Source organism: Luteimonas sp. MC1825 (genome assembly GCF_014764385.1).
Lineage (GTDB): Bacteria > Pseudomonadota > Gammaproteobacteria > Xanthomonadales > Xanthomonadaceae > Luteimonas.
Genome location: NZ_CP061714.1, coordinates 56,476 through 170,379, shown reverse-complemented (window position 1 = coordinate 170,379; position 113,904 = coordinate 56,476). Strand labels below are relative to the sequence as shown.

General features: G+C 67.2%; 99 protein-coding genes and 2 pseudogenes (2 of these 101 cut by a window edge). 32 read left to right on the top strand and 69 right to left on the bottom strand.

The features are described from left to right. Both IDM46_RS00800 and IDM46_RS00795 read right to left on the bottom strand, forming a co-directional pair. Positions 1-308 carry the beginning of an ATP-binding protein gene (locus IDM46_RS00800; protein WP_185114545.1) on the bottom strand. The gene continues 793 nt to the left of window position 1, outside the view, so only the first 308 of its 1,101 coding nucleotides appear in the window; the start codon lies at positions 306-308; its stop codon lies off the left edge, out of view. A 70-nt stretch (positions 309-378) separates the two neighbouring features. Then, positions 379-969, bottom strand: a complete 591-nt coding sequence (locus IDM46_RS00795) for a YceI family protein (RefSeq protein WP_182823459.1) — start codon at positions 967-969, stop codon at positions 379-381. Between the two features lie 321 nt (positions 970-1,290). Here IDM46_RS00795 and IDM46_RS00790 point away from each other — a divergent pair, with 321 nt between their 5' ends. Both IDM46_RS00790 and IDM46_RS00785 read left to right on the top strand, forming a co-directional pair. Continuing rightward, complete coding sequence (locus tag IDM46_RS00790) at positions 1,291-1,998, top strand: pirin family protein (RefSeq protein ID WP_182823461.1); 708 nt, start codon at positions 1,291-1,293, stop codon at positions 1,996-1,998. A gap of 50 nt (positions 1,999-2,048) precedes the next feature. Further along, the gene (locus IDM46_RS00785) at positions 2,049-2,612 is read left to right on the top strand and encodes a YceI family protein (protein ID WP_185114544.1); all 564 of its coding nucleotides are present in this window, start codon (positions 2,049-2,051) and stop codon (positions 2,610-2,612) included. On the opposite strand, the gene IDM46_RS00780 is transcribed toward IDM46_RS00785, so the two are convergent. Beyond that, positions 2,596-3,357, bottom strand: a complete 762-nt coding sequence (locus IDM46_RS00780) for an N-acetylmuramoyl-L-alanine amidase (protein ID WP_185114543.1) — start codon at positions 3,355-3,357, stop codon at positions 2,596-2,598. The two genes, IDM46_RS00785 and IDM46_RS00780, sit on opposite strands and share 17 nt — an antisense overlap. A gap of 352 nt (positions 3,358-3,709) precedes the next feature. Then, the gene (gene glnA, locus IDM46_RS00775; protein WP_185114542.1) at positions 3,710-5,119 is read right to left on the bottom strand and encodes a type I glutamate--ammonia ligase; all 1,410 of its coding nucleotides are present in this window, start codon (positions 5,117-5,119) and stop codon (positions 3,710-3,712) included. Positions 5,120-5,367: 248 nt separating this feature from the next. On the opposite strand from glnA, the gene IDM46_RS00770 reads away from it, so the two are divergent. Together IDM46_RS00770 and IDM46_RS00765 are read left to right on the top strand one after the other, a co-directional pair. Next, on the top strand, positions 5,368-6,162 hold the full coding sequence (locus IDM46_RS00770; protein ID WP_185114541.1) for an undecaprenyl-diphosphate phosphatase: 795 nt from the start codon (positions 5,368-5,370) through the stop codon (positions 6,160-6,162). A gap of 68 nt (positions 6,163-6,230) precedes the next feature. Then, positions 6,231-7,052, top strand: a complete 822-nt coding sequence (locus tag IDM46_RS00765; protein ID WP_185114540.1) for an META and DUF4377 domain-containing protein — start codon at positions 6,231-6,233, stop codon at positions 7,050-7,052. A gap of 22 nt (positions 7,053-7,074) precedes the next feature. Here IDM46_RS00765 and IDM46_RS00760 read toward each other — a convergent pair whose 3' ends face one another. The 11 genes from IDM46_RS00760 to IDM46_RS00710 form a co-directional block, all read right to left on the bottom strand. Then, a complete protein-coding gene (locus IDM46_RS00760; RefSeq protein ID WP_185114539.1) occupies positions 7,075-7,683 on the bottom strand; it encodes a YbhB/YbcL family Raf kinase inhibitor-like protein in 609 nt (202 codons plus the stop codon). A 20-nt stretch (positions 7,684-7,703) separates the two neighbouring features. Continuing rightward, a complete protein-coding gene (locus IDM46_RS00755) occupies positions 7,704-9,776 on the bottom strand; it encodes a tetratricopeptide repeat protein (RefSeq protein WP_185114538.1) in 2,073 nt (690 codons plus the stop codon). Between the two features lie 56 nt (positions 9,777-9,832). Next, the gene (locus IDM46_RS00750) at positions 9,833-10,825 is read right to left on the bottom strand and encodes an alpha/beta fold hydrolase (RefSeq protein WP_223877987.1); all 993 of its coding nucleotides are present in this window, start codon (positions 10,823-10,825) and stop codon (positions 9,833-9,835) included. Further along, positions 10,822-11,622 carry a lysophospholipid acyltransferase family protein gene (locus IDM46_RS00745; RefSeq protein ID WP_182823477.1) on the bottom strand — a complete coding sequence of 267 codons (801 nt, stop codon included), beginning with the start codon at positions 11,620-11,622 and terminating at the stop codon, positions 10,822-10,824. The genes IDM46_RS00750 and IDM46_RS00745 overlap by 4 nt, the downstream gene beginning before the upstream one ends. 52 nt (positions 11,623-11,674) lie before the next feature. Next, a complete protein-coding gene (locus IDM46_RS00740; RefSeq protein WP_185114537.1) occupies positions 11,675-12,127 on the bottom strand; it encodes a hotdog fold thioesterase in 453 nt (150 codons plus the stop codon). After that, positions 12,124-12,735: a YkvA family protein gene (locus IDM46_RS13545; RefSeq protein ID WP_221441754.1), complete on the bottom strand. Its 612-nt coding sequence runs from the start codon at positions 12,733-12,735 to the stop codon at positions 12,124-12,126. The genes IDM46_RS00740 and IDM46_RS13545 overlap by 4 nt, the downstream gene beginning before the upstream one ends. 68 nt (positions 12,736-12,803) lie before the next feature. Further along, positions 12,804-13,007, bottom strand: coding sequence for a hypothetical protein (locus IDM46_RS00730; protein ID WP_185114536.1), 204 nt, complete (start codon positions 13,005-13,007; stop codon positions 12,804-12,806). A 104-nt stretch (positions 13,008-13,111) separates the two neighbouring features. Then, complete coding sequence (locus tag IDM46_RS00725; protein WP_185114535.1) at positions 13,112-15,043, bottom strand: phospholipase D family protein; 1,932 nt, start codon at positions 15,041-15,043, stop codon at positions 13,112-13,114. Beyond that, a complete protein-coding gene (locus IDM46_RS00720; protein WP_185114534.1) occupies positions 15,040-15,606 on the bottom strand; it encodes a YceI family protein in 567 nt (188 codons plus the stop codon). Before IDM46_RS00720 ends, IDM46_RS00725 begins: the two co-directional genes overlap by 4 nt. After that, positions 15,603-16,079, bottom strand: coding sequence for a histidine phosphatase family protein (locus IDM46_RS00715; RefSeq protein ID WP_185114533.1), 477 nt, complete (start codon positions 16,077-16,079; stop codon positions 15,603-15,605). The genes IDM46_RS00720 and IDM46_RS00715 overlap by 4 nt, the downstream gene beginning before the upstream one ends. 39 nt (positions 16,080-16,118) lie before the next feature. Further along, on the bottom strand, positions 16,119-16,754 hold the full coding sequence (locus IDM46_RS00710; protein ID WP_185114532.1) for a ParA family protein: 636 nt from the start codon (positions 16,752-16,754) through the stop codon (positions 16,119-16,121). 104 nt (positions 16,755-16,858) lie between these two features. On the opposite strand from IDM46_RS00710, the gene IDM46_RS00705 reads away from it, so the two are divergent. The 3 genes from IDM46_RS00705 to IDM46_RS00695 all read left to right on the top strand — a co-directional run bounded on the left by IDM46_RS00705 (position 16,859) and on the right by IDM46_RS00695 (position 20,917). Continuing rightward, positions 16,859-18,346 (top strand): AAA family ATPase, encoded by a 1,488-nt coding sequence (locus IDM46_RS00705; protein ID WP_185114531.1) that lies wholly within the window; start codon positions 16,859-16,861, stop codon positions 18,344-18,346. A gap of 74 nt (positions 18,347-18,420) precedes the next feature. Beyond that, positions 18,421-20,085 carry an Mbeg1-like protein gene (locus IDM46_RS00700; RefSeq protein WP_185114530.1) on the top strand — a complete coding sequence of 555 codons (1,665 nt, stop codon included), beginning with the start codon at positions 18,421-18,423 and terminating at the stop codon, positions 20,083-20,085. A 43-nt stretch (positions 20,086-20,128) separates the two neighbouring features. Then, on the top strand, positions 20,129-20,917 hold the full coding sequence (locus tag IDM46_RS00695) for an ankyrin repeat domain-containing protein (protein ID WP_185114529.1): 789 nt from the start codon (positions 20,129-20,131) through the stop codon (positions 20,915-20,917). Between the two features lie 9 nt (positions 20,918-20,926). Here IDM46_RS00695 and IDM46_RS00690 read toward each other — a convergent pair whose 3' ends face one another. The 4 genes from IDM46_RS00690 to IDM46_RS00675 all read right to left on the bottom strand — a co-directional run bounded on the left by IDM46_RS00690 (position 20,927) and on the right by IDM46_RS00675 (position 26,420). Next, positions 20,927-21,952: a hypothetical protein gene (locus IDM46_RS00690; protein WP_185114528.1), complete on the bottom strand. Its 1,026-nt coding sequence runs from the start codon at positions 21,950-21,952 to the stop codon at positions 20,927-20,929. Positions 21,953-22,043: 91 nt separating this feature from the next. After that, positions 22,044-23,768 carry a gamma-glutamyltransferase gene (ggt, locus tag IDM46_RS00685; protein ID WP_185114527.1) on the bottom strand — a complete coding sequence of 575 codons (1,725 nt, stop codon included), beginning with the start codon at positions 23,766-23,768 and terminating at the stop codon, positions 22,044-22,046. Positions 23,769-23,870: 102 nt separating this feature from the next. Next, a complete protein-coding gene (locus tag IDM46_RS00680) occupies positions 23,871-24,512 on the bottom strand; it encodes a tetratricopeptide repeat protein (protein WP_182823499.1) in 642 nt (213 codons plus the stop codon). Positions 24,513-24,587: 75 nt separating this feature from the next. Beyond that, positions 24,588-26,420 (bottom strand): GGDEF and EAL domain-containing protein, encoded by a 1,833-nt coding sequence (locus tag IDM46_RS00675; RefSeq protein ID WP_182823501.1) that lies wholly within the window; start codon positions 26,418-26,420, stop codon positions 24,588-24,590. 173 nt (positions 26,421-26,593) lie between these two features. On the opposite strand from IDM46_RS00675, the gene IDM46_RS00670 reads away from it, so the two are divergent. Beyond that, the gene (locus IDM46_RS00670) at positions 26,594-30,325 is read left to right on the top strand and encodes an indolepyruvate ferredoxin oxidoreductase family protein (protein ID WP_185114526.1); all 3,732 of its coding nucleotides are present in this window, start codon (positions 26,594-26,596) and stop codon (positions 30,323-30,325) included. Between the two features lie 23 nt (positions 30,326-30,348). Here IDM46_RS00670 and IDM46_RS00665 read toward each other — a convergent pair whose 3' ends face one another. Both IDM46_RS00665 and IDM46_RS00660 read right to left on the bottom strand, forming a co-directional pair. Further along, a complete protein-coding gene (locus IDM46_RS00665; protein WP_185114525.1) occupies positions 30,349-31,104 on the bottom strand; it encodes an SDR family oxidoreductase in 756 nt (251 codons plus the stop codon). Between the two features lie 65 nt (positions 31,105-31,169). Next, positions 31,170-31,814 (bottom strand): DUF938 domain-containing protein, encoded by a 645-nt coding sequence (locus IDM46_RS00660; RefSeq protein WP_223877986.1) that lies wholly within the window; start codon positions 31,812-31,814, stop codon positions 31,170-31,172. Positions 31,815-31,882: 68 nt separating this feature from the next. On the opposite strand from IDM46_RS00660, the gene IDM46_RS00655 reads away from it, so the two are divergent. Beyond that, entirely contained in the window at positions 31,883-33,331 is a 1,449-nt protein-coding gene (locus IDM46_RS00655) for an Hsp70 family protein (protein WP_185114524.1), read from the top strand. 3 nt (positions 33,332-33,334) lie between these two features. Here the strand turns inward: IDM46_RS00655 and IDM46_RS00650 are convergent, their stop codons facing one another. Beyond that, positions 33,335-35,044, bottom strand: a complete 1,710-nt coding sequence (locus IDM46_RS00650) for a M28 family metallopeptidase (RefSeq protein WP_185114523.1) — start codon at positions 35,042-35,044, stop codon at positions 33,335-33,337. Positions 35,045-35,168: 124 nt separating this feature from the next. Here IDM46_RS00650 and IDM46_RS00645 point away from each other — a divergent pair, with 124 nt between their 5' ends. Together IDM46_RS00645 and IDM46_RS00640 are read left to right on the top strand one after the other, a co-directional pair. Beyond that, on the top strand, positions 35,169-35,786 hold the full coding sequence (locus tag IDM46_RS00645) for a hypothetical protein (RefSeq protein WP_185114522.1): 618 nt from the start codon (positions 35,169-35,171) through the stop codon (positions 35,784-35,786). A 32-nt stretch (positions 35,787-35,818) separates the two neighbouring features. Continuing rightward, the gene (locus IDM46_RS00640) at positions 35,819-36,034 is read left to right on the top strand and encodes a helix-turn-helix transcriptional regulator (RefSeq protein ID WP_185114521.1); all 216 of its coding nucleotides are present in this window, start codon (positions 35,819-35,821) and stop codon (positions 36,032-36,034) included. 60 nt (positions 36,035-36,094) lie between these two features. Here the strand turns inward: IDM46_RS00640 and IDM46_RS00635 are convergent, their stop codons facing one another. Beyond that, a complete protein-coding gene (locus tag IDM46_RS00635) occupies positions 36,095-37,363 on the bottom strand; it encodes a lytic murein transglycosylase (RefSeq protein WP_223878089.1) in 1,269 nt (422 codons plus the stop codon). A 300-nt stretch (positions 37,364-37,663) separates the two neighbouring features. Between IDM46_RS00635 and IDM46_RS13655 the strand changes: the two are divergent. The 3 genes and pseudogenes from IDM46_RS13655 to IDM46_RS00620 all read left to right on the top strand — a co-directional run. Further along, positions 37,664-37,942: pseudogene (locus IDM46_RS13655) on the top strand (ribonuclease domain-containing protein); the annotation flags it as partial. Then, positions 37,939-38,364 carry a barstar family protein gene (locus IDM46_RS00625; RefSeq protein WP_182823520.1) on the top strand — a complete coding sequence of 142 codons (426 nt, stop codon included), beginning with the start codon at positions 37,939-37,941 and terminating at the stop codon, positions 38,362-38,364. The pseudogene IDM46_RS13655 and the gene IDM46_RS00625, both read left to right, overlap by 4 nt. Before the next feature lie 68 nt (positions 38,365-38,432). Beyond that, positions 38,433-38,747, top strand: coding sequence for a hypothetical protein (locus IDM46_RS00620; protein WP_185114518.1), 315 nt, complete (start codon positions 38,433-38,435; stop codon positions 38,745-38,747). A 53-nt stretch (positions 38,748-38,800) separates the two neighbouring features. Here IDM46_RS00620 and IDM46_RS00615 read toward each other — a convergent pair whose 3' ends face one another. The 3 genes from IDM46_RS00615 to IDM46_RS00605 form a co-directional block, all read right to left on the bottom strand. Beyond that, positions 38,801-39,889, bottom strand: coding sequence for a DNA topoisomerase IB (locus IDM46_RS00615; RefSeq protein WP_185114517.1), 1,089 nt, complete (start codon positions 39,887-39,889; stop codon positions 38,801-38,803). 76 nt (positions 39,890-39,965) lie between these two features. Next, positions 39,966-40,553, bottom strand: a complete 588-nt coding sequence (gene folE / locus IDM46_RS00610; RefSeq protein ID WP_185114516.1) for a GTP cyclohydrolase I FolE — start codon at positions 40,551-40,553, stop codon at positions 39,966-39,968. Between the two features lie 33 nt (positions 40,554-40,586). Further along, positions 40,587-41,012 carry a hypothetical protein gene (locus IDM46_RS00605; RefSeq protein WP_185114515.1) on the bottom strand — a complete coding sequence of 142 codons (426 nt, stop codon included), beginning with the start codon at positions 41,010-41,012 and terminating at the stop codon, positions 40,587-40,589. Positions 41,013-41,211: 199 nt separating this feature from the next. Between IDM46_RS00605 and IDM46_RS00600 the strand changes: the two genes are divergently transcribed. The 7 genes from IDM46_RS00600 (at position 41,212) to IDM46_RS00570 (ending at position 50,807) form a co-directional block, all read left to right on the top strand. Next, positions 41,212-43,443 (top strand): NADP-dependent isocitrate dehydrogenase, encoded by a 2,232-nt coding sequence (locus IDM46_RS00600; protein ID WP_185114514.1) that lies wholly within the window; start codon positions 41,212-41,214, stop codon positions 43,441-43,443. A gap of 89 nt (positions 43,444-43,532) precedes the next feature. Continuing rightward, entirely contained in the window at positions 43,533-45,398 is a 1,866-nt protein-coding gene (locus tag IDM46_RS00595; protein ID WP_185114513.1) for a DUF885 domain-containing protein, read from the top strand. A gap of 120 nt (positions 45,399-45,518) precedes the next feature. Continuing rightward, positions 45,519-45,956 (top strand): DUF3597 domain-containing protein, encoded by a 438-nt coding sequence (locus tag IDM46_RS00590; RefSeq protein WP_185114512.1) that lies wholly within the window; start codon positions 45,519-45,521, stop codon positions 45,954-45,956. Positions 45,957-46,102: 146 nt separating this feature from the next. Continuing rightward, entirely contained in the window at positions 46,103-46,891 is a 789-nt protein-coding gene (locus IDM46_RS00585; protein WP_185114511.1) for a type II toxin-antitoxin system RelE/ParE family toxin, read from the top strand. Between the two features lie 59 nt (positions 46,892-46,950). Next, positions 46,951-49,104: a peptidyl-dipeptidase Dcp gene (dcp, locus tag IDM46_RS00580; protein ID WP_185114510.1), complete on the top strand. Its 2,154-nt coding sequence runs from the start codon at positions 46,951-46,953 to the stop codon at positions 49,102-49,104. Positions 49,105-49,193: 89 nt separating this feature from the next. Beyond that, positions 49,194-50,396: a glycosyltransferase gene (locus IDM46_RS00575; RefSeq protein WP_185114509.1), complete on the top strand. Its 1,203-nt coding sequence runs from the start codon at positions 49,194-49,196 to the stop codon at positions 50,394-50,396. A 6-nt stretch (positions 50,397-50,402) separates the two neighbouring features. Continuing rightward, on the top strand, positions 50,403-50,807 hold the full coding sequence (locus tag IDM46_RS00570) for a hypothetical protein (RefSeq protein ID WP_185114508.1): 405 nt from the start codon (positions 50,403-50,405) through the stop codon (positions 50,805-50,807). 18 nt (positions 50,808-50,825) lie between these two features. On the opposite strand, the gene IDM46_RS00565 is transcribed toward IDM46_RS00570, so the two are convergent. Then, positions 50,826-51,380: a YdeI/OmpD-associated family protein gene (locus tag IDM46_RS00565; RefSeq protein ID WP_185114507.1), complete on the bottom strand. Its 555-nt coding sequence runs from the start codon at positions 51,378-51,380 to the stop codon at positions 50,826-50,828. Between the two features lie 373 nt (positions 51,381-51,753). Here IDM46_RS00565 and IDM46_RS00560 point away from each other — a divergent pair, with 373 nt between their 5' ends. Further along, positions 51,754-53,190, top strand: a complete 1,437-nt coding sequence (locus IDM46_RS00560) for an NAD(P)/FAD-dependent oxidoreductase (protein ID WP_185114506.1) — start codon at positions 51,754-51,756, stop codon at positions 53,188-53,190. 24 nt (positions 53,191-53,214) lie between these two features. Here the strand turns inward: IDM46_RS00560 and IDM46_RS00555 are convergent, their stop codons facing one another. The 12 genes and pseudogenes from IDM46_RS00555 to recC all read right to left on the bottom strand — a co-directional run bounded on the left by IDM46_RS00555 (position 53,215) and on the right by recC (position 71,996). Further along, positions 53,215-53,433 carry a polyprenyl synthetase gene (locus IDM46_RS00555; RefSeq protein ID WP_185114505.1) on the bottom strand — a complete coding sequence of 73 codons (219 nt, stop codon included), beginning with the start codon at positions 53,431-53,433 and terminating at the stop codon, positions 53,215-53,217. Positions 53,434-53,769: 336 nt separating this feature from the next. Next, positions 53,770-53,945, bottom strand: a pseudogene (locus IDM46_RS00550) (YdeI/OmpD-associated family protein); the annotation flags it as partial. Between the two features lie 48 nt (positions 53,946-53,993). After that, positions 53,994-55,081, bottom strand: a protein-coding gene (locus IDM46_RS00545; RefSeq protein ID WP_223877985.1) for an IS3 family transposase whose coding sequence is annotated in 2 segments (ribosomal slippage) — positions 53,994-54,829 and positions 54,829-55,081 — 1,089 coding nt in all. Because the reading frame shifts where the segments join, the coding sequence is not laid out codon by codon here. Positions 55,082-55,183: 102 nt separating this feature from the next. After that, positions 55,184-55,603, bottom strand: a complete 420-nt coding sequence (locus IDM46_RS00540; RefSeq protein WP_182823545.1) for a hypothetical protein — start codon at positions 55,601-55,603, stop codon at positions 55,184-55,186. A gap of 17 nt (positions 55,604-55,620) precedes the next feature. Further along, positions 55,621-56,274, bottom strand: coding sequence for an SH3 domain-containing protein (locus tag IDM46_RS00535; protein ID WP_182823548.1), 654 nt, complete (start codon positions 56,272-56,274; stop codon positions 55,621-55,623). A gap of 385 nt (positions 56,275-56,659) precedes the next feature. After that, positions 56,660-58,291, bottom strand: a complete 1,632-nt coding sequence (locus IDM46_RS00530) for a hypothetical protein (protein ID WP_182823550.1) — start codon at positions 58,289-58,291, stop codon at positions 56,660-56,662. Continuing rightward, positions 58,288-59,622 (bottom strand): ATP-binding protein, encoded by a 1,335-nt coding sequence (locus IDM46_RS00525; RefSeq protein ID WP_182823551.1) that lies wholly within the window; start codon positions 59,620-59,622, stop codon positions 58,288-58,290. Before IDM46_RS00525 ends, IDM46_RS00530 begins: the two co-directional genes overlap by 4 nt. Before the next feature lie 57 nt (positions 59,623-59,679). After that, positions 59,680-62,163, bottom strand: a complete 2,484-nt coding sequence (locus IDM46_RS00520) for an Hsp70 family protein (RefSeq protein WP_185114504.1) — start codon at positions 62,161-62,163, stop codon at positions 59,680-59,682. Further along, on the bottom strand, positions 62,163-62,531 hold the full coding sequence (locus IDM46_RS00515; protein ID WP_182823555.1) for a hypothetical protein: 369 nt from the start codon (positions 62,529-62,531) through the stop codon (positions 62,163-62,165). Before IDM46_RS00515 ends, IDM46_RS00520 begins: the two co-directional genes overlap by 1 nt. 311 nt (positions 62,532-62,842) lie before the next feature. After that, complete coding sequence (gene recD / locus IDM46_RS00510) at positions 62,843-64,699, bottom strand: exodeoxyribonuclease V subunit alpha (RefSeq protein WP_185115208.1); 1,857 nt, start codon at positions 64,697-64,699, stop codon at positions 62,843-62,845. Between the two features lie 89 nt (positions 64,700-64,788). Further along, positions 64,789-68,481: an exodeoxyribonuclease V subunit beta gene (locus IDM46_RS00505; protein ID WP_185114503.1), complete on the bottom strand. Its 3,693-nt coding sequence runs from the start codon at positions 68,479-68,481 to the stop codon at positions 64,789-64,791. After that, positions 68,478-71,996: an exodeoxyribonuclease V subunit gamma gene (gene recC / locus IDM46_RS00500; protein ID WP_185114502.1), complete on the bottom strand. Its 3,519-nt coding sequence runs from the start codon at positions 71,994-71,996 to the stop codon at positions 68,478-68,480. The genes IDM46_RS00505 and recC overlap by 4 nt, the downstream gene beginning before the upstream one ends. 229 nt (positions 71,997-72,225) lie before the next feature. Between recC and IDM46_RS00495 the strand changes: the two genes are divergently transcribed. The 6 genes from IDM46_RS00495 to IDM46_RS00470 are packed head-to-tail and all read left to right on the top strand — an operon-like array spanning position 72,226 to position 76,395. Continuing rightward, entirely contained in the window at positions 72,226-73,041 is an 816-nt protein-coding gene (locus IDM46_RS00495; protein ID WP_185114501.1) for an ABC transporter ATP-binding protein, read from the top strand. Further along, positions 73,041-73,790, top strand: coding sequence for an MlaE family lipid ABC transporter permease subunit (locus IDM46_RS00490; RefSeq protein ID WP_182823565.1), 750 nt, complete (start codon positions 73,041-73,043; stop codon positions 73,788-73,790). Before IDM46_RS00495 ends, IDM46_RS00490 begins: the two co-directional genes overlap by 1 nt. A gap of 31 nt (positions 73,791-73,821) precedes the next feature. Continuing rightward, entirely contained in the window at positions 73,822-74,349 is a 528-nt protein-coding gene (gene mlaD, locus IDM46_RS00485; protein WP_185114500.1) for an outer membrane lipid asymmetry maintenance protein MlaD, read from the top strand. Then, the gene (locus IDM46_RS00480; RefSeq protein WP_185114499.1) at positions 74,346-75,014 is read left to right on the top strand and encodes an ABC transporter substrate-binding protein; all 669 of its coding nucleotides are present in this window, start codon (positions 74,346-74,348) and stop codon (positions 75,012-75,014) included. The genes mlaD and IDM46_RS00480 overlap by 4 nt, the downstream gene beginning before the upstream one ends. Next, a complete protein-coding gene (locus IDM46_RS00475; RefSeq protein WP_185114498.1) occupies positions 74,998-75,291 on the top strand; it encodes an STAS domain-containing protein in 294 nt (97 codons plus the stop codon). Before IDM46_RS00480 ends, IDM46_RS00475 begins: the two co-directional genes overlap by 17 nt. Before the next feature lie 24 nt (positions 75,292-75,315). Beyond that, entirely contained in the window at positions 75,316-76,395 is a 1,080-nt protein-coding gene (locus IDM46_RS00470; protein WP_185114497.1) for a VacJ family lipoprotein, read from the top strand. 39 nt (positions 76,396-76,434) lie between these two features. Here IDM46_RS00470 and rmuC read toward each other — a convergent pair whose 3' ends face one another. From rmuC to IDM46_RS00455, 3 genes are all read right to left on the bottom strand, one after another. Continuing rightward, on the bottom strand, positions 76,435-77,823 hold the full coding sequence (gene rmuC / locus IDM46_RS00465) for a DNA recombination protein RmuC (RefSeq protein WP_185114496.1): 1,389 nt from the start codon (positions 77,821-77,823) through the stop codon (positions 76,435-76,437). Between the two features lie 120 nt (positions 77,824-77,943). Next, positions 77,944-78,726, bottom strand: coding sequence for a hypothetical protein (locus IDM46_RS00460; protein WP_185114495.1), 783 nt, complete (start codon positions 78,724-78,726; stop codon positions 77,944-77,946). 144 nt (positions 78,727-78,870) lie between these two features. Continuing rightward, positions 78,871-80,040 (bottom strand): class I SAM-dependent rRNA methyltransferase, encoded by a 1,170-nt coding sequence (locus IDM46_RS00455; RefSeq protein WP_185114494.1) that lies wholly within the window; start codon positions 80,038-80,040, stop codon positions 78,871-78,873. Positions 80,041-80,143: 103 nt separating this feature from the next. Between IDM46_RS00455 and IDM46_RS00450 the strand changes: the two genes are divergently transcribed. The 3 genes from IDM46_RS00450 (at position 80,144) to IDM46_RS00440 (ending at position 83,863) form a co-directional block, all read left to right on the top strand. Further along, on the top strand, positions 80,144-80,929 hold the full coding sequence (locus tag IDM46_RS00450; protein ID WP_185114493.1) for a rhomboid family intramembrane serine protease: 786 nt from the start codon (positions 80,144-80,146) through the stop codon (positions 80,927-80,929). A 114-nt stretch (positions 80,930-81,043) separates the two neighbouring features. Continuing rightward, positions 81,044-82,087, top strand: a complete 1,044-nt coding sequence (locus IDM46_RS00445; RefSeq protein WP_223878088.1) for a serine hydrolase domain-containing protein — start codon at positions 81,044-81,046, stop codon at positions 82,085-82,087. A 54-nt stretch (positions 82,088-82,141) separates the two neighbouring features. Beyond that, complete coding sequence (locus IDM46_RS00440; RefSeq protein WP_185114491.1) at positions 82,142-83,863, top strand: M28 family metallopeptidase; 1,722 nt, start codon at positions 82,142-82,144, stop codon at positions 83,861-83,863. A gap of 120 nt (positions 83,864-83,983) precedes the next feature. Here IDM46_RS00440 and IDM46_RS00435 read toward each other — a convergent pair whose 3' ends face one another. From IDM46_RS00435 to IDM46_RS00305, 27 genes are all read right to left on the bottom strand, one after another. Further along, the gene (locus tag IDM46_RS00435) at positions 83,984-84,205 is read right to left on the bottom strand and encodes a hypothetical protein (RefSeq protein WP_182823588.1); all 222 of its coding nucleotides are present in this window, start codon (positions 84,203-84,205) and stop codon (positions 83,984-83,986) included. A gap of 215 nt (positions 84,206-84,420) precedes the next feature. Then, a complete protein-coding gene (locus tag IDM46_RS00430; protein ID WP_185114490.1) occupies positions 84,421-85,110 on the bottom strand; it encodes a VIT family protein in 690 nt (229 codons plus the stop codon). Between the two features lie 95 nt (positions 85,111-85,205). Further along, the gene (locus IDM46_RS00425; RefSeq protein ID WP_185114489.1) at positions 85,206-85,646 is read right to left on the bottom strand and encodes a DUF1810 domain-containing protein; all 441 of its coding nucleotides are present in this window, start codon (positions 85,644-85,646) and stop codon (positions 85,206-85,208) included. Between the two features lie 98 nt (positions 85,647-85,744). Continuing rightward, positions 85,745-86,083 (bottom strand): DUF488 domain-containing protein, encoded by a 339-nt coding sequence (locus IDM46_RS00420; protein ID WP_185115207.1) that lies wholly within the window; start codon positions 86,081-86,083, stop codon positions 85,745-85,747. Positions 86,084-86,764: 681 nt separating this feature from the next. Beyond that, positions 86,765-87,601 (bottom strand): IS3 family transposase, encoded by an 837-nt coding sequence (locus IDM46_RS00415; RefSeq protein WP_223878087.1) that lies wholly within the window; start codon positions 87,599-87,601, stop codon positions 86,765-86,767. Then, the gene (locus IDM46_RS00410) at positions 87,571-87,927 is read right to left on the bottom strand and encodes a transposase (protein WP_182825521.1); all 357 of its coding nucleotides are present in this window, start codon (positions 87,925-87,927) and stop codon (positions 87,571-87,573) included. Before IDM46_RS00410 ends, IDM46_RS00415 begins: the two co-directional genes overlap by 31 nt. A gap of 73 nt (positions 87,928-88,000) precedes the next feature. Beyond that, a complete protein-coding gene (locus tag IDM46_RS00405; protein WP_185114488.1) occupies positions 88,001-88,426 on the bottom strand; it encodes a hypothetical protein in 426 nt (141 codons plus the stop codon). A gap of 68 nt (positions 88,427-88,494) precedes the next feature. Next, entirely contained in the window at positions 88,495-88,938 is a 444-nt protein-coding gene (locus tag IDM46_RS00400; RefSeq protein WP_185114487.1) for a hypothetical protein, read from the bottom strand. 136 nt (positions 88,939-89,074) lie between these two features. Beyond that, the gene (locus IDM46_RS00395; RefSeq protein ID WP_185114486.1) at positions 89,075-89,596 is read right to left on the bottom strand and encodes a hypothetical protein; all 522 of its coding nucleotides are present in this window, start codon (positions 89,594-89,596) and stop codon (positions 89,075-89,077) included. Positions 89,597-89,757: 161 nt separating this feature from the next. Next, positions 89,758-90,078 (bottom strand): hypothetical protein, encoded by a 321-nt coding sequence (locus IDM46_RS00390; protein WP_185114485.1) that lies wholly within the window; start codon positions 90,076-90,078, stop codon positions 89,758-89,760. 123 nt (positions 90,079-90,201) lie between these two features. Then, positions 90,202-90,828, bottom strand: a complete 627-nt coding sequence (locus tag IDM46_RS00385) for a rhomboid family intramembrane serine protease (protein WP_221441753.1) — start codon at positions 90,826-90,828, stop codon at positions 90,202-90,204. A gap of 151 nt (positions 90,829-90,979) precedes the next feature. After that, positions 90,980-91,366, bottom strand: a complete 387-nt coding sequence (locus IDM46_RS00380) for an MAPEG family protein (RefSeq protein WP_185114484.1) — start codon at positions 91,364-91,366, stop codon at positions 90,980-90,982. An 85-nt stretch (positions 91,367-91,451) separates the two neighbouring features. Then, on the bottom strand, positions 91,452-92,222 hold the full coding sequence (locus IDM46_RS00375; protein ID WP_185114483.1) for a hypothetical protein: 771 nt from the start codon (positions 92,220-92,222) through the stop codon (positions 91,452-91,454). 1,722 nt (positions 92,223-93,944) lie between these two features. Next, positions 93,945-94,202: a hypothetical protein gene (locus IDM46_RS00370; protein ID WP_185114482.1), complete on the bottom strand. Its 258-nt coding sequence runs from the start codon at positions 94,200-94,202 to the stop codon at positions 93,945-93,947. 1,442 nt (positions 94,203-95,644) lie between these two features. Continuing rightward, positions 95,645-96,064, bottom strand: a complete 420-nt coding sequence (locus IDM46_RS00365) for a hypothetical protein (RefSeq protein ID WP_185114481.1) — start codon at positions 96,062-96,064, stop codon at positions 95,645-95,647. 5,201 nt (positions 96,065-101,265) lie between these two features. Next, positions 101,266-101,931 carry a DUF998 domain-containing protein gene (locus IDM46_RS00360; protein WP_185114480.1) on the bottom strand — a complete coding sequence of 222 codons (666 nt, stop codon included), beginning with the start codon at positions 101,929-101,931 and terminating at the stop codon, positions 101,266-101,268. 130 nt (positions 101,932-102,061) lie between these two features. Continuing rightward, the gene (locus tag IDM46_RS00355) at positions 102,062-102,367 is read right to left on the bottom strand and encodes a putative quinol monooxygenase (RefSeq protein WP_185114479.1); all 306 of its coding nucleotides are present in this window, start codon (positions 102,365-102,367) and stop codon (positions 102,062-102,064) included. Positions 102,368-102,940: 573 nt separating this feature from the next. Continuing rightward, positions 102,941-103,285 carry a low molecular weight protein tyrosine phosphatase family protein gene (locus tag IDM46_RS13540; protein WP_223877984.1) on the bottom strand — a complete coding sequence of 115 codons (345 nt, stop codon included), beginning with the start codon at positions 103,283-103,285 and terminating at the stop codon, positions 102,941-102,943. Positions 103,286-103,404: 119 nt separating this feature from the next. Beyond that, positions 103,405-103,719 (bottom strand): hypothetical protein, encoded by a 315-nt coding sequence (locus tag IDM46_RS00350; protein ID WP_185114478.1) that lies wholly within the window; start codon positions 103,717-103,719, stop codon positions 103,405-103,407. 1,314 nt (positions 103,720-105,033) lie between these two features. Continuing rightward, complete coding sequence (locus IDM46_RS00340) at positions 105,034-105,330, bottom strand: addiction module antidote protein (protein WP_185114476.1); 297 nt, start codon at positions 105,328-105,330, stop codon at positions 105,034-105,036. 2 nt (positions 105,331-105,332) lie between these two features. After that, positions 105,333-105,629, bottom strand: coding sequence for a type II toxin-antitoxin system RelE/ParE family toxin (locus tag IDM46_RS00335; RefSeq protein ID WP_185114475.1), 297 nt, complete (start codon positions 105,627-105,629; stop codon positions 105,333-105,335). Positions 105,630-105,792: 163 nt separating this feature from the next. Then, positions 105,793-106,032 carry a hypothetical protein gene (locus IDM46_RS00330; RefSeq protein WP_185114474.1) on the bottom strand — a complete coding sequence of 80 codons (240 nt, stop codon included), beginning with the start codon at positions 106,030-106,032 and terminating at the stop codon, positions 105,793-105,795. A 1,213-nt stretch (positions 106,033-107,245) separates the two neighbouring features. Further along, on the bottom strand, positions 107,246-107,560 hold the full coding sequence (locus IDM46_RS00325) for a hypothetical protein (RefSeq protein WP_185114473.1): 315 nt from the start codon (positions 107,558-107,560) through the stop codon (positions 107,246-107,248). 109 nt (positions 107,561-107,669) lie between these two features. Continuing rightward, a complete protein-coding gene (locus IDM46_RS00320; protein WP_185114472.1) occupies positions 107,670-108,077 on the bottom strand; it encodes a hypothetical protein in 408 nt (135 codons plus the stop codon). 579 nt (positions 108,078-108,656) lie between these two features. Next, positions 108,657-108,911: a hypothetical protein gene (locus IDM46_RS00315; protein ID WP_185114471.1), complete on the bottom strand. Its 255-nt coding sequence runs from the start codon at positions 108,909-108,911 to the stop codon at positions 108,657-108,659. A gap of 1,001 nt (positions 108,912-109,912) precedes the next feature. Continuing rightward, positions 109,913-110,359, bottom strand: coding sequence for a hypothetical protein (locus tag IDM46_RS00310; RefSeq protein WP_185114470.1), 447 nt, complete (start codon positions 110,357-110,359; stop codon positions 109,913-109,915). Positions 110,360-110,967: 608 nt separating this feature from the next. Further along, positions 110,968-111,639 (bottom strand): surface-adhesin E family protein, encoded by a 672-nt coding sequence (locus IDM46_RS00305; protein WP_185114469.1) that lies wholly within the window; start codon positions 111,637-111,639, stop codon positions 110,968-110,970. Between the two features lie 1,675 nt (positions 111,640-113,314). Between IDM46_RS00305 and IDM46_RS00300 the strand changes: the two genes are divergently transcribed. After that, positions 113,315-113,904, top strand: partial view of an IS30 family transposase gene (locus IDM46_RS00300; RefSeq protein ID WP_185116154.1) — the 5' portion only. The gene runs 364 nt beyond the window's last position; 590 of the gene's 954 nt are visible here — the first part of the coding sequence; its start codon is at positions 113,315-113,317; its stop codon lies off the right edge, out of view.

Sequence of the window (113,904 nt, the reverse complement as noted above, 5' to 3'; positions counted from 1 at the left end):
GCTTCCAGCAGCCAGCCGCCGTCGTCCCGGGCCGTCAGCCAGGCGTCGGCGAAATGCGCCGCGGCGCCCGGGAACGCCAGGGGCATCCGCGGCAGGCGTACGGTTTCGCCAGGGCCGTGTGCGTGCAGCGCGCGCTGCAGGCGGTCATCGCCGTGCTCCAGCGCGGCCAGCGGCAGGCCGGGCAGGCGCTTGGCACCGACCCCCAGCCATTGCGCGCAGGCGCGATTGCCGGCCAGCACCACGCCCTCGGCGTCCGCAAGCAGCAGCGGCGTGGCGAGGGTGTCGTGGGCGGGGTTGAGGCCGGTCATTGCACCAATCTAGTGCAAACCCGGCCGCCGACGCGAGTGCCGCGCCGGCGGTGGTTCCGTGCGGCGCCGCTTACTTCGCCTTGGGCACCGAGGCTTCGGTGGTGATGCGGATCTGCACTTCGTCGCTCACCGCCGGCGCGTACAGGCCCAGGCCGAAGTCGGAGCGCTTGAAGCTGGCGGTGGCGTCGAAGCCCGCGCTGGGCTGCTTGCTCATCGGGTGGTCGGCCACCTTGTTGATGGTCGCGGCCAGCACGACCGGCCTGGTAACGCCCTTGATGGTCAGGTCACCGGTGATGGTGAGCTTGCCCTCGCCGGCGGACTCCACCTTGCTGCTCTTGAAGGTCGCTTCCGGGAAGTTGGCGACGTCGAACAGCTCGGCGCTGCGCAGGTGCTCGTCGAACTTGGCCACGTGCGAGGACATGCCGCTCATCGGCAGGGTGACCTCGACGCTGGACGCGGCGATGTTGTCGGCGTCATAGACGATGGTGCCGTCGACATTGCCGAAATGGGCGATCGGGTTGGAATAGCCGAAGTGGCTCCACTGCGCGATCACGTCGGTGTGCGCGGGGTCCATCTTGTAGGTGACCGGCGCGGCAAACACGCTGGCGGTGGCGAGCGACAGCGCGCCGGCGAGGAGGATGCGCTTGAAGGTGGTGGTCATGTCTGGGTCTCCGGGAAATCTGGTTGGATGATGATCATCGGTGCCGTTACGGAAATGGGAACGCCATGCGTCCACATCCTTCGGTGCCGGTGAAGTCTATCGTTCTGAACGCTTTCGTCTATCATCAACAAAGACACTAATCATCACATATTTGGAACACTTACTTGAATGCGCCTGGTGGCCCCGCTACGCCTTGACAGCGGAGATCGTTCCAAATTTGTTGACTTATCACCATTTATATTGCCTTTATTCTGATTTTGGAATCAACCAGACTTGCACCCAGCGCGGCGCACCGCCCGACGCCCGACATTGGAGGCACCCATGATCACCCTTCGCCCCGCCAAGGCCCGCGGCCACGCCAACCATGGCTGGCTCGACTCCTGGCACAGCTTCTCGTTTGCCGGCTATTCCGACCCCGCGCACGTCCACTGGGGCCCGCTGCGGGTCATCAACGAGGACCGCATCCAGGCCGGCCAGGGCTTCGGCACCCATTCCCACCAGGACATGGAGATCATCAGCTACGTGCTGGACGGCGCGCTGGCGCACAAGGATTCCATGGGCAACGACGGCACCATCGTCCCCGGCGAGGTGCAGCGCATGAGCGCGGGCACCGGCGTGGCGCACTCCGAGTACAACCACGAACGCGGGCGCAGCACCCACTTCCTGCAGATCTGGATCATCCCGTCGGCGCGCGGCCTCGCGCCGGGCTACGAGCAGAAGGCCTTCCCCGAGGCCGACAAGCGCGGCCGCCTGCGGCTTGTCGCCAGCCCTGACGGGCGCGACGGTTCAGTGACCCTGCATCAGGATGCCACCATGTCCGCAGGCCTGTTCGATGGCGACGAGACGGCGGTCCAGGAGATCGCCGCCGGTCGGCTGGCGTACGTGCATGTCGCGCGCGGCGAGGTGACGGTCAATGGCTACCCGCTGGTCGCCGGCGATGCCCTGCTGTACGCCGACGAGCCGCGGATCGAGATCGCGCATGGCGTGGGCGCCGAGGTCCTCGTGTTCGACCTGCCACGCATCCACTGACATCGCCACGGCGCAACCCGCGCCGCGGCCGCAACCTTCCGGAGATCGCCATGCGTTCCAGCCACATCATCCTGCCGCTCGCGCTTGCCGCGGCCCTCGCCTTCGCCGCACCCGCCGCCGCCGCCGACTACGTCCAGGCCGCGGGCTCCGCGCTGACGTTTGCCAGCGAGTACGACGGCGAAACCTTCAGCGGGCAGTTCCCGCGTTTCACCACCACGCTGAGCTTCGACCCCGCCAGGCCCGCCGCGGCGAAGCTCGACGTGCTGATCCCGCTGGCGGGCACCGTGACCGGCAACGCCGACCGCGACTCCACCCTGGTCAGCAAGGACTTCTTCGACATCGCCAGCTTCGCGCAGGCGCGCTACACCGCGAGCGGCTTCCGCAGCCTCGGCGGCAACCGCTACGCCGCCGACGGAACGCTCAGCCTGCGCGGCGTCAGCAAGCCGGTCACGCTTACCTTCACCTGGACGCCCGGCGCGCAGCCGCTGCTGTCCGGCAACGCGGTGGTCAAGCGCCTGGCGTTCGGCGTGGGCGGTGGCGACTGGGCCGACACCGGCATGATTCCCGACGAGGTCGCGATCTCGACCCGCGTCCGGTTCACTGCAGCGAAGTAGGCTTCAGCAGGCCGGCGCCGTCCGGCCGCGTCAGCGCGTGCAGGATGCGATGGTCCTCGGCATCCAGCACGCTGCCGGCATCGCCGCGGAAGCGCATGCGGAACGCACGGATGGTCGCCTCGGGCTGGTCGAGCGGATAGCCCAGCAGGCGCAGCGCCTGCAGGGGGTCGAAGCCTTCCGGCGCGGCCGGCGCATCGTCTGCCGGCCAGATGCCGAAGCCGGCCTCGGCCAGCCGCCGCCACGGGAACCGCGTGCCGGGATCGATCTTGCGCGAAGGCGCCAGGTCGGAATGGCCGATCACCTGGCTGCGCGGGATGCGCAGCCGCGTGGTGAGGTCGTCGAGCAGGCGCAGCAGTGCATCCACCTGCGCCTCGCTGAAGTCCTCGACGCCGTCGTTGTCGATCTCGATGCCGATCGAGGCCGAGTTGAGGTCGGTGATGGTGCCCCAGCTGCCGCCGCCGGCGTGCCAGGCGCGATGGCCGTCCGCGACCAGCTGGTAGATCCCGCCGTCGTCGCCGACCAGGTAATGCGAACTCACCGGCCCGCCGCTGTTGCGCGTGCGCAGCGTGAGCAGGCTCTGCTCCACCGAGTCCTGCTCGGTGTAGTGCAGCACGATGATCACCGGGCGGCGCTCGTCATGATTCGGCGAAGGCACCCAGGTCGCCAGCGGGTTGCGCGGTGCCTGGTGGGCGCAGCCGGCGAGCAGGGCGAGGCAAAGGACTGCCGCAAGAGGTTTGATGTTCATGAGGCAATCGAACCCGTGATCGCCGCGCAATGCAACCGTGCAGGGCCCTGAGGTGGCCGCGAGGCCTTCGCGGCTCATGTCCCCCGGCATCCGCCTGGCGGCGGATGCCTCCTCCTTGACTTCCCCGCGAAGGCCTCACGGCCACTTCGGGGCTCCGCGCAGCCCGCGGGTAACGAAAAGCACCCGCCAGATCGCAGGCTGTGGCACTTGCTCCTCCCACCACCGCGCGCTGCGACGTACCGGGTGCCAATGCCCTTGAGGGCGAAGTCAAGGAGGAGGCGATGGCCGCCAGGCCATCGCCGGGGGACATGAGTCCTCAAGGGCATTGGCATCCGGCACCCGCGCCGACGAATCAGATCGCGTAATACATCTGGTACTCGAGCGGATGCGTGGCGGCGCGGAACGCGGTGACTTCCTTCATCTTCAGCGCGATGTAGGCGTCGATGAAGTCGTCGCTCATCACCCCACCGGCCTTGAGGAACTCGCGGTCGGCGTCGAGCGCTTCCAGCGCCTGGTCGAGCGAATGGCAGACGGTCGGAATGCCCTTGGCCTCTTCCGGCGGCAGGTCGTAGAGGTCCTTGTCGCTCGGGCCACCCGGGTCGATCTGGTTCTTGATGCCGTCGAGGCCCGCCATCATCAGCGCGGTGAAGATCAGGTAGCCGGAGTTCATCGGATCCGGGAAGCGGAACTCGATGCGGCGCGCCTTCGGGTTGGACACGTACGGGATGCGGCAGCTCGCCGAGCGGTTGGAGGCCGAGTAGGCCAGCATCACCGGCGCCTCGAAGCCCGGCACCAGGCGCTTGTAGCTGTTGGTGCTGGAATTGGCGAACGCGTTGATGGCGCGCGCGTGCTTGAACACGCCGCCGATGTACCACAACGCCATCTGGCTCAGGCCGCCGTAGCCGTCGCCGGAGAACAGGTTCACGCCGCCTTTGGCCAGCGACTGGTGCACGTGCATGCCGCTGCCGTTGTCGCCAACGAGGGGTTTCGGCATGAAGGTCGCGGTCTTGCCGTTGCGGTGCGCCACGTTCTTGACGATGTACTTCATGGTCAGCAGTTCGTCGGCCTTCTGCACCAGCGAGCTGAACTTGGTGCCGATCTCGCACTGGCCGGCGTTGGCGACCTCGTGGTGGTGCACCTCGACCTCGATGCCGACCGCTTCCAGGGTCTTGCACATTTCGGCGCGGATGTCGTGCAGCGAGTCCAGCGGTGCGACCGGAAAGTAGCCGCCCTTCACGCCCGGGCGGTAGCCGGTGTTGCCGCCTTCGTACTCGCGGCCGGAGTTCCACGCGGCTTCCTCGGAATCGACGTGGAAGAAGGTGTGGCCCATGTCGTTGGCGTAGCGCACCGAGTCGAAGATGAAGAACTCGGGCTCGGGGCCGAAGAACGCCTGGTCGGCGATGCCGCTGGACTTCAGGTAGGCCTCGGCGCGGCGCGCGATGCCGCGCGGGTCGCGGTTGTAGGCCTGCATGGTGGTCGGGTCGAGCACGTCGCAGGTGATCACCAGGGTCGGATCGGCGGTGAACGGATCCAGGAACGCGCTGTTGCCGTCGGGCAGCAGCACCATGTCGGACTGGTGGATGCCGCGCCAGCCGCCGATCGAGGAACCGTCGAACATCTTGCCGTCCTCGAACAGCGCCGGCTCGACGATCGAGGTCGGGAAGGTGACATGGTGCTGGACGCCACGCATGTCGGTGAAACGCAGGTCGACGAATTCAACCTTGTGGTCCTTGATCAGCTTTTCGACGTGTTCGAGCGACATGGCGGGCTCCTGGGGTATGGGATGGGTCGTGCGCGACCCTGACCCCTGGACCAACGCAAGCCGCGTGCCAACCTGCAAGCCATTGAATCCTCGAAGATTGGAGGAACAGCTGGCAGCGTATTGCACCACGACAGCGCACTGCCTTCGCCTCAACGCACCATATTGGTGCCCACCGCTTCCGCTATGCTGCCGCCGCGCCACGCGCCCGTCCGCACGCCCTGCCACCCCATTCACGGAACTCCGCGCCGATGACCGACCCGCTGGCCGCCCTGCTGCTGGGCATTCTTGAAGGCCTCACCGAATTCCTGCCGATTTCCAGCACCGGCCACCTGCTGATCGCCCAGTACTGGCTGGGCGCGCGCTCGGACTTCTTCAACATCGTGATCCAGGCCGGCGCGATCCTGGCCATCACCCTGGTGTTCCGCGAGCGCATCTGGGCGCTGGCCACCGGCCTCGGTGATGCCCGCCACCGCGACTACGCGCTGAAGCTCGCCACCGCGTTCCTGGTCACGGCGATCGTCGGGCTGCCTGTGCGCCTGCTGGGGTGGGAACTGCCCGAGACGGTGACCCCGATCGCCTGGGCGCTGGTGATCGGCGGCGTGTGGATGCTGGTCGCGGAGCGGGTGGCCGAACGCCGGCCGGAGAGCATCGACGTGACCTGGACCGTGGCCATCCTGGTCGGCCTGGCGCAGGTCGTGGCGGGTGTGTTCCCGGGCACCTCGCGCTCGGCGGCGGCGATCTTCATCGCCATGCTGTTCGGCCTCAACCGCCGCCCGGCGGCGGCGGAGTTCGTGTTCCTGGTGGGCATCCCGACCATGTTCGCCGCCAGCGCCTACACCTTCCTGGAGCTGGTGCAGGACGGCGCGGTCGGCGGCGAGAACTGGGCCGACGTCGGCATCGCCTTCGCAGCCGCCACGGTGACCGGATTCCTGGTGGTGAAGTGGCTGCTCGGCTACATCGAGCACCACCGCTTCACCGGCTTCGCGGTCTACCGCATCCTGCTCGGCGCCGCGCTGCTGCTGTGGCTGCCGACCGGCGACTGACCGCGCTTGCCGCAACCCCATCGCGGCCACCCGGGCGTTGAACCTGGCCCACGTCCATGGAGCACACCATGAAGCCGCTGCTGATCCTTGTCCTTCCGCTGGCGCTCGCCGCCTGCACCGCCACGCCGCATGACGCGTCGCCGCCCGCGGTCACGCCGACGCCTGTCGGCGGCACCGCGGCCACTCCGGCGCGCGGCTTGGCCGGCACACTCGCGGCCCACCACTGGCACCTCGACGCCGCGACCAGCGCCGACGGCCGCCGCATGGAGCCCCCGTTCGCCAATCCCGACAAGCCGCTGCAGCTCGATTTCGCCGACGGCCGGGTCGCGGTGGGCAACACCTGCAACCGCATGGGCGGCGAAGCGGCGCTCGCCGGCGCCCGCCTGGCGATCGGGCAGCTGATCAGCACGCAGATGGCCTGCGCCGACGCCGCGCTGATGGCGATGGAGCGCGCGGCCGGAACGCGCCTGGCCGGCGACCATGCGGTGACCCTGGTCGCCGGTGACCCGCCGCGCCTGGAACTGGTCAATGCCGCTGGCGACACCCTTGCCTTCATCGGCACAGCCACGGCGCAGACCCGATTCGGCATGGCGCCGGAGCGCGTGTTCCTCGAAGTCGCCGCCGAGCGCGTCGACTGCCATCACCCGGTGATGCCGGACTCCCGCTGCCTGCAGGTCCGCGAGCTCCAGTACGACGCCGCTGGCCTGCGCACGGGCGCCGGCGCGTGGGGGCCGCTGTACCAGGAGATCGAGGGCTACGACCACCGGGCAGGCACCCGCACCGTGGTGCGCCTGGATCGCTATCAGCGCAGGGACGTGCCCGCCGACGCGTCGGCGGTCGCCTATGTGCTCGACATGGTGGTCGAGTCGGAACTGGTGCCGGCCGACTGACGCCGCCGCGCGCGCCGTGGCGTCAGGCCGCGGCGTGCAGGCTGTAACTGCCCCAGGTCGCGGCTTCGGCCAGCACGTGGCCCTGCATGGCGCGCAGCGCATCGCCGCCGGTGAAGCGGTCGCCAACGCCGAGGCTCGCCACGTCGAGCGCGAACACACGGAAGAAATAGCGGTGCTCGCGCAGGTCGTTGGCCGGCGGGTACGGGCCGTCGTAGCCAAACCAGTCACCGGCCATGTCGGCGTTGCCCGCGAACCAGCCGGTGTAGTCGTTGAGCCCCTGGCGCGCGCCCGCCGGACCGGCCGGCGCACGCTTGCCGCGGGCATCCACGCCGTCGCTGCAGCTGCCGGTGGCGATGTCGCCGACATCGGCCGGGATGTCCACCATCACCCAGTGGATGAAGTCACCGCGCGGGTGTTCCACCGGGATCTCCACGCCTGGCGCGCCGACCAGCGCGGCATCGGTGGGCGCGTCGGTGTCGATGCACAGCAGCGCGAAGGACCGCGTGCCCGCTGGCGCGTCACGCCACGACAGCTGCGGATTGCGGTTGCCGCCGAAGCCGTCGGCCGCACCGAGGGCGAAGTCGACGCCGAGCGGCTGGCCGTGCTGGAAGTCGTCGCTGCTGATCTGCATGGGGTTGTCCTCCGCGGGTGTCAGGATTCCGGATAGCCCAGGCGGCGCGCCACCGGCTGGAGGATCGCGAATTCCCCGGCCAGCGGACCGGCGTAGCTGCGCCAGCGACCGGCCGGAAGGCGGTCGGTGCCGAACAGTCCGGGCGGAGGCGTCGGCAGGCTGATGCCCAGCGCATCACCGAGCAGTCCGGCCACGGCCCGCGGCTTGTCGGCGATGTCGTCCATGCGCACCAGCCTGTGCGGCACCAGGTCCTGTTCGTGCAGGTCGGCCACCTGGACAAGCGACGCCGCGAGCCACTCCGCGGCAAGCCGCGGGGACTCGATGCGCATCGGCGTGGCCGCGCCGAATGCGAGCCAGTCGAGCAGCATGTCGCGCGGGTCGCGCAGGGCGACGACCAGCCTGGCCTGCGGCAGCTGGTCACGCAGCAGGGCCACCAGCGCGTTGTCCCACCACAGCAGCCAGTCGACCACGTCGGCCTTGATGCCGCGTGCGGGCAACGCCATCTGCCAGCTCGATGCGACGTTGCCCGGTGACAGCTCCCGCGACGCCAGGCGGAGCGGCGTGCTGTAGTGCTGCAGCGCATCCGGCGGTGCCGAGGGACCAAAACGATCGCCACGGAACGTGGCCAGGCTGCCCGAAAGGATTGCCGCCAGGCGCTCCACGAGCGAACCGGGGGCACCGACGAGGAACGCCACCGGCGCTTCCTTGCCCGTCGGCTGCGCGCGTTCCGGCCAGTCGGTGCGCGGCGCGGTGAGCTCGGGCAGCGGCAGGCGCTCATCCATCACCACGCGATGCTGGGCGGTCCACAGCGCAACCGTCGACTCGGGCTGGTCGAGGGCGTCGAACGCCAGCGCGCGCCATTCGTGGAGCAGCTGTTGGCGCTGCGGCGCAAGCCCGCCCTGGAGGAGCATCTCCTCGATGCGGGCGATGGCGTCTTTCGGCGCGCGTCGCACCTCGCCCAGGAGCAGGCGCAGGCCGGCGTGTTCGTGGCCCGGCGCCAGCTCGGCGATCGCGCGCGCGACGTTCTCCGCCTCGTCGCTGCGGGCGTTGCTCAGGTGCAGGGTCATTTCGGCTTCAAGGGCCGCGAGCGACGCAGGCAGCGTCTCGCGCCAACGTGCGACCAGGGCGTCGCCCTCGTCGAGGTCGCTCATGAACACCATGCGCGCGTGCCACAGCGCATCGATGTCGGGCGACGTGGCCAGTGCCAAGTCGAGCGTGCGGCGCGCATCCTGCGCCAGACCCATCCGGCGCCAGGCCTCGGTCAGTGCGGACACCGTGCGCTGGTCGCCTGGATTGTCCGCAAGCGCACCCTGCAGCAGCGGCAGGGCGCGCTCGTTGCGGCCCGCGGCAAGATTGAGTTCGCCGGCAAACCGACGCAGCGCGGTGGTCGCGGTTGCCGGGTCGGCCAGCAGGGGTGCGAGCTCGTCGGCTGCGGCCGCCGCGTGGCCCTGCCGCCACAGCAGCTCGGCGATCATCGCGCGCAGCATGCCGGCGTCCGGCAGCTTTGCCAGGACGCTGCGGAACGCCTGTTCGGCGAACGCCAGGTGGCCCTTGGCCATGTACGCAAAACCGAGCGCGTAGCGCGGCTGCAAGTCGTCCGGAGCCCGCTCGGCGGCCTGTGACAGGACCGCGACGGCCTTGTCGACCGCGCCGGCGCGCAGCGCGAGCATGCCTTCCACGGTCCGGAGCAACGGATGTTCCTCGTCGATCCGCGCTGCCAGGCGCGCGAGCCGCGCGGCCTCGTCCAGATCGTTGCGGCCGATCGCGAGCTGTGCCTGGAGGATGTAGGCGCGCAGCTGGTTCGGATCGAGCTCGACGGTGGCGCGCAGCGCCTCGTGGGCGACATCCACCTGCCCGGCACCGACCAGCAGCCCGGCGCGCTGGAAATGGAGATCCGCGTCATCGGGTGCCAGCGCGATCGCACGGTCGATGCTGGCCTGCGCCGCGGCGACGTCGCCAGTGGCACCTGCCGCCAGCGCCAGCAGGCGGTGTGCCTGGGGGTCATCCGGATTGGTGGCGACGAAGTCGCGGGCGGTGGCAAGGGCGTCGCTGTTGGCGCCGCGGGTGAGTGCCTCGAGGATCTGTTGCTGCATGGGATATCCGTCTGCTGCAGGCGCAGGCGCCTGAAAGCGGGGATTGTAGCCCGCCGTCAGTCCGGGGCCGCCAGGCGCGCGGCCACCCAGCGCTCGGCGTAGCCGTCCAGCCGCGGGCCTTCCAGGAAGCCGCAGTGCCCGCCCCAGCGCGCGATCTCGAGCCGCGTGGACGGCGCAAGGCGCGCCTGCCTGAAGCCCGACACCGGGATCACCGGATCATCCGCGCTGGTCAGGATCTGCGCCGGCACCTGCAGCGCCGCGAGGCGGTCGCCGGCGATCGAATAGCCGTCGAAGTACGCGTCCAGGCTGCCGAAGTCGGTGTGCCGCAGCACCAGCCATTCGGTGAGCGCGCGCATGCGCAGGCGCAGCGTGTCGCGGTCGAAGCCCACGCGATCCGGGAACAGGTCGCGCTTGCGCGCCAGCGAGCTCCGCCAGCGGTTCTCGAAGTGGCGCATGTACAGCGGGAAGCCGCGCTCCATCGCCAGCATGGTGTCGGCCGGGTCCAGCACCGGGCAAACCGCGGCCACGCCGTCGAGCCTGAGCCCCGCCGCCGGCGCACGCAGCGCCAGGCGCAGCGCGAAGTTGCCGCCAAGCGAGAAGCCTGCCGCCACCATGCGCGGCCGCGGCAGGCGCCGCGCGACGTCGGCGGCGGCGTGCACCACTTCGTCGATGCGCGCGGAATGGAAGATGTCGGGATTGAGGTGGTGGGTACCGCCGTGGTCGCGGAAGTTGAGCCGCAGCACGTCGTAGCCGCGCGCCAGGAAGTGCGCAGCGGTCAGGCAGATGTAGCTCGATTCGGCACTGCCCTCCCAGCCGTGCAGCAGCAGCGCCATGCCGCGCGGCTCGATCCCCGGCATGTGGCTGTGCAGGCCGAGCAGGCGCACGCCGTCGCCGCCGTCGATGATCATGCTGGCGGTGTGGGCGCCGGTCGCGGCCAGCGCCGCCAGGCCGCGGCGGCGACGCATGGGGCTGGATGCCAGCACCGACTGCACGTGCGAATTGCGCAACCAGCGCGGCGGCGCATAGTCGCTGGCGAACGGGTCGCTCACGCCCCGCGCATGGCGGCGTCGATGCGGTCGCGGGCGATGCGCGCGATGCGCGCGCGGCCCTCGGCATCGCCCGGCGCGACCGGTTCCAGGAACACCACGTCGGCCACGCGCGACGGTTCGCCCATCAGGCGCAGCAGGTTCTGCAGCATGTTTTCGCGCGGCCCGAAGGCCACCACATGCTGCGCGCTGCCGCCCTCGCCATAGCGCAGCGCGACCGGCTGCACCGGCACGCCGGCTTCCACCGCCGCCAGGAAGATGCGCGCATGGAACGGGCCGACCTGGTGGCCGTCGCGGGTCCGGCCTTCGGGAAACACGCCGACCGAGTGGCCACCGCGCAGGCGCGCCAGCATCGCGTCGAGCACGCCATCCAGCGACTCCCGGCTGCCACGCTCGTGGAAGAGGGTCTCGCCCTTGCCGGCCAGCCAGCCGATCAGCGGCCAGCCGGCGATCTCGTGCTTGGCGACAAAGCCCATCATCCGCTGGCTGTGCAATGCGCTGATGTCGATCCAGCTGACATGGTTGGCGACGAACATCGTGGCACCCGGCAAGGGCGTGCCGATCCGCCGCAGGCGGAACCCGAATACCCGCATCAGGCCGGCCTGCCAGGCGCGGATCACGCGATGGCCGAGGTCTTCGCCGCCCACATCGATGCGCGCCAGCGGCAGGCACACCACCAGCATGGTCAGCGGCAGGAGGATCAGCAGGTGGCCAAGCAGCAGCGGCGCGCGCACGGCACGGCGACAGCCGCGCAGCAGCCAGCCACCGGCGGGCGCGGTGTCGACGATGGGGGAACGCATGCCCGCAAGATACCGGATGGCCGCAGGCGCGGGTAGCGGCGCCGCGGCAGCCTCAGGCCGCCGCCACCACCGCCAGGGTGAGGCGCGAGACGCAGGCCAGGCGGCCACGCGGATCCTCGATGCGGATCTCCCACACCTGGGTGCTGCGCCCGAGGTGCAGCGGGCGTGCAGTGCCGGTCACCAGCCCCGTGCGCACGCCACGCAGGTGATTGGCGTTGATCTCGATGCCGACACAGACCTCGCCCTCGCCGACGCAGAGATTGCCGGCGCTGCTGCCGAGGGTCTCGGCCAGCAGCACCGACGCGCCGCCGTGCAGCAGGCCGTAGGGTTGCAGCGTGCGCGCATCGACCGGCATCGTTGCCACCAGGTGGTCGCTGCCGATCGCGGTGAAGACGATGCCCAGCGCTTCGATCGCGGTGCCGGGGGACAGTGCATTGAGCGTGGCGAGGTCGGCCGTGCGCCGGAACACCTTGGCCGGTGTGTCGGCCGCCGGCGCCCCGCTCATCGCAGCTTGAACAGGCTGGGACGCCAGGTGCGCACGTAGCTGCTCTGGCTGCGGTAGCCGCTGCTGGCGCCATAGCCGACGCCGAAATCGCGTTCGCGGCGCGCGTGCATGCGCTCCATGAGCTCCTCGCGGCGGCTGTCGAGCCAGTCGGCGCGGCCCACGGCCGCCGGCTCGATGCCGCGCTTGTGCGCCTGGTGCTCGCGGAAGTCGCAGAAATCGTCGTACGCGTCGAGCTCGTGCTGCAGTTCGCGGACGCTGAGCTCGATCATGATCGCGTCGTCGAGGAAGCCCAGCACTTCGATATGGTCGGGGATCACGTCCTTCGGGTCGGCGAAGTACACCAGCACCGACAGCACCCGCTGGCGGTCCTCGTCGCCGAGCGCCCAGCCCTCGTCGCGCACCATGGCGATCATGTCGTCCAGCCGCAACAGGCGCTGGCGGACGAAGTCCGGTATGTGCACCCCCTGGGCCTCGCCAAGCAGCGAGGCGGCGGCCGCCACGACGGCCTCGGGGGCCATGTGCGCGGCGGCGGCGCGGGCGGCATCCATGGCCTTGGTGAAGTGGGCGAGATCGCGGTCGTTGAGCTCGATGGTCAGCGAAATGGACATGGCGGATCCCAGGCGGAGACAGGATGGTTGCAGCCTAGGGCCGCAGCCGCGCCAGCGTCAATCGCCGTTCAGGCACAGCGGAAGCGATGCGTGCCCTGGCTGGCGACATAGCGGCGCGGCGAGGCGTAGCCGCTGCTGTTGCCGTAGCCGACACCGAACTCGCGGGCGCGGTCACGCGTCGGAAGGCGGCCGCCGGCAAGGTGCGGGGCATGCTGGCTGCGGTCGACGTGATGGAACTGGGCCTGGGTCTGGGTCTGGGTCTGGACGTTCATGGTGCGCTCCGGTGTGGTTGTGATTCGGTGTGTTGGTAGACTACTACACCTCACACAGCCGGCAATAGGCCGGAAGTCACGTTCCCGGTGCTGCCGACGAACGGTCAGAGGATGGGGGCGAGCCCCGCGCCGAAGGCGGTGAAGATCCGCGTCATCAGCGTCTTCAGGCCCATCTGCACCCCCGGGAAATCCCCCACCGGGGTGTAGCAGTCACGGAACCGCGGATCGGATGGCGGCAGCGGCTCCGGGCAGGCCGGGCCGGGCTGGAACTCGTAGCTGGTGGCGTAGCGGGTCGGCCACAGGTCGAACACCGGGAGCGCTTCGGACAGCTTGCCCAGCGAATAGTCCAGGCCGGAGAACACCGGCGGCTTGTCGCGCGGCGCGATGGTCCAGGCGTTGGCCGGCAGCATGTCGCGGCGGATGCTGGCCGCCAGCGCGCGCGCGAAGGCCGGATCCTCGATCACCACCGCGCTCTCGGTGTTGTAGGTATCGCCGCGCGGGTCGAAGTTGTGCGTGCCGATCACGCCGATGCGTTCGTCGATCACCAGCGATTTCGCGTGCAGGCCGAAGCGCACGCCGCCGCGCTCCAGCGGCACCGGCTCATGCGCCGAGAAGCCCGACCAGCGCAGCGCCGAGTATTCACGCGCCAGCGGGCGGGTCGCGCGCTCGCGACCGCCGCCCTGGCTGCCGTCGACCCCGGCCGCGCGGCCGCGCTGGCCGCCGATCACCGCGTTGCCGCCCTGGTCCCACGCGATGTCGACCGTGCCGGTGGCCTCGACGTCGATCGGCGCATCCTGCGGGAACGGCTTGTACTCGTGGATCTCGAAACCGAATTCGCGCAGGAAGCGGCGCTTGTACTTGTAGGCGAGCGCGTAGGTGATGAAGGCGTCGGTCGCCGCCAGGCTGTTGGTCGACACCACCACCCGCGGCCGCGGGTCGCGCGCGTACAGCTCGCGGAACTGCGCCTGGGCGGCGGGCGACAGCACCAGGTAGGGCGTCTGCAGCAGCACCTCCGCGGTGGCCCCGTCGATCAGCTCGCGCAGGCCGCGGGTCGAGGGCGCCACGCCTTCGTAGCTGCGCCGGTGCTTCTGCGGCGGGTCGGCGATGAAGCCCACCCCGGCCACCGGCAGCGCATACGCGGCGAGCTCGTCGACCAGCGCCTGGTCATCGGCATCGCGCGAGATGCGCTGCACGCGTTCGGGCAGCTCGAATGGCGCGTGCGGCAGCCCTGGCACGCCGTCGCGCAACAGCGCGCGGCCAACATCGGCGAGCTCCGGCAGTCTGCGCGTGAGCCGCGCCACCCAGTACTGCTCGAAGTTGGCGGCCATGTCGCCAACCACCGGCCCGGCCAGGAACAGGTCGCGGTCGCGGAAGTTGTAGACCGGGTCCCAGTCGTAATAGCTGTCCTGGTAGTTGCGGCCGCCGGTGATGCCGACCACGCCGTCCACCAGCAGCAGCTTGCCGTGCATGCGCTGGTTGAGCCGCCGCCAGCAGCAGGCCGCGGCCAGCACGTATTGCGGATAGCTGATGCGCGCGCGGCCCAGCACCGGGTTGTAGAGGCGCATCTCGAAATTGGCGTGCGCGCCGGCCAGCGCGGCCAGCGTCTCCACGCGGCGCAGCGCCGACAGCTGGTCCACCAGCACCCGCACGCGCACGCCGCGGCGCGCGGCGGCCAGCATCTCGTCGAGGAACAGGTGGCCGGCGTCGTCCTCGTCGAAGATGTAGGTCTGCACGTCCAGGGTGCGCTGCGCCGAGCGGATCAGGCTCAGGCGTGCGAGCAGCGCGTCCTGGCCGTAGTCCAGGATCAGCGCATGGTGGCGCGGCGCATCCGGCGTGCTGGCGGCGACCGCCCGGGTGCCCAGCTCGCGCAGCGCGGACGCGGTGGCGCAGGCGTCGTCGGCCACGCAGTCCACGACCACCGGCTGCGCCTCGTTCGCGATCCGCGTCGCCGCCACGCGCTCGTCCTGCGACAGGGTCGCGCAGCCGCCCGCCATCAGCGCCCCCGCCAGGGCCAGCACGCGCAGCCACCGCTTCACGCGTCGCCACCCCGGATGCGGATGCGCAACTGGAACCGCACTTCCGGCGCGAGCGCGACGTTCCAGCGGTCCATTCCATAGTCGGCACGGTCGATGACCCCGGTGGCGACCACGTCGCAGTCACGCCCGGGCCGCGGGCACTCCGCCGGGAGCACGGTGAACGTTTCACGGCGCTGCACGTCACGGATCACGAGGGTGCCCACCAACGGGCCGCCGTCATGCAGCAGGGCCTCGTCATAGGGTTCGGACACGAAGGTCACGCGCGGATATTGCGCGGCATCGAAGAATCCGCTGCCGCGCGTCAGGCGCGTGTAGCGGGCATTGCCGACGATGCGCACATCGGCCGCCGACAGCCACAGCCGCACCTGGCGACGCCCGTCCGGGAGGTCCCGGAGTTCGCCGCTATATTCGGGGAAACGGCCACGCAGGGTCTGGCCCCAACGCGTGGTCAGGGTGAAGCCGATCTCCGACGCCAACCGGTCGATCCGCCCGGCATGCGAAGGCGCCGCCAGCAGGCATGCGGCGACGGTGGCGATCCAAGCGCGTGCAAGGGCACGCCTCACGGCCACCAGAAGTCGACGAGGCTGGCCACGCCGGGTTCCACCTCGGCGTCGACCGGCAGGCGCAGCACGGCGATCGCACCCGGCGGCATGCCGCGGTATTCGCCGGACTGGCCGCTGTGCAGCAGGGCCGCCAGGCGTTCCAGCCCCGGGTTGTGGCCGACCACCAGCAGGCGGCCGACATCGCGGTGGCGGTCGGCGACCGTCGCCAGGGTGCCCGCGGAGGCGTCGTAGATCGCCGGCTCCAGGCGCTGGTCGACATAGCCGACCACCCCCAGCACCGCTTCCAGCGTCTCGCGCGTACGGCGCGCGGGCGAGCACAGCACGAGGTCCGGCACCAGGCCGTGGTCGCGCAGCCAGCAACCGGCGGCTTCGGCCTCGGCGAGGCCCTCCGCCGACAGCGGACGGTCGACGTCGTTCTGGCCCGGACCCGACTGTTCGGCGTGGGCGTGGCGCAACAGCACGATTTCCCTCACGAGGCACTCCCTTGGTGGTTCACTGGCGCGGTGCCCGGTTCAGGCCTTGCGCACCCATTTCAGCAACGGATCCCAATCCTCCTGGTGGTCACGCACCTGGGCGGAGTGGTAGTCGAACAGGCTCTTGCCCAGGCCGACCAGCATCACGTAGGCCTGGCTGTCGCGCAGGCTGGCGACCACCGGATACGGCCACTGCCCGAGCAGGTCGAGCATGGCCTGCGAGGCGTTGGTCCACGGCTTCAGCTTGTTGGCCACCAGGCCCACGCGCAACTGGCCGCGGCGGATGCGCGGGTGCTGGGCCAGCGAATCCAGGAACGGCACCGTGGCGTCCAGGTCGAGCGCCGAGGGCAGCACCGGCACCACCACCGAGTCGGCGTGCTCGAGCCAGTTCTCGAGGTCGCCGGCCATGGCGCCGGCCGGGGCATCGATCACCACGCGCTGGGTGTCGGCGGGCAGGGAGTTCCAGGCCGCGCGCTGGCGGCTGGCGCCGGCGATCGGCAGCACGGCGCTGTCGAGTCCGACGCGACGCTCCGCCCAGCGCGTCGACGAGCGCTGCGGGTCGGCATCGATGATCACGGTCCGCTGCCCGGACAGGGCCGCGTGCGCGGCGAGATGGGTCGCGATCGTGGTCTTGCCCACGCCGCCTTTCGAGCTCGCCACCAGCACCGTCTTCATCCGTACCCCGGTCACCTTCCGCCAAGTCGGACGTCGAGGGTACACCGGCGGACGCGGCTTGGCGCACGCTTACAATCACGGACCCGAAGCCGATGCCCGAGCGCATGAGCGACCTGAAGGACCTGGCGGCGCTGATCCGCGCCGACACCCCGTTGATCGTGATCGAGACACCGGACGAACCGCGCGTGGTGGAGCTGTTCCGGCAGTCGCTGCTGCATGTCTGGCGCGCGCTGTACCGCTGGACGATCACCGAAGGCCTGCGCCGCCTGGACCTCGACGGCGAGGACGCGGCGCAAGACGCCCCCGACGCCACCAGCACCCTGCGCGCCATCCACGCCGCCGACCAGCGCGGCGTGTACCTGCTGCTCGATTTCCACCCCTACCTGGGCTACGCCGGCACCCAGCGCCAGGTCCGCGACATCCTGCAGCGGCGCGGCTGCCTGCCGCACGTGCTGGTGCTGGTGGGCCACAAGGTCGAGCTGCCGGCCGACCTCGAGCCGCTCGCGGTGCGCTTCACCCCGCGCCTGCCCGACGCCAACGCCCTGCTCAAGCTGGTCCGCGAGGAAGCCCTGGCCTACCAGGCCGGTCACGGCGGGCGCCGGGTCGAGGCCGATGCCGCGGTGGTCACGCAGATCGTCCGCAACCTGCGTGGCCTGAGCCTCACCGACGCGCGGCGCATCGCGCGCCAGCTGATCTTCAACGACGGCGTGATCTGCGGCGACGACCTGCCGCAGCTGGCGCGGCTGAAGTTCGAGCTGCTCAACCGCAGCGGCCACCTGCACTATGAACACGACACCGCGGGCTTTGCCGACGTCGCCGGCGCGCGCGCGCTGAAGCGGTGGGTCGGCCAGCGCCGGCAGGTGTTCGTGTCCGGCGATGCACCGCCCGGCCTGGACCCGCCAAAGGGCGTGCTGCTGCTCGGCGTGCAGGGCTGCGGCAAGTCGCTGCTGGCCAAATCCATCGCCGGCGGTCTGGGCGTGCCGCTGGTGCGGCTGGATTTCGGCACGCTGTACGACAAGTACCACGGCGAGACCGAGAAGAACCTGCGCGCCGCGCTCTCTTCCACCGAGCAGCTCGCGCCCTGCGTGCTGTGGATCGACGAGATCGAGAAGGGCCTGGCGTCTTCGGCGGCCGGTGATGACGGCGGCGTGTCGCGGCGCGTGCTGGGCTACCTGCTGACGTGGATGGCCGAGCGCCGCTCGCATGTGTTCCTGGTGGCCACCGCCAACCAGGTGCACGAGCTCCCGGCCGAGCTGCTGCGCAAGGGGCGCTTCGACGAGATCTTCTTCATCGACCTGCCCGATGCCGGGACGCGGCGCGAGCTGTTCGCCCTGCATCTCGGCAAGCGGGCGCTGGCGGTCGACGGCTTCGACCTGGCGGCGCTGGCCGAGGCCGCCGACGGGTTCTCCGGTGCGGAGATCGAGCAGGCGATCGTCTCCGGCCTGTATGCCGCGCACGCGGCCGGCACCGCCCTCAACGACTTCATGTTGCGCGCCGAGCTCAAGCGCACCCGCCCTCTGTCGGTGGTGATGCGCGAACAGGTCGACGCCCTGCGCGCCTGGGCGCTGGGCCGCACGGTGCCCGCGGACTGACGCTCTAGGGTCACCACCAGCTGGCGCCTGTGCGCCCGGTGGCTAGTCTCATGGCATCGCTCCAGGAGTCGGCCATGAGCCTCGACGTCGCCAGCCAGCAGTCCTTCCTCCAGCCCTTGCGCTTCGACGATCGGCTTGCCGCCGGCCTGTGGGCGCCGCCGCAGCTGCAGAAGGTCGCCGACAGCTATCCCAGGGGCGACGGCAGCTTCGCCGCCGACGCCAGCGGCACCACGCCGCAGCCGGAGACCGACCTGCAGCTGGCGATGATGGCCAACGACGTCTACGCGGCCGACAACCCGCAGACCGAAGCGGCGCTCGCCGAAGCCGGCTGGACGCGGCTCGAGCCGAGCGCCGACGGCACGTCGCTGGTCGACGCGCAGGGCAACGAGATCCCGATCGACCCGGCGTTGCTCAGCACCGCAGAGGGCTTCGACGCCGCGATCTACCAGAACGCGCAGGGCGAGTACGTGGTCGCCTACCGCGGCACCGATGACTGGAGCCTCGCGCCGTCCGGCGATGCCGACGACAACGGCCTGCAGGGCCTCGGCTTCGAGACCGGCCAGTACAAGGACGCCGTGGCCCTGGGCGAGGCCGCGCTGCGCGCCTTCGGCGAAGGCAACGTGGTGTTCACCGGGCACTCGCTCGGCGGCGGCCTGGCCAGTGCCGCGGCGCTGGCCACGGGCACCACCGGCGTCACCTTCAACGCGGCGGGCCTGAGCGACCAGACCCTCGAGTCGCTGGGCTTCAACCCCAACGCGGTGCGCCAGGAGGCCGCCGACAGCGGCCAGCTGCGCCGCTACATCGTCAACGGCGATCCACTGAACGGCGCGCAGCAGGACCTGCCCATCCTCCCGATCCTCGGCATGTCGCCGCCCAACGCGGTCGGCCACGAGCTGCGCATCGACCCGCCGGCCGGCATGGGCGGGCCGGGCGATCTTGTCGCGCTGCATGGCGGCGGCGGGGACAACGCGTCCTATGTCGACGCCCTGCAGCAGAACACCGCCTACGCCCCCGCCAGCCGGCCGAGCCTGTCCGAACAGGCCGGCGGACTGGTCAACAAGGGCCTGGACGGCCTCGGCGACCTCGCCAACCGCTTTTTCACCGCGACCGGCGACCCGGCGATCGGCTGGGCCGCCGACACACTGCTCGATGCCGGCGGCGACCTCCTCGACACCACCATCGGCGTGGGCGGCAACATCCTCCGCGACGGCGTGGAGCGTGTTGGCGAGTACAGCCTCAACCAGCTTGGCAGCGTGATCCGCCAGGGCGAGAACGTGGTCGGCGACCTGTGGAGCAACGGCTCCGAGATGATCGATGGCTTCACTGATGCCGGCAACGGCGCGTTCGCCGATGGCAAGCTGGTCGAAGGCAGCCTGGAAGTGGTCGGTGACGTGCTCGACTTCGCCGTCGACAGCGTCGGCGACCTGGCCGACGGTGCACTGGGCCTGGTCGGCGACACCACCCAGAACCTCGCCAACGCCGGCGGCGGCCTGCTGCGCGACATCGGCGACGCCACCGGCCTCGACGCGCCGCTCGATGCCGTGGCCGGCTTCGTCGAAGGCGCCGGCAAGGTGGTGAGCGATGTCGCCGACACGGTCGGCGGCGCGGTCGACACCGTGACCGACGTGCTTGGCGACGGCGTCGAGGTCGTGGCCGACGTGGTCGGCGACTTCGGCCAGGCCGTCACCGACGGCGCGCAGTGGGTGAGCGACAAGCTCAACCCGCTGAAGTGGTTCTGATCCGGTAGACAGGGTGCGATGCCGCCGTAGTACCGTGGTCGCCATGTCCGACACGCCCCGTACGCAATCACCGCAGGCGCCTTCCCCGTGGAAGGCGCCGCGCGGCATGCGCGTGCTGCTGGCGTTGTCGCTGATGCTCGCCTCCACCGCCGGCTGTGCCCGGCAAGGGACAGACGTGAACCCAGGCAAGTCCTTCGCCAACCCCGGCAACGCGCAGTTCGCCGACGCCGTGCTGCGCGACGACGAAGCGCTTGCGCGCCAGCTGCTGGCCGCCGGCGCCAACCCCGACGCGGTCGACGACAAGGGCCAGCCGCTGCTGCAGTGGGCGATGAAGCGCGGCGACCGCGGCGCCGTGCGCCTGCTGCTCGCGCTCGGCGCCGACCCCGCGCGCGGCGACCGGGACGGGCGCACCGCGCTGCACCTGGCGGCGATGGGCAAGACCCCGGGCTGGCTGGAAACGCTGCTGGAGCACGGCATGTCGCCTGACACGCCCAATACCGTCACCGGTGCCACGCCGCTGTTCGACGCCCTGCGGGCCGGCAGCGAGGACAACATCCGGGTGCTGCTGGGCGCCGGCGCGCGCCTGGACGTGGCCGACCGCACTGGCACCACGCCGCTGCACCAGGCGGCGCTGGTCAAGGATTCCCGCGCGGTGCTGCGCTTCCTCGAGGGCGGTGCCGATCCGCGCGCCACCGACCGCACCGGCGCGACCTTCCAGGACTACCTCTACGGCGGCGACCCGAAGCTGCTCGACGTCGCCACCCGCCGCGACCTGGAAAAGATCGACGCGTGGCTCGGCGCCAAGGGCGTCGCGGTCAAACCGCGCGGCTGACGGCGCGGCTCAGCGCCGCTGCCAGGGCGCCTGCCAGCCCGCTGGCGGTTCGGCCGGGATGCCCGCTTCGGCCAGCATGCGGCGCGCCATGGCGTCTTCCGTCGTCACCGATGCATCGGCCAGCAGTCGCGCGAACGCCGCGGCGCCACCGGGGCCGTCGGCCTGCATCGCGAGCTTGCCCATCTGTTCGAGGCGCCAGTCCACGCCACGGCGGCGCGCGTCGAGCGCGGCGATGTCCGCCGGGCTGGTCGCCTGCCCGCGGGCCAGCGACAGGCCGATGCGTTCGTCGATCACCGTCTGCGGCCGCGCCAGCAGCAGGCTCGACAGGTGCCGGCAGGCCGCCGCGCGGCCGGCCGCGCCCGGTGCGCGCATGTCACAGGCACGCAGCAGCGGCTGGTAGTCGGGCAGCAGCACGGAGAGCGACGACGACCACACCGCCGCATTGGCCTCGGCCGAGGGCTTCGCGCCTTCGCCGAACGCCGCCCATTCGGCCGCGGTCGGCGCGTGGCGGCGCAACACGCCTGCGGCCCAGCGCTGCAACGGATACAGCTCGGGCGCGTTGCGGTTGAGGCGCGGCGCGGCGTCGAGCAACGCCGCCGTATCCAGCCCCTGGTGCATCAGCGGCGCCAGGTTGCCCGGCGCCAGCGCCTGCCAGCGACGCGCGGCGGCGGTGCGCCGCGCCGGGTCATCGCCAACCACGGCCGCGGCCAGCAGCAACTGCTGGGTGAGCAGGTCGCCCGCGCCGCGCGCGCCGGCCTCCGCGCGCAGGCGGTCCGGGTCGAAGCCGGTCGCACGGCCTGGGTCGTAGGGGCGCGCCTGCGCCTCGAGCAGCGCGGCGAGCGCGAGGTCGCGCGCGCCGCCGGAACGCGCCACCGCCTTCGCCACCCGCAGCAGGTACGCCTGCCAGGCCTCGGCACCCTGCTGCGCGCGCCGCAGCTCCTGTTCGCTCGGCTCCCGCGGCGACGGTGCCTGCGCGAGTGCAGGCGTGGCGAGCGCGGGCAACAACAGGACGGGCAACAGAAGTCGGATGCGCATGCGCGGCTCCATCAGCGGGATCGATGGACCGGAGCATACCGGCGCCCGCGCAGTGCCCGCGCGAGGATTGGCGACGCGACGCAACCCGCGTTCAGTAGCCGGCGGCCTGCCCGTCCTTGCGCGATTCGCTGGCGCCGATCCAGCCGCCGTGCGGATTGACCATGATCGCCTGGTAGCCGCCGTAGGGGCCATCGGCGAAGCGTACGCTGTGGCCCTTGCGCATCAGTGCGCGCACCGTTGCATACGGGAAGCCGGTCTCGAGGTCGACCTCGCCACCGTCGCTCATCACCGTCGCCTGCCCGGTCGGCTCGGTGCTGCCATCGTGCTGGATGCGCGGCGCGTCGCCCGCCTCCTGCAGGTTCATGCCGAAGTCGATCATGTTGATCAGGATCTGCGCGTGCCCCTGCGGCTGCATCGCGCCGCCCATCACCCCGAACGACAGCCAGGGCTTGCCGTCCCTGGTCACGAACGCCGGGATGATGGTGTTGAACGGGCGCTTGCCCGGCGCGTAGGCGTTGGGATGCGCGGCGTCGCCGAGCACGAACTGCTCGCCGCGGTCCTGCAGGATGAAGCCCAGCCCCGGCGGCGCCATGCCGCTGCCCATGCCGCGGTAGTTGGACTGGATCAGCGACACCATCATGCCGTCGGCATCGGCGACGGTCAGGTAAATCGTGTCGCCCTCGTCGAGCTCGGCGGGCGTGGCCGGCTGCACCTCGCGCAGCGCGCGCTCCATCGACATCAGCTTGCCGCGCTCGCGCGCGTAGTCCTTGGAAATCAGCTTCGCCACCGGCGCCGGATGGAACGCCGGGTCGGCATACCAGCGCGCGCGGTCGGCGAAGGCGAGCTTCTTGGCTTCCACGAACAGGTGCACGTGCTCGGGGCTGCCGAACCCGTACGACTTCAGGTCATACGGCTCGAGCAGGTTGAGGATCTGCAGTGCGGCGATGCCCTGGCCGTTGGGCGGCAGTTCCCACAGGTCGTAGCCGCGGTAGTTGGTGGATACCGGCTCCACCCATGCGCCCTGGTGCGCGGCCAGGTCCTCGTAGGCGAGGAAGCCGTCGTTGGCCGCGAAGTACGCGCCGATGGTGCGCGCGATGTCGCCCTTGTAGAACGCGTCGCGGCCGCCGTCGGCGATCGCCTGCAGCGTGTCGGCGAGATTGGGGTTCTTCCAGGTCTCGCCGGTGCGCGGCGCGCGGCGGCCTTCGCCCGGCGCGCCCGCGACGGTGAACTGTTCGCTGAAGCCCGGCCACTTCGACAGGCGCGGCACCGAGCGGTCCCAGTAGTACGCGATCACCTCGTGCACCGGGTGGCCCTCGCGTGCGTAGCGGATCGCAGGCGCGAGGTTCTCGGCCATCGTGCGCCTGCCGAAGCGGCCATGCAGCGCGAACCAGCCATCGACCGTGCCCGGCACGGTCACCGGCAGTGGCCCGTGCGGCGGGATGTCCGTCAGGCCGCGGCGCTCGAACTCGGCCGCGGTCAGTGCTTGCGGCGAGCGTCCGGAGCCGTTGTAGCCGTGCAGCTTGCGCGTCCCAGGATCCCAGACGATCGCGAACAGGTCGCCGCCGATGCCGTTGCCGGTGGGCTCCATGAGCCCCAGCGCGGCGTTGGCGGCGATCGCGGCGTCCACCGCGGAACCGCCGGCCTTCATCACGTCGAGCGCGACCTGCGTGGCCAGCGGGTGCGAGGTGGCGGCCATCGCGTGCGGCGCGTACACCTCGCTGCGCGTGGCGAAGGCCTGGCCGGTGACGCGGTCGGCGGCGGTCGCCGGCGACGCCAGGCAGGCGAGGAGAACGGAGACAAGCGACAGGCGGACCATGCGCGACACCGGAGCGGAGACAAACGCCACCTTACGACGCGCGGCGTGCGGTTCGCAGCCCCGGCGCGTCGGAACAGCCGCAGCGCTGCACCGGGGCGCGGCTCAGGGCCAGGCGGGCGGCGCCGCGCGCCAGGCCGCGGCGACCTCGGCCAGCAGCGCGCGCTCTTCGTCACGCCAGTCCGGAAGCAGCCGCGCCAGGTCGGGCGCCTGCCACAGCGCGGGCTCGGTACGCACCGCGGCGGCGTACCAGCGCACCGCCTCCTCGCGGCGGTCCAGCGACCACAGCGCCATCGCGACGGTCGGTGGCAGCCAGGACGGTCCCTTCATGCGCTCCATGCCAGCCAGGCGCCACTGCTCCAGCGCCGCGGCGGCATTGCCGGTGCGGTACAGGTCCCAGCCGTGGTTCCAGTGCACGGCCGGCCGGATGCGGATGCCGACCGGCGACGCCAGCGCCTCGGCGTAAAGCGCGGCACCGGTCTCGACGCGGCCGGCGGCATACGACAGGTGGGCGAGCTGCGCGGTGGCGAGATCGACGTCGACGTCGCGACGGCTGCGGCTGCGCGCGTCGAGCAGCTTCTGCACCGTGGCGTCGTCGTCACCGGGTACCAGCACCAGCGGGCGCGTCGCCTGCGGGTCTTCCTCGAAATAGAATTCCTTCGGCTTGGGCAGCGCCTGCGCGGAAATGGCGAAGGGCAGCAGCGCGAGCAGGAGGGCGACCGAACGGTGCCCGATGGTGCGTTTCATGACCAACAACCTCTGACCGGGTCCCCGTGTCCCGAGCGCATGGTAGCGGCTGCCCGGGGTGCGGACCAGCGCGCCTCAGCCGGCGAGGCGGGCGCGCAGGGCCAGGTCCGGCACCGCGGCCCCGAAATGGTAGCCCTGGCCGCGCGTCAGGCCGCAGCCCAGCAGCGCCGTCACCTGTTCCGCGGTTTCCACGCCCTCGGCCACCACGTCCAGGCCGATCTCGCGGCCGATGCCGGCGATCGCGCACACGATCGCCTGGTCGCGTCCGTCGCCCGGCAGGCCGGCCACGAAGCTGCGGTCGATCTTCAGGCAGTCGATCGGCAGGCGCTTGAGCCTCGCCAGCGAGGAGTAGCCGGTGCCGAAATCATCCAGCGCGATGCGCACCCCCAGCGCCCGCAGCCGGGCGAGGGTCTCGCAGGCGACGTCGGCATCGTGCAGCAGAACGGTTTCGGTCAGCTCCAGGGTCAGCCGCTCCGCCGCCAGCCCGGACACCTGCAGTGCCTGCGCCACATCGGCCACCAGTCCCGGCTGCTCGAACTGGCGCGCCGACACGTTCACCGCCAGCTGCAGGTCCGCGCGCGGCCAGGCCATCGCGGCCATGCAGGCCTCCAGCAGCACCCAGCGACCCAGCGGGACGATCAGGCCGGAGCGCTCGGCGACATCGATGAATTCGCTGCAGGGGCGCCAGCCACCCCGGTCGTCGCGCCAGCGCAGCAGCGCCTCGGCGCCGACGATGCGGCCATCGCGCAGGTCGACCACCGGCTGGTAGTGCAGGTCCAGCTGCCCCTGTTCGTAGGCCTCGCGCAGTGCGCGTTCCAGGCGCATGCGCACCACCAGTTCGCCATGGCGACCGGCGTCGAACACTTCACAGCGGTTGAGCATGCCGAGCGCGCGTGCCCGCTGGCTGGCGAGCTCGGCGTTGCGCAGCAGCATGTCCGCCGAGGGCGACGACAGGTCGCGCGAGAACGCGATGCCGGCCGCGGCCCGGGTGGTGCCGTCACCGACGGCTTCTTCGACCAGCGACACGCAGCGACCGGCCAGGTCGAGCGCCTCGGCTTCGCGCAACGGCCGGCGCGGCACCAGCGCGAAACCGTCGTCGCGCACGCGTGCCAGCGTGGCCTCGTTGCCAAGGCCGCCGCGCAGCGCCGCCGCCGCGGCCACCACCGCGTCCTGCCGGCCGGTGCCGTCATGCTCCAGCTGCAGGTGGATCGCGGCCACGCTGGCTTCCTCGCCGTGCGCGGGGCGCAGTGCGCTGTGCGCGACCTCGAGCAGGTGGTCGCGGTTGGGCAGGTTGGTCTGTGGGTCGTGCAGCTCCAGGTAGCGCAGGCGGCGCTCGGCGTCGCGCCGGCGCTGGATCTCGTAGGCCATCGCCACGAAGTCGCCGATGCTGGCCGCGAACGCCTCGTCCTCCGCGCTCCAGCTGCGCGGTTCCCCGACATGTTCGTGGCACACCACGCCAAGCAGTTCGCCCTCGCTGCGGATGGGTGCATCCAGCAGCGAGCTGACCTGGTGACGCGCGAGGTAATCGCCGAGCACGGCGTCGGCGGCGGACAGCGTCACGTCGCGCTGCACATCGGTGGCATGGATCAAGCGCACCCTGTCGAGCTGGCGGTCGTACTCGGAGCCGGCGTCGAAGGCCTCGTCGAAGCCGGGCGGGTTGTGCTCGCCGCTGGCGCGGTCGTAGGCGTGCACGCAGCGCAGCACGCCATGGGTCGCATGCAGGCGCCAGACATTGACCCGAGCCACCTCCAGGGTGCGCGCGGCGGTCTCGCAGATCTGCGCCAGGGCGGTATCGAGGGTGCAACGCTCGGTCCAGACACGGCGCGCCAGCGACACCAGGGCGTGGTTGTGCCTGCGCGCCCACGCGCCGCTGTCCTGCCGGTAGTCCATTGCCTGGCCGCTCGCCATGCGTGCTCCCGGGGTCCGCGGTACCTGTCAAAGGTACCGGTTCACTGTCCACCCGCTTCTGTTAAGGCGGCATCACGGAAATGTCCCCGCTGCTAGAATCCGCGCCGCTCCGACCCGCGCGCCCGCCGCGCTCCCCGCCAGCGGCCGCGCCGCCGCCAGCCCCAGGGCCCGCCATGACCAGCACCGCCGAACTTTCCTCGCCCGCGTCCGCCAACCTGGGCCTGACCCACGGCGTGACCGACCACGACTACGGCCTGGAGGACAAGTACACCCGCACCCGCGGCCGCATTTATCTTTCCGGGGTGCAGGCCCTGGTGCGCCTGCCGATGATGCAGCGCCTGCGCGACCAGTCCGCCGGGCTGGACACGGCCGGGTTCATTTCCGGCTACCGCGGCAGCCCGCTGGGCGGCTTCGACTTGGAGCTGTGGCGCGCGCGCAAGCACCTGGAGGCCGCGCAGGTGCGCTTCCAGCCGGGCCTCAACGAGGATCTCGGCGCCACCATGGTGTGGGGCACGCAGCAGACCAACCTGTTCCCGGGCGCCAAGGTCGAGGGCGTGTTCGGCATGTGGTACGGCAAGGGCCCCGGCGTGGACCGCTCCGGCGATGTGTTCAAGCACGCCAATGCGGCGGGCACCTCGCGCCTTGGCGGCGTGCTGGCGCTGGCCGCCGACGACCATGCCTGCCGCTCCTCCACCCTGCCGCACGGCTCGGAGGGCGAGTTCAGCAGCGCGCTGATGCCGATCCTCAACCCGGCCGGCGTGCAGGACATCCTCGACCTGGGCCTGGTGGGCTGGGCGATGAGCCGCTACACCGGGCGCTGGATCGGCTTCAAGACCATCGCCGAGACGGTGGAGTCCTCGGCGTCGGTGGACGTGGATCCGTTCGCGCGGCAGATCATCATCCCGGACGACTTCGAGCTGCCGCCGGGCGGGCTCAACATCCGCTGGCCGGATCCGCCGATGGACCAGGAGATGCGCTTGCACCGCTACGCGGTGAAGGCGGCGCAGGCGTTCGCGCGCGCCAACGGCATCGACCGCGTGGTGATCGATTCGCCGGCCGCGCGGCTGGGCATCGTGACCACCGGCAAGAGCTACCTCGACGTGCTGCAGGCGCTGGAATACCTGGGCCTCGATGCCCACGCCTGCGCCGAACTCGGGATCCGCGTCTACAAGGTCGGCATGACCTGGCCACTGGAGCCGGTGGGCATCCGCGCGTTCGCGCGTGGCCTGGAAGACATCCTGGTGGTGGAGGAGAAGCACGCCTTCATCGAGAGCCAGATGAAGGAGCTGTTCTACAACTTCGACTTCGGCCTCGACGGCGGCCGCAGGCCCAGCATCGTCGGCAAGTACGACGAGGCAGGCGAGTGGATCCTGCCCAGCACCGGCGAGCTCACCCCGGCGACGATCGCCGCGGTGATCGCGCGCCGCATCCAGCGTTTTCATGACAGCGCGCACATGCGCGACGTGCTGCGCTGGATGGAAGACAAGGAAGGCGCGCTGGCGCTGCCGCGCGCGCAGTTCCCGCGCGTGCCGCACTACTGCTCCGGCTGCCCGCACAACACCAGCACCCAGGTGCCGGAAGGCTCGCGCGCGATGGCCGGCATCGGCTGCCATTACATGGTCACGTGGATGGACCGCAGCACCGACACCTTCACCCACATGGGCGGTGAAGGCGTGACCTGGTCCGGGCAGGCGCCGTTCACCGAAACGCCGCACGTGTTCCAGAACCTCGGCGACGGCACCTACTTCCACTCCGGCACGCTGGCCATCCGCCAGTCGGTCGCGACCGGCGTCAACATCACCTACAAGATCCTCTACAACGACGCCGTGGCGATGACCGGCGGCCAGCCGGTGGACGGCACGCTGTCGGTGCCGCAGATCGCGCACCAGGTGCGAAGCGAAGGCGTGGAGGTGATCGCGCTGCTGTCCGACGAGATCGAGAAGTGGAGCGACCCGTCAATCTTCCCGGCCGGCGTCACTTTCCATGACCGTCGCGAGCTGGATGCGGTGCAGAAGCGCCTGCGCGAAGTGAAGGGCACGAGCGTCCTGATCTTCGACCAGACCTGCGCCACCGAGAAGCGCCGCCGTCGCAAGCGCGGCAAGCTGGTCGACCCGCCGAAGCGCGTGTTCGTGAACACCCTGGTGTGCGAGGGCTGCGGCGACTGCGGCAAGAAATCGTTCTGCGTCTCGGTGCTGCCGAAGGAAACCGAGTTCGGCCGCAAGCGCGAGATCGACCAGTCCAACTGCAACAAGGACTACAGCTGCGTCGAGGGCTTCTGCCCGAGCTTCGTCACCGTGCTCGGCGGCAAGCCGCGCAAGGGCCGCAAGGTCAACGCCGCCGAGCACCTGGCCCACCTGCCGGAGCCGGTGTTCGCCAGCGACCTCGCGCAGCCCTGGAACATCCTGATCACCGGGGTCGGCGGCACCGGCGTGGTGACCATCGGTGCGCTGATCGGCATGGCCGGACACCTGGAAGGACGCGGCTCCACCGTGCTCGACCAGACCGGGCTCGCGCAGAAGGGCGGCGCGGTGACCACCCACATCCGCATCGCGCGGGCACCGGACAACATCCACGCCTCGCGCATCGCCGCCGGCGAGGCCGACCTGGTGCTGGGTTGCGACATGGTGGTGGTGAACGACTACTGGGCGCTGTCGAAAATCCGCGCCGGCCGTTCGCAGGTGGTGCTCAACAGCCACGAGGCGATGCCCGGCAGCTTCACCACGCGCCCTGACATGCAGTTCCCCGCCGCCGACATCGCCAGCGCCGTGCGCCAGGCGCTCGGCGGCGACGCGGCCGAAGGCGCCACCGCCGCGGACGCCGCGCTGCACATGGTCGACGCCACCCAGCTGGCCAACGCGCTGATGGGCGACGCCATCGCCAGCAACCTGTTCATGCTCGGCTACGCCTGGCAGCGCGGCCTGGTGCCGCTGGCATTCGAGTCGCTGATGCGCGCGGTGGATTTGAACGGCGCCGCCGTGGAAATGAACCGCACCGCGTTCGCCTGGGGCCGCCTGGCCGCGGTGAACCCGGACGTCGTGTACGACGCCGCCGGCGTGGTGCGCAACGCCCGCACCACCGTCGAAGCGACCCCGCACGCGCTCGACGCGCTGCCGCCCGGCGACTGGGAAGGCAACGAATGGGGCGCCACCAGCGCGCCCAAGCCGGCGCGCCAGGAAGACGACCTGCGCCACCTGCCGTCCGGCGCCGACCAGGTCGCCTACCTGCCGCTCGACGACCCCCGCCTCTCGCGCTCGCTCGACGAACTGGTCGCACGCCGGGCCGCGTTCCTCAGCGACTACCAGAACGCGAAGTACGCCCGTCGCTACACCGATTTCGTGGCGAAGGTCCGCGCCGCCGAGCAGGCGCGCGCGCCCGGCGCCAGCGACCTCGGCGAGGCCGTCGCCCGCTACTTCTTCAAGCTCATGGCCTACAAGGACGAGTACGAAGTGGCGCGCCTGTACACCAGCGGCGAGTTCAAGCGCCGCCTGGAGCAGCAGTTCGAGGGCGACTACACGCTGCAGTTCCACCTTGCGCCGCCGCTGCTGGCCAAACGCAACGCCAACGGTGAACTGCAGAAGCAGGCCTTCGGCCCGTGGATGCTGACCGCGTTCGGCGTGCTGGCGAAGCTGCGCGGCCTGCGCGGCACCGCACTCGACGTGTTCGGCTACACCGAGGAGCGTCGCATGGAGCGCGCGCTGATCGACGACTACGAGCGCACCGTCGGCGGCCTGCTCGATGGCCTGGACAGCGGCAACATCGCGCTGGCCGCCGAAATCGCCTCGATCCCCGAGCACATCCGCGGCTACGGCCATGTCAAGCACGCGCACCTGGAGACCGCCAGGGCGCGCGAGGCGGAGCTGCTGCGCGAGTGGGCCAATCCGCTGCGGATCGTGCAGGCGGCCTGAGTCCGCGAAGCAGCGCCAGGCGGCTACTGCGCCAGGTAGCCGCCGTCGACCGGGTAGTAGGCCCCGGTCACCAGGCTCGCACGCGCGCTGGCGAGGTAGGCGACCAGGTCGCCGACTTCCGCCGGCTGGCCCAGGCGCTGCACCGGATGCAGGCTGGCCAGGTGCGCCAGCACCTTCGGGTCCTCGCCGATGATCGGCGTCTCGACGAAGCCGGGCCCCACCGCGTTGATGCGGATGCCGCGCGTGGCGTACTCCAGTGCCGCCGTCTTCGTCAGCCCGACCACGCCGTGCTTGGATGCCACGTAGGCCGACGCCGTGCGCCAGCCGGTGGCGCCCAGGATCGAGGCCAGGTTGACGATCGCCCCGCCGCCGCGTGCCAGCAGCGCCGGCAGCTGCGCGTGCATGGCATAGAAGACGCCGTTGAGGTTGATGTCGATCACCTTGCGCCAACCCTCCGGGCTCATCTCGGCGGTGTCGTGCGCCTCGCCGCCGATGCCGGCGTTGTTGACCGCGATGTCGAGGCCACCGAACGCCTCCAGCGCCGCGTTCACCGTGGCCTCGTGGTCGGCCAGCAACGCCGCGTCGGCGCGTACCACCACACCCTGCGCCTGCGCGCGCGCCTTGCGCATCAGCGCCAGCGTCTGTTCGCAGCCGGCAGCGTCGATGTCGGCCAGCACCACGTGCGCGCCCTCGCGCGACAGCGCCAGCGCGATCGCGCGGCCGATGCCGGATGCCGCACCGGTGACGATCGCGGCCTTGCCCTGCAGTTCGAGATCCATGGTGGTACTCCGTTGGGGGATGGCCCGAGTGTCACCCAGCTCGGGTAGCGGGATGTTGTCCTGGATCAGGTGTCGCGGCGCCAGGCCAGGCAGCGGTTGTTGGCCGGCATCGCCACGTCCGCGGCAAGGCGCAGCCCCGCATCGACGGCCAGTGCGTCGACCGCCTCGAAATCGCGGATGCCCGAGCGCGGGTCGCGCGCCTTCAGCCACGCATCGAAGTCGCGGTTGCTGTCGCTGGTGTACGCGCCGGCGTAGTTGAACGGGCCGTAGGCCACGAACGTGCCGCCGGGCGCGCCCGCGAGGACCCGCCCGACGCCGCGGAACAGCGCCTCCACCGCGTCCACGCCCATGATGTGCAGGGAGTTGGCGGTGAACACCGCATCGGCGTCGATCGCGGGCCACGGCGACTGCAGCGCGTCGAGCACGATTGGCGGCGGCGTGTTCGGCAGGCCCGCCTCGTCCAGCCACGCACGGATGCCGGGCAGGTTGTCGGCCATGTCCGAAGCTTGCCAGGTGAGCCACGGCATGGCGGCGGCGAAATGCACCGCGTGCTGGCCGGTGCCGCTGGCGATCTCCAGCACCCGGCTGCGGTCGGCGAAGTGCTCGCGCAGCACGGCCAGGATCGGCTCGCGGTTGCGGTCGCAGGAGGGTGCGTGGGGTTTGGCGGCGTCGCGGTGCATGGCGTTGTCCATCTTCGGCGCGGCCAGCATACAAACCTCGGCATCGCGGCGCCGCGCCGGCACAATGGCGGGCGTAGTTGGATGGGCAGGCGTTGGACATGCGGATCGGGATCGATTTCGGCACGAGTTACTCGGCCGCGGGTGCGGTGGTGGACGGCGAGGTGCAGCTGATCCGTTTCGGCGACCAGGCGCAGTTCCGCACCACGGCGTTCTTCCCGCAGCGGCTGCCGGACATCCACCATTTCGAGCTGACCGCCGCGCTGCAGGACGACGTGACGCGATGGATGACCAGCGCACGCGCCGACCAGGCCCGCGAACTCGCGCGCCTCGAGCGCCTGCGGCAGTCGGCCATGGCGCTTCCGCTGCACCAGCGCGACGCCGCCCTGGCCCAGGTCCCGACCATGCGCCGGCGCGGCGACGATGAGCTCCGCCGCGCGGCGATCGCCGCCGTGCGCCGCGACTGGGTGGCCGGCCAGGTGCGCGAGGCCATGGACGCCACGGCAGAGCTGGATGACGCGCTGTACGGCGACGAAGCGGTGGATGCGTTCCTGGCGGCCGGCGAAGGCCATCTGGTGGTCTCGCCGAAATCGATGCTCGGCTACAAGCTGGAAGCGCATGCGCGCGACGTGCTGCTGGGCATCGCCACGCACGTGCTGCGCCACATCCGCACCACGGCCTCGGCGCAGCTGGGCACCGAGGTGCGCTCCGCGGTAATGGGCCGCCCGGTGCGCTTCCGCAGTTCCATGGAGGAGGCCGGCGGCGTGCAGGCGCTGGAGATCCTCACCGATGCCGCGCATGCGGCCGGTTTCGAGGCGGTCGAATTCCTCGAAGAACCGGCCGCGGCCGCCTACGACTTCCACCGCCGCAGCGAACGCGCCTGCCGCACCATGATCCTCGACATCGGCGGCGGCACCACCGACATGGCGCTCGCCCTGGTGGGCGGCGACACGCCGGCGCCGGTCATCCACGGCGCGTGGGGCGAGCCGGTCGGCGGCACCGACGTGGACCTTGAGCTGAGCATGCGCGGGGTCATGCCGCTGTTCGGCAAGAACGTCACCCGCACGGCCGTGCATCGCTACTACGAGGCGTCCCACGTGCAGGACCTGCAGCGGCAGGCCAACTTCCACAAGGCGCGCTTCGACGACGTGGAGGCGCCCTACGGCGCGCGCCTGATGGCGCTGCAGCAGGCCGGCAACACCGTGCGCCTGAACCGCGCGGTGGAGCAGGCGAAGATCGGACTGAGCGCCACCGGCAGCGTGCCGGTGGACCTGGACTACATCGAGGCGGGCCTGGCCTGCGACATCGACCGGGCGCACCTCGCGGCCGCAGCCGAACGGCCATTCCTGGCGCAGCTGCGCGCGCTGATGCGCGAGGCCGGTGCCGGCGCGATCGAGGCGCCCGAGGTGATCTACCTCACCGGCGGCATGTCGCGCTCGCCATACGTGCCGGCGCTCGTGGCCGAGGTGTTCCCGGGCGTGGAGATCGTGCGTGGTGACGCGTCGCTCGGCGTGGTCACCGGCCTCGCGCGCGCGGCCGCCGCCGACTGAGGCTCACCTGCGCGGCGTTGTTTCCGCACGTTGCGCTGCGCTCGTCCCACGCGCCTCGCGGAACTCGCTGCCGTCGTCCCACGCGGGCCACGCGCTGGTATCCGCCACCGCGCGCACCAGCCGCAGCACGACTTCGGTATCCGCGGTCGGGCCGCGCATGTCCCAGCTGGCGTCGAAGTCGTCGCCGGGCTGGTGGTAGCGCGTGGCGAAGTAGTCGGCGCGCGCCGCCCTGCCGCCGTCCACGCCGCCGTCGAACTGGTCCATGCCCGGGCCCACGGTGATCGCCGGCACGCCGGCCTGCGCGAACGCGAAATGGTCGGCGCGGTAGAAGAAGCCCGCTTCCAGGTTCGGATCCGGCGAATACGTGCGCCCTTCGGCCCGCGCGGCCGCTTCCAGCGCGCGCTCCAGCGACACCTTGCCCAGCCCCCAGCTCGAGATGTCGCGCGTCGGCCCGTCCGGGCTCCACATCTCCATGTTGATCGCCGCGGCCGTGGTCGCCAGCGGCCGCGCCGGGTTGGCCGCGTACCAGGTGGCGCCGAGCAGTCCGCTCTCTTCCGCCGTCAACGCGATGAACAGCACGCTGCGCGCGGGTGGCGGACCCGCCTCCATGACGCGCGCGATCTCGATCATCGAGGCGATCGCGGTGGCGTTGTCGACGGCGCCGTTGATGATCGCGTCGCCGCTGGCGTCTGCCTCGCCGATGCCGAAGCTGTCCCAGTGCCCGGAGACGATGACGGTCTCGTCCGGCCGCGTGGCGCCGGGCAGCAGGCCGAGCACGTTGCGGCTGGTGATGCGCTCTCGCTTGACCTTGAACGCCACCGACAGCGTCGCGTCGCCGAGCGGCTGCGCGCGAAAGCCGGGCTGCTGCGCGCTGCGCTTGGCGGCGTCGAAGTCGAGGCCGGCATCCTTGAACAGGCGCGCCGCGACCTCGCGCTGGATCCAGCCGCGCACCGGCAGGTGATACGTGGCCGCGTCGCCGCGCACGATGTCGAACTGCGGCGCGGCGCGGCCGTTGCGCACCGTGGTCCACGGATACGCGGCCGGCGCGGTCTCGTGCACGATCAGCACGCCCGCGGCGCCGCGCTTGGCGGCCTCGATGTACTTGTAGGCCCAGCGGCCGTACCAGGTCATGGCAGGGCCGCCGAACTTGCCCGGCGCGGTCTCGAAATCCGGGTCGTTGACCAGCACCACCACGATCTTGCCGCGCACGTCCATGCCGGCGTAGTCGTCCCAGGCGAGTTCGGGCGCGGTGATGCCGTAGCCGGCGAACACCAGCGGCACATCGCGCATGGCCACGCTGCCGGCGGGGTGCAGGGTCTCCACCGCGATGTCGTCGCCGTTGGCCAGCGCGCGCGTGCGGCCGCCGACATGCAGCGCGACGCTGACCGGGCCGTCGATTTCGCTGCGCTCCAGCGTCACCGCCTGCGTCCAGCCGCCGTTGTCGCCGGCCGGTACAAGTCCGGCCTTCTCGAACCCGGCGCTGATCCAGGCGACAGTCTTGTCCTCGCCCGGGGTATTCGGCGCGCGGCCCTCGAACTCGTCGGAGGCCAGCGCGCGCAGGTGCGCGGCGAGATTGTCGCTGCTGATCGCGGCGACAGGCGCGCCTGCAGCGCGCGCGTCCGCGCTGGCGTTGGCGGGCGCGTCGCGCAGCGCGGGGCCGGCGCACGCGGCAAGCGCAAATGCGACCGCCAGGAGACCAGGTACACGCGCCATGGGCGTCATCCGTTTCTGCAGAAGGTCTGCATTGTGGCCCGCCCGGCCCCGATGTAAAAAGGATTTGACATGACGCCCTGCGGATGTAAAGAATGTTTTACATCGAGCCAAGGGAGAGGGCGTTGTGATCATCGGGCGTCTGGGATGGATCGGGCTGCTGGCGGTGGCGGGTGCGGGCTTCTGGCTGCTGCTCGGCAGCGGGCGGGTGTTCGGCCACGACATCGGCGGTGTCGGCATGGCCCTGCTGGTCGGCTGCACCTGGCTGGCGCTGTACGCGGTGTCCGCGCTGCCGCGAAGCGAGTTCGACCACGCCGTGTCGCCGGGTGAGTGGAAGGCGTGGATCGGATTCGCCTTCATGCTCGCGGCCACGCTCTACTTCGTGTCGCACGCCGAGGTGTTCCGCGTCGGCGACCTGGCGCAGTCGCGGCGCGTGGCCACCAACCTGGTGCTGCTGCTGGTGGCGTGGAGCGTGCTGACGCGGTTGATGGCGTCGCGCTGGAAGGACCGCGTGCAGGAAGACGAGCGCGACCGCGCCATCGAGACCCGCGGCGCGGCCTGGGGGCGCCATGTGCTCATCGGCGGCGTGATCGTGGTCGCCGTGCTGCTGGGCATCTCGCCGGCCGACAGGCTGGCGTGGGCCACCCACTTCGTGATCGGCAACCTGCTGGTGCTGGTGCTGATGCTCGGCTGGCTGGTCGAGTGCGCGGCGATCGCGGTGATGTACTGGCGCGACCGGTGGTGATCACCTCCGCGTCGCGGGCCCGGCGCTGACGCATGGCCGGCACTCTGCTTGAAAACGACATCCGCCGCCTGCGCCTGGCGCACGCTGAGATGACGCAGCAGCAGCTCGCCGATGCCTGCCAGGTCACGCGGCAGACGATCATCGCGCTGGAGGCAGGCCGCTACGCACCCTCGCTGGAACTCGCGTTCCGCATCGCGCGCGCGTTCGGCGTGGGCGTCGAGGACGTGTTCCGCTGGAAGCAATCGTGAGCACGCGGCCACGCGCGGCGGCCATGGCACTTGCCGCGGCCTTGCGCCGGCCTCACCGGCTCACGGCACCGCCGGCGTCTTCTCGGCGCGCAGCGCCACCAGGATGCGCAGACCCGGGCGTCCGTCGACCGGCGTGAAGCCAAGCCGCGCCTGCTCGGCAGCGATCGCGCGCCGCGTCAGCGTGCCGACCATGCCGTCGGCCTCGCCGATCGCATGCCCGCGCGCGAGCAGTTGCTGCTGCAGTTCGCGGCGCTCGGCGCGGCCGATGCCGGGATCGTCGGTGGGCCACGCCGTGGCGAACACACCGCCGCCACGCAGGCGGTCGGCGAGATGCGCGATCGCCAGCGCGTAGCTCTCCGCCGCGTTGTACGAATGGATCGCGTCGAAATTCTTGAACACCACGAACGCCGGCCCGCCGGTACCGGCCGGCAGCAGCACCGCGGCGCGGGCGTCGACAGGCACGCCGTCGATGGCGCGGCCATCCACGCGCCTGACGCCGAGCGCCTGCCATTCCGACAGCGGCTTGCGGTTTGTCCGACCCGCGAGCGCGGCATTGAAGCCTTGCGGCAGCGCGACCTCGTAGCCCCAGGGCTGGCCACTGCGCCAGCCGGCGCGCTTGAGGTAGTTGGCGGTGGAGCCCAGCGCATCGGGGATGCTGCCGACCAGGTCACGGCGACCGTCGCCGTCGAAATCCACCGCGATGCGCTGGTAGGTGCTGGGCATGAACTGCGTATGCCCGAACGCGCCCGCCCACGAGCCGGTGATGCCGGTGTCGCGCAGGTCACCCGCGGCCAGCAGCTGCAGCGTGGCGATGAACTCGCCCTGGAAGAACGCCTGCCTGCGCCCGAAGCACGACAGCGTGCCCAGCGACACCAGCAGCGGGCGCTTGCCGAAACTCTTGCCGTAATCGCTTTCCACGCCCCACACCGCGACCACGGTGGCCGGGTCCACGCCGTAGGTCGCCTGAGCGCGCGCCAGCGTGGCGGCGTGTTCGGCCAGCATCGCCTGGCCATCGGCCACGCGCTGCGTGTCGACCAGCGCCGCCAGGTAGTCCCAGATCGGGGTGGTGAACTCGGGCTGCTGGTCGAGCAGCGGCAGCACGCTCATGTCAGGCGCCAGGCCCGCCGTGAGGCGGTCGAAGTCCGCGGCCACGACCCCCTTGCCCGCGGCCGTCGCGCGCACGCCCGTCATGCAGCTGCGGAAATGACCGGGATCGGCGGCGCTCGGGGAAGCGTGTGCGGGTGCAGGTGCAGATTCGGGTGTGGCTGCCGGCGCCGGGTCCGCCGGCGGAACAACCTGCGCGCACGCCGGCTGCAAGGCCAGCAGCAGCGGTACCAGTATGGGAATGATGCGCATCGGGTGCTCCGGTCAGGCCTCGTCGGATTGTAGGCATCGCCTCCTGTACGCCGCGCACGCCACATTCACGACCTCGTCGCGTTTGGGTCATCATCGGGTTCCCGGGCGAGGAGTCACTCCATGGCCGTCAACCGCAAAGCGCGGCCACGGCAGGCGAGCTGGGCATGGCTGGTCGCGGCGCTGTGCCTGGTGGGGCTGTGGCAGGTGGTGGGCCGCGATGGCGCCGGCAGCGCGACGCTTGGCGGCGACGCACCCGCGCGCGCACCCACGCATGCCTTCCTGCCCGCGGAAGCCTTCGACACGCTGGCGCTGATCGACCGCGGCGGGCCTTTCCCGCACCGCCAGGACGGCGGCGTGTTCCAGAACCGCGAGCGCCTGCTGCCGCAGCAGCCGCGCGGCCATTACCGCGAATACACCGTGGCCACCCCGGGTGCACGCGACCGCGGTGCGCGCCGCATCGTCACCGGTGGCGATCCGCCACGCGAGTGGTACTACACCGCCGACCACTACGGCAGCTTCCGCGCGTTCCAGCGCACCGGGGACAGGCCATGACCGACGTTGAACTGGGCGCACTGCTGGCCGATGTGGGCCAGGCCGGCAGCTACTTCGTGGACGCGCGCGACCGCGCGGCGCTGGTCGAGGCCGCCACCACCCTCGAGTTCGCCGTGGTCACGATCGACCTCGAGAACGCCGAGGACAAACCCTCGCTGCTGGAGGCGATGGCCGATGGCCTGCTGTTCCCCGAGTGGTTCGGCGGCAACTGGGACGCACTGGCCGACTGCCTGGGCGACCTGTCATGGCTCGATGCCCGCCATGGCCTGCTGCTGCTGCTCGACCACAGCGGCGACCTGCGCGAAAACGCGCCCGACGACTTCGCCACGCTGCTCGACATCCTCGACGAGGCGGCCCGGCAACATGCCGCCGCGGGTGTTGCGTTCTGGGCACTGTTACCGGCCGTCTCCACACCGTCTTAGCAATAAAACGACGCAGTGCAGACGAACGGTCCGGAATACTGTCGCCAGTCCCGCCACGGAAGCCGCCCATGCATCGTCCAGTCCTGACCGCCGCGGCAACGCTTGCGCTGTCACTTTCGCTGTCCGCCTGCAACGATCCAGCCACCGACTACAACCCGGTCGCCGAGCCGGCACAACCGCAGGCGCCGGTCACCGAGCCGGCACCGGAATCCGCGCCGATGATCGATCCGGCGCCAACCGACCCGATGCTGCCGCCGCCCGTCGATCCCACCCTCCCGCCGGTGGTGGATCCCACGCTGCCGCAGGACGACCGCACCCAGCCCGCACCGCCATCACCGGAAGACCCGATGCGCGACGTGCCGCCCCCTCCCCCGACTTCCTGAGGCGCCGAGGCGCCCCTCTCTCTCCAAGGGATCGAAGTCGCGTTCCCGCCCCGTCAAGGGCGGGATTTTTTTGCCCGGCGTCCGCGCGCCGACCTCAACAGGCGCAGCGTGGCCTGCTCCCACTGGCGTGCGCCACGCGCATCGCGCGCGGCCTTCGCCAGCCGGCCGTCGCGCCATGCAGCAAGCACCGTCGGATCCACGTAGGCCTTGCGGCACACGGCGACGGTGTTGCCGAGCAGCCCGGCCACTTCGGCCAGCACCGCGGCTTCGGTGCCGGCCAGCGCACGCTCCGCCGCCGGCTTGCCGCCGCGCCCTTCCGGCAGCGGCGTCGCGGCGAACAGCCGCGTGGCGTGCAGGGTGCCGCCCCAGGTGCGGAAATCCTTGGCGGTGAAGTCGTCGCCCATCGCGGCGCGCAGGTACCCGTTGACCAGGTCGGAGGTCACCGGCTGCGGCGCGCCGTCGTCATCGCGGTACTGGAACAACTGCTGCCCCGGCAGCTGCTGCACGCCGCGCACCAGCTTCGCCAGGCGGCTGTCGTCGAGTTCGATGTCGTGGTCCTGGCCGCCCTTGCCGCGGAAGCGCAGCCGCGCACGGCCACCGGCGAGGAAGGCGACATGGCGGTTGCGCAGCGTGGTCAGGCCATACGAACGGTTGCTGCGCGCGTAGGCATCGTTGCCCACGCGCACCAGGGTGTCGGCCATCAGCGCCACCACGATCGCCAGCACCTTGTCGCGCGGATACCCGGGCAGGCGCAGGTCGGTGCGCAGCCGGTGCCGCAACCGCGGCAATGCCTCGCCGAAGGCGATCACGCGCTCGAACTTGCCGTCGCCGCGCACCTCGCTCCAGCGCAGGTGGTAGCGGTACTGCTTGCGGCCGCGCGCGTCGCGGCCGGTGGCCTGCAGGTGGCCGCGCGGCGACGCGCAGATCCAGACGTCGGCATAGGCCGGCGGAACTGCCAGCGCGCGGATGCGCGCGAGCGTGTCGGCATCGCGCACGGTGCGGCCAGCCGCGTCGCGGTAGCTGAAGCCGCGGCCGGCGCGGCGGCGCGCGATGCCCGGCTGGGTGTCGCTGACATACAGCAGCCCGGCCGCCTTCGCGGCGCCGGCGTCGGGTGTCAGGGCGGCATCGCGCGCTAGGGGCATGCGGCAACGCTATCCGCGCCGTCGTGAGCAGCCCATCAAGGGGCCGCGTGCAGCGCGCCCGCGCGGACAGTGCGCCTCAGCGGCGCGTGTCGCCCACGAAACGCAGGAATTCCGCGCGGGTGCGCGCATCGTCGCGGAAGCCGCCGAGCATGGTCGAGGTGACCATGCTCACGCCGCGCTTGTGGATGCCGCGCGTGGTCATGCACTCGTGCGTGGCTTCCACCACCACGCCCACGCCGCGCGGCTGCAGCACGTCCTGGATCACCGCGGCGATCTGCGCGGTCATCTTTTCCTGCACCTGGAACCGGCGCGCGAAGGTGTCCACCACCCGCGCCAGCTTGCTGATGCCGACCACCTTGCCGTCGGGCAGGTAGCCCACGTGCGCGCGGCCGATGATCGGCGCCATGTGGTGCTCGCAGTGGCTCTCGAACTCGATGTCGCGCAGCACGATCATCTCGTCGTAGCCGGCGACCTCCTCGAAGGTGCGCTCCAGGTACTCGCGCGGATCGTCGGCGTAGCCGCTGAACCAGTCGCCATAGGCGTCCACCACGCGGCGCGGGGTGTCCAGCAGGCCCTCGCGCCCCGGGTTGTCGCCGGACCAGCGCAACAGCGTGCGCACGGCGTCTTCGGCCTGTTCTCGGGTGGGCTTGCTGGACTCGGCCACGTGGGCGCTCGCTGCGACGGCGGGACCGGCATCCTAACGCAAGCTGCTGTTTTCCAGCTCCCGCCAGGTGTGCTCGATCACCGGCAGCACCTCGCTCCACAACAGCCGCGAGCCCTGCGGATCGTGCGTCCACCCCGCTTCCAGGCCGATCAGGTCGCGCTCGCTGCCGTGGCTGTCGAGCGCCAGGCGGTATGCCGGCGCGTAGTCCGACCACGCCATGCCGCTGATGTAGTACGGCATGGTCCGGTAGATCTGTTCGAAATGCCCGATGTCGCCGCGCGGATCCAGCGCCTCGGCGGCGTTCTGCCCGGCCACCGCGGCCACGGCGGTGCCGGCGATCGCGCCGAGGGCGGCGCCCGCGGGGCCTCCCACCAGGCCGCCCACCACCGCGCCCACCGTCCCGCCCGCCACCGCGCTGGTGCCGGCGCCGAGGACATGGTCCTTCTTCAGCGTGCTCATGCCTGACCTCCAGGAGCCGCGCGTGGGGCGCGGCCGATGCCGGAACTTATAGGCGCGGGCTGGTCTTGCAGGCGTGAAGCGCGCCGCCGGCATATGTCCATCCCGCGGGCGCGTTTTGCCGCAGGGCCCGCAGGCGCGACAATGGCCCCCTTGCCGCGCTGTTCCACCGCGCGCCCCCATTCCCCGGATGCGAGACGACATGTCCAAGACCCCGCAGATCATCTACACCCTGACCGACGAAGCGCCTGCGCTCGCCACCCGCTCGCTGCTGCCGATCGTGCAGGCGTTCGCCGCCACCGCCGGCATCGACGTGGCCACGCGCGACATCTCGCTGTCCGGCCGCATCCTGGCGCAGTTTCCGGAGCACCTGGGCGCAGGCCAGGCGATCGCCGACGACCTCGCCGAGCTCGGCGCGCTGGCCACCACGCCCGATGCCAACATCATCAAGCTGCCCAACATCAGCGCCTCCGAGCCGCAGCTGCGCGCCGCCATCCGCGAACTGCAGCAGCAGGGCTTTGCCGTGCCCGAATACCCCGAACACCCGGCCAACGACGAAGAGCGCGACATCCGCGCCCGCTACGACCGCGTCAAGGGCTCGGCGGTCAACCCGGTGCTGCGCGAGGGCAACTCCGACCGCCGCGCGCCGGCATCGGTGAAGGGCTACGCACGCAAGCACCCGCACCGCATGGGCGCGTGGTCGGCGGAGTCCAAATCGCACATCGCGCACATGGACGGCGGCGACTTCTACGGCAGCGAGCAGTCGGCCACCGTGGCCAAGGCCGGCACGCTGCGCATCGAGCTTGTCCAGGCCGACGGCAACACCACCGTGCTGCGCGACAAGGTGGCGGTGCTGGCCGGTGAAGTGGTGGACGCGTCGTCGATGTCGATGGCCGCGCTGTCGCGCTTCGTGGATGCCGCGATCGAGGACGCCAAGGCCGAGGACGTGCTGTTCTCGCTGCACCTCAAGGCCACGATGATGAAGATCTCCGACCCGATCATGTTCGGGCAGGTGGTCAAGCGCTTCTTCCGCGACACCCTTGGCAAGCACGCCGATGCGCTGGAACAGGCCGGCTTCAACGCCGACAACGGCCTCGGCGACCTGTATTCCGCCATCGCCACGCTGCCGGCCGACACGCAGGCCGCGATCCGCGCCGACCTCGAGGCCGAAGCCGCGCAGCGCCCGGGCCTGGCGATGGTCGATTCCGACAAGGGCATCACCAACCTGCACGTGCCGAGCGACGTGATCGTCGACGCCTCGATGCCGGCGATGATCCGCGACTCCGGCCGCATGTGGAACGCGGCCGGCAAGCTGCAGGACACCAAGGCGCTGATCCCCGACCGCTGCTACGCCGGCATCTACCAGGCGGTGCTCGACGACTGCAAGGCGCACGGCGCGTTCGACCCGGCCACCATGGGCAGCGTGCCCAATGTCGGGCTGATGGCGCAGAAGGCCGAGGAGTACGGCTCGCACGACAAGACCTTCCGCATCGCCGCCGACGGCACCGTGCGCGTGCTCGACCAGGACGGTGGCGTGGTGTTCGAGCACGCGGTCGAGGCCGGCGACATCTGGCGCATGTGCCAGACCCGTGACGCCGCGGTGCGCGACTGGGTGAAGCTCGCGGTGAGCCGCGCGCGCCTGTCGTCGACGCCGGCGGTGTTCTGGCTGGATTCCGCGCGCGCGCACGACGTGCAGCTGAAGGCCAAGGTGGAGCAGTACCTCGGCGAGCACGACGTGGCAGGCCTCGATATCCGCATCCTGGCGCCGGTGGAGGCCATGAAGCTGTCGCTCGAGCGCATCCGCGCCGGCCAGGACACGATTTCGGTCACCGGCAACGTGCTGCGCGACTACCTCACCGACCTGTTCCCGATCATGGAGCTGGGCACCAGCGCCAAGATGCTGTCGGTGGTGCCGCTGATGGCCGGCGGCGGCCTGTTCGAGACCGGCGCCGGCGGCTCCGCGCCCAAGCACGTGCAGCAGTTCGTGGCCGAGGACTACCTGCGCTGGGATTCGCTGGGCGAGTTCCTGGCGCTGGCGGCCTCGCTCGAGCACCTGGCGCAGCACAGCGACAACCCGGCCGCGGACGTGCTGGCGCGCGCGCTGGACAAGGCGACCGGTGAATTCCTCGCCAACGACAAGTCGCCCTCGCGCAAGCTCGGCGGCATCGACAACCGCGGCAGCCACTTCTACCTGACCCTGTACTGGGCGCAGGCGCTGGCCGCGCAAGGCGATGACCCCAGGCTCAAGGCGATCTTCGCGCCGCTGGCCGAGGCGCTGGCGCGCGATGAGGCGGCGATCGTCGCCGAGCTGGCCGCGGTGCAGGGCCAGCCGGTGGACATCGGCGGCTACTACCGCCCCGACCAGGCCAAGGCGACCGCCGCCATGCGCCCCAGCGCGACCTTCAACCGCGCGCTGGACGCACTCGCCGGCTGAGCCCACCCGCGCCGCCCGTGACCGATCACACGCGCGGCGCACGGCGATCGCACGCACAATGGCCGCTCCCTGAATGCGGAGCGTGCCCCGTGCGATCGCCTGTCACCTGCACCGCCCTGGCCCTCGGCCTCGCGCTCGCTGCCTGCGCACCGCGGCAGGGCACCGCGCCCGCCGCCCCGGCCACCATCACCTCGCAGCAGGTCACGGCCGAATCCGCGCGCCTCAACGCCTGGTTCGACGCGCAGTACGAGGAACTGCTGCAGTCCAGCCCGATGCAGCTGACCTTCCTCGGCCGCAAGGAGCACAACGACCGGCTCGACGACGTCTCCGAAGCCGCCGTGCGCACGCGCCTGGCGTGGCTGGAAACGTCGGTGGCGGCGATGGAGGCGGGCTTCGACCGCGACCTGCTCGACATCGAGACCCGCCTGTCCTGGGATCTCTGGAAGCGCCAGTACGAAAGCATGCGCGACGGCATGCCGTTCCTCGCCAACGGCTACGCCTTCGACCAGATGAACGGCATGCACAGCAGCCTGCCGACCTTCCTGATCAACTTCCACAAGGTCGACAGCGAGCAGGACTACCTCGCCTACATCGCCCGCCTGCGCGCCGTGCCCACCCTGTTCGACCAGTTGCTCGCCCAGGGCCGCGCCTCCGCCGCCAAGGGCATCGTCGCGCCGAAGTTCGCCTACGAGGGCGTGCTCGAGCAGTCGCGCAAGGTGGTGGCCGGCGCACCGTTCGACCGCGGCGCCGACAGCGCGCTGTGGGCCGACGCGCAGGCCAAGGCCGATGCGCTCGCCAAGGCCGGCGCAGTGAGCGCCGCACGCGCCGAAGCGCTGAAGGCCGAAGCACGCAGCGCGTTGCTCGAACAGGTGCAGCCGGCCTACGCCCGCGTGATCGCCTGGGCCGAAGCCGCGCTGCCCGCGGCGCTGGTCAATCCCGCCGGCGTGGGCACCACGCACCCCGACGGCGCCGCGTACTACGCCTACCTGCTGCGCGAAAGCACCACCACGTCCATGAGCGCCGACGAGGTCCACCAGCTCGGCCTTGCCGAAGTGGCGCGGCTGCGCGGCGAGATGGAAGCGGTCAAGCAGCGCGTCGGCTACCAGGGCGACCTGCAGCAGTTCTTCAGCTTCCTCGATACCGACCAGCAGTTCCGCTATCCGGAGACCGATGGCGGCCGACAGGCCTACATCGACGAGGCCACGCGCCTGATCGACAACATCGAGAAGCAGCTGCCCAAGTACTTCGGCCTGCTGCCCAAGGCCGGCCTGGAGGTGAAGCGCGTGGAGGCGTTCCGCGAGCAGCCCGGCGCCGCCCAGCACTACTTCCCCGGCACCCCGGACGGCTCGCGCGACGGCATCTACTACGCGCACCTGTCGGACATGGCGGCCATGCCCAAGACCGAGCTGGAAGTGATCGCGTACCACGAAGGCCTGCCCGGCCATCACATGCAGATCTCCATCGCCCAGGAGCTCGAAGGCGTGCCCACCTTCCGCCGCCAGCTGTTCTCCACCGCCTACACCGAAGGCTGGGGCCTGTACTCGGAATGGCTGGCCAAGGAGATCCCCGGCACCTACCAGGACCCGTACTCCGAGTTCGGCCGCCTCGGCTCCGAGATCTGGCGCGCCATCCGCCTGGTGGTGGACACCGGCCTGCACGCCAAGGGCTGGACCGAGCAACAGGCCGTGGACTACTTCCGCGAGAACAGCTCGGCGCCGCTCACTGCCATCCGCTCCGAGATCCAGCGCTACCTGGTGATGCCGGGCCAGGCGACCGCCTACAAGGTCGGCATGATCCGCATCCAGGCACTGCGCGCGAAGGCGGAAGCGGAGCTTGGCGACCGCTTCGACATCCGCGGCTTCCACGACACCGTGCTCGGTGGCGGCGCGATGCCGCTGGACATGCTGGAGCAGCGCGTGGACGCGTGGATCGCGGAGCAGCAGGCCGCGGGCTGAGGCACACAGCGGAAGGACGCCGCAATCGACACGGCCCCGGCCCACGCCGGGGCTTTTTTCATGCGGTCTTCCCTGCCGCACGCCCAGACTCACGGCTCCCGTCATTCCGGAGTGTGCTGCATGGGCCTGTTCTCCAAGATCGCCGACCGCATCTTCAACCGCAAAGCCGACGCACCCGCGTCCGCATCCACCGGCAAGCCGGCCCCCGTCATCTTCGAGGGCAGCCGCAACGACCCGCAGGTGGCGCCGCCCGCGCTGCGCACCGCGTCCGCGGTCACGCCAACCGCCTCCGCCCCGGCGCCCGTCGACGTCGAGGCCGTGCTGCGCGACATGGCCGACGCCAAGGGCGGCGAGAGCGACTGGCGCCGTTCCATCGTCGACCTGCTGAAGCTGCTCGACCTCGACTCCAGCCTCTCGGCCCGCAAGGAACTTGCCGCCGAACTCGGCGTCGACGCCGGCGCGCACGGCAGCGCCGAGCAGAACATCGCCCTGCACAAGGCGGTGATGCGCAAGCTTGCCGAGAACGGCGGCAAGGTGCCGGCCGACCTGCGCGACTGAACCGCGACGCGTCGCGGCGTGCCTGCCGCGGGGGCCGGCGCGTTAGCATGCCGCCCCCGGGTTGCACGCCGCAGACGCCTCATGCCGTTCCGCCTTTTCGACGCAGTTCCGGCGGCATGAGCGACGCGTCGCGTGGGGCGGGCGCCATGGCGCCGCCCTCCAAGGAACGCCTGCCACGCTGGAGCGCCGCGCTGGGGACCGCGCTGCTGCACCTCGTGGTGCTCCTCCTGGCCATGCAAGCGCCGCCGTTGGCGGTGCCGCCGGCAGAGGGCAGCCCGGATGGCGGTGGCGCCCTGCAGGTGACCTGGATCGACGCCCTGCTGCCGTCGCCCGCGCCGTTGCCACCCGCGCGCCCCCCGAGCGCCAACGCGTCGCCCACTCCATCGCCAACGCCTGCGCGCGTCACTCCGCCGCCGGTCCCGCAGGGCGAAGATCCGCCACCGCCCGCACCGTCCACGCCCCTGGCGTCCGCCCCCGCGGAGGCGCCCCCGGCGCCGGCGGAGCCGCCCGCACAACGCCCGACCCGCGCGTACGGACTGCCGCCCGGCATGCGCGCCGAGGACATGACTCCGGCCAGTGCCGGCCCCCCGCGCAGCCCGACGGTGCACCGCCGCCGCGGCAACGCCGCCAGCGGCCCCACCAGCAGTTTCGAAGTGGACGGCTACCAGGTGCAGTACGAGCCGCTGGGCGAAGCCCGGCTGCGCGAATGGCGCGAGCAGGGCATGACCGAACTGTTCCTGCCGCTGCCCGGCACGCGACGCCTGATGGTGTGTCCGCTGGAGATCGTGGTGCGGCGCGGGTCCGGCCCCTGCCGCATGGTCGCGCCGGATGCGCCGGAACTGGCCGCCATCGGCGACGCGCGCCAGGTGATCCTCATGCACCGGGTTTACCATCGCGGCGACGAAGTGTGGAGCGGGCCGGGGCCCTACCGGTGAACGCCGCCACGCCCCCCATCCGCACCGCCCCTTGTTCCTGACCAACCGGAGCTCCATCCATGCTGCGCACCCTGCTGCTGTCTTCCGCGATCGCCCTGGCCCTGTCGGGCTGCGACCGCGCCGCCACCGAGTCCCCGATGCCCGATACCGCCCCCGTTGCCACCGCGCCCGCCCAGGGCGAAAACCCGCTCCTCGCCGCCAGCACCCTGCCGTTCCAGGCACCGGTGTTCGACCGCATCGAGGACAGCCACTACCAGCCGGCGATCGAGGAAGGCATGCGCCAGCACCTCGCCGAGGTGCGCAAGATCGCCGACAACGCCGAAGCCCCCAGCTTCGCCAACACCATCGAAGCGCTGGAGCGCAGCGGTGCGCTGCTGACCCGCGCCGCCGGCATCTTCTCCGCCATGACCTCGGCCAACACCAATCCCACGCTGCAGGCTTCCGAAGTCGCGCTGGCGCCGAAGCTGGCCGAGCACGGCGACGCCATCCACCTCGACCCCGCGCTGTTCGCGCGCGTGAAGTCGCTGCATGCCCAGCGCGCCGACCTGGGCCTCACGCCCGAGCAGCTCACCGTGCTCGAGCGCACGTACGAAAAGTTCGTCCGCGCCGGCGCCGAGCTGGATGACGCCAGGCAGGCCGAACTGCGCAAGCTCAACAGCGAGGAGTCGTCGCTGACCACCGCGTTCTCCAACAAGCTGCTGGCCGCGGGCAATGCCGGCGGCGTGTTTGTTGACGACGTGGCCAAGCTCGATGGCCTGGACGCAGCGGCCATTGCCGCCGCCGCCGATGCCGCCAAGGCCGCCGGCAAGGACGGCCAGTGGCTGCTGCCGCTGCAGAACACCAGCCAGCAGCCGGTGCTGGCTTCGCTGAAGGACCGCGCCCTGCGCGAGCAGGTGATGGCCGCGTCGCTGGGCCGCGCCGAGAAGGGCGACGGCAACGACACCCGCGCCACCATCCAGCGCCTGGCCGAACTGCGCGCGCGCAAGGCCGAACTGCTGGGCTATCCCAGCTACGCCGCCTACGGCATCGCCGACCAGATGGCCGTCACGCCCGAGGTCGCGCTCAAGCTGCTCACCGACACCGTGCCCGCGGCCACCGCACGCGCCAAGGCGGAACTGGCCAAGATCCAGGCCGTGGTCGACGCGCAGGGCGGCGGCTTCACCGCCGGCGCCGCCGACTGGGACTTCTACGCAGAACAGGTGCGCAAGGCCGAGTTCGACCTCGACGAAGCGCAGATCAAGCCCTACTTCGAACTGGACCGCGTGCTGAAGGACGGCGTGTTCTTCGCCGCCGAACAGCTGTACGGCATCACCGCCAAGGAGCGCACGGACCTGCCCGTCTACCACCCCGACGTGCGCGTTTTCGACATCTTCGACGCCGACGGCAAGCAGCTGGCGCTGTTCTACCTCGACCCGTTCAAGCGCGAGAGCAAGCAGGGCGGCGCCTGGATGGGCAACTTCGTCGAGCAGAACGGCCTGACCGGCGACATCCCGGTGATCTACAACGTCGAGAACTACACCAAGCCTGCTGCCGGCCAGCCCGCGCTGCTGAGCTGGGACGACGTGACCACGCTGTTCCACGAGTACGGCCACGCCCTGCACGGCATCTTCTCCAAGACCACCTACCCGAGCGTGGCCGGCACCAACACGCCGCGCGACTTCGTGGAGTTCCCGTCGCAGTTCAACGAGCACTGGGCGCTCGACCCGAAGGTGTTCGCCAACTACGCCAAGCACCACGAGACCGGCGAGGCGATGCCGCAGGCGCTGGTGGACAAGATCGTCAAGGCGCGCACGTTCAACCAGGGCTATGCGACCACCGAGTACCTGTCGGCCGCGCTGCTGGACATGGCCTGGCACACGCTGCCGGCGAGTGACGCCAAGAAGGATGTCGATACGTTCGAGCGCGAGGCGCTGGCGAAGTACAAGGTGGACATGGCCGCGGTGCCGCCGCGCTACCGCACCAACTACTTCAGCCACATCTGGGGCGGCGGCTATGCGGCCGGCTACTACGCGTACTTCGGCGCGGAAGTGCTCGACCATGACGCGTTCCAGTGGTTCCGCGAGAACGGCGGGCTGACGCGCGAGAACGGCCAGGTGTTCCGCGACAGGATCCTCTCGATCGGGCAGTCGCGCGACCTGGGCACGGCGTATCGCGAGTTCCGTGGCAAGGAGCCGAGCGTGGAGCCGCTGCTGCTGCATCGTGGCCTGAAGTAAGCCGGGGCGGCCGCACGGCCGCCGCATCGCGCGTCATCACGAAGGCCCGCACACGCGGGCCTTCGTCTTGCGCCACTACCATGCGCCGCATGCGCCTGCTGATCCTCACCTACGGCACCGAGGGCGACACCCGCCCGCTCGCCGCCCTCGGCCAGGCGCTGGTCCAGGCCGGCCACGATGTCCACCTGCTGGCCGATGCCGCCACGCTGGGCACCGCCCGGTCGCTGGGCCTGCCGTGCAGCGCGCTGGCCGGCGACATCCGCACCACGCTCGCCGCCGCAGGCGCGATGAAGCGCATCACCGCCAACCTCGGCCGCCTGGCGATCGCGCACACCGGCGACTGGATGCGGCAGACCCTCGCCGCCGGGCGCGGCTGCGACGCGATCATCGTCTCTGGCCTCACCGCTTTCGTCGGGCTTTCGGCTGCCGAAGCGCTGGGTGTGCCGGCGATCGGCGCGATGCTGATCCCGATCTCGCCCACGGCCGCCTTCGCCTCGCCGTTCCTGCCGTTCACGCCGCCGGCGCTGTTCAACCGCGCCAGCCACGAACTGTTCGGCGCCGCCTCATGGCGCTTGTTCCGCCGCGCCACCAACCGTGCCCGCGCCGAGGCCGGCCTGGGGCCGAGGCGATCGCTGGCGACGGCGCACCCGATGCTCTACGGCGTCTCGCCTGCGCTGCTGCCGCCGCCGCGCGACTGGCCGGCCAACGCCCACCTCACCGGCCAATGGATTCCGCCGGCCGGGCCCTGGCGTCCACCGGAGGCGCTGCAGGCCTTCCTCGATGCCGGCGAGCCGCCGGTGTACGTCGGCTTCGGCAGCATGGCCGGCTTCGACGATGCGCGCCTGCAGGGCGCCGTGGTGCGCGCGCTCGATGGGCGCCGGGCGTTGTTCAATCCCGGCTGGAGCGGCATGGATCCGGCCAGCCTGCCCGGCAACGTCCAGCCCATCGGCCACGTGCCCCACGACTGGCTGCTGCCGCGCTGCGCGATGGCCATCCACCACGGCGGCTCGGGCACCACCCACTCCACCGCCCGCGCGGGCATCCCCTCGGTGATCGTGCCCTTCGCCGGCGACCAGTTCTTCTGGAGCGCCCGCATGCGCGAGGCCGGGATCATGCAGGCGACCCTGTCCGGCGCTTCGATCACCGCGCGGCAGCTCGGCGAGGCGATCGCCTACGCCGAGGGCAGCACCGCGAAAGCCCGGGCCGCCGAGTTGGGCGAACGCATCCAGCACGAGGATGGCTGTGCGGCGGCGGTGAGCCTGGTGGAGCGCTATGCGCGGCGCCATGGATAGACCGCGATGGCGCTGATCTTTTTCCTGGGCCTGGTCGCGCTGGCCTGGGGGCTTGGCGCCCTCGTGCTGTGGCCGCGCACGCGCAGCGTCGGCGAGGTGTTGCCGTGGCTGGGAGGCGCACTGGCGCTGGGCGTGGTGGCCTGCCTGGCCTGGGGCTTCGTGGGCATCGTTCGCTACGCCGACTGGCAGGCACTGTCGACCGCGCAGGCCGTGCACCGGCTGTTCGGCGACGGGACCCTGTGGTTCATCGGCACCGGCTGGCCGCTGCTCGACCGGGTCGCGAACATCTACCTCTCGCTCGACATCGCCTTGACGCTGCTGGCGCTGTGCGCCGCCACGCTGCGCGGCTGGGTGTTCTGGGCCGGCGTGTCGGAGCGCCGCCGGCAGGCGCGCGTGCGTCAGGGGCGCTGATGCGGCCGTCGCGCGGAATCAGTCCGCCGCTTCAGGCGGACCGAGGCTGCCGCGGCTGTACATGCCGGAGCGGTCGAAGCAGCAGGCGCGGCGCTGGCCTGACGCCAGCTTGTCGCAGGCGGTGGCGATGCGCTTCACGCGCGTCTCGGCTTTCTTGCCGGAGGTGATCCACTGGATCCAGTCGCGGCGGGCGACGGGCGTGATGTCGTCCCAGGTGGCCCTGGCGGCGGGCTGCGCGGACAGGGCGGCGCGCAGGTCGGCCGGCAGCCTGGGCTCCGGCTCCTCGGCGACCGGCGCGACATCCAGCACCACGGTGTCGCCAGGCTGCGCGCCGGCGGCTTCCAGCAGCCCCTTCTCGACCTTCAGCCAGTGGCTGCCTTGCCCGTCCGGCTCCAGGGTGGCCTGGAACGGGGCGGCGGCCAGCGTGCCTTCCACCGTCACTTGGCTGCGGGTCGGCAGCCTGGCGCTCGCGTCCTCGGGCAGGACGAGGAAGGCCCAGGTGGCGCCCTTCGGCTGCAACGGCCTGCGGAGGACGGCCTTGAAGCGGACAGGGGCGGGTGCGGTCTTGGCCATGCGGGAACCCTGGCTGCGGGACGGGCCGATGATCGCACCGCCGGCAACACCGTGCCCTGCCGCCAACTGCACCAGCGGCGCGACGGCGGGGGCGCTGCGACGCGTCGGAACGGGACTCTCCTCCCTGTGCTAGAATCGCCGCAGTTTCGTGCATTTCGCCGCCAATATCGTCGTGTTCGACGACGTTTTGGCGTGCTGTGCCTTGGGCGATGCCCACCGCACGAACACCATGCCCGGTATCGGCAGGAACGGAGCCAGGCTCCGGTCGGATTCCCGACGTGCTTTTCCAGCGGTCCATCGGGTGCAGCCCGCTGCAGCCGGGCACCTGCGTGCCTGCATGCCGGCGCGACCCACCAGAGGAGACAACACCAGCATGACCCAACGTATCGCCGTCCTCGGCGCCGGCCCCAGCGGCCTGGCCCAGCTGCGCGCTTTCGACGCCGCCCGCCGCGCGGGCGCCGACGTCCCCGAAGTCGTCTGCTTCGAGAAGCAGTCCGACCTGGGCGGCATGTGGAACTACACCTGGCGCACCGGCCTGGACCAGCACGGCGAGCCGGTGCACGCCAGCATGTACCGCTACCTGTGGTCGAACGGGCCCAAGGAGTGCCTGGAGTTCGCCGACTACAGCTTCGAGGAGCACTTCGGCCGCCCGATCGCCTCGTATCCGCCGCGGCCCGTGCTGCGCGACTACATCATGGGCCGCATCGAACGCAGCGGCCTGCGCGACCAGATCCGCTTCAACACCGCCGTGCACGCGGTCGAATACAGCGAAGAGACCGGCAAGTTCACCGTCACCGTGCGCGAGCTCAAGGACGACCGCATGGTGAGCGAGGAGTTCGACTGGGTGGTGGTGGCCACCGGGCATTTCTCCACGCCCAACGCGCCCGCGTTCGAGGGCCTGTCGCAGTTCCCCGGCCGCGTGCTGCACGCGCACGACTTCCGCGACGCCTGCGAATTCGCCGGCAAGGACCTGCTGCTGGTCGGCAGCAGCTATTCGGCCGAGGACATCGGCACCCAGTGCTACAAGTACGGCGCCAGGTCGGTGACCTTCAGCTACCGCAGCGCACCGATGGGCCACGACTGGCCGGACGCCTTCAGCGAGCGCCCGCTGCTGCTCCGCGTGGAAGGCAACACCGCGCACTTCGTGGACGGCAGCAGCCAGGACGTGGACGCGATCATCCTGTGCACCGGCTACCAGCACCACTTCCCGTTCCTGCCGGACGAGCTGACCCTGCGCACCGCCAACCGCCTGTACCCGCGGGAGCTGTACCAGGGCGTGTTCTGGATCGACAACCCGAAGCTGGTCTACCTGGGCATGCAGGACCAGTACTACACGTTCAACATGTTCGACGCCCAGGCGTGGGTGGCGCGCGACGTGATCCTGGGCCGCACCGCGCTGCCCGACACCGACACCATGCGCGCCGACAGCGAGGCCTGGTTTGCGCGCGAGAACGCCTGCGCCGGCGCCAACGACGACATCGATTTCCAGACCGCCTACGTGCGCGACCTGGTCGACCGCACCGACTACCCCGAGTTCGCGATCGAGAAGGTGGCCGAGATGCTCAAGGAATGGCAGCGCGACAAGCAGGCCGGCATCCTCGACTACCGCGACAAGAGCTACCGCTCCACGATCACCGGCACGCTGGCGCCGCGGCACCACACGCGGTGGATGGAGGCGATGGATGACTCGCTGCAGGCGTTCCTCGAAGACCCGCGCGAGCTGGAGGACCAGCTTGAGGTGGAGCAGGTGCCGGTGGCTGCGGTGGCTGGAGCTGTCGGTTTCGCCGAGCCGATGCGCCGGCGCGCCTGAACCCTGCGGGGCACGTGGCCGGCGTCAGCGCTTGAGGCCGGCCACGATCTCCGACACGTCGACGCCAAGCTCGAGCTGCACGCGCACGAACTCGCGTTCTTTCCTCGACAGGACTCGGCCGGCTTCGAGGCGCACGTCTTCCGCCTGGAGGATGCGCATGATCCGCGGCAACGCCGAGCCGATGGCATCTGGGCCGTAGCCGGCTTCTCGGAGGGCGGCGCGGAGGAGGGCTTCGACTTCCATGGGAGATCCTGGTGGTGCGGGGCGGGGCATTGTGCGGCATGGGGGAGTGCCGACGCCGGGCTGTCCGCCCGAATAGGCCCGTGATCCGCTCGAATATGCCGGCGCTCCGCCCTAATAGGCCCGCGCTCCGCTCGAATAGGCCGGCGCTCCGCCCGAATAGGCCCGCGCTCCGCTCGAATAAGCCGGGGTTCCGCCCGAATAGGCCCGCGCTCCGCCCGAATAGGCCCGTGCTCCGCCCAAGTAAGCCGGCGCTTCGCCCTAATAGGCTCGCGCTCCGCCCTGCTAGGCCGGCGCTCCGACCAAATACGCCCGCTCGCCGGGCAAAGACGGCGGGGGTCAGTCCGCCGCAGTCGGCGGCCCGAGATTGCCGCGGCTGTACATGCCGGAGCGGTCGAAGCAGCAGGCGCGTCGCTTGCCGGAAGCAAGCATGTCGCAGGCCGTGGCGATGCGCTTCACCCGCGTCTCGGCCTTCTTGCCCGATTCATCCACTTGATCCAGTCGCGGCGCGCAACCGGGTGATGTGGTAATCCCCCCATTTCTAGCAGCCGCCAAAAGTGGAGCTATGCAGCAAGTGCCAGCTTCTGCATCGGCGTGATGCCGCCGAGCCCCATGTTCGGGCGCTCGTTGTTGTAAGTCCATAGCCAGTGCGTGGCCTTCTCCTGCACCTGCTCGATGGTGTCGAACAGGGTCCGGGCCAGCCAGGCGTAGCGCACCGTGCGGTTGTAGCGTTCAACGTAGGCGTTCTGTTGCGGCTTCCCCGGTTGGATATGCTCGATGCGGATGCCCTGCTGTTCCGCCCAGGACAGCATCGCTCCGCTGATGTATTCCGGACCGTTGTCGCAGCGGATCACCCTGGGCTTGCCGCGCCACTCGATGATCTGCTCCAGCGACCGGATTACCCGGGCCGATGGCAGCGACAGGTCGACCTCGATGCCCAGTCCCTCGCGGTTGAAGTCGTCCAGCACGTTGAACAGCCGGAAGCTCCGCCCATCAGCCAGCTGGTCGTGCATGAAGTCCATCGACCAGATCTGGTTGATTGCTTCAGGCACAGCCAGGGGCTCGGGCTTTTCGCGCACCAGGCGCTTCTTGGGCTTGATCCGCAGATTCAACTCCAGCTCCCGGTAGATGCGGTAGACCCGCTTGTGGTTCCAGCCAAAGCCCTTCACGTTGCGCAGGTGCAGGAAGCACAGGCCAAACCCCCAGTCCTTGTAGGCCGTGGTCAGCCGGATCAGCCAGTCGGCGATCCGGGCGTTCTCCTCGCAGGCCTTGGCCTGGTACCGATAGCAGGTCTCGCTGACCTCGAAGGTCTGGCAGGCGTGTCGGATGCTCGTTCGCCCGGCTTCAACTGCCCCGTGGGCCATCTCCCGGCGTTGAGATGGCCTCACCATTTTTTTGACATCGCTTCCTTCAGCAGGTCGGCGCTGAGCTGCGCCTCGGCATACATCTTCTTCAGGCGCCGGTTCTCGTCCTGCAGCTCCTTGAGCTGGGAGATCATCGACGCATCCATGCCGCTGAACTTGCTGCGCCACTTGTAGAACGTCGCTGAGCTGATGCCGTGCTCTCGGCACAGCTCGGGAACCGGCGTACCGGCCTGGGCCTGCTTGAGCACGGCAATGATCTGGCTGTCTGTGAAGCGGGACTTCTTCATGGAACCTCCTCGGGAAAGGGTACGAGAAAATTCCACTTCTGGCGCCAGCTAACCTGCGGGGGGATTACCGTGCAGCTCGAAACCAACGTAGTTCCTCTCCCACTATTTCCAGAGAGCAAAACCACGCGGCGCTAGCGAAGAGTTCTTCTTCTGGTACGGAGAGACAAAGATTGTCGCAAGTTCTTTCCCGTCCGAGGAAGTGATTTGATAGCCATCAATCGGGTGCTCGATTATCTCGGAGCCAAACGACCCGATCCGATTGTTTGTCACAGGATGGCCGTTCCAGCGCAACTGGGATAGATACGCGTTGCTTCCAATGATTGTGTCGCAAGGCACCGGATTGTCCACGGAGTAGCCAAACTCGCCGACGCCATCAGGAAATTGATCAGACGTGATCCCACTCTCGTTCATATTACCCATCATCTTCATGATCGAGAGCATAGCCTCCACCTCCGGGCTCCTTTGCTTGGGCTTCTCTCCACGCGAGTCTGACCTCCCTTTAAAGAAGTCGAAAATGCTCATACGAGTTCCCTTTCGTTCTATTCGCGAAAAGCGCTTTGTTCCAAAGTACTCGGAGTAAAATTTCCACCTGTTTGCCGCGTGAGGGTGTATTCAGCGGCTGAACTCTGCGTGTATTGGTTATACCCGTCAGATGTGATTCGTGTTTCAAAGGTTGCAGGTGTTGGATCTGCAGAAACACTCATGGAGTTGACGAATTCTAGGCACTTTCGGCTGAAGCCATCGCCAGTTGCAAACATCACTTGGTAAGTCCCATCTGGAACATCCTCGACAACGCCACGCTGGCCATTGCGTACATAGAAAGCAAGTGCGGTGCTGCCGCCTTGTCTCAACTTGATCAAGACGTCGCTTCCTCCGGCGTTCACTGCCAGGCTGTTGTTGCCATAACCAGAACGGGTGAGAACTTCTCCGTTATAGGGCGTTGAACTGTTTGCCACATCGCACACGACAGCACGTGCGCCCTGCGCACTGCCTTCGAAAAGTAGCCTTGATGAAATGTAACCTTGAACGGAGTTGGCCCCGCTGCCTGTTACAACCTGACTCCAGGTGCCCTCCTTCCCGATCACATAAACCGACTGCATTCGAGGCAGTGCGGTGACAACTGCGCCCCTTGTGCTTGGCTCTGATCGGACATTTGCTTGTTCAGCGACCACGTGCGCCTCGATCGGCTGCACAGTGCTCTCCGCAGCGGCTACAGCGTCTGCCGCCGCCAGTGCTTCAGCTGATACTTGGGCAAGGGCAGAAGACGAGCTGCTTGATGGGGAGTCCCTGAGCGCAATGCCAAACACGACTATCGCACCCAAACCACCAAGGGCCCACCACCCGCCACTGGAAGAGCTCGCTGGTGGCGGAGCCTGTGCGGGCTGCCGAGATGGGTTCGCAGCCGAAGGACTTGGCGACGACGGCGGCTGGGGGTTCCCGGGAACGCTTGTCTTGGCGGTCGTGCGTCCGTCGGACGCTGTCTTCTTGGCCGCCCTTGCTCGCTCTAGGTCAAGCGAATGATCTGATTTGTGGGCTTTGAGGCCGTCGAAGCCCGTCCCGGTAGTTTTTTCGGTCATGTCATTTGCCAAGAATTGAACTCAGGCGGTCGCCGCCCTTCTTCCAAAAGATGTCGATAGCTGTGGAGATCACTGGAGCATTTGGTGTCGTCCGAAGATCAAAACTGCCCCGCGCCTTGCCCGACTCACTTGTCAAACTAACCGAACCATTCTGCTTGGAGCGCCTTGCCTGACTCCAGGAAACAAATTCGGATTCGTTGGCGCGAAAGAGCTTCGGCACCGGCAGTGTGATGCCTGCGTCTGACATCACAATATCTCCAAATCGAAGCCGCCCACCTCGGCGGAGTTCATTCATGTGTTCCACCAAGAGACGAACGCCGATAGCGCGCCACACACGGTCAATAATTTCCCCGAACTTGCTTTGGTCCGTGAGTTCGACGTTGAGCAGGCCGCGATCTGAATGGAGGAATACGGAGTACGTAGTTGAGTACTGGCTTTTGACTCCGCCCCAAGAGACGCTGGATACAGACTCAAGCGGAGCCACAATGCCCTTCCACTCGACGCCAGCGGGTGAAATCTTGAAATGATCCTTGAAGATAAAGCCGATAGCCGTCTCGTAGGTAATCTCTTCCGCCAAGGCTCCTTTTTCTTCCGCTTCCTTCCGCTGGCTCTGCTGCCGCTGTTCAAATATCTCCTCTAGAGCATCAATGTCTTCGTCGACTTGATCAACAATGTCCGGGACCTCGGCAAACGCCTCCCGGAGAGTTGCACTGATCTTCTTGGCGATGTTCAGGTAGTCATGCTTGTTGAAAAGATGAACCGCCAAACTCCGCATTGTTGTCGCTAAATTGATGCTCCCATCGTGCGGAAGCCCTTTGCTCTGCTTGATCAACTGAATTGGCTGCGCAATGGAGTCCCAATGCTTAATTCGCTCGAGTATTCGGCCTGTTAGCTTGTCGATCGCAGTAGGATCGGCGCCCGAGTCGGCTGCTTCTTTGGTTTCAGCGATTAACTCAAGGATGCTCGCCGATTCGTCCTCCAAAAACGTGCCGGCTCGGGCCTCGTATGCCTCAACAAGGTCGCCTATCAGTGCCGGCGCCTGTGACTCTCCATTGTCTGTTGCGGTCTCTGTTAGCTCGGTTACTGTGCTGATCAACTCATGGGTTGGAAGCCTGTCCAGCGCAGCAAGCATCTGCACGATGTAGTGCCGACGCAGGCTTTCGATCTCAGCCTCGATGGGAGAATCATCGGCGATCTGTGGGAAGCCGGCGACTTGACGGTCTTCGTTTAGGTCGCGGCGTATCGAAGATGCGTCGAGCGACGCGAAGTGATCCGCGAGTTCCTCACAGGCAATATGAACATCAGCGTCTGTGCACTCCTGCATCTGATGCAACGCAGATGCGATCAGATTGGCCGCTGCAAGGGGCGGCACACCCAAGTCGCCATAGATCTCGCGGGGATCGGCTCGCAATTTGCTAATTAACGTTTTGGCGCGGCTTGGGCTGACGCCCAATAGCCAGGAGACCTCTGCCTTAAGCCGGCTTCTCGGGTTGGATAGGGCGCTTCGCGCATCCGCCACCTCCGAGTGATCTCCAGTGAGGGCGGCATCTTCCGCAAGCTCCGCAAGTTGCCCCTTGCTCGTTCTGGGGCTGGCGCCGAGTACGTAGAATGCGTTAGTCAGCAAGTCGCTCATACAAAACCAATTCTTCGTTTCTGGGGTGCGGCAGATCGATCAGACGTGACGGATAGCGCTGCAGACAGTTCATCCTTGCCGACGAAATCCTTATGATTTCTGGCAGCGAGCCGGCATGCCTCGCGAACAACGAAGCCGACGTCAGAGAGCGGGCGGCCGGCAAGAATGCACCCCACAGCATCGATGTCGATACTCGGATCTGTCGGCACGTTAGCCAGCAGGTTTCGCAGCGCGTCCGTGGCCTCCTGCGCTGAGGGCATCCCGACTTCGACGATGTGGTCGAAACGCCCTCGGCGCACGACCGCTGGATCAAGAGCGGACAACCGGTTCGTCATGCCAACAACAAGTACCCGGTGCTGCATGGCCTCAGGAATTCTGCGCAGAAACTCAGAGACTTCTTCCACCCGGTGCTGAGCATGGCCGCCATCTTCTCTGGCGGAAAGAAAGGCATCGATCTCGTCAATGACGACCAGAGAGGGCGCAACCTTTGCGGCTTCCTCGAAGGTTGTGGCGATCTTCCGTCCGGTCTCATGGATGTAGGGGCTACCAATGCTCCCACAGTCAATTGACATGCAGGGCCAGCCGAGATGACCTACAAGTTTCTCGACTGCAAATGTTTTGCCACTTCCCGGAGGCCCATGAAGCAGTATGGCTCCAGGGAAGCCGATTCCCATCATCTTGTATCTATCCTCATTTCTGAGGATGTCGACCACATGCTCGTTAAAAAATTCCGCAAGTGAAGGGCGACCCGCAAGCTCCAGCACCTGAAGGCCGGAACCCGCCGTCGCTTCGCTTTCCGAGTAGGTGGCGGGCTCCGCTGCGCGTGACTCACCCCGTCCCACGGAATGTTGCAGGCGAGCGATGTCGTCGCCGTCTAACCAAGGTGCAAGGGTGGCGATGCGGCGCGTGGAAAATATGGACACATCAACGCCGCCTGTTACCCATGCGCCGAGGACGCGCTCAGGAGGGATGCGTTCGCCTACAGACTGGGTAGGAAGCACGCGGCTAACGCGCTCGAAGTAGATGGCACTTCCGGAGTTGAGATCTGGGTGAATCTCTACCGTCGCCATCAAGGCGGCGGCAAACGCTTCGGCATCTGATGCATCGCCGATTGAACTGGGCAGGTCAATTTGCTCGACTCGGTATCCATGTCCGCCTTCGATCACAAGGATCTGTCCTTCGTCGGCGAGCGCAACTGCGAACATCTCCAGGTTAATCAAGCCGAGGCCCGCCCACTTCTCTGCAACGTCAAGCGTGCAAGCTAAGATTCGATTATCTGTACCACAATCGAAGATCTGCCAGCTTTCCCCGGCCGCAAGGCGGCGGCGCACAACACTTCCGTCGAGAGTGCGAAATCCTGGAGATAACCAACTATGGCCTTCCACAGGCTAAGCCCGGACGATGTTGGCATCGAGCAACATGTCGCTCTCGCCAGAAGTTGAAATTCTTACGGACATCAATGTTGCGACAACGCTCCGCAGCGCATCCATGCTGTCATTCTTAATCGCATCAACGCCCACTGCGCAAAGCTGGGCGTGTTCCGCCTTATCCGTGAATTGATGTGTTGCCTTGGCTAGCGCCTTGAACCTTTCGATGACGAACCAATCCTGGCGCCAGAGCACGTCAAAGTTGATGCCCCGCATCCGATCGAGTTGAATCTCAAAGTCCGACCCCTTGGCCTCGATGACGTTAAGCGCCGCTCTCGAGGCATTGTCGAACTGAGTCTCCTCTGAACCTTTGGCATGTTCACGGCAATGATCGTCGAAGAACGAAACACATGAGTCGAGATCCAAGCGGCGCATTAACGGAAGATTGCGTTTTCTGACGGAGGCAAGAATGCGTTTGATTTCGTGAGTTCGATCCATCGCGGACTTGAGGCTCTCAGAGTCTCCGTAAGCGCTCTTGCCTTTTGCGTCTTCTAGCTTTTCAAACGCATCAGCAAGTTCATCATCATCAACCTTCTCCTGAAGGGAGACGATGCGCTCTTCCAGTCGACCGACCTCTTCATGAACCAAGTCCAAGGCCTGCTCAAAGTTCAATTGACCCTCTTGCCGCGAATAGAAGTTGTGTCCCGTCCCCACAGTCACGCCCGCGTCGGGTGCTGACACTTCCATAGTGATAGTTCCGGCGTCGGACACTTCGTAGTCGCAAACAATTGTCGCCCCCTGAGGGATGACGCCGCTCTCAAGATCATTTCCCGTGATTCGCAGTTCGCCAACAAACAGATTATCGGTAACTGGGCTATCAATCTCACCCTGCCAAAGTTTGAAGAACAGGGCGCCCGAGCCTCCCGCACGAATGGATTTTCCCGAGCGAACCGTTACTTTCCCCTTCTTCGGTAGCGGGTCGCCCGCCTTGATGAGCGGCTCCAATACTGCTTGCCCGCCGAGCTTGTCGAGCACTTCAAGACCCACTGAGTGGGAAGCCGGAATAGCATCGATCGTGGCGGCAGTACGATTGATCACTAGTTGGTCGGATGGCAATCGAATCACTAATCCAGCTTGGTCAAATGCCGTCACCTTGAACGTGTTCTCACCGGCTTTTGTCAATGAAAGATCTACGCTGGCCCCGTTTGTCAACGGGATTCTTCCAGAGCTCCATCCCGTATCCGAACTGTCGACCTGAAACTCGGCGCCGGCAGGCGCGCTGCCGGAAAGCTTCACAACGAGCCTGGCCTTCGGCGATGGGGTCCTGGCGGTGTAATTGAATGTCAGGCCAAGTTGCATGGCATCTAGTGCGCCTTTGGCGGATTTTCGACCTCGCTTTTCGCTCGCCCAATCGATTGATTCTGCGAATACGGCGGCACCCTCAGCAACAGCAGTCATGGGATTGACGTCAAGAGCGCCAGAGATGCCGAGCTCAAACGCCACCCGATCACGTACGGTCTTGTACTGAGTGGGTCCGCCAACAAACACAACCCGATTCACATCATGCGACCCGATGTGGGCGCGCTCCATGGTTTCACGAACGGCTTGGATCGAGTCGAGGATCTGCTGCTCAATGAGCGTATCGAGAGTCGACTTTTCCAAAGGGGATTCGAGGTAGATGTCCTGCCCGTCGAGGTCCTGCATTCGGACCTCTGTCTCAGCCAGGGAAATCACGGCGTCTCCACGCGACGACAGTTCGATCTTGGCTTTTTCAGCCGCCCACTCGAGCAGGGCAACAAGCCGCTTATAGCTGGCATCAGTTCGCAGGGATTCAGGTAACGAAAATGTGTTTGATAGCCACGGTCGAACAACACTGTCCACGATGGAGCGATCCCAGTCACGTCCACCACACATTTCGATGCCGCCGTGTGCCTGGAGGCTTACTCGGCCTCCGGCGGAATCCGCAATCGCTACGTCCAGCGTTCCACCGCCCAAGTCGTAGACAATGAAAATTCCGTCCGAAGCCCGTGATCGCACGACGCTCATGACCGCGGCGACTGGTTCCTGTATCAGCGTCACAGCGCCGATCCCAGCCAACTCGGCCGCTTGCAACGTGGCGTCCTTCTGCATCTGATTGAATGCCGCCGGCACTGTGATCACCGTGCCGGCTACATCTTGACGAACTTCTTCGGGCAGATAACCGAAGAGCGTCTTAAGCACTTCGGCCGAGCACGCCTCCGGCGTAGTGGGCGACTCCGATCCCTTGACGTGGATGGGGGTGCTGGTTCCCATCAATCGCTTGAAAAGCCTTGCCGTACTCTCTGGCGCGGCGGGAGCCATGTCGTACGCTCGCTTTCCGACATACCGCCTACGACCGTCGTTGTAGATTACCGATGGTGTTACGTCGTTCTGCTCTGGACTCTTCCAAATGCGCAGCTTCTCCCCATCGTAGGTGCAGATCGCGCTATTGGTTGTTCCGAGGTCAATCCCGACGTAAATGGCCATCACACAACTCCCAACAGAAAAGTGCCAGTTCGAATTACGCCATTCGGCCCAATGACGACTGGTTCGATCATCTGAGCCACGACAAGCCGATCATTTGATTCGGGGAACTCGTCTGCGTTGAGTGGCGTAGCCGCCAAGCCAGGCTCAAAAATTTGCCCTTCTAGTGACTCGAGACGGACATTGTTCTGCTCCAGCAGGGCATCGACACGCTTCTGAAAAAAACGTGCTTGGCTGATGAATCTGGACTGCTCACTTATTTCGAGTTTTCCGACGGCTCGCTGGAAGAGTCGGATGAACTTCCAAGCTTCAACTGACAGCGCAATGACCGTGTCGAGATCGCCCGTCTCGGCGTTAAGTCCGTTATCCATTTGCCCCTCGGCTTTGATTTCGGGGAGAGAAACGCTCGCAAGCTGGCGCGCTGCTGCCCCTGACTTCCTGTATACGCCCGCACTTGGCTGCGAGCAACCACAGGCGCGTCCTATCCCAACCAACGCTGCATGACGAGGTGATTGTGCTTGCGCAATTGCGACCTCTCAACGCGTGATATTCACCCGCCCTTGGGTTGAAGGAATAGTGGCAGCCGTTCGAAGGTGACGTGGCATCTGGCGTCAGCTTAGGACGGTGCAACGACAGCTGAGTCATTCTTGGGCATCCGCTTCGGGTGAAAGGAGCCGATCAACTACTGGTTCAATCTGAGCCGCAACGCCGACCACCGCCCCGCATGCCGCGCCAACGCATCGGCGATGACGTCCGCGCTACCCACCACATTCAACACCCTCCGCGCCCGCGTCATCCCCGTGTACACCAGCTCCCGCGACAGCACGCGGTTGAAGCGCTCCGGCAACACCAGCCACACCTCGTCGAACTCCGAGCCCTGCGCCTTGTGCACCGTCATCGCAAACGCGCTGTCATGCGCGGGCAGTGCGGCGGGATGGAACGGTCGCGGGTTACGCGCGTCATCGCCGGGGAACCACGCCATCAACGTGCCGCTGTCATCGCGCAGGCAGATGCCGATGTCGCCGTTGAACAGCCGATGCCGGTAGCTGTTCTCGGTCACCAGCAGCAGCCGGCCATGGAAGTAGCGGCTGGCCGCTGATGCGGGACCTGCGCCGCGCCGCGTACCGGCAAGCATTTCCTCGATGCGCGCGTTTAGGCCGCGCGCGCCCTGGGGGCCTTCGCGCACGGCGGTGAGGATGCGTAGGCGTCCGGCGCGAGCGAGCGCATCGGCGGGGTCGCTGGCATCGGCAAGCGACGCCCAGTGGGCCAGCAGATGCTCGCGATGCGACTGCAGCGGAGCGCCGTTGCCTTCGTGGAAATGCACGCCGGACAGCTCTCCGCCGCGCAGCAGTGACAGCGCGGTGGCGGTGTCGCCTTCGCGCACAGCCGCGGCCAGCGGGGCTAGGTCGAGCGCGGCGCTCTGGCGGTAGCCGCGGGTGAGGTGGATGTGGCGTGCCGGGAAGGTGGCGGTGGGCGCGGTGACTTCGGCGGCGCGCAGGATGCCGGCGAGCACGTCGCCCGCTTCCACCGAAGGCAGCTGGTCGGGGTCGCCTAGCAGGACCAGGCGCGCACCGTCGGGCACGGCTTCGACCAGCTTGGCCATCAGTGGCAGGTCGATCATCGAGGCTTCGTCCACCACCACCACGTCGAACGGCAGCGGGTTGTCGGCGTGGTGCCGGAACCGCGGGCTGTCGGGGATGGTGCCGAGCAGGCGGTGCAGCGTGGTGCCGGTGGTGGGCATCCGTGCGCACAGCGCGGGGTCGACGCCGAGCGCGGGCAGCGCCTGCACGGCGTTGCGCACGCTCTCGGCCATGCGTTCGGCGGCGCGGCCGGTGGGCGCGGCCAGGGCGATGCGCGGCGGCGCGGCGCCGGCCTCGAGCGCCTGCGCGGCCAGCATCACCAGCATCCGGGTGATGGTGGTGGTCTTGCCGGTGCCGGGGCCGCCGGTGACCAGCAGCAGGCTGTGCCGGAGCGCGGCGGCGGCGGCGCGGGACTGCGGGTCGTCGCTGGTGGCGGCTTCGGGGAAGAGCTGGGCGAAGAGGGGCGCGAGGTTCGCAGGGACGTGCGCGTCGTCGCCATCCCCGGCGGCCGAGCTTGTGTGCGGGACGGCGCGGCCGATGCGCCGCAGGCCGTCGGCCAGGCGGCGCTCGTACTCGCGGTAGCGGCGCAGGTAGACGAGGCCGTGCTCGTACACGAGCGGGGCGTCGGCGGCGGATGCGGCATCGCCGGCGCTTGGGCGGGCGACCCAGCGGGAGGCTTCGAGTGCGGCGGACCAGGCTTCCGCTGTCGGCCAGTCGATCGCGGCATCGACCAGGCGCTGCGGCTCTGCCGGGTCGAAGCCGGCGTGGCCAGATGCCACCGCGAGCGAGGCCAGCGCCGCCGCTACGAGCACGCTGTCCGGCGTGTCCGGATCCAGCCGACGCAGGCTCTGCGCCAGGGCGTGGTCGAGCGTGCGCAGCGCGCCGGCTTTGACGAGTTCCTGCAGCAGGCCCGTGCGGCGCGTTCCATGCGCTTGCTCTTGCGGCGGCGCATCGCGCATTTCTGGCGCGACGGCTTCCGCGTCACCGACCGCGTCGACCTTGTCGACTGCGTCGCCAGCCTGGAGCTCTGGAAACAGCGGGAGCGTGCTCATGCCGCAACCTCCACGGTGTGGCCAGAAAACAACGCATCCAGCTCATCCACCAGCTCCGGCATGAACCGCCACGCCTGCACCCCCTTCGCGTCTTCGCGAGAGGAATCCAACCCCCGGCAAAACATATACCGCACGCCGCCGAAGTCCCGCGCGTACTCATACGCATCACCCAGGCGAAAGCGCAGCCAGCGATGCAACGCGAGCGTGTAGATCACCGCCTGCAGGTCGTACTCGCTGTGCGCCATCGCCTCCTCCAGCTGCGCGGGGCCGTAGCCGGGCAGGCGGTTGGACTTGTAGTCGAGCACGTACCAGCGGCCGTCATGCACGTAGGTGAGGTCGATCAGGCCGGTCATCAGGCCTTCCAGCCGGCGGCGCGCGCCGAAGCCCTGGCGCGCGGTGAGCAGGCCGTGGCGGTGCAGCAGCGCGAGCAGCGCGTCGACGCGCGTGGGCGCGAGCGCAAACTGGAATTCGATCTCCGGGCGGCGCCGGTCGGTAGGCACGTCGGCCAGGCGCACGCCTTCGGGCAGGACCACGGTGAGCGTGTGGCCGATGAGCGGGGTGAGCACGTTGATGCCGTCGTCAATGTCCTCGGCCGGGTAGCCGCCGGCGCGCAGGCGCTTGGCAATCAGCTCGGCATCGTCAGCGCCTGGGGCGGGCGCGCCGGGCGTCCACGCGGCCCAGCGCGCGAAGTCGGTGTGTTCCAGCACGTCGTGCAGCACTACGCCGAAGCGGGTGCCGGCGAAGCGCGGGTCGAAGACGTCGGCCTCGGTGGCAGGGTCGGCACTCGACGCAAGGTCGGCATCGGCATCCGCCGCGGGCTCGTCCTGGCCGCCGGGCGCGGGCTGGGTGGCGCTGGCGGACGCATCGCCTTGGCCTTCGGCGTTGGCGAGCTGGGTGAAGCTGTAGACCCACCAGTCGCTGGCGAGTGGGCGCGTTGCGATGCGCGCGGGCGGTACGGCGTCGGTGGATGCCGGCGCGAGCCACGGCAGCGTGGCCGGCGGTGTGCTGTCGTCGATCGCGACCGCGGCGCCAAGCGCTGCGGCCAATGCATCGGGCTTGGCGACCATGTGCAGCAGCGGCGACTTGTCGTGGTTGCTGAACATGCCGCTGGCCAGCCACAGCGCGTGGCGCGCGCGGGTCAGGCCGACGTACAGCAGGCGCGCGTCTTCGGCGCGCTGCGCGAGGCGCCAGGCTTTCTCCGCGTCTTCCCAGCCGGAGCGCGACGGCAGCAGCTTCCAGTGCAGCGCGCGGCCGCCTTCGCCGTTCACCACGACGCGCTGCCCGGGGCTGCGCGTGGGCGCACCGATGGCCGCGAACGGCATGAACACCAGCGGGTACTCCAGGCCCTTGCTCTTGTGCAGGGTGACCACCTGCACGCGCCTGGCGTCGGACTCCAGCCGCAGCAGCTGGCTCTCGTCGTTGGCATTGGCATCGGCAATGGCGTTGGCCAGCCAGTCGACCAGGCCGTGCAGGCCGAGCGCGCGCGCCTGCGCGTCCTGCAAGAGTTCCGCCAGCTGCAGGTAGTTGGTGAGGCGGCGCTCGCCGTCGAGCAGGCCGAGCAGGCGCCCGGCGTGTTCGGCGCAGAGGTCGTTGACGAGCGCGAGCGGGCCGCCGCGCTGCAGGCGGTCGCGCCAGGCGAGCGCCTTCAGCTGCCAGTCGCGCAGGGCTTCGCCATCGTCATCGAGCGCGGCGATCGCGCTGGCGTCCAGGCCCACCAGCACCGTGGACAGCGCCATGCGCAGGCGGCCGTCGTCGGCGCCGTGCAGCAGGGCGAGCAGCAGCGCGTGCAGGTCGCGCGCTTCGGGCGTGGCGAACAGGCTCTGCTTGCCGGCGGCGACCGCGGGGATGCCGGCCATCGCCAGCGCGTGGCGGATGCGCGTGGCCTCGTTGTGCGAGCGCACCAGCACGGCGATGTCGCCCGGCTGCACGGGGCGGCCTTCGATGCTGGCGTGGCCGTCGCGCGCGTCGGTCAGCACGCGGTGGATGGCGGCGACGCAGGCTTGCGTGGCGAGTTCGCGCGAGCGGCCGGCGCTGTGGGGTTTGAGCCTGCCCTTGGCGTCGGCCTCGGGTGGCGGTGCGCGCCACAGGGTGAGTGCGGGCGCGGTGGCGCCGTGGTGCTGGAAGTCGGCATCGGTACGCACGCCGCCTGGCTCGACCTGCTTGAAGGCGATGCGACCGTCGATGAAGGGCGGCGGGACCTTGTCGTCGGCGTCGGACGCCGCCTGCGCCTGTGCGTACAGCGCGGACACCGCCCGCAGCACCGAGGGCCGCGAGCGGAAGTTGAGCGCGAGCGGCGGCGCCTCTTCGGCGGTCGCGCGCGCGGCGAGGTAGGTCTCGACGTCGCCACCGCGGAAGCCGTAGATCGCCTGCTTGGGATCGCCGATCACGTACAGCGCGGGCGCACCGCTGGCGGCGCCGAACACGCGGTCGAAGATGCGCCACTGGCGCGCGTCGGTGTCCTGGAACTCGTCGACCAGGGCCACGGCGTATTGCGCGCGCAGCTTGGCGGTGAGCGCTTCGGCCTGGCGGCCGTCGTCATGCGTGGGGTCGATGGCGTCGGCGACGCGGTCGATCAGGTCGTCGTAGGTCTGCACGCGCTGCTGCTGCTTGGCGCGGGCGACGCGCAGGCGGGCGTCATCGCGCAGGCGGTGCAGCAGTTCGACGCGGCGGGCGTCCTTCCACTCGGCCACCGCGGTGAGGGCCTCGAGGTAGCCCGGCACGGCATCGCAGATCGGCGAATCCGGCGTGTGGCCGACGTACTTCACGCTGGTGCGCAGCAGCAGGGTGTCGCGGTGCAGCTGCGGGAGCTTGGCGTGCTCGAACGGCGCGCCGCGTTCGCCGGCGTGGCACCAGTGGTGCAGCGAATCGAACAACGCGGTGATCCAGTCGAGCTTGTAGCTGCCGCCGTGCAGGATCTTGCCTTCCACCGCGGACACCAGCGCGGCGCGGAAATCGTCGCCGTGGGCGCGGAAGGCGGCCGCCAGCGCCTCGCCGGTGGCGTGCAGGCGCGGCGCGGGGTCGTCCGGCAACTCGGCCAGCGCCGGGCGCAGCAGGGGTTCGCGCACCAGCGGCGCGAGATCCGCCGCCAGCGCCTGCGGGCCGCCCGGCCACAGCGCCAGCAGGTCGTCGGCGGCATCGGCCGTGCTGCCGTGCGAGCGCCACAGGTCGGCGGCGATGGCTTCGTACAGCGGGGTGTCGCTGGTGAGCAGCTCCGGCGCGTCGAAGGCCTGGCCGACTTCCAGCGCGTGCTCGCGCAGCACGCGCGCGCAGAAGCCGTGGATGGTGAAGATGGCCGCGAGGTCGATGTCGTTGGCGGCCGCGTGCAGGCGGCGGCGCAGGGCGTCCGCGGACTCGGTGCCGCGCGCGAGGTGGGCATCGAGCACGGCGTGGGTGAGCGTGGCTTCCGGCGACGCGTTTGCCGCCGGCGTGGCGCCGACCAGCGCTTCGGCCAGCAGCAGGCGCGCGCGGATGCGGCTGCGCAGCTCCTGGGTGGCGGCTTCGGTGAAGGTGACGGCGAGCACCTGGCCCACGCGCAGCCCGCGCTCCACCACCAGGCGCACCACCAGCGTGGCCAGGGTGAAGGTCTTGCCGGTGCCGGCCGAGGCCTCGATGGCGTGCACGCCGTCGAGCGCGAGGTCCAGGTACGGGTCGCGCGCGGGCACGTGCTTGGTGTCGCCGTCGGCGCTCATTCGGCGTCCTCCAGGTCGAGCTTGGCGGCGATGTCGCGCAGCGCACCGAGGTCGGTGCCGCCGTAGACCTTGCCGGACACCACCGCGGAATAGATCGCCATCGCCAGGTCCACGAACATGACCTGCGTGGCCTCGTCGGTGAACGGGTCGCGGCCGCGCAGTGCAAGACGCAGCGCTTCGCCGGTGCCCTCGCCCCAGCTGCGGTCACTGCCGTGCCAGCGTTTGGCCGCGAGGTCCAGGCCGCGCTCGAGGCTGTCGGCGCGGTACAGCTCCCAGCCGCTGTAGGGCGCGAACGGCAGCGGCCGGCGCAGGCCCTTGGTGCGCAGGTCGATGAGCATGCGCAGCACGTCGCGCGCCTCGTCGGGATCGAGCGGCGCGCGCACGTGCGGGCCGACGCCGTGTTCGCCGCCGTCGTGGAATTCGACCAGCGGCACGCCTTGGCCGTCCGCGCTCGCCAGCAGCCAGTCGAGGCCGTTGCGGATCGCAGCCTGCCCGGCGGGCGGATCGAAACGGATACGTGCGATGCCGTGCGGGTAGGCATCGGCGACGCGGCCCTGCAGCTTCACGCGGCGCGGGACGCCACCGCTGTCCGGCAGCACCACGCCATCGAACGGGACTTCGACGCGTGGCGCATCCGGTGCCGCAGCGCCGCGCCACGCTTCGAAGGCGGCCGCATACGCATCCACCTGCCCGCGCACATCCTCCAGCGTGCGCCGGCCCAGCGGCCCGGACGGCAGCAGGCCGCGCGCACGCAGCAGGGTATGCGTGGTGCTGTCGTCGTCACCACGCAGCACGGCGTCGAACACCGCCTTCTGCAGCAGCTGGCGCGCGAAGCCGCGGCCCGGCGCCAGCAGCGGCTCGACGTCCTCGTCGATCGCTTCCACCTCTGCCAGGCGCAGGCCGAGGCGCTGCTTCAGGAACACTTCGGCCGGCGCCTGCAGGAAACGGCGCATCTCGTCGAGCGCCAGCGTGGCTTCCTGCTCGCTGCCAACCGGCGGCGTGGTGCGATGCGTGCCGCCGCCGGCGTTTCCGTCACTGCCGATGGCGCCGCCGCCGCTATCGCCGACGCCGCCGCTGCCACCACCCAGCGCCGTCAGCGCCCCATCGCCAAACCACGCCGGCAACGGCACCCGCTTCTGCGCGGGCTGCGCCGCCGCCGGCCACCACTGCGCGTGGTACGAGAACCGACGCGGCTCCTCGTCGCTGCCGAACGCGGCCGGCGCGAACGGCTGCAGCGTGTGCCGCACCACCAGCGCCTCGCCCGCCTTCGCCTCCGGCGCGTGCTGCGCATCGGCGGCCGCCAGCAGGTCCGCCACCAGCACCGACGGCTCGCGCGCGCTGCCGTCGCGCGGGTCCGCGCCCTGGTAGCTCACGTAGAACACGTCCTGCGCAGCGCTGAACAGCTGCAGGAACAGGAAGCGGTCGTCGTCGCGCGTGGAGCGATCGCCCTGGCGGCGCTGGCCGCTGGCGAGATCGGCGGTGAGGCGGTCGAGGCCGCCGGCGGGATCGCGGCGCGGGAACTCGCCGTCGTCCATGCCCAGCAGGCAGATCGCGCGGAACGGCAGCAGGCGCATCGGCACCATGCGGCCGATGCTGACGCCGCCGGTGAGCAGCGGCGCACGGGTGTCGGCTTCCGACAGCGCGGCGGCGAAATGCGCGCGCACCACGTCCGCAGACACCGGCGTGTCGACACCGGCGCGGCGCGCATCGGCGGCGAAGGTATCGATCAGGCTGCGCAGACGGTCCAGCGCGCGACGCGACGCCGGTGACGACGGAGGCTTTGACAGCAGCGCATCCAGCAGCCGGAGCAGGCGCTCGCGCCAACCCTCGGGCGGCAGCGCTTCATCCAGCACGCGGGCATGGCGCGCCAGCACGCGCAGCAGCCGCACCAGGGTGTCGAGCGCGTCCAGCGCGCTGCCTTCCAGCTCCGGCATCGGCGCGATCACCTGGCCGCTGGTGGTGGTGATGGGCGCGTCGCTGCCGCTGGCGTGCCCGAGCAGCAGGCGGTCCAGGGCGAACGCCCATGTATAAGCGTCGTCCGCCGGCGCATCCAGGCGCGCGCGGTGCGCGGCGTCCAGGCCCCAGCGCGCGCCGGCGGCATGCAGCCAGGCGTGCAGGCGCGCGAAGGCGGCGGCATCGAGCGCGGCGGCTTCGGCCAGCGGCGGGCTGGCCAGCAGGTCCAGCGTTTCCACCAGGCCGAAGCGTGCCACCGGCAGCGCCAGCAGGCGCAGGAACACTTCCGCCAGCGGCTCGCCGGCGAGCGGGCTGGCGTCGGCGACCGCATAGGGAATGGCGTCGGCGCGGCCTCGGCCGCCGAACACGGCGTCCAGATACGGCAGATAGGGATCGATGTCCGGCGCCAGCACCGCGACCTCGCGCGGCTCCAGCGGCGGGTCGAAGCGCGGATCCTCGAACAGCGCGCGCAGCTGGTCGTGCAGCACCTGCAGCTCGCGCAGTCGGGTGTGGCAGGCGTGCACCTGCAGGCTGGGGTCGTCGCGGCGCAGCGCCGGCAGCCGGGTGCGTGCATCTTCGGCGGTCGGTACCGGCGGCGGCGACGGCCGGCGATGGAACAGGTCCGACTGCAGGCGCCGCAGCAGGCTGCCGTGCAGCGCGCCGCCGCCCTCGCCCGGATCGGCATCGCCGCGGAACTCGACGTCCGGGTGCACCACTTCGTAATTGCCCAGCACCGCCATGAAGTCGCGCCCGGCCGCACCCCAGGCGCGCAGCAGTGGATTCTCGCCGGCGGCCGCGTCCGGATCGCCGCCGCGCACGCGCTGCAGGTCGCCCCAGTAGTCGCGGCTGGGCGAAGGCACATACAGATGCAGCGTGCCGACGCGCGCCTGGCTGGCGATCACGCGCAGCACGTCCGGCGACACGTTGAGGATGGCGAAAGCGAACAGCCGCTTCGGCAGGCCGGCCGGCGGCGGGCCATCGGCGCGCGCGAAGCCAGACAGGTAGGCGTCAATGCGGCGCGCGCGGTGGTCGGTGCCGCCCGCCACGCGCCGCCACAGCGCCGCCTGCGGATCGCGCGGCGCGTCGCCGGCTTCCCATGCCAGCAGCCATTCGCGGCGCCAGGCCTTGTACTTCTCGAACGCCTGCGCGAGCTCGCCGGCCAAGGACCAGGCCTTCAGCGGGTCGGGGGCGGTCTCGAGATACGCGCGCATGGGCTGCAGCGCGCGTTCGCGCAGGACCGCCGGATCCGCCAGCGCGGCATGGATGCGCCAGCGCAATGCGGCGGCATCGAGGTCGTCGCCACGCCCCGGTACGTTGCCATCCAGCGCGCGCTGCACGAACTCGCCGGGCGTCAGGAACTCCAGGTTGGCGGCCACGCCGTGCGCTTCGGCCAGCGTGGCCTGCAGCCAGCGGCGCATCGCCACCTGCGGGATCAGGATGGTGTCGGGCTCCAGCAACCCCTGGCCGGGCGCGGGCGTGCGCAGCTCCGCGGCCAGCAGTCCGGCGAGCACGTCCAGCGCATTGGAATGGTAGAGGCGGAAGTCGCCGGTCCCCTGGGTCATGCGGCCATGATGCCGGAGGGGCGTCGCAGCAGGCGATACGCGCAGGTGTGCACAGCCCGCGCACCGGCGCGCACATACGCTGCATTCCACGCCCGCCGCGCGTCACCGGTAGCGAGTGCGCGATAATTCCACTCCAACGCGTTCAGGCACTCCGCCCGCATTCAGGCGCAGCGCCACATCATTCGCCGGATTTTGTCCGTCGCACCCCCCCTACCAATTGCCAGACACGATGCCCGACACCGCACTGCCATTGCCGGATACCGCCGTGCGCCTTTCCGGCGTGCAGCTGGACCGTGGCGCGCGCACCATCCTGTCCGGCATCGACCTGGCGGTGCGGCGCGGCAGCATCACTGCCGTGCTCGGCCCCTCCGGCAGCGGCAAGTCGACGCTGCTCGCCGCGCTCACCGGAGAACTGCCGCCGGCCGCGGGCACCGTGCAAGTGCTGGGCCAGGACGTGCCGCGCCGGCAGCGGCCGCTGCTCGAGCTGCGCAAGTCGATCGGCGTGCTGCTGCAGGGCAACGGCCTGCTCACCGACCTCACCGCCGCCGAGAACGTGGCGCTGCCGCTGCGCACCCACACGCGCCTGCCGAAGCCGGTGATCGACCGCTTGGTGCGCATGAAGCTGCACGCGGTGGGCCTGCGCGCCGCCGCCGACCTCTACCCGCGCGAGCTGTCCGGCGGCATGGCGCGGCGCGTGGCGCTGGCGCGTGCGCTGGCGCTCGACCCGCCGCTGATGGTCTACGACGAGCCGCTGACCGGGCTGGACCCGATCGCCTCGGGCGTGATCATGAGCCTGATCGCGCGGCTCAATGCCAGCCTCGGCCTGACCAGCGTCATCGTGAGCCACCACGTGCACGAAACCCTGCCGATCGCCGACCAGGCGATCGTGATCGCCGACGGCCGCATCGTGTTCACCGGCACGCCGGCCGAACTCGAGGCCAGCAACGACCCGCTGCTGCTGCAGTTCCTGCGCGGCGAGCCGGACGGGCCGATCGCGTTCGATGCGGTCGAGACCCGTGCCACGCAGACCTTGGAGGCGCGCTGATGCCGTTCGTCGAAGCCACGCGCTCGCTGGGCCGCGCCGGGCTGTTCTCGCTGTCGGTGCTGCGTGCCTCGAAGCCGACCGCCGATTTCTTCGTCGAGCTGACGCGCGAGATCTACAAGATCGGCGCGCGCAGCCTGCCGATCATCGCCGTCGGTGGCGCGTTCGTGGGCCTGTCGCTCACGCTCTTGGGCTACCGCGCGCTGGAGACCTACGGCGCAGCCAACCAGGTGAGCGTGCTGATCGGCCTCGGCCTGTACCGGGAGCTTGCGCCGGTGCTGACCGCGCTGCTGTTCGTGGGCCGCGCCGGGTCGTCGATCGCCGCGGAGCTGGCGCTGATGCGCGCCACCGACCAGATCCAGGCGCTCGGGCTGATGGCCATCGACCCGATCGCCAAGGCGGTGGCGCCGCGTTTCTGGGCGGCGGTGATCGCGGTGCCGCTGCTCACCGCGTTCTTCGTGAGCCTGGCGCTGACCGCAAGCTGGTTCGAGGCGGTGCAGGTGCTGGGCATCGACAACGGCGGGTTCTGGCAGACGCTGCGCGACGCGGTCGATTTCCGCGACGATTTCCTGGTCGCATTCATGAAGTCCGCGGTATTCGGCGGCACCGCGGCGCTGGTCGCGGCCTACGTCGGCTTCCACGCCGAACCGACCATCGAGGGCACGTCGCTGGCCACCACCCGCGCCGTCGTCAACGCCTCCTTGCTGGTCCTGATGTTCAACTTCGTCCTCTCCGCCCTGCTGTTCCGATGAACGCGAACGCCCGCTTTTCCGAGGTTTCACAATGAGTACTTCACGTGGTCCCCGCGTCGAATTCGCGGTTGGAGCGTTCCTGCTGCTGGCGATGGCGTCGCTGCTGGTGCTGGCGTTCGCCTCCACCAATGGCCGCTTCGGGCTGTCGCGCGACAGCTACGAGCTGACCGCGCGCTTCACCAACCTCGGGCAGCTGCGGCCCAACGCCGCGGTCAAGATCGGCGGCGTGAGCATCGGCCGCGTATCGGGCATCACCCTTGATCCGGTCAAGTTCGACTCCATCGTGACCATGGAAATCGACAGCCGCTACAACGAGATCCCGGTGGACACCTCGGCCGGCATCCTCACCGGCGGCCTGCTCGGTGACAGCTACGTCGGCATGCAGCCCGGCGGCGACATGGAAGTGTTCAAGCCCGGCGAGGAGCTGGTCTACACCCAGCCCGCCGTCGACCTGATGCAGATGGTCGGCAAGTACATGTTCAGCGGCGGCGGCGATGATGCCGCGACCGCACCGCCCGACACCACCACCTCCCCGCCCCCCCCGGAGACGACCCCATGACGGTACGCCAGATCCTGCTTCCCCTTGCCATCGCCGCCGCGCTGGTCGCAGCCGCGCCCTCCACCGCGTTCGCCCAGGCCGCCGCCGCAAAGCCGGCCGCCACCGCGGCGCAGGGCTCGCCCAGCAAGCTCGTGCTCGACAACAGCACCCGCGTGCTGGCCACGCTGGAATCGCGCCGCGCCGAGTTCACCGCCGACCGCGGCAAGCTGCAGCAGTTCATCACCGGCGAGTTCGACCAGATGTTCGACCGCGAATACGCGGCGCGCCAGGTGCTGGGCCGCCACGGCCGCGGCGCCGCCGATGCCGACGTCAAGGTGTTCGCCGATGCGCTGGCCGAGAACCTGATGCGCCGCTACGGCTCGTCGCTGCTCGACTTCAACACCCGCCTGCGGGTGCGCGTGAAGTCCGAGACCGCGCTGCCGCGCGGCGCCGGCGTGCGCGTGGCCAGCGAGATGCTGCGCGCGGGTGGCGAGCCGATCCCGGTCGACTACCTGATGCGCAACGTCGGCGGCACCTGGAAGGTGTTCGACGTGATGGTGGAAGGCGTGTCGTTCGTGCAGACCTTCCGCCAGCAGTTCGACACCCCGCTGAGCCGCAAGTCGATCCGCCAGGTGGCCGCGGACCTGAGCGCCGGCCGCGTGCAGGCCGATGCCGGCACCAACTGACGCCGGCGTACGCCGCAACGGCGACGCACTGGTGTTCACCGGTGCGTTGCTGCGCGCGCACGTGCCCGCGCTCTGGCAGGCGGCGCAGGCACTGCGTGCCGGCGCGCGGCGGCTGGACGTCGCCGGCGTGCAGCAGCTCGACAGCGCCGGCCTGGCGCTGCTGGCGGAGCTGGGCGCCGGCGATGGCACCGGCCTCGCCATCGACGGCATGCCCGCCGGCCTCGCCGAGCTGCGCGCCGCGTATCGTCTCGATGACCGGCTCGCGTTCGCGCGCTGACCTGTCCCCTTCCTGGACGCCGTGATGACTCCTGCTACCCCGACCCGCCTGCGCACCGGTGCCGTCCTTCTCGCCGCGCTGGTGCTGGCCGGGTGCGCCGGCACCCCCTCGCGGGGCGTGTCCGAACCCGCCCCCGGGCCGCTGGTCGAAGGCGTGCCGGCGCAGGCCTCCATGGCGGGCGATGGCGCGCTGGATGCCACGGCGGCAGGACCGCTGCCGGAGACGGACGTCGGAGTTGGCGGTGGCGACGCCGCCGCTGCCGTCCCGGGCATCGCCGCGCCTGCAGTGGACCAGCGCACCGACGCCGAAGTCGACTACGACGCCATCTGGGGTGCCGCGCCCTACGACCCGGTCGCCGACGACACCCTGCCCGCACCGGCCGAGTCGCCGCGGGCGCTCGATCCCTGGGAGCCGTGGAACCGCAAGGTGCACAGCTTCAACAACGTCGTCGACCGCACCATCGCCACGCCCCTGGCACGCGCCTACGTGAAGGTGGTGCCGCGCCCGATGCGGCTCGGCGTGTCCAACTTCTTCAACAACCTCGGCCAGCCGTCGAGCGCGGTGAACGCGCTGCTGCAGGGCCGGCCGAAGCAGTCCGGGCAGTCGCTGGGCCGTTTCCTGGTCAACGCCACCCTCGGCGTCGGCGGCCTGTTCGACCCGGCCTCGCGCATGGGCATCCCCAACCGCAGCGAGGACTTCGGGCAGACGCTCGGCGTCTGGGGCTGGAAGAACTCGCGCTTCCTGGAGCTGCCGCTGTTCGGGCCGCGCACGGTGCGCGACGCGTTCGGGCTGGTCGGCGACGGCCCGCTGTCGCCGGTGCGCCAGGTGGGCGAGGACAGCGTGCGCGTGTTCCTGCAGGGCCTGCAGCTGGTAGACGTGCGCACCCAGCTGTTCGCGCTCGACCGCCTGCGCGAGGGTGCCGACGACGAGTACGCGCTGGTGCGCGACGCCTGGATGCAGCGCCGCGACTACCAGATCCACGGTGACCGCATCCGCGAAGGCGACGACAGCGGTGACGGCCTGCCGGACTACCTGTTCGACGACAACGATGCCACGGTGCCGGTGGACGTGATGCCGATCGTGCCGGGCACGTCCACGCCGTAAACCGCGCCGGGCCGCACTCCGCGGGGTGCGGCGTGCGCCTCAGCCGACCGGGTCGTCGCCCGTCAGCGGAAATGCGTCGGCTTCCGTGCCGGGAAGGCTCTCCACGCCGCGCAACTTGCGTTCGATGGCGCGCGTGCGCACGCCAGCCTGCTTGATGCTGTTCTGCACCGTGTCCAGCTGGGTGGTGGCACGCTCCAGAACGCCGGCGAACTTGCCGAACTCGCCCTTCACCGCCGCCAGCAGCTGCCAGACCTCGCTGGAACGCTGCTCGATGGCCAACGTGCGGAAGCCCATCTGCAGGCTGTTGAGCAGCGCGGTGAAGGTGGTCGGCCCCGCGAGGACCACGCGATGCTCGCGCTGCAGGACATCGGTCAGCCCGGGGCGGCGGATGGTCTCGGCGTAGAGGCCCTCCGTGGGCAGGAACATGATCGCGAAGTCGGTCGTGTGCGGCGGCACCACGTACTTCTCGCAGATCGACTTGGCCTGGATGCGGATCGCGCGCTCCAGCTGCATGCCACTGGTGCGCACCGCCTCCACGTCGCCCTTTTCCTGCGCATCGAGCAGGCGCTCGTAATCCTCGCGCGGGAACTTGGCATCGATCGGCAACCACACCGGCGCGTCGTCGCCGCTGCGGCCAGGCAGGCGCACCGCGAAATCCACCGCTTCGTTGCCGCCGGGGCGCACGCGCACGCTCTTGGCGTACTGCTCGGCGGTGAGCGTCTGCTCGAGGATGTTCTCCAGCTGCACCTCACCCCAGCCGCCGCGATCCTTGACGTTGCTGAGCACGCGCTTGAGGTCGCCGACGCCGGTGGCCAGCTGCTGCATCTCGCCCAGCCCGCGCTGCACCTGCTCCAGGCGCTCGGAGACGATCTTGAACGACGCGTCCAGGCGGGTGTTGAGCGTGGACTGCAGCTTCTCGTCGACGGTGGCGCGCATCTGCTCGAGCTTGCCGGCGTTGTCGGCCTGCATGTCCTTGAGGCGCGCCTCCAGCGTGGCGCGCATCTCGCCGATGCGCAGTTCGTTGCGCTGGGTGAGGTCGGACAGCCGTTCGCCCACCACTTCGGCACCGCGCTGCTGCGCCTGCGCGCCTTCGGTGCGCGCCTTGCGCGCGTCTTCGGTCAGCGCCTCGCGCAGCACGTCGAGGCGCTGGTCGGTGCGCAGGGTGAATTCATCCAGCCGCTTGTCCATGCCGGTGGCCAGCGCCTGCAGCTGCAGGCCGAAGGCGTCGACGCGCTGCATCTGCGCGCTGGACGCGCTGTCGAGGTGCTGGCGCAGCTCGCCGCGGCCATCGCGCTGCTCGTCGCGCAGCGCGCGCTCGAGCTGCTCCGCGTGGCGCCCGTCGGGACGCCGGAACAGCAGCACGCACAGCAACACCACGGCCAGCAGCAGCAGGCCGGCGATCAGGATCAGGAGCGTCATGGAGTCCATGACGACAGTGTAGTGGCTGCCGTCTCATGCGCAGCGACCGCCGCCGCGTGCAGGAAAAAGCACCACGTGCCCGCCGGCGCGTTGCCGCGGCGACGGGCACGTGGCCAAACACGGCGCGCGTCAGAAGTCCCAGCGCGCCGACAGCGTCACCGGCACGGAGAACCGGCTGCCGGTGTCGTTGATGCTCGCCAGGCCAAGCCCGCCGATGGCGCTGTCGTCGTCCTTGAGGTCGGCGACATAGCGCACGCCGCTGGCGAGCGTGACGCTGAAGGTGTCGCTGACCGGCATGATCACGCCGACATCCAGCCCACCGGTGGCGGCCCAGCCGGAGTCGTAGAACGGCGCATCGGCGATCGTGATCGCGGCATCCGGGATCTCGAACGTGGCGCGGATCTCGTCGGTGCGCGAGGCACCGAGGCGTGCGCCCACGAACGGACGCGCGCTGCCCGCCGTGCCGAAGTAGTAGCGGTAGCCCAGCTCGGCCGAAAGCGCCTCGTAGGCGCCGAAGGTGCCGTACACCGGCAGCTCGGTCGCCAGCGCCGGCACGTAGGCGCCGCCGACCTGCACCGTGCCTTCGCCGGCGCGCGTCTGCCGCACCTGGCCGAAGATCTCGGAGCGGTCGTCGAACGCGTACGCGAACTCGACGCCGAACGTCGTGGCCAAGTCGTAGATGCGGTCGTGCCCGCGCGCGCCGATGCGCAGCTCCGCATCGACGCCCGCGAGGTCGGGATTCAGCGGGCCGAGGTTGGGGATGGCGGCCACCGCGCCGTCGTGGACATCGCCACTGAGCGGCACATCCGCGCCACCGAACAGCGACATCGAGAAGCGGCCCGCCTCGGGGCCCGCGGCATGCGCCGACGTTGCAAACAGGGCGGTGAAGGGGACGATCAACCAGCTGCGCATGGGGTTCTCCGGATCCGGGACTGGGGGAAGTCGCCGCGATACGTGGACACCGTGATGAGGCCCACGGCGCGGCCCGCACACGCTAGGTACGGACCGGTTAGACATGGATGAAGCGCCGGGTTGTACAAACCCTGTGCAGCGCGGTCAGTCCAGCACGCGGCAGAACACCGCCTTGAGGTAGCGCGATTCCTGCGCGTGCGCCATGAACGGATGGTCGGGGCCGGCGCCGGACACCTTGAGCACCTGCACGGTGCGGTTGGAGAAGTACGCCGCGCGGCGCAGCATGTCGAGGAACTGCTCCTCGCTCACCAGCCCCGTGCACGAGAACGTGGCCAGCAGGCCGCCCGGCTTCACCACGCCGAGCGCGAGCTTGTTCATGTCCAGGTACTTCTTGAGCGCCGGGATCACCTGCTCGCGGTCGCGGGTCATCTTGGCCGGGTCCAGGATCACCACGTCGTACTGGTCGCCGGCGTTGGCGGCATCGCGCAGCCACGGGAAGATGTCGGCCTGCACGAAGCGCGGGCGCACGTTGTTGAGGCGGGCGTTGCCCTTGGCGAGCTCGATCACGTCGGCGTCGATGTCCACGCCCACGACTTCCGCCGCGCCGCGCACCGCCGAATACACGGCGAAGCCGCCGGTGTTGCAGCACAGGTCAAGCACGCGCTTGCCGTTGACCTGGCGGCTCAGCCACTCCCGATTGTCGCGCTGGTCGGCGAAGAAGCCGGTCTTGTGCGCGCCCGCGGGATCGGCGCGGAAGCGGATGCCGTGTTCGGTGATCAGCGCCGGCTCCGTGGTGCTGGTGCCGTGGAAGTCGAAGCTCTCCTGCTTCTGCACGTGCTCGTCGGCGGAGACGTGGAAGCGGCAGCCCGGGAACTGCGCGCGCAGCGCGTCCATGATCCATTCGCGGTGGCGGAACATGCCGGCACTGAACAGCTCGATGACCAGCAGGTCGGCGTAGCGGTCCACCACCAGGCCGCTGAGGCCGTCGCCCTCGCTGTGCACCACCCGCCAGGCGTCGCCGACCTCGTCCAGGCGCAGCACCTCGCGGCGCAGCGCCACGGCGGCGGCGATCTTGCGCGCGAACCAGGCGGCGTCGACGACCACGTCGGGATCGATCTCGAGGATGCGCACCGCGATCCGCGAATGGCCGTTGTAGAAACCGCGGCCGATCCACTCGCCGTCGACGTTGAGCACGTCGACGATGGCGCCGGGCTTGGGGCGCGGGTTGGGCTTTTCGACCAGCTTCTGGAAGATCCACGGATGGCTGGACCGCCAGGCGTTGCGCAGGCGGACCACGGGCAGGGCGTCATTCATGGCGCGATTCTACCGGGTCGCGCCGCGCGGCTGCGGCCCGGCGGCGCCGCGCCGGGGTGCCCACGGCCCTTGCGTTGGCGGCAGGTGGCGCCATTGTTGGTCCATGTACCTGCCCGACACGGACCCGCCCGCCGACCCCGCCGCCCAGCGCCGCGCCGACTGGCGGCGCTTCAGCCGCGCCGCCTGGTGCAGCCTGGCCGCGGTGGCGGTGCTGGTGCTGATGGACCTGGTGCAGGGCATGCTGGCCACGCGCGCGTTCGCGGTGGCGCCGGGCAGCATGGCGGGCCTGATGGGCCTGCTGACCGCGCCGCTGCTGCACGGCTCGCTCGAGCACCTGGTGGCCAACAGCCTGTCGATCCTGTTCCTCGGCACGCTGGCGGGCGGCGTGTATCCGCGCGCCACCCTGCGCGGGCTGCCGCTGATGTGGCTGGGCTCCGGCGTGGGCGCGTGGCTGCTGGGCGAGCCGGGCTCGTTCCACATCGGCGCCAGCGGCGTGACCCATGGCCTGATGTTCCTGGTGTTCGTGCTCGGCGTGCTGCGCCGCGACCGCGCGGCGATCGCCGCGACGATGATCGGCTTCCTGTTCTATGGCGGCATGCTGCTCACCGTGCTGCCGCGCGAGCCCGGCGTGTCGTGGCAGTCGCACCTGGGCGGTGCGGTCGGCGGCGCGCTGGCGGCGTGGCTGTTCCGCCGCCTCGACCCGATGGCCCCGCGCAAGCGCTACAGCTGGGAGATCGAGGACGAGCTGGCCGCGGAGGCCGAGCGTGCGCAGCGCGAGCAGTTCGAGTTGCCGACCCCGCACGACGTGCCGGTACTGTGGCACCGCGACGGCCGTGATGAGGACGACGCACGCGGCAAGGTGCTGGAGTTTCCGCGGCGCGAGCGTTGAGGTGCGGCGCCCGGCGGGACCGCGGCGACCATCGCCGTCCGCGGCTAGAATCGGCCGATGCGCACAACAGCCCAGGTATGCCTGCTGCTCGCGGCACTGTTCACGGGCCGCGCCATGGGAAACGACACGATGACCGCGATCGACGGCCACATGCAGCGCTATGCCGGCGACGGCCCCGGCGCCGCCCTCCTGGTGGTGCGCGACGGCGACACCCTGGTGCGCCGCGCCTACGGCCTGGCCGACCTGGAGCAGGGCATCGCCGTCACGCCGGCGACCCGCTTCCGGTTGGCCTCGGTGTCGAAGCAGTTCACCGCCACCGCGGTGCTGCTGCTGATCGACGACGGCGTGCTGCGGCTGGACGATCCGGTGCGCCGCTGGCTGCCGGCCCTCCCCGCGCATGCCGACGGCGTGACCCTGCACCACCTGCTCGCGCACACCGGCGGCCTGCCGGATTACGAAGACCTGATGGCGGCGGACTTCAGCGGCCAGGTGCGCGACGCCGACGTGGTGTGCCTGCTGGCCAACGGCCTGCCCTGCGATGCGGCCGCCGGCACGCCACCGGCCGCGGCCATCGCCCCGTACTTCGCGCCCGGCAGCGCCTACCGCTACAGCAACACCGGCTACGCGCTGCTGGCGCGCGTGGTGGAAGAAGCATCCGGCCGCCGCTACGCGGACTTCCTGCAGGCGCGGATCTTCGCCCCGCTGGGCATGGACGGCGCGGTGGCGTTCGAGGACGGCGTATCGCAGGTCGCGCACCGCGCCTACGGCTACAGCACGGCGGCGGACGGCTGGCAGCGCACCGACCAGAGCACCACCAGCGCCGTGCTCGGCGACGGCGGCATCTACGCCTCCATCGACGATCTCACCGCATGGGCGGCAGCGCTCGACGATGGCCGCCTGCTGTCGCCAGCGTCACGCGCACGCATGGTGGCGGCGCAGACCACCACGCCCACCGGCGAGCCCGACGTCGACGCCTACGGCTACGGCTGGCGCCTGCATGGCGACCTGCTGTGGCACTCCGGCGAGACCATCGGCTTCCGCAACGTGATCCTGCACTGGCCGCGGCAGCGCCTGACCGTGGTGCTGCTCAGCAACCGCAACGATCCGGAGCCCTATGCGACGGCGCGGGCGATTGCCGCGCTGTTCCTGGAGCCGTGACCGCAGCGGGTGCCGCAGGCTAGGCTGGCGGCCTTCGCATCGCCGGACGCCCCCATGCCGTTCACCGCCCGCCGCATCGCGCCGGCCCTGCTCGCCGTCGCATTGACCGTCGCACTGCCCGCCTGCTCGCGTGACACCGCGCCGGCGGCATCGGGCCAGATCCGCGCACCCAGCGCCCCGCGCTCGACCGATCCGGCTGCCCACCGCATCGAGGCCGACGTGCGCGCGCTCGCCGACGACCGCATGCACGGCCGCGAAACCGGCACGGCCGGCTTCGACCTCGCGGCCGAGCATGTCGCGGAGCGCTTCGCCGCCATCGGCCTCGCGCCGAGCGGCGACGACGGCAGCTGGTTCCAGCGCGTGCCGCTGCTGCGCGGCACCATCGCCGCCGACGGTGCACGCCTCGAGGTGCACCGCAACGGCGAGGTGATCGCGCTGGCGTTCCAGGACGAGTTCCTGCCGATGGCCAACTTCAACCAGCCGCTGGCCGAAGTGGACGCGCCGGCGGTGTTCGTCGGCCAGGCGGTGCATGCGCCCGAACTCGGCCACGACGACTTTGCCGGCCTCGACCTGCGCGGCAAGGTGGCGATGATGTTGGGCGGCGCGCCGGCGGGTTTCGACGACACCCGCCGTGCCTTCCACGGCTCGCTGCAGGAAAAGCTGCGCGGCATCGCCGAACGCGGCGCCGTGGGCGTGGTGCTGGTGGGCACGGCCGACGACGAAGTGCGCCTGCCCTGGGCGCGCAGCGCCGCCGGCTGGGACAAGCCCGCGCTGCGCTTGCGCGACGACGACGGCCGCGGCATCGACACCTGGCCCGGCCTGAAGGTGGTGGCGCGCGTCAGCGCCGCCGCCGCCGACGCCCTGTTAGCCGGCCACGACCGCAGCGCCGCGCAGCTGCTCGCCGACGCGCGCGCAGGCACGCTGCGCGGCTTCGACCTGCCCGGCACCCTGTCGCTCGCCGTGCGCACCCGGGTGGAACCGATGCAGTCGCGCAACGTGGTGGGCCTGCTGCGCGGCGCGGATCCGATGCTGGCCGACGAGTACGTGGTGCATACCGCGCACCTCGACCACGTCGGCGTCGGCGCCGAGGTTGAGGGCGACACGATCCACAACGGCGCCATCGACAACGCGCTCGGCGTGGCGGTGATGCTGGAGGCGGCACGCGAACTGCAGGCGGGCGAAACAGCGCCGCGGCGCTCGCAGCTGTTCGTCGCCCTGACCGGCGAGGAGCAGGGCCTGCTCGGCTCGCAGTGGTTCGCGCAGCGCCCCACCGTGCCGCGCGGGTCGCTGGTGGCCAACATCAACATCGACATGCCGGTGCTGACCGCCCCGAGCCGCGACGTGGTGTCGATCGGCGTGCAGCACTCGTCGCTCAAGGCGGTGGTGGATGCGGCGGCGGCCGAGATCGGCGTGGCGGTGTCGTCGGATCCCTTCCCCGAAGAAGCCGTGTTCGTGCGCAGCGACCAGTTCTCGTTCGTGCGCGCCGGCATTCCGGCGGTGTACCTGGACGGTGGCGTGGAGCCGGTGGATACCGCGCGCGACCCGCGGGTGTCGTCCACCTGGTTCATGCGCAACTGCTATCACCGCCCCTGCGACGACGCGACGCTGCCGATCCACTACGACGATGCCGCGCGCCTCGCCCGCCTCTCCGCGCGCATCGCCTGGCAGATCGGCGCCGAGGACGCGCGTCCGCGCTGGAACGACGGCGACTTCTTCGGCGAGCGGTTTGCCGGTGCCAAGCCGCAGGTCGCGGTGCCGGGCGCGCGGGCGCGGTAAGCCCGCGCCTATTCGGCTGCGATGTCGCGGTGGATCCCGTTCACCGCCATCAGTGCGCGTCGAAGCGGTGCGGCGTACCTGGTCATGGCGACTCCTGGACGTGCTTGAGCGCGTGGGCCTTCAGGCAGACACGGGACGGGACGGACGCCAGCCAAGCAGGCGTGCGGGCAGGAACAGGATCGCCTGCAGCAGCGCGAACAGCGCGGCGAACGTGATGCCCACCAGGCGGAACGGCAGCAGCACCAGCCACGCGAGCGGCCACAGCACCAGGGCCAGCAGCGCCAGGGGCCAGCACAGGACAAACAGCAGGCACCAGCCCAGCAGCACGATGAACGTCTTCATTTGATGCGCCCTCCAGCGTCACGCTCCACGCCCTCCTGGCGAACGGGATACGACTGCGTGCATTGACGGCCCGTGGAGCCGACATGTGACACCACGCGCCATCCTCGAATTCAGCTCCAGAGGCCAAGCACCAGCCCGAACAGCAGGAACTGCACGGCGTGGTCGCCGCCGTCGATCAGCCAGAGTCTGAACGAGCGCTGCGCGAACTGGTTGTCTCATGCGCTCACGCCAAAGAGCGCGCCAACCGCTGCCGTCATGCCCATGGCCAGCGTGCCCCAGAAGGCGACACGCAGCACCGAAGCCGATACTGGCGAACCGCCCGCCCGCGCCGCCACGAGACCCAGCAACGCGAGGAACAGCAGCGAACTGCCGGCCACTCCCCACATCACTCCGGCCTGCGGAAGCACGAGCACCATCAGCAGCGGCAACGCCGCGCCCGCGGCGAAGGTTCCAGCCGAAGCCAGTGCGGCCTGGACTGGCTTCGCTGCCAGCGTTTCCGAGATGCCAAGCTCGTCCCGGCCGTGGGCGCCAAGCGCGTCATGCGCGGTCAGGCGCGTGGCAACGCGCGTCGCCAACTCCCTGTCCAGCCCCCGCTGCATGTAGATCGACACCAGTTCCTCGTGCTCCTCTTCCGGGTTGGCCGCCAACTCCTTGCGCTCGCGGTCCAGGTCGGCGCGTTCGGTGTCCGCCTGCGAACTGACCGACACGTACTCGCCGGCGGCCATCGACATGGCACCGGCGACCAGGCCGGCGACACCCGCGACGAGAATCGCGCGTGTGCCTGCACCGGCGGCGGCCACACCGAGCACCAGGCTGGCGGTGGATACGATCCCGTCGTTCGCGCCAAGCACCGCCGCGCGAAGCCAGCCGGTCCGATGGGTGCGATGTCGTTCGCCATGTCTCATGTCCGCTCACCTGCAAGTGGAAAATCGCGCGTTGATGCCAATCCTGGCACGGGTTCGGGCCGGACACGGCGCCGGTGTACGGGGACATGATGGTGTTAGGCCTCACCCTGCGCGTCCAGCAGCTCAAGTGTCCGCACATCACGCTCCCCAGCGAAGAAGCGCTCAAGCGCCATTGCAAAGACGTGCTCGGATGGATCAGCGACCGAGAACAGCGTAAGACACGACCGGAACTCCAGCGCATCGAGGTCGCCGAGCAGGGCGCTCGCGCCCAAGGACTGATGAGCCAGCATGGCTCGTGTCGCTTCTCGGAGCCGGTGCCCCAGAATCGGATCTGCAAGGTAAGCGCGAGCCTCGGCCAGGCCGGCCACGCCATACACCTCGGAGTTGGAACTGCGCCCAAGCCCCCTGAGCTGGGGAAAGACGAACCAGATCCAGTGCGACCGTTTCCTGCCGGAGCACAGCTCCTGCAGTGCAGCGGCGTAGGAATGTTCCTGGGCATGCAGGAACCGAGCGAGGCGGAACTCATCGGACTTCACGCGAACTCCAGTAGGCCCAAACGCCTCCCACGCGTCGGCAAAGCGAACAGTTGCAACTCATAGCCTTGACTGGCGTGCCGTTCGGCTCGAATGAGTTGTCAGGTGCGGCGCTCCAGGAGCTCCTTCAGCACCACCGCTTCATTGTGCAATTGATCCTTGGCCCCGTACACAAGAGTGAGATCTCCTTGACGGGCGAGCGCTTGAAGCTCAGACCATGCTGGATTGATCTTCAACTCAGCGCGATACCTTCTCTTGAACTCGGACCATTTCTCCGGGTCATGCCCAAACCATTGGCGAAGCCCGGTCGATGGCGCGACCTCTTTGAGCCAGAGATCGATTTCAGCGTTGACCTTGGCCAGGCCTCGTGGCCAAAGACGATCTACGAGAATCCTGTCACCATCGTTCTTGGCCGGAGATTCGTACGCTCGCTTCAACATGACGTTCACGACAAACCCCCATGCGGACCCAGCACCTGAATCAGGCTGCACCGCGAAGCGGCGTCGCCTTGAATGAATGGTCAGGCGCCGCAGGTTAACTCACCCCTCGCTGGCGGCACTTGGCTCGCGAGGCTTCCGCTTTGAATTCACAGAGAAGTACAAAAGCGAAATCACGGTGGGAATGATAAATCCCTTTAGATATGAGAGCGGGTGTCTGCCATCCAAGAAAAGAAACGGGAGGTCAAAGAAGAATGCCCAGTAGTGAGTCGCTACCAGCGCCGATATTGCAGCCCACATTCCATATAGAGCGAATCGCCTGTTCATGGCCACGAAAACCAGGCTGACGACAATCATCACGCGAAGAATAGATTGCGTGTGCTCAAACAAGGGGTATGCATGTCCGCCCCCATCTTCGTACAAATCAGTGCCTGAGCCAAAGTACAAATCGAAGAGAGTGTACGTGTGGTAAAAAATAAGAAGACCGGCCAGTGCGCAAATGACTATTCGCCGTACTGGAAAATGTCTGCGGACGAGCTGAACTAAGCGCATGATTGACGGATACCATAGAGCGTGAGTGCGAGGCCTAACGCCTAAGCTAAGCCGACCCGCGCAGTGGAGCGGCACACATGGCAAGCTCTTCCTGCCATGGGGACTTCCTTCGATAAAGTGGACACCCGTTGGTTAGGCGCATCTGCGCTCGTAGTCGGCGGGTGCGGTGTAACCCAGCGCCGAGTGTAGGCGCTGGTGGTTGTAGAAGTCGACGTAGCCGCGGATGGCCGCGTGCAGGTCCTGGTCGCTGGCGAAGGTCTGTCGGTGATACATGTCGGACTTCATCGACTTGTTCCAGGACTCCATGTGCGCGTTATCGTTCATGCGCTTGGGGCGGTTGACCGATTGGGCGAGGCCGGCGCGCTGCACCTGGCGCTTGAAGTCGCCGGCAATGAACTCGATGCCGCGATCGCTGTGGAACACGGTGCCGTCTGCAGGCTTGCGCGTGCGCAGCGCGGCAGCCAGCGCACGGCGCGTCAGTGTCGTTGTTCGATCCTTGCCCAACGCCCATCCGAGCAGCCGTCGCGAGTGGCGATCCATGACGGTGGCCAGGTAGCGCCACTCGCCGCGCACTTTGAGATACGTCACGTCGGCCACCCAGACCTTGTCGATGGCGCTGACGTCCACCGCATGCGCACGACTCTCGACGCTGCCGAGGAACCGGGCAAGCCCCGGTCTCTGGCGATACTGCCTCGACGAGCAGGCCCGGACGCCTGTTTCCCGCATCAATCGCTCGACCCGACGCCGGCCAACTGGTTCGCCCGACTGCTGAAGGGCTGCATGCACACGCGGACTGCCATAGGTCTCGCGGCTCTGCGCATGGACGGTGCGAATCCGATCGATCAACGCTGCGTCGTCGTGAGCACGCTGGCTCGGCGGTCGCTGCTGCCACGCGTAGAAGCCGGAGGCGCTGACGCCGTAGAGCCGGCACATCGTTCTCACCGGACAGGCTTCCTGGTGGTGCGCGATGAAGGCGAAGACCTCGGCTTTCGAGCCGAAGTGAACGCGATGGCTTTCTTTAAAAGGTCATGCTCGACCTGCAGCCTTTCGTACTTCCGCTTCACTTCCCGCAGCGCCTTGAGCTCTGCGGCTACTGTCTTGTCCAGCTCCGTACCCTTGGTCACGATCACTCCCTCGCGGGCCAACTTGCGCCAACGAGACAACATGAAAGGGTGGATGTAAAGCGACTCGGCAACATCGGCGACGGAGACGCCGGGAAGCTCACTCAGGCGTACTGCGGTGGCCTTGAAGTGGTCTGTGTAGCGATAGGTTGTTCGGGGGCCTGGCGTAGGCATAAAGACACTCCTGATCGTTAGGTCAGGGTGTCCACTGAAGCGAAGGAACTACCGGTTCGGCTTGAATGAATTGTTAGACCGCATTGCCAAGCCCCTTTCTTGTCCAAAGCGATGCGCCGAACAGAACTGCACAGACGGCCAAATGAATTGCTTTTGGATTGATAGTTTGGAAGTTTACGAATAGCAGTGCATACATCAATAGAAATGCACCAATAAACTTCAATCCGAAGGATCTATGCCTCAGGGCTCCAAGGGCACCAACAGAAAGCACCAGTCCCATCAGTGCGATGTAGCTGACATATCCAGCCACAGAGACGGGAACTACTTGCTTGTTTCTGGATCTTTCCAGGAAATTGCCAATCTCTGTGATTGGCTCATGGAATGCTTGGAAGTCTATCAGCCCGATCTTTTGCCCGAGCAGTGCGCCGCCTACCCCAAGACGAATCAGTCCATAGCCTAGAAACAGTAATGAAATAACAAGGTACAGGGGCTTTCGCATAAGGCTCTCGTGCGGTCTAACACTTGAATTAAGCCGCGCCACGAAGTGGCGTCGGCTTGAATGAATGGTTAGGCACCAACCTTGCCACTGGGGGTCAGGGGCTTGGGCGGGACTAGAGCGCGCAACTCTGCGAAGTCGCCATTGGAGCGGGCAGCGACTTCCGACCATGCGCGCTCAAAAGCAGGACGCTTGAGGTTCGATGCGATGCCCTCAAGCCAGAACCGCCAAGTTCTGTCGGATACCCGACCGGACTGCTTAAGAAACGCTTGTTGATTGCACAGATCAAAGTACCTGTAGAACTCATCGAACTTGTCGATGTGCTCTGACTCACTGAGAGTCTCGCCAAGCAGCGCTTTGACCGGCAGAGTGACTGCAATATCACGGTACTCCTTGGCCAAGGAGTCCTCGAAGGTCGTGACAGCTTGTTTCTGCGACAGGACTAGCTGCCACGCAGCCACGATGACCGCGCAGGCCGTCGCAATGTTCGCCAGCGCGGAAAGAACCTCGAGCATCGATAGCTCCCCCATTGGTGCCTAACGCCTGAGTTAAGCCGAACTGCGTAGTGGAGGCAAAGGCATGGCAAGCTTTTCCTGCCATGACTTTGCTGTAACGAAGCGGTTTCGGCTTGAACGAATTGTTAGCCGCGTACTACAGCCCTGCGGCCGCGTCCCACACGTTTTCACGGCCGATCCGCTGCTCCCATGCCTGATATCGGGAGGCGAGCGGACGAGCATACTCCGGCAGCTCGTGGGCTGGCGGCTCGCTGACGAAGAACGGCATGCCTTCTTTGAACCAAGCGGGTGTCTGTTGCCTCCCCAGCAGACCGAGCTGCTGGGCTTGAAGCATGTGGATGTACTCATGCTCCACGATGTAAGGAACCCAAGACTCTGGCGGCAGAATTGCACCCCAATTGAACAGCGCAGCCCCACGCTCCATGCCCCCGCCGAAGGAGTGGTAGCACCGACGGGTGGAGCAGAACACCGTAACCGGAGCATCCTTTAGGGGAACCAGCTTGCGACCAACCTCAGCAACGGCAGCACGTTGCAGCGCCAGAGCTTCAGTGAGTCGTGACGGATCCTCGACGCATACTCGGTCCGCGCAGGTCACCCCGTTAAGAGCCGGCGCAAGAATTCGGACGGGCTTGAACGTGGCCCAGGCGATCGCCGGCATGGCGACCACCAAGGCAAGGGCAGCTAGCTTCAGTAAGCGTCGATTTCTCATCAGCGGCTAACGCCTAAGTTAAGCCGAGACGCGTAGTGGAGCAGAGCACATGGCAAGCTTTACCTGCCATGTGCTTTGCGTAACGAAGTGGCTTCGGCTTGAACGCATTGTTAGGCGCGCCCTGTGGATATGTCACGCGCGAACTCCTTAACGCCAGCTGCGGCAAGTTGTGCCCGCGCCTCCGGGTCCTCCGCCACAACGCGGCGAAGCGTATGAAACACGTAGGTGCGGCAGAGGCCTGGCCAAGCGACAAGCATGTAGAGCGCCCCGGCAACCAACCAGTCCGGACGGGCCAAAGGCTTCCAGTCGCTGAAGTGTGCGACGGCGGTGTAGCCAAGGATCGCCAACAGAACCCAGCGGAACCACGCCCAGAAGCGCGTGCCCCACAACACATTCTTGAAATGGCGAACTTCCGATTCGGTCAGTTTCACTTCACGCCTCCTTGCGGCCCCGTACTGCGCCTAACGCCTGAGTTAAGCCGAACCGCGAAGCGGTTTCGGCTTGAACGAATTGTTAGATGGGAGCACGGAGCGGCAATGAACACAAACTGCGGCTTACACGCCGCCAGCACGCGGAGGTGCGTGCTGCAATGCGTTGCTAGGCTGCCTGCAGTGCACAAAACCTGCAATGCCACCTATCAGCAGCGGCACCACATGTCCGGGCTTAGGGTATCCGGCATATATGAAGTCAAGAGCCAATGCAGGTATAAGCGAGAAGCAAAGAACTATTAGGAACGCTCTTGACTGGATAGCGCCTCTGAGGAACAAGGCGAGACCAAACGCGGCTATGCCTAGGACTGCTTGAGACGCGCCTGTTCCCAAATTCCACGGCGGTGTTACAAAGAGCGTGCCCACTAGAGTTCCGGTAACGCCGGCTATAAACCAAAGCAGAAAGAACATGAAGCCGTGGACGCGTCGCTCTAAAAAGAACCCTAGCAGGGCGAGTGACAGCACGTTAAACAGCATGTGCAATTGCTTGACGTGTATTAGCTGCGAGGCGAGTAACCGCCACAACTCAAGGTTCTCTAGGTGCGCGAATGTAACACCACCGTAGGGCTCTAACTGAGTGATTCTTACACTTCCCATCAGATTGCCACTCACGGCAAGCGCGACGCCCATGGAATAGATAAGGGTCGTCAGACAGATGATGATGGTGATGTATGGGATTTGAGTGCTTTTCATGGATTCCGGAGGGCTCCAAGCCGCTCGCAGTACGGCGCCTCGGACATCTAACGACTAAGTTAAGCCGACCCGCGCAGTGAAGCGGACCAGGTGGCAAGCTTTACCTGCCGCCTGGGCCGCGTAACGAAGCGGGTTCGGCTTGAACGCATTGTTAGGCCGCGCTGCCACGGATGATAGCGGCCAGCGAGCCAATGATCAGCGCGAGAATCGGCAGCATGGAGAGGGCGAAACCCAGAGCACGGCTAGCTGGCGCTGCCGTATAGCTACGCCAGTAGATAAGCCGGCCGGCCAAGTACACCGCGCCGGCAATGGCGACATAGGGTTGAGGCCAGTACTTTGCAGCAATGAACAAGGCCGGCAGGAAGGCGACCATGAGCTCTAGCGTGTTCATCTGCACGCGATACGCCCGCTCAAACATTTCATGCCCGGTGACGGCAGGAGCATTGACCCCGTAGCGGCCACGAGCGCGCCCCACCAGTACGCTGAAGAAGATGAGCTGGGTTACCGCGAGAACAGCCACTAGATCGACGTAGTTCATTCTTCCCCCTTGCCAAGAAGTGACCTTAGCGGCCTAACGCCTGAATTAAGCCGACCCGCGAAGCGGGTTCGGCTTGAATGAATTGTTAGGGGGTTGCCGGGACAAGGAGGTGCCACAGGTCAAACGCCCTTACGACAAATGTGAGAACTCCGCCAGCGACAATGACAAGACTAACGATCCAGTACTCTTTGGCCCATTCTGCTAGAACAGCCGGCGTGTACCCGTACTGCTCTGCCCATGATGAGTTCGTCTTGAGCTTCTTGCTGTTCGTGCGCTCGAATAGGTTGGCGAGAGTATCCACCTTCCGAAGCGTAGATTGGTGCAGACGAACGAACTCCTTGTTCTCAAAGGCATCCGCTTCCTGTACTCCTGTCAGAAAATCGCGATTGGTGATGTTGTTTTTGACAAGAAGCGTTTCAAGCCTCGGATGGCCGGTATATCCAACTCCATAGAGGTCTATGAGCGCCCGAGACAGATCAAACTTTTTGTCCTCAGCGATCATGATGGGTTGGCCGCCCAATACACGGTGCCGATGTTCTAAGGCAGCAAAGCCATAGTTGACGTCTCGCATGTTCCAGTGCAACCAGTTGAAGTGCTGCCTGCTCCGTAAGAATTCAAAGTAGCGATCAAGCATTTGACGCTCCAGATCATCGTAGTGATCCACAATCAGATCAAACGGAACTCTTTGCTCTTCTGCTATTTGGTGGATCGAGAACGAGTCCGTCTGGCCGGACGCCAAGTTTCTTACTGCTATGGACGTAATTCGAGGCGTTTTTCCGTCGTTCTTATCGTAGAAACTCTCGCAGGAATAGTGAATCACGAGAGTAGTGGACGCCTGCTCAAGGAGCGTGTCCATGCGTTGGACAACACTCTTGCGACGCTTTAGCCGTTTCAGTTCGCGACCCACTTGATCAACCCCCTAACGCCTGAATTAAGCCGCGCCGCGAAGCGGCGTCGGCTTGAATGAATTGTTAGGCATCACTTGCATCACCGAGAATCGAACATACCCTTGGCAATTGCTCGTTTATAAGCCTCTGACGTGAATCCAGGGCAGCGACGTTCGAGCTCGCGAATGATCTCATCGCACTCCTCCACAGGCTTAGCCTTCAAGTCAGCTATGTGCTCCCATTTCTTGTCCCATATTTCTTGGGCAAGCACACATGCCGCTGAATCAAGCTGTTGATGGAGATAGCGAGGATCTGTCATGTGATGCCTAACACCTAAGTTAAGCCGACCCGCGTAGTGGAGTGGACCAGGTGGCAAGCTTTACCTGCCGCCTGGGCCGCGTAACGAAGCGGGTTCGGCTTGAACGCATTGTTAGGCGGCAGCTGGCCCGGATGGTGCACTCCCCGACCCGGACAACCCGCAGCCCAAGCCCTGAGCCGAACACTACAACACCTTTGGCCAATCTGGCCGGGACGTCCGGACGCGCCTAGAAGCTGCCTGCGGCAGGCCTGCGCACCGTTGAGACGAGCGACTGCTCCCGAAGTTGGGGCCGCTTGGCAGCGCCAAATGCTTAAGGTCACGGTGTTGGTGCGGAGCCCGCTGCGGGCTCAGGCAGTGTTGAACGGAGCGACCCTTCGCGCTGGTGCGGACTATCCGAAGAGCAACCCGCGGCACACGACGGCGCTTGCGCAGTGACGCCTAACGCCTGAATTAAGCCGAGCCGCGAAGCGGCTTCGGCTTGAATGAATTGTTAGAGCCCACAGCGAGTGCGCGGCACGGTGCACTCGCTTGCAGGCCAGTCGCTTCGCCACCAACAATAGCTATCCGTTTCACTCTGCCGAAGCTCCCATGTGACGGGGTTGCCAGAACTGTCCTTACGGGACTCTCCGACCAAAGCGAGCTGCAATCCTGACGAGCTCCTGCCGAGCACCATGTAGGAGAACTGCTCTTGTAGCGACCGCCCGTCCGCGGTTCCTCCTTCCGGGTAGCGCACATGCATTGTTTCGCCGTGAGAGGAGAAGCTAATCCTGTGCGGGTTTGATTGGCAATCTGCCGCGTCCTCGCCCCAAGTGCCCGCGATGTCTCCGAGGCCCACTGTTGGTAAGGAGGGAGTAGTAGCGCAGCCAGCCAAAAGTGCGGACAACAGTACTGCGAGTGAAGTCGAAAGTTTCATGTGGGCTCTAACGCCTGAATTAAGCCGCGCCGCGAAGCGGTGTCGGCTTGAATGAGTTGTTAGGCGTAACTGTATCCGACGCCGAAGCCGGCACAAGCCCGCGCTCTTGCCGAAGCCCGTAACGAGCTTGCGGCAGAGCCCGGACCGCCGTGACAGAGATCTTTCCGGAGCCTGACCGACCGGTTGCGCGGCCAGAAGCCGCACCCGTATCCACCACTAAGCCGGCCCCGGACGCGGCAATCTTGGCTCGAGGTCGCGTGTGGCCGAAGCCGAGTTGCCTGACGACGCCGCTCACCGCGCGTGCGCAGTACACAGCGAAGAACCAGAAGCTACGACAAGGCGAGCTGGCACACGACTCCAAAACAACAGCTACTGCGGAGCTATGAGCGCCTAACGCCTGAATTAAGCCGCGCCGCGAAGCGGTGTCGGCTTGAATGAATTGTTAGGCGCGCACACGACCTACATGAACCAGCTAAACGGGCGTGTGATCACCTTGTTGTCTATCCGAAGCGTCGCCTCTTCCCCTTTAACATCGAGGGTGAACGAACCCGGCTCTTGTCCAGAATTCTGCTGCACGAACTCGATGAACAAGATGCGCTTCTGAACGTCGAATGTAACCGTGTTGAAGTTGCCATAAAGATGTACGCCACCTGGCGCACGGGGCGTGCGGACATTGAGGCTCGCAACCACCGGCTCAGTGTCGTGACCAATCTCCATGGAGATTGAGTATCCGTCACCACCGAATCCGAGAGACGTCGTTGCAAGCAAAGACGATGCCCAGAGGAGCACGGAACAAAAAACCATCAGTCTGACGAGTTGCATATGCGCGCCTAACACCCAAGTTAAGCCGAGACGCGTAGTGGAGCAAAGCACATGGCAAGCTGTACCTGCCATGTGCTTTGCGTAACGAAGCGGATTCGGCTTGAACGCATTGTTAGGCTTGGTTTGACGGTGAGAGAGGCGTCTTTTGTGTTTGTACCAGCCATACGTCTCCACCACTATCGGTTTCTACGACGCCGCTGATGAGCAAGGGAAGCCACCCTTTCGCCCCCTTCTTGCCATGTTCGGTAGGTGACACAGCGACCGGCACGATGGCCTTTGCGCTTCTCTTCCCGGCGAGTACGAGGTCGACGTGCTGCTGCCAACGAACATGACCGCGTCTCGGATTTTCAAGAAGACTCTTAGGATTGTAGTGGCGTCCGCTAGTCCTCAGAGCGTACCGTTTGAACTCGCCACTCTCATCCCGCTCCCATTGAGCGTCCCAAGCGTCAAAGACGATGGAATCCCCTAGGTCATGGGACCAGGAGGACCTTGACGCATGGCTCGTATGACCGAGTGCTGCGAGAAGGTGCTTGCGTCGCTGCAGAGATGGTTTTGGCATGCAACGTCCTCACGATCTGAGCCTAACACCTAAGTTAAGCCGCGCCGCAGCGGGGCGTGAAGCACATGGCAAGCTACACCTGCCATGTGGTTTGCGACCCGATGCGGTGTCGGCTTGAACGCATTGTTAGGCCCAGCCGCCGCCGCTGTCACTAGGAGAGCTCGGCGTCGACTTCCCGGCCCTATCCGGCCGTCGGCTGGATGCAGCGAGCGCAGCAGCAGCACCCAGAGCGATACCCACCCCCATGCCCAGGACGAGTTGACCAAGGACAATGCCGAGTGCCGCGCCGATTGCGACCCCAAAGATTATTCCCGCGCCTATCGTTCGACGCCTCTGCTCGTTGCCGCTCTTCCACATGGCCGTGCATCTCCCAGCGGGCCTAACGCCTAAGTTAAGCCGACCCGCGCAGTGGAGTGGACCAGGTGGCAAGCTTTACCTGCCGCCTGGGCCGCGTAACGAAGCGGGTTCGGCTTGAACGCATTGTTAGGCGGCACCTGGTTTGCTGCCGCCAGCGATGTGCCAGATTACGCCAACGCAGACGCTCAGTAGACCGATACCGAACGCCACCGCAGCGGACCCCGGAGTTTGACCGGTCAAGTAGTAGACCCCAAGAGCTACGACGATACCCACAGCGGTTGGAATGACTATCCGACGCACGAGCAGTAGGTCTAGCCAGCTCCCCGCCAGGTCAAACAGATCGATCGCCATAGATCTCCCCAGTGCCGCCTAACGCCTGAATTAAGCCGCGCCGCGAAGCGGTGTCGGCTTGAATGAATTGTTAGGCCACATTGCGGGATGCATGACGCGCACGGCTTAACAAAGTTGTGACAACTAACATCGCCAGAATTCCTGCGAGAACTGCTGCGGCTAGAGCCAAGAACTCCCCCGTCTCAACAGCGAACAGAATAGCAATCAATGTACCGACACCTAATGCTGCTTTAGACACAAGAACACGATGCGTTGGGGCAATCCCTGCTGCGGTCAGAACGATGAGGAAAGCCGACAGTGCGACACCAAAGCAGAACACGGCCTGCTCGGCTGCCGGGTACCAACTTGCCTCACAGAATCCTGAAACCACGAGTTCGGGCGGGCACAGGGCTGCAACAGAACTGCGTACATAAAGTGCGATAAACAAGGCGAAGTAGAAGGCCGCGACACATGCGGGAATTATTGCGAGCCAGCGGAGCACCTGAATCATGTGGCCTAACACCAGAGTTAAGCCGCGCTGCAGCGGGGCGTGAAGCACATGGCAAGCTGTATCTGCCATGTGGTTTGCGCCCCGATGTGGCGTCGGCTTGAACGACTCGTTAGGCCGCCGTTCCCTGGCACCTGCGCCCGACATGCGGCGGCCCAACCCCTGAGGCGAACAGTACAACAAGCGCCGTGTCTGGTGCTGCTGAAACGCACCATGCGCGCGGCCAAGAACTCTCACCGCGCACTGCCCGAAGCCGACCCGGCAGGTCGAATCTTGCGAAGAGTCGCGCCTGTCCGAAGCCGAGGTGCTGCAGGGCCGACTGCCGATGCCTGGACCGCGCGTGCGAGGTGCAAACGCTCTGGATAAGCGAGGCGCTACGGATTGCCTGGAACCCAGCAGCAACAGTGCGGGAAACAAGGCCTAACACCTAAGTTAAGCCGCGCCGCAGCGGGGCGTGAAGCACATGGCAAGCTGTACCTGCCATGTGGTTTGCGCCCCGATGCGGTGTCGGCTTGAACGCATTGTTAGGCCGCAGCACGTTCACTGACCGAGACCCCGCAGGATGGGCAGTGATTGAGCCTTGGCCTGAACGGACCAAGTGGAACAAGCTTGTGTAGAGATAACCACAGCCCAGCGTGACAACGCGGACAGCGCGATGCCCGGTGCAAATAGCCGAACGCAGCGAGCATGACGGCAATGACGCCGAAGCCAACTAAAACTGCAATTTGCGGCGGCACTGTGACCATAGCGATGAGTCCCACCAACCAAACGGCAAGGACAGCGACAATGAAGTTCCGCTGTGCTTTTGCCAATGTGTCACGGATAGTCATCTGCGGCCTAACACCAGAGTTAAGCCGCGCTGCAGCGGGGCGTGAAGCACATGGCAAGCTGTATCTGCCATGTGGTTTGCGCCCCGATGTGGCGTCGGCTTGAACGACTCGTTAGGCCGCCGCTGCCCGGCACCCCGCCGAACTTGCTGCAGCCCAACCCCCGAACCGAAACACTACAACAACTTGGCGCAGCTGGGCCCTGCTTTTGGGCTACGAAGCGCGAACTACAGCGCGGCCGAAGAGCCTCACCAGGATCTGTCCGAAGCCGACTCGGCAGGTCAAATCTTGCGGAGGGTCGCGCCGGTCCGAAGCCGAGGTGTCGCAGGCGATTCTGCCGATGCCACTCACCGCGCGTGCGAGGCGCCAACAGTGACGGATGAGCGGCAAACCCTATGCGACCGATGATGTTGATCCGGCAGTGCGGCGAACAAGGCCTAACACCAGAGTTAAGCCGAGACGCGCAGTGGAGCGAAGCACATGGCAAGCTTTATCTGCCATGTGGTTTGCGTAACGAAGCGGCTTCGGCTTGAACGACTTGTTAGGCGGCAGCTGGCCCGGATGGTGAACGTGCGACCCGGACAACCCGCAACCCAACTCCTGAGCCAGACACTACAACACCTAGAGCCAATCTAGCCACGGCATCCGGTAGTGCGGGAAAGCCGCGTGCGGCAGGCCTGCGTACTGCTGAGGCGAGCGACTGTTGCCGAAGCTGAGATTGCTCGGGAGCGCCAAGCTCATCGAGTTGGGGTGCTGGAACAGAGCCCGTTGCTCGGCCAGGCGATGCTCGACGAAGCGACCGTTTGCACTCGCGTTGACTGTCCGAAGAGCAACTCGCGACACACGACGGCGCTTGCCCAGTGACGCCTAACACCAGAGTTAAGCCGAGACGCGTAGTGGAGCGAAACACATGGCAAGCTTTACCTGCCATGTGTTTTGCGTAACGAAGCGGCTTCGGCTTGAACGACTTGTTAGGCCGCCGCACGCCGAACTTGCATCCGACATTGCGACAGCCCAACCCCTGCGCCGAACAGTACAACAAGTCTGGCCGCGGCCTGAGGCCGGCACCTGCCGGGGCCAAAGCCGAAACCACCGACTCGTGCGGCCAAGAACTCTCACTGCGCCCCGTCCGAAGCTGACTCGGCCAGTCGAATCTTGCGGGGAGTCGCGCCAGTCCGAAACCGAGGTGCTGCAGGACTGACAGCCGATGCCTGCACCGCGCGTGCGAGGTGCAAACGCTACGGAAAAAGCGAGCCGCTACAGACCGCCTGGACCCCTGCAACAACAGTGCGGTAAACAAGGCCTAACACCAGAGTTAAGCCGAGACGCGCAGTGGAGCGAAGCACATGGCAAGCTTTACCTGCCATGTGGTTTGCGGAACGAAGCGGCTTCGGCTTGAACGACTTGTTAGGCCGCCGCACGCCGAGCTTGCGCCCGACCCTGCAACAGCCCAACCCCTGAGCCGAACAGTACAACAAGTCTTGCCGCGCGGCCTGAGGCTGGCGCTTGCCGGGGCCGAAGCCAAAACCAGCGACTCGCGCGGCCAAGAACTCTCACTGCGCCCTGTCCGAAGCCGACTCGGCCGATCGAATCTTGCGGAGAAGTCGCGCCTGTCCGAAGCCGAGGTGCTGCAGGACTGACTGCCAACACCTGCACCGCGCGTGCGAGGTGCAAACGCTGCGGATAAGCGATGAGCTAGAGATTGCCTAGAACCCGGCAACAACAGTGCGGGAAACAAGGCCTAACACTTAAGTTAAGCCGCGCCGCGCAGTGGAGCCGAGCACATGGCAAGCTTTCTTTGCCATGTGGTTGGCGTAACGAAGCGGCGTCGGCTTGAACGCATAGTTAGGCCGCACTCTGGAATCTTTCAGCCCCGAGCGCAAGCCAGACGGCTACGAACAGACAAGCGACTGTTGCTCCGCCAAGAAGCAGCAGAGCGAGACCCGGTAAGCGGTACGAAGTGTAGCCACCGAGCAGGAAAGCGAACGGCAGGAGAAGAAGCCTGTTTCCTGCCCAGCGATGGAGCGCCACAGGATCCGATACGCGAGTGTAATCAACGACATTGAGTGGCTTGGAGGTGCCAGCGAAGCGCACAGCCAGAGCCACTGCTAGCAGGATCGGCACGAGAGCGAACTGGACGATTACGAGGATGGCTGCCATGCGGCCTAACGCCTGAATTAAGCCGCGCCGCGAAGCGGCGTCGGCTTGAATGAATTGTTAGGCGGCAGTTCGGACCGCCACTGGCTAATCATCAACTCCATCAAGATCGTTCCACGCGCTTTTCGAGCTGCGCGTGCCTACCCGGGCAAGCCAGGCCGCCTCGTCTGCAGCATCATAGCGCTCGTAGCTCCATAGCTGCGCCGCGGCAATGGCGCACAGGACAACTGACCCGACCGCTACCCAGTAGATCCAGGAAGGGGCAGCACCGACCATGGGCCTCGCTGCGATGACGGCGATGCAACCGATAAGGGGCACGGCACCGACACAGAAGCCTGCCCGCCAGAATGCGCGACGTGACGCCATCGGCCTAGCGGCTTTTGCCGGCTCCGGTTCCATTGCAATCTCCCTGCCGCCTAACACCAGAGTTAAGCCGTGCCGCAGCGGGGCGTGAAGCGCATGGCAAGCTGTACCTGCCATGTGATTTGCGCCCCGATGTGGCATCGGCTTGAACGACTCGTTAGGCCGCCGTTCCCTGGCACCTGCGCCCGACGTGCGGCAGCCCAACCCCTGAGGCGAACAGTACAACAAGCGCCGTGCTTGGTGCTGCCGAAACGCACCCTGCGCGCGGCCAAGAACTTTCACCGCACACTGTCCGAAGCCGAACCGGCAGGTCGAATCTTGCGAAGAGTCGCGCCGGGCCGAAGCCGAGGTGCTGCAGGGCTGACTGCTGATGCCTGCACCGCGCGTGCGAGGTGCAAACGCTGCGGACAAGCGAGGCGCTACAGATTGCCTGGAACCCGGCAACAACAGTGCGGGAAACAAGGCCTAACACCAAAATTAAGCCGTGCCGCGAAGCGGCATCGGCTTGAATGATTTGTTAGGGCGCACCTGACGGGTAGCCGACAGCGTAAGGAGGGCCACAACGGCGCGCCACCTCCGGATAGTTCCTCTGTACATGCTCGTCCGAAGCGTCCCCTCCACCGAATTTAGCAAGAACGTTGAATCTTGCGGTCTCTCCTGTGTAGATGTTCTGGATGGACAGCCCCGACTTATCGCGCACCAACTCTATACCGTGATACCACAGGACGGTTGTGTCCAACTGCCCATCGAGTGAGCGAACCTTTACACATCCATCCGCGACTACGAGAGTGCCTTCGAAAGCTGCCGTCAGCCAAACTTCTTCAAGCCCAGGAGGCGGGGAAGCTAGCTGAGGAAAGAATGGTCGCGGATACTCCGGTTGGCTATGAGCACACCCGAAGAGGAGCAAAGCGACAAAGCAGAAAGGTGCGAGATTCTTCATGTGCGCCCTAACACTTAAGTTAAGCCGACCCGCGCAGTGGAGTGGACCAGGTGGCAAGCTTTACCTGCCGCCTGGGCCGCGTAACGAAGCGGGTTCGGCTTGAACGCATCGTTAGGCGCCACTGTAGCCGAAGCCGAGGCCAGAACAACGCCGGGAACTAGCCGAAGCCCAAGACGGGCTTGCCACGGCACACGCACCACCGAAACGGAAATGTTGCCGAAGCCGGACCTGCTGAACGCGTGGCCTGGAAGCCTCACCGGAAACTCTCCGAAGACCAATGCGGATCCAACAATCTTGCGTGAGGCCACGCGTAGCCGAAGCCGAGATGCTAGACGACGCCACCACCGCGCGTACGAAATGCACAACGGAACACCGAAGCTGCAACAGCGCCGACTGCAACGGACACTTGAATTGCTAACAACCGCGGCTCTCGTGAGCGCCTAACGCCTGAGTTAAGCCGCGCTGCGTAGTGAAGCGAACACATGGCAAGCTTTACCTGCCATGTGGCTCGCGTAACGAAGCGGCGTCGGCTTGAACGAATTGTTGGACGCCAACTCTATCCGAAGCCGGCGCGCTTGCCACCTGCGGCACTGCAACCCGAAGACGGTGCCGCAAGTGAGCCGGAACCTCCGGCCCGTTCTCTCCGAAGCCGAGAATATGCGGCCTCGCGGCCACGAAGTCTCACCGTGAACTGTCCTAGTGCGACCGCCTGGACGAAGCACGGCGCGGATGGAGTAAACGGACAATCCGAAGCTACCGAAGCAACGCAGTACTGTCTCAATCGCGCGCGAGACGTTTCAACGAAGCTCTCTCACGCGCTGGAACGTCACGACCGTGCGCTCTGATGCTCGTGCGAAGCCGAATGTGCGGCTACCCAAGAACAATGATGTGCAAGCTCTTAGCGGCCAACACCTGAATTAAGCCGCGCCGCGAAGCGGTGTCGGCTTGAATGAATTGTTAGGTGTGACCTGCGCATCCTGCCGGACAACGTGCCACGCGATGAGCAGAAGCGACAAGGCCAGAAATGCGTCCGCCGTGCGCTGTAATGCTCCACGTATGGATGCGACGTCAGGGGAGAGCATAAGAACGAAAAAGATAGCGAAGGCTGCACCAGCCAGGCGAAGGAAGTAGCGCCGGTAAGCTGGCGAATCTGCGAGTGGCGGAGCAAATGACAGCAAAATGAGCCCGAGGCCGGAAGCGAAGTAGGCAACGACGCCCTGTAGGTTGTGCAGCTCTTGGGAGGCCGAACCTTCAAGCGGGCAGCCTGCGTCACAGGGGGCAAAAGCGACCGCGACCAGTGTTAGGGGCTGCGCCCAGAGCAAGAACCAACCCAGCCGGCTTACGCCACGAACCTGCGCATGCGGCCCAGCAGCCCACAAGAATGCACCGAACAGGATCCCGAGCGGGATAAAGCCGAAGTACCCAAGTTCTTGGGCCCACGCAGTACCAGCGGCGTTGAGCTCGCTGATGAAATGGCTGACGCTGGAGTAGCCGGGCTTGATTGTGGCACCGACTGCGTAGAACGCCAGCCCAAACAGCACCACACAAACGGCGAGCATGCGGGCTAGCTTTACTCGATTCATGGGTAGGGGAATCCTTTCAGTCACACCTAACACCTAAGTTAAGCCGAGACGCATAGTGGAGCAAAGCACATGGCAAGCTGTACCTGCCATGTGCTTTGCGGAACGAAGCGGCTTCGGCTTGAACGCATTGTTAGGCACCACCGACAAGATGCCAAAAAGAGATATCCGGTGGCCCTGCGAGGAAGGCCCCGGCGCTCTTGATGAAGGTTTGTATGTGCGGCTGTTGCATGTGTGGCCCCAGGAAGATTTCTTGGCTTGGCCAATGCTCGATCAGTGTGAAGCGCGTTGGGTCACTTGCCTCTTGGAGCATGGTGATGCCGCCGCAATCTGGCTCAACGGCTTGGACAGTGGCAATGAGACCGCCGATCTCACGCTTAGCCGTGTCCACATGCCCAGGAAGCGAACGATAGCTGACAAGTACGACTGCTCCGCCCATACGACGCTCCGAACTGGTTGGTGTGGTGCCTAACACCTAAGTTAAGCCGACCCGCGCAGTGGAGCGGACCAGGTGGCAAGCTGTACCTGCCGCCTGGGCCGCGTAACGAAGCGGGTTCGGCTTGAACGCATTGTTAGGCCTTTGTGCCATGCGGCCCTCACGGCTGCGCAGAAGGACAGGTGGTTGCGGCCATGGAGTACGACGTGAGTACCCAAGCCTTCCCGGACCGCCGATACGAGTAGTTGCGGCTTGCTCCGTCATTGCAGATCTCGAATGACAGGACTGCGCCCTCAGGCGCACGCAACTCTGCCACTGGCTCGGTGCAGTTGACACGCTCGCACTTAGGGAACGAATCAGAGTCCGTCGGCCCTGGGTTCTTGGGCTGACTGGCGCAGGCGCTCAAACCCACGAGTGCAGTTAGAAGGACGGCAAGTCGCATAGAACTCTCCTCAAAGGCCTAACGCCTGAGTTAAGCCGCGCCGCGCAGTGAAGCGAAGCACATGGCAAGCTTTACCTGCCATGTGGTTTGCGTAACGAAGCGGCGTCGGCTTGAACGAATTGTTAGGCCGCAGACTAAGCTGCGCCCCTGCGAGCCGGCAAGTAGCGCGGAACCTTTTGCTGGAGCAGCCGGACGAGCTCCGGCGCCATGTACTCGTATTGGTCTGGAATGCCCAGGACCGCCACGCGCTTGCCCCGCAGCTCAGGCTGGAACTTGGCCGCAACCTTCACCCGGTGCGCGGACTCCATAACGAGCACTGTGTCTGCCCAGGCGATCAGCTCAGCCGAGACTGGACAGTCCGCGTCGTTGCCCGTCCCGGCGGAAGCTGTCCCGACTCCCGGCCAGTCTGCGAACACCTGCTCCGCGGTCGGGCTGCGAAGACGGTTCTTGCCACAGACAAATAGCACGTTGTGCGTCAAAGCATCACCTGCGGCCTAACACCTAAGTTAAGCCGACCCGCGTAGTGGAGCGGACCACATGGCAAGCTTTCTCTGCCATGTGGGCCGCGTAACGAAGCGGGTTCGGCTTGAACGCATGGTTAGGCCGCACTCTGGAATCTTTCAGCCCCGAGCGCAAGCCAGACGGCTACGCAGAGACAGACGACTGTTGCTGCGCCAAGAATCACCAGAGCGAGCGCCGGGAAGGCGTACGAGGTGTAGCCGCCGACCAAGAACACGAGCGGCAGCACAAGAAGCCTGTTACCTGCCCAGCGATGAAGCGCCACAGGATCCGACACGCGAGCGTAATCAACCACGTTGAGTGGCTTTGCGGTGCCGGCGAAGCGCACGGCCAGAGCCACCACCAGCAGGATCGGCACAAGCACGAACTGGACGATTGCGAGGACCGTTGCCATGCGGCCTAACACCTAAGTTAAGCCGAGTTGCGAAGCAACTTCGGCTTGAACGCATTGTTAGGCCGCCGCAGCCCTTACCTGACCTGCGATAGCCCAACACCCGAGCGGAAACACTACAACAACTCTTGGCCGGGAGCTTGGGCTTTCTGCGATCGGAGCCGGATGCACCGAGCGCGCGGCCAAGAACTCTCATAGCGCCATTTCCGAAGCCGACCCGGCAGGTCAAATCTTGCGGGTAGTCGCGCGTGTCCGGAGCCGAGGTGCTTCAGGGCCGACTGCCGATGCCTCCCACCGCGCGTGCGAGGTGCCCACCGCAACGACGAAGCGGCATGAACCAGGTTGCGGGAAAGCACTGCTACAACAGAGCGGGGAACAAGGCCTAACACCAGAGTTAAGCCGTGCCGCGAAGCGGCATCGGCTTGAACGACTCGTTAGGCCGCCGTTCCCTGGCACCTGCGCCCGACGTGCGGCAGCCCAACCCCTGAGGTGAACAGTACAACAAGCGCCGTGTCTGGTGCTGCCGAAACGCACCATGCGCGCGGCCAAGAACTCTCACCGCGCACTGCCCGAAACCGACCCGGCAGGTCGAATCTTGCGAACAGTCGCGCCCGTCCGAAGCCGAGGTGTTTCAGGGCTGACTGCCGATGCCTGCACCGCGCGTGCGAAGTGCAAACGCAGCGGATAAGCGATGCGCTACGGATCGCCTGGAACCCGGCAACAACAGTGCGGGAAACAAGGCCTAACACCCAAGTTAAGCCGAGACGCGTAGTGGAGCAAAGTACATGGCAAGCTGTATCTGCCATGTGCTTTGTGGAACGAAGCGGCTTCGGCTTGAACTCATTGTTAGGCCCCAACTCAGCGAGCTTGGAAGTTTAGAACCAGCAAGCGCTGGAATGCACGAGGATCCCGTGGCAGTGGCAGCGGCGACGATCGCTGAACAGCTGCGCGGATCGATTGCTCCAGCGCATCATCTCCACACGGTTGTCTGAACTCTGCTGCTTCTACAGTACCGGCAAGCGATATCGTGAGATAGATACGGCAAGTCGCTACGGGCGCAGACCGGGGGGCTGGCCGCGACCAGTTGCTCAGAACTCTCTCCTGCACGGAAGCGGCCCACTCGGCTGACGCTGTGAGCTCAGCCGCGCGGACAACATTGGTTCCCCAAGCCAAGAAGAGTAGGAGCAACAACGCGACAGTCTTCATTTGGGGCCTAACACCTAAGTTAAGCCGACCCGCGCAGTGGAGTGGACCAGGTGGCAAGCTTTATCTGCCGCCTGGGCCGCGTAACGAAGCGGGTTCGGCTTGAACGCATTGTTAGGCCTGGCTTGCATGAGCTGGCGTTGTATGCAGCTCAACGCCAAGCGCACGAACCAGCTTAAGTACAGTGTCGTAGCGTGGCTTTGCGCCCGGGGCCAACGCCTTGTACAGGCTCTCACGACCAAGTCCGGTGTCCTTGGCCAGCTTGCTCATACCTCGAGCCTTTGCAACGTCAGCGATTGCCTGAAGAAAGACGTTGGGATTCTCATCTTCCAACGCAGCGTTCAGGTACTCAGCAATGACAATGTCGTTGTCGAGATAGTCGGCGGCATCAAAAGCGGCGATGTTCTTCATGGTCAGTTCTCCAGACTCTTGAGGAGAGTCTTGGCTTTCAGGATGTCCTTCGGCTGGGACGACTTGTCTCCCGCGCAGAGCAGCAAATAGGTGACGTCGCCGCGGCGGCAGTAGTACAAACGATATCCAGGGCCGACGTGAATCCGCATCTCGGAGATGCCGTCACCCACCGGGGCACAGTCACCGAAGTTGCCCGCCTCTGCGGAGCGGATGCGCGCCGCGATGCGAGCTGTTGCTATCGGATCCCGTAGCCCTTTCAGCCACGCGTCGAACTCCGACGTGCGAAGGAATATGCTCATGACGCACCGTATCCCTTCGGATACGTACTGTCAAGCTGCGACGATGCCTGGTGTCAGGCCTAACACTTAAGTTAAGCCGCGCCGCGCAGTGGAGCCGGCCACATGGCAAGCTGTCTTTGCCATGTGGTTGGCGTAACGAAGCGGTGTCGGCTTGAACGCATAGTTAGGCCTCACTTGCGACAGAGCGCTGTGGCACCAGCACCGCGATTGCGCTACGTGTTGCGGCCAGCTCCGCAGAAATGCGGGCCAGCTCATTATTAGTCTTCTTTGACTCAGCGATGATCTCGGCGAGCTTGTCTTTTGTGCCGAAGATCGCGAACGGCAGCAAGAACCAAAGCAGCGCAAGGACGAACAAGAAGAGAACAACGACGAGACCGAAGCCCCCGGTCATAAGCTCAGACATACCAACCCCCTCCCCTGGTGGGTAAAGCTGTACAACTACCACATGCCGTGATGCTTCGTGAGGCCTAACACCTAAGTTAAGCCGAGACGCGTAGTGGAGCGGACCAGGTGGCAAGCTTTACCTGCCGCCTGGACCGCGTAGCGAAGCGGCTTCGGCTTGAACGCATTGTTAGGCCGCCGCAGCCCGCACCGACCTGCGATGGCCCAACTCCTGAGCGAAACACTACAACAAGTCTTGGCCGGACGTTTGGGCTCGGCCCGCTCGGAGCCCGACGTACCGAGCGCGCGGCCAAGAACTCTCACAGCGCCCTTTCCGAAGCCGACTCGGCCGGTCGAATCTTGCGGAGAGTCGCGCCTGTCCGAAGCCGAGGTGTTGCAGGGCTGACTGCCGATGCCTGTACCGCGCGTGCGAGGTGCAAACGCTGCGGATGAGCGAGGCGCTACAGATTGCCTGGAACCCGGCAACAACAGTGCGGGAAACAAGGCCTAACGCCTAAGTTAAGCCGAGACGCGCAGTGGAGCGAAGCACATGGCAAGCTTTACCTGCCATGTGGTTTGCGTAACGAAGCGGCTTCGGCTTGAACGCATTGTTAGGCCGCCACCGCGGGATGCCAGGGAACGATGATCATTGGAGTGACCTCCACATAAAACTGGAGAGCAAGAATTCCGTTGCTGGAGGAGCCTCACCAGGCCAAATAACTGCAACGGCTCCGGTAGACGGTGCGGTCACAACAGTCCAGTCGTTGCCCGCCCGATCCCTGAGCGAGATGCCGCAATCCGATCTCACACCAGCCTCTGACGCAGTCCCGATGCTGATGGAGGCTACCTCCAAGTCATTGAGGATCATGTTCTCCCTAGCGAACTCCCCGGGCAGGGGCCGGGCCAGGGTCCGCTCCACTCTAAGCGACCCCATCTCATGTCCTGACTCCGTCATTGTCGGGACACCGCGCACCGTCCAAACCGTACCGTCCAGCCAGATCAGCTCTAGATGCCAGGTGCAATCGGATGACTGCGCCGCCGGCCACGCGATGCGTGAGACCTTGCTGCCGCAGCAGCTGGCCAAGTCTCTGCTAGTAAGTCCGGCAAGCTGGATCGGAAGGTACATGCGGCCTAACACCTAAGTTAAGCCGACCCGCGTAGTGGAGCGGACCACATGGCAAGCTTTCTCTGCCATGTGGGCCGCGTAACGAAGCGGGTTCGGCTTGAACGCATAGTTAGGCCGCACTCTGGAATCTTTCAGCCCCGAGCGCAAGCCAGACGGCTACGCAGAGACAGACGACTGTTGCTGCGCCAAGAATCACCAGAGCGAGCGCCGGGAAGGCGTACGAGGTGTAGCCGCCGACCAAGAACACGAGCGGCAGCACAAGAAGCCTGTTACCTGCCCAGCGATGAAGCGCCACAGGATCCGACACGCGAGCGTAATCAACCACGTTGAGCGGCGTTGCGTTGCCAGCGAAGCGCACGGCCAGAGCCACCACCAGCAGGATCGGCACAAGCACGAACTGGACGATTGCGAGGACGGCTGCCATGCGGCCTAACACCAGAGTTAAGCCGCGCTGCGTAGGGGCGTGAAGCACATGGCAAGCTTTACCTGCCATGTGGTTTGCGCCCCGAAGCGGCGTCGGCTTGAACGACTTGTTAGGCCGCACCCGCGCGGCGGAACTTGGCAAACACGGATGCCCCTAACCCCCAAAGCAAAGTAAAACATGCGGCCGCGAAGACCGCCACGCTGAAGGCGAGCCAAGCTGCACCGAGCTCGCTGCCGAAGTTGAGTTGCGGGTTGCCGGCCAGCAGCACCGATACGGGGAGCCAAAACACTGCGCCCGCTAGCGCAACGAGAGCGGCGGTACGCCGGGCTGTGCCGCGCAAGCTGAGAGCGGTAGACGCTACCGCCATGGCACAAAGGCCTAGTGCGACCAACAAGTTTCCAAGCGGCAGGCCACCAGGCAAAGATGCTTCGAGATAGGGGGCGCCACGGAGAAGTGACAGGAGCACGAAAGCTGCAAACACGAGTAGCACCGCAACGGTGATGCTCTTGCTGGTCATGTTTGCCACGACCTCAATCTGCGGCCTAACGCCAGAGTTAAGCCGAGACGCGCAGTGGAGCGAAGCACATGGCAAGCTTTACCTGCCATGTGGTTTGCGTAACGAAGCGGCTTCGGCTTGAACGACTTGTTAGGCCGCTGCTGCCGGCACCCGCGCCGAACACACTGCAGCCCAACCCCTGAGCCGAACAGTACAACAAGTCTTGGCGAGCAGCTTGGGCTGGCACTTGCGTCGACCAGGGCCGAGCCGATTGGCTCGCGCGGCCAAGAGCTCTCACTGCGCTTTTGCCGAAGCCAACTCGGAAGGTCCAATCTCGCGGAGAGTCGCGCCTGTCCGGAGCCGAGGTGCTTCAGGATTGGCTGCCGATGCTCTTACCGCGCGTGCGAGGTGCAAACGCCCCGGACTAGCGAGGCGCTACAGGTCACTTGGAACTCGGCGACGACAGTGCGGGACACAAGGCCTAACACCTAAGTTAAGCCGAACCGCGTAGTGGAGCAAAGCACATGGCAAGCTGTACCTGCCATGTGGTTTGCGGAACGAAGCGGTTTCGGCTTGAACGCATTGTTAGGCGGCTGCCCATCACTGCGCTGCATTCCCAGCGGGTTCTACGATGGACTCCATGCCATCCTCCCGGATGATCCGCAGCAGCTCGTCCAAGGCGGCCTGATCCGTGGCGAACAGATCGTCCCAAACGGTCGAAGTGTTGGATGCATCAACCACTTCGAGTGTCCAGTCGGTGTCCGGCCCGCGATAGATCTCAACGCGTACGGTGTGCCCGTTGTCAGTAATGGACTGGCAGAGCGGGGACATTACAAGTTCGTAGTCGTCTTCCATCGTTGTCTCAATTTGGGGCGTGGTTGCTCAGCCGCCTAACGCCAGAGTTAAGCCGAGACGCGCAGTGGAGCGAAGCACATGGCAAGCTTTACCTGCCATGTGGTTTGCGGAACGAAGCGGCTTCGGCTTGAACGACTTGTTAGGCCGCCGCACGCCGAGCTTGCGCCCGACCCTGCAACAGCCCAACCCCTGAGCCGAACAGTACAACAAGTCTTGCCGCGCGGCCTGAGGCTGGCGCTTGCCGGGGCCGAAGCCAAAACCAGCGACTCGCGCGGCCAAGAACTCTCACTGCGCCCTGTCCGAAGCCGACTCGGCCGATCGAATCTTGCGGAGAAGTCGCGCCTGTCCGAAGCCGAGGTGCTGCAGGACTGACTGCCGACACCTGCACCGCGCGTGCGAGGTGCAAACGCTGCGGATAAGCGATGAGCTAGAGATTGCCTAGAACCCGGCAACAACAGTGCGGGAAACAAGGCCTAACACCTAAGTTAAGCCGCGCCGCGCAGTGGAGCCGACCGCATGGCAAGCTTTCTTTGCCATGTGGTTGGCGTAACGAAGCGGTGTCGGCTTGAACGCATAGTTAGGCCGCACTCTGGAATCTTTCAGCGCCGAGTGCAAGCCAGACGGCAACGCAAAGACACGCGACTGTTGCCCCGCCAAGAAGCAGCAGGGCCAGCCCGGGAAAGCGGTACGAAGCAAAGCCGCCTATCAGGAAAGCCGCTGGCATGAGAAGAAGTCGGTTTCCTGCCCAGCGATGCAGAGCCACAGGGTCAGCCACGCGAGCGTAATCAACGACGTTGAGTGGCTTTGAGACGCCGGCGAAGCGCACAGCCAGAGCCACCGCTAGCAGGATCGGCACGAGAGCGAACTGGACGATTGCGAGGACGGCTGCCATGCGGCCTAACACCTAAGTTAAGCCGAGACGCGTAGTGGAGCGAAGCACATGGCAAGCTGTACCTGCCATGTGCTTTGCGTAACGAAGCGGCTTCGGCTTGAACGCATTGTTAGGCCGCGCCGCCCGACAGCCTGCCCCAAGACTGCCGAAGGCCCACAAAGTGGACGATGCCGATCAGCAGGCAGATTGAAGAGCTTACTACCCAGAACGTCATGCTGTTTCCTGGGAAGTACGCCATGGTCGGCACGAATGCGACGCCCCGGACAATGTAGATGGCCGTGATTGCGGAGAGGGCAGTACGCAGCAGCGGCAGCTTGCGAATCACGCCGGCGCCGGACAGAGCGTAAGCACTCCAAGCAGCAAGGACGCCGGCCATGGCCAGGGTGACGACGGTGGGATACCAGTGGCCGGCCAAGTGCAGCTGTGCCATTTGCTCTCCGGCGCCCAAGAGCCGAAACAGCGGAGCGCCCACTGCCAGACACGCCAGATGCATCAGCGCTGCGATCCCGCTAAGGGCAGCGCCGACTACCAGAAGCTTGTTGGTTGGACTGGCCATGTAGCTCCCCAGCGGCCTAACGCCTGAGTTAAGCCGCGCTGCGTAGGGGCGTGAAGCACATGGCAAGCTTTATCTGCCATGTGGTTTGCGCCCCGAAGCGGCGTCGGCTTGAACGATTTGTTGGACGCCAACTCTATCCGAAGCCGGCTCACTTGCCACCAAGCCCACAGCAACCCGAAGCCGGCACCACGAACGTGCCCAAAACCACACGATGCTGCTGCCAAAGCCGAAGAAGCCCGGCCACGCGGCCGAGAACTCTCATTGTGGACCGTCCGAGTGCGACTGCCTGGGCGAAGCGCAGCCCCGATGGAGAAAAACGGACGCCCCGAAGCCAGCGAAGCTCGGCCACAGAACCTGCATCGCGGACGAGACGTCTCAACGAAGCTCTCTCACGCGCCGAGAACACCACGACCGTGCGCTCTAATGCTGGCGCGAAGCCGGATGCATGGCCTGCCATGAACTACGATCTGCGTGCTCTGAGCGGCTAACGCCAGAGTTAAGCCGAGACGCGTAGTGGAGCGAAACACATGGCAAGCTTTACCTGCCATGTGTTTTGCGTAACGAAGCGGCTTCGGCTTGAACGAATTGTTAGGCCGCGAACTGGAGCGCTAGAACAACTTCTCGGTTTTGCGCTCACACTGGCCGTTGAATAGCGCGGGAAACGATCTGGAACCAAATGAAATGGAGCCGGAGTAGCGATTGAGTGTGTAGATGTTGGTGTCCGTTGCCCAGAAAACGCGTGTGTCAGAAACGTCAGCAGGCCAGCCATTAGCTGTGGAGGTGCGATAGTCCAAGTTGACTGTAAAGTCGAATTTTGTTTCGCCATTGCCATCTGAAACTGGGCAGACGAGCACGACAGGGGATGCTTTCTGGCTTTTCGACGAGTGAGGCAGGTCGCAAAGATTGGTTGCAATGGTGTCATTAACCGAGCTTGGCTTGATCTGAGCATGTTCTGGTCTACCCGAGAGACTCTGGACTACATCATGGCCATCTATGTCGGCGTACTCGACAGATCTGAGGGCAGCTGCAGTTCTTTGCTCGCAGTTGAAGTTCCAGAGAATCCTAGCCGATCTAGAGGGCTTGCCCTGAACTTCCTGTGGCACTGAATGAACGTACTTTGCCCAAATTTCAACCGTTGGGCCGACTCTGCTTAATGAGTCAACGTCAGCATAGATAACAGAGGCGTCGCTGCGCGCAATCTCTACCCAAGTGGCAGCGTGAGCAGCACTAGAAGCGAGTAGCAGCCCGAAAAGTGGAAGCACGGAAATGCTGACTTTCATTTGAGACTCCCAGAACTTTCAGAGCGGCCTAACGCCTAAGTTAAGCCGAGACGCGTAGTGGAGCGAACCACATGGCAAGCTTTTCCTGCCATGTGGTTTGCGTAACGAAGCGGCTTCGGCTTGAACGCATTGTTAGGCCGCCACCGCGGGATGCCAAGGAGCGATGATCATTGGAGGGCCTTCCACATAAAGCTGGACAGCATGAATTCCGTTGCTGGAGGAGCCTTGCCGGGCCAAATAACTGCAACGGCTCCGGTTGCCGGTGCGGTCACAATAGTCCATTCGTTTCCGGCCCGATCGCTGAGCGAGATGCCGCAATCGGATCTGACACCGGCCTCTGACGCAGTCCCGATGCTGATGGAGGCTACCTCCAGATCATTGAGGATCACGTCCTCCCTAACGAACTCCCCCGGCAGGAGACTAGCCAGGGTCCGCTCCACTCTAAGCGACCCCATCTCATGTCCTGACTCCGTCATTGTCGGAACACCGCGCACCGTCCAAGCCGTGCCGTCCAGCCAGATAAGTTCTAGATGCCACGTGCGATCGGATGACTGTGCCGCCGGCCACGCAATACGTGAGACCTTGCTGCCGCAGCAGCTAGCTAGGTCTTTGGTCGTAAGTCCGGCAAGCTGGATCGGAAGGTACATGCGGCCTAACGCCAGAGTTAAGCCGAGACGCGCAGTGGAGCGAAGCACATGGCAAGCTTTATCTGCCATGTGGTTTGCGTAACGAAGCGGCTTCGGCTTGAACGACTTGTTAGGCGGCAGCTGGCCCGGATGGTGAACGTGCGATCCGGACAACCCGCAACCCAACCCCTGAGCCAGACACTACAACACCTGGAGCCAGTCTAGCCACGGCATGCAGGAGCGCGGGAATCTGTGTGCAGCAGGCCTGCGTGCTGCCGAGGCGAGCGACTGTTGCCGAAGGTGAGACTGCTCGGGAGCGCCAAGCCCATCGGTTTGCGGTGCTGAAGCAGAGCGCATTGCTCGTCCAGGCGATGCTCAACGAAGCGACCGTGTGCACTCGCGTTGACCCTCCGAAGAGCAGACCGCAACACACGAGGGCGCTTGCCCAGTGACGCCTAACGCCAGAGTTAAGCCGAGACGCGCAGTGGAGCGAAGCACATGGCAAGCTTTATCTGCCATGTGGTTTGCGTAACGAAGCGGCTTCGGCTTGAACGACTTGTTAGGCGGCAGCTGGCCGGGATGGTGAACTCACCGACCAGGACGAACCGCAGCCCAACCCCTGAGCCGAACACTACAACACCTTGGGCCAATCTGGCCGCGACGTCCGGTCGCGCCTCAAAGCTGCCTGTGGCAGGTCTGCGTGCCGCTGAGGCGAGCGACTGCTGCCGAAGTTGGGGCTGCCTGGCAGCGCCGGATGCTTAAGGTCAGGCTGATGGTGCGGAGCCCGCTGCGCAATAAGGCGATGACCAGCGAGGCGACCCCTCGAGCTGGTGCGGACTATCCGAAGAGCAACCGGCGGCACACGGGACCGCTTGCCCAGTGACGCCTAACACTTGAGTTAAGCCGTGCCGCGAAGCGGCATCGGCTTGAACGAATTGTTAGGCGTCAGAAATTGCCAGACTAAGTGCGACAAATCCAGCGCCCCGAAAAGGAGAGGTGAGCTGGCAGACTGGAAGGGACTCTTATCCGGCAAGAAAGGAGCCCCAACCGTGAAGTACTGCCAGCTCACCAGAGACGAACGATACCTGATCTCCAAGCTCCGCAAGACCAGGCACAGCGTGGCCGAGATTGCCCTGATCCTGGGCCGTCACCGAAGCACGATCTATCGCGAGATCAAGCGCAACCTGACGCCCTGTCCCAAGGGCGGACACTACTGCTACAGCAAAGCCCAGGAGCGTCGGAACGGTCGGCTCCGACGCAGCCGCCGCGGTCCGCACCACGCTCCGATGCAGTACGCCCGAGTCGAGGCGCTGCTGATGCAGCAATGGAGCCCCGAGCAGATTGCCGGCGTGCTTCGGCAGGGCGAGTTTGCGATCAGCTTCCAGTCGATCTACCGCCACGTGCGGCGTGACTGGCGTGCAGGCGGCACGCTGTATCTAGAGCTGCGCCGCCGCTATAAGCGGCGCAAGCGGCACTACGGCCTGGAGCGCCGCGGAAGGCTGCAAGGCAAGCGCATGATCGAGGAGCGGCCAGTCGAAATTGAGGCGCGGCTCGAGGTCGGCCACTGGGAAATCGACACGGTCATGGGGGCGTCCTGGGAGAAGTCCTGCATCGTGACCATGGTCGAACGTGCCACGGG

Excerpts from the sequence above, each read along its gene's own strand:
- IDM46_RS00795 (WP_182823459.1), bottom strand. The coding sequence starts at position 969 with ATGACCACCACCTTCAAGCGCATCCTCCTCGCCGGCGCGCTGTCGCTC.
- IDM46_RS00790 (WP_182823461.1), top strand. The coding sequence starts at position 1,291 with ATGATCACCCTTCGCCCCGCCAAGGCCCGCGGCCACGCCAACCATGGC.
- IDM46_RS00785 (WP_185114544.1), top strand. The coding sequence starts at position 2,049 with ATGCGTTCCAGCCACATCATCCTGCCGCTCGCGCTTGCCGCGGCCCTC.
- IDM46_RS00780 (WP_185114543.1), bottom strand. The coding sequence starts at position 3,357 with ATGAACATCAAACCTCTTGCGGCAGTCCTTTGCCTCGCCCTGCTCGCC.
- glnA (WP_185114542.1), bottom strand. The coding sequence starts at position 5,119 with ATGTCGCTCGAACACGTCGAAAAGCTGATCAAGGACCACAAGGTTGAA.
- IDM46_RS00770 (WP_185114541.1), top strand. The coding sequence starts at position 5,368 with ATGACCGACCCGCTGGCCGCCCTGCTGCTGGGCATTCTTGAAGGCCTC.
- IDM46_RS00765 (WP_185114540.1), top strand. The coding sequence starts at position 6,231 with ATGAAGCCGCTGCTGATCCTTGTCCTTCCGCTGGCGCTCGCCGCCTGC.
- IDM46_RS00760 (WP_185114539.1), bottom strand. The coding sequence starts at position 7,683 with ATGCAGATCAGCAGCGACGACTTCCAGCACGGCCAGCCGCTCGGCGTC.
- IDM46_RS00755 (WP_185114538.1), bottom strand. The coding sequence starts at position 9,776 with ATGCAGCAACAGATCCTCGAGGCACTCACCCGCGGCGCCAACAGCGAC.
- IDM46_RS00745 (WP_182823477.1), bottom strand. The coding sequence starts at position 11,622 with ATGCGTTCCCCCATCGTCGACACCGCGCCCGCCGGTGGCTGGCTGCTG.
- IDM46_RS00740 (WP_185114537.1), bottom strand. The coding sequence starts at position 12,127 with ATGAGCGGGGCGCCGGCGGCCGACACACCGGCCAAGGTGTTCCGGCGC.
- IDM46_RS13545 (WP_221441754.1), bottom strand. The coding sequence starts at position 12,735 with ATGTCCATTTCGCTGACCATCGAGCTCAACGACCGCGATCTCGCCCAC.
- IDM46_RS00730 (WP_185114536.1), bottom strand. The coding sequence starts at position 13,007 with ATGAACGTCCAGACCCAGACCCAGACCCAGGCCCAGTTCCATCACGTC.
- IDM46_RS00710 (WP_185114532.1), bottom strand. The coding sequence starts at position 16,754 with ATGAAGACGGTGCTGGTGGCGAGCTCGAAAGGCGGCGTGGGCAAGACC.
- IDM46_RS00705 (WP_185114531.1), top strand. The coding sequence starts at position 16,859 with ATGAGCGACCTGAAGGACCTGGCGGCGCTGATCCGCGCCGACACCCCG.
- IDM46_RS00700 (WP_185114530.1), top strand. The coding sequence starts at position 18,421 with ATGAGCCTCGACGTCGCCAGCCAGCAGTCCTTCCTCCAGCCCTTGCGC.
- IDM46_RS00695 (WP_185114529.1), top strand. The coding sequence starts at position 20,129 with ATGTCCGACACGCCCCGTACGCAATCACCGCAGGCGCCTTCCCCGTGG.
- IDM46_RS00690 (WP_185114528.1), bottom strand. The coding sequence starts at position 21,952 with ATGCGCATCCGACTTCTGTTGCCCGTCCTGTTGTTGCCCGCGCTCGCC.
- ggt (WP_185114527.1), bottom strand. The coding sequence starts at position 23,768 with ATGGTCCGCCTGTCGCTTGTCTCCGTTCTCCTCGCCTGCCTGGCGTCG.
- IDM46_RS00680 (WP_182823499.1), bottom strand. The coding sequence starts at position 24,512 with ATGAAACGCACCATCGGGCACCGTTCGGTCGCCCTCCTGCTCGCGCTG.
- IDM46_RS00675 (WP_182823501.1), bottom strand. The coding sequence starts at position 26,420 with ATGGCGAGCGGCCAGGCAATGGACTACCGGCAGGACAGCGGCGCGTGG.
- IDM46_RS00670 (WP_185114526.1), top strand. The coding sequence starts at position 26,594 with ATGACCAGCACCGCCGAACTTTCCTCGCCCGCGTCCGCCAACCTGGGC.
- IDM46_RS00665 (WP_185114525.1), bottom strand. The coding sequence starts at position 31,104 with ATGGATCTCGAACTGCAGGGCAAGGCCGCGATCGTCACCGGTGCGGCA.
- IDM46_RS00660 (WP_223877986.1), bottom strand. The coding sequence starts at position 31,814 with ATGCTGGCCGCGCCGAAGATGGACAACGCCATGCACCGCGACGCCGCC.
- IDM46_RS00655 (WP_185114524.1), top strand. The coding sequence starts at position 31,883 with ATGCGGATCGGGATCGATTTCGGCACGAGTTACTCGGCCGCGGGTGCG.
- IDM46_RS00650 (WP_185114523.1), bottom strand. The coding sequence starts at position 35,044 with ATGGCGCGTGTACCTGGTCTCCTGGCGGTCGCATTTGCGCTTGCCGCG.
- IDM46_RS00640 (WP_185114521.1), top strand. The coding sequence starts at position 35,819 with ATGGCCGGCACTCTGCTTGAAAACGACATCCGCCGCCTGCGCCTGGCG.
- IDM46_RS00625 (WP_182823520.1), top strand. The coding sequence starts at position 37,939 with ATGACCGACGTTGAACTGGGCGCACTGCTGGCCGATGTGGGCCAGGCC.
- IDM46_RS00620 (WP_185114518.1), top strand. The coding sequence starts at position 38,433 with ATGCATCGTCCAGTCCTGACCGCCGCGGCAACGCTTGCGCTGTCACTT.
- IDM46_RS00615 (WP_185114517.1), bottom strand. The coding sequence starts at position 39,889 with ATGCCCCTAGCGCGCGATGCCGCCCTGACACCCGACGCCGGCGCCGCG.
- IDM46_RS00605 (WP_185114515.1), bottom strand. The coding sequence starts at position 41,012 with ATGAGCACGCTGAAGAAGGACCATGTCCTCGGCGCCGGCACCAGCGCG.
- IDM46_RS00600 (WP_185114514.1), top strand. The coding sequence starts at position 41,212 with ATGTCCAAGACCCCGCAGATCATCTACACCCTGACCGACGAAGCGCCT.
- IDM46_RS00590 (WP_185114512.1), top strand. The coding sequence starts at position 45,519 with ATGGGCCTGTTCTCCAAGATCGCCGACCGCATCTTCAACCGCAAAGCC.
- IDM46_RS00585 (WP_185114511.1), top strand. The coding sequence starts at position 46,103 with ATGGCGCCGCCCTCCAAGGAACGCCTGCCACGCTGGAGCGCCGCGCTG.
- dcp (WP_185114510.1), top strand. The coding sequence starts at position 46,951 with ATGCTGCGCACCCTGCTGCTGTCTTCCGCGATCGCCCTGGCCCTGTCG.
- IDM46_RS00575 (WP_185114509.1), top strand. The coding sequence starts at position 49,194 with ATGCGCCTGCTGATCCTCACCTACGGCACCGAGGGCGACACCCGCCCG.
- IDM46_RS00570 (WP_185114508.1), top strand. The coding sequence starts at position 50,403 with ATGGCGCTGATCTTTTTCCTGGGCCTGGTCGCGCTGGCCTGGGGGCTT.
- IDM46_RS00565 (WP_185114507.1), bottom strand. The coding sequence starts at position 51,380 with ATGGCCAAGACCGCACCCGCCCCTGTCCGCTTCAAGGCCGTCCTCCGC.
- IDM46_RS00560 (WP_185114506.1), top strand. The coding sequence starts at position 51,754 with ATGACCCAACGTATCGCCGTCCTCGGCGCCGGCCCCAGCGGCCTGGCC.
- IDM46_RS00555 (WP_185114505.1), bottom strand. The coding sequence starts at position 53,433 with ATGGAAGTCGAAGCCCTCCTCCGCGCCGCCCTCCGAGAAGCCGGCTAC.
- IDM46_RS00540 (WP_182823545.1), bottom strand. The coding sequence starts at position 55,603 with ATGAGCATTTTCGACTTCTTTAAAGGGAGGTCAGACTCGCGTGGAGAG.
- IDM46_RS00530 (WP_182823550.1), bottom strand. The coding sequence starts at position 58,291 with ATGAGCGACTTGCTGACTAACGCATTCTACGTACTCGGCGCCAGCCCC.
- IDM46_RS00520 (WP_185114504.1), bottom strand. The coding sequence starts at position 62,163 with ATGGCCATTTACGTCGGGATTGACCTCGGAACAACCAATAGCGCGATC.
- IDM46_RS00515 (WP_182823555.1), bottom strand. The coding sequence starts at position 62,531 with ATGGATAACGGACTTAACGCCGAGACGGGCGATCTCGACACGGTCATT.
- recD (WP_185115208.1), bottom strand. The coding sequence starts at position 64,699 with ATGCGCGATGCGCCGCCGCAAGAGCAAGCGCATGGAACGCGCCGCACG.
- IDM46_RS00505 (WP_185114503.1), bottom strand. The coding sequence starts at position 68,481 with ATGAGCGCCGACGGCGACACCAAGCACGTGCCCGCGCGCGACCCGTAC.
- recC (WP_185114502.1), bottom strand. The coding sequence starts at position 71,996 with ATGACCCAGGGGACCGGCGACTTCCGCCTCTACCATTCCAATGCGCTG.
- IDM46_RS00495 (WP_185114501.1), top strand. The coding sequence starts at position 72,226 with ATGCCCGACACCGCACTGCCATTGCCGGATACCGCCGTGCGCCTTTCC.
- IDM46_RS00490 (WP_182823565.1), top strand. The coding sequence starts at position 73,041 with ATGCCGTTCGTCGAAGCCACGCGCTCGCTGGGCCGCGCCGGGCTGTTC.
- mlaD (WP_185114500.1), top strand. The coding sequence starts at position 73,822 with ATGAGTACTTCACGTGGTCCCCGCGTCGAATTCGCGGTTGGAGCGTTC.
- IDM46_RS00480 (WP_185114499.1), top strand. The coding sequence starts at position 74,346 with ATGACGGTACGCCAGATCCTGCTTCCCCTTGCCATCGCCGCCGCGCTG.
- IDM46_RS00475 (WP_185114498.1), top strand. The coding sequence starts at position 74,998 with ATGCCGGCACCAACTGACGCCGGCGTACGCCGCAACGGCGACGCACTG.
- IDM46_RS00470 (WP_185114497.1), top strand. The coding sequence starts at position 75,316 with ATGACTCCTGCTACCCCGACCCGCCTGCGCACCGGTGCCGTCCTTCTC.
- rmuC (WP_185114496.1), bottom strand. The coding sequence starts at position 77,823 with ATGGACTCCATGACGCTCCTGATCCTGATCGCCGGCCTGCTGCTGCTG.
- IDM46_RS00460 (WP_185114495.1), bottom strand. The coding sequence starts at position 78,726 with ATGCGCAGCTGGTTGATCGTCCCCTTCACCGCCCTGTTTGCAACGTCG.
- IDM46_RS00455 (WP_185114494.1), bottom strand. The coding sequence starts at position 80,040 with ATGAATGACGCCCTGCCCGTGGTCCGCCTGCGCAACGCCTGGCGGTCC.
- IDM46_RS00450 (WP_185114493.1), top strand. The coding sequence starts at position 80,144 with ATGTACCTGCCCGACACGGACCCGCCCGCCGACCCCGCCGCCCAGCGC.
- IDM46_RS00445 (WP_223878088.1), top strand. The coding sequence starts at position 81,044 with ATGGGAAACGACACGATGACCGCGATCGACGGCCACATGCAGCGCTAT.
- IDM46_RS00440 (WP_185114491.1), top strand. The coding sequence starts at position 82,142 with ATGCCGTTCACCGCCCGCCGCATCGCGCCGGCCCTGCTCGCCGTCGCA.
- IDM46_RS00435 (WP_182823588.1), bottom strand. The coding sequence starts at position 84,205 with ATGAAGACGTTCATCGTGCTGCTGGGCTGGTGCCTGCTGTTTGTCCTG.
- IDM46_RS00430 (WP_185114490.1), bottom strand. The coding sequence starts at position 85,110 with ATGAGACATGGCGAACGACATCGCACCCATCGGACCGGCTGGCTTCGC.
- IDM46_RS00420 (WP_185115207.1), bottom strand. The coding sequence starts at position 86,083 with ATGTTGAAGCGAGCGTACGAATCTCCGGCCAAGAACGATGGTGACAGG.
- IDM46_RS00410 (WP_182825521.1), bottom strand. The coding sequence starts at position 87,927 with ATGCCTACGCCAGGCCCCCGAACAACCTATCGCTACACAGACCACTTC.
- IDM46_RS00405 (WP_185114488.1), bottom strand. The coding sequence starts at position 88,426 with ATGCGAAAGCCCCTGTACCTTGTTATTTCATTACTGTTTCTAGGCTAT.
- IDM46_RS00400 (WP_185114487.1), bottom strand. The coding sequence starts at position 88,938 with ATGCTCGAGGTTCTTTCCGCGCTGGCGAACATTGCGACGGCCTGCGCG.
- IDM46_RS00395 (WP_185114486.1), bottom strand. The coding sequence starts at position 89,596 with ATGCCGGCGATCGCCTGGGCCACGTTCAAGCCCGTCCGAATTCTTGCG.
- IDM46_RS00385 (WP_221441753.1), bottom strand. The coding sequence starts at position 90,828 with ATGAAAAGCACTCAAATCCCATACATCACCATCATCATCTGTCTGACG.
- IDM46_RS00380 (WP_185114484.1), bottom strand. The coding sequence starts at position 91,366 with ATGAACTACGTCGATCTAGTGGCTGTTCTCGCGGTAACCCAGCTCATC.
- IDM46_RS00375 (WP_185114483.1), bottom strand. The coding sequence starts at position 92,222 with ATGGACACGCTCCTTGAGCAGGCGTCCACTACTCTCGTGATTCACTAT.
- IDM46_RS00370 (WP_185114482.1), bottom strand. The coding sequence starts at position 94,202 with ATGGAGATTGGTCACGACACTGAGCCGGTGGTTGCGAGCCTCAATGTC.
- IDM46_RS00365 (WP_185114481.1), bottom strand. The coding sequence starts at position 96,064 with ATGATTCAGGTGCTCCGCTGGCTCGCAATAATTCCCGCATGTGTCGCG.
- IDM46_RS00360 (WP_185114480.1), bottom strand. The coding sequence starts at position 101,931 with ATGAATCGAGTAAAGCTAGCCCGCATGCTCGCCGTTTGTGTGGTGCTG.
- IDM46_RS00355 (WP_185114479.1), bottom strand. The coding sequence starts at position 102,367 with ATGGGCGGAGCAGTCGTACTTGTCAGCTATCGTTCGCTTCCTGGGCAT.
- IDM46_RS00350 (WP_185114478.1), bottom strand. The coding sequence starts at position 103,719 with ATGGCAACGGTCCTCGCAATCGTCCAGTTCGTGCTTGTGCCGATCCTG.
- IDM46_RS00340 (WP_185114476.1), bottom strand. The coding sequence starts at position 105,330 with ATGAAGAACATCGCCGCTTTTGATGCCGCCGACTATCTCGACAACGAC.
- IDM46_RS00335 (WP_185114475.1), bottom strand. The coding sequence starts at position 105,629 with ATGAGCATATTCCTTCGCACGTCGGAGTTCGACGCGTGGCTGAAAGGG.
- IDM46_RS00330 (WP_185114474.1), bottom strand. The coding sequence starts at position 106,032 with ATGTCTGAGCTTATGACCGGGGGCTTCGGTCTCGTCGTTGTTCTCTTC.
- IDM46_RS00325 (WP_185114473.1), bottom strand. The coding sequence starts at position 107,560 with ATGGCAGCCGTCCTCGCAATCGTCCAGTTCGTGCTTGTGCCGATCCTG.
- IDM46_RS00320 (WP_185114472.1), bottom strand. The coding sequence starts at position 108,077 with ATGACCAGCAAGAGCATCACCGTTGCGGTGCTACTCGTGTTTGCAGCT.
- IDM46_RS00315 (WP_185114471.1), bottom strand. The coding sequence starts at position 108,911 with ATGGAAGACGACTACGAACTTGTAATGTCCCCGCTCTGCCAGTCCATT.
- IDM46_RS00310 (WP_185114470.1), bottom strand. The coding sequence starts at position 110,359 with ATGGCCAGTCCAACCAACAAGCTTCTGGTAGTCGGCGCTGCCCTTAGC.
- IDM46_RS00305 (WP_185114469.1), bottom strand. The coding sequence starts at position 111,639 with ATGAAAGTCAGCATTTCCGTGCTTCCACTTTTCGGGCTGCTACTCGCT.